The 115,343-nt window shown below is 36.9% G+C and carries 107 protein-coding genes and 1 other annotated feature (2 of these 108 cut by a window edge); of the genes, 16 read left to right on the forward strand and 91 right to left on the reverse strand.

Annotation, left to right across the window (positions count from 1 at the left end; all coding sequences use genetic code 11):
* The 3 genes from H9635_RS02630 to H9635_RS02640 form a co-directional block, all read right to left on the reverse strand.
* On the reverse strand, window positions 1-616 hold the beginning of the coding sequence (locus H9635_RS02630) for a TrkH family potassium uptake protein (RefSeq protein ID WP_225231070.1). 734 nt of this gene lie to the left of the window's left edge; the window shows 616 of its 1,350 coding nt (coding positions 1-616); the start codon lies at window positions 614-616; its stop codon lies off the left edge, out of view.
* 104 nt (window positions 617-720) lie between these two features.
* Window positions 721-1,485: a TerC family protein gene (locus H9635_RS02635; RefSeq protein ID WP_191698584.1), complete on the reverse strand. Its 765-nt coding sequence runs from the start codon at window positions 1,483-1,485 to the stop codon at window positions 721-723.
* Window positions 1,486-2,039: 554 nt separating this feature from the next.
* A complete protein-coding gene (locus tag H9635_RS02640; RefSeq protein WP_191698585.1) occupies window positions 2,040-5,084 on the reverse strand; it encodes an efflux RND transporter permease subunit in 3,045 nt (1,014 codons plus the stop codon).
* A gap of 143 nt (window positions 5,085-5,227) precedes the next feature.
* Here H9635_RS02640 and H9635_RS02645 point away from each other — a divergent pair, with 143 nt between their 5' ends.
* Window positions 5,228-6,022 carry an NRDE family protein gene (locus H9635_RS02645; protein WP_191698586.1) on the forward strand — a complete coding sequence of 265 codons (795 nt, stop codon included), beginning with the start codon at window positions 5,228-5,230 and terminating at the stop codon, window positions 6,020-6,022.
* 61 nt (window positions 6,023-6,083) lie between these two features.
* Here H9635_RS02645 and H9635_RS02650 read toward each other — a convergent pair whose 3' ends face one another.
* The 3 genes from H9635_RS02650 to H9635_RS02660 all read right to left on the reverse strand — a co-directional run bounded on the left by H9635_RS02650 (window position 6,084) and on the right by H9635_RS02660 (window position 9,833).
* Window positions 6,084-7,655 carry a peptide chain release factor 3 gene (locus H9635_RS02650; protein ID WP_191698587.1) on the reverse strand — a complete coding sequence of 524 codons (1,572 nt, stop codon included), beginning with the start codon at window positions 7,653-7,655 and terminating at the stop codon, window positions 6,084-6,086.
* A 66-nt stretch (window positions 7,656-7,721) separates the two neighbouring features.
* The gene (locus tag H9635_RS02655) at window positions 7,722-8,180 is read right to left on the reverse strand and encodes a VanZ family protein (RefSeq protein WP_225231071.1); all 459 of its coding nucleotides are present in this window, start codon (window positions 8,178-8,180) and stop codon (window positions 7,722-7,724) included.
* 183 nt (window positions 8,181-8,363) lie between these two features.
* Window positions 8,364-9,833, reverse strand: a complete 1,470-nt coding sequence (locus H9635_RS02660) for a UDP-N-acetylmuramoyl-L-alanyl-D-glutamate--2,6-diaminopimelate ligase (protein ID WP_191698589.1) — start codon at window positions 9,831-9,833, stop codon at window positions 8,364-8,366.
* Window positions 9,834-10,126: 293 nt separating this feature from the next.
* Between H9635_RS02660 and H9635_RS02665 the strand changes: the two genes are divergently transcribed.
* Window positions 10,127-11,707, forward strand: a complete 1,581-nt coding sequence (locus tag H9635_RS02665) for a two-component system sensor histidine kinase NtrB (protein ID WP_191698590.1) — start codon at window positions 10,127-10,129, stop codon at window positions 11,705-11,707.
* Between the two features lie 151 nt (window positions 11,708-11,858).
* Here H9635_RS02665 and H9635_RS02670 read toward each other — a convergent pair whose 3' ends face one another.
* The gene (locus H9635_RS02670; protein ID WP_191698591.1) at window positions 11,859-13,247 is read right to left on the reverse strand and encodes an aldehyde dehydrogenase; all 1,389 of its coding nucleotides are present in this window, start codon (window positions 13,245-13,247) and stop codon (window positions 11,859-11,861) included.
* Between the two features lie 229 nt (window positions 13,248-13,476).
* Here H9635_RS02670 and H9635_RS02675 point away from each other — a divergent pair, with 229 nt between their 5' ends.
* Together H9635_RS02675 and H9635_RS02680 are read left to right on the forward strand one after the other, a co-directional pair.
* A complete protein-coding gene (locus H9635_RS02675) occupies window positions 13,477-13,629 on the forward strand; it encodes a hypothetical protein (protein ID WP_191698592.1) in 153 nt (50 codons plus the stop codon).
* 128 nt (window positions 13,630-13,757) lie between these two features.
* On the forward strand, window positions 13,758-14,243 hold the full coding sequence (locus H9635_RS02680) for a hypothetical protein (protein WP_191698593.1): 486 nt from the start codon (window positions 13,758-13,760) through the stop codon (window positions 14,241-14,243).
* 373 nt (window positions 14,244-14,616) lie between these two features.
* Here the strand turns inward: H9635_RS02680 and H9635_RS02685 are convergent, their stop codons facing one another.
* The 9 genes from H9635_RS02685 to H9635_RS02725 form a co-directional block, all read right to left on the reverse strand.
* On the reverse strand, window positions 14,617-15,441 hold the full coding sequence (locus H9635_RS02685) for an EfeM/EfeO family lipoprotein (RefSeq protein WP_191698594.1): 825 nt from the start codon (window positions 15,439-15,441) through the stop codon (window positions 14,617-14,619).
* 13 nt (window positions 15,442-15,454) lie between these two features.
* Window positions 15,455-16,138 carry a class B sortase gene (gene srtB, locus H9635_RS02690; protein WP_191698595.1) on the reverse strand — a complete coding sequence of 228 codons (684 nt, stop codon included), beginning with the start codon at window positions 16,136-16,138 and terminating at the stop codon, window positions 15,455-15,457.
* A 2-nt stretch (window positions 16,139-16,140) separates the two neighbouring features.
* A complete protein-coding gene (locus tag H9635_RS02695; RefSeq protein WP_191698596.1) occupies window positions 16,141-16,911 on the reverse strand; it encodes an ABC transporter ATP-binding protein in 771 nt (256 codons plus the stop codon).
* Between the two features lie 5 nt (window positions 16,912-16,916).
* On the reverse strand, window positions 16,917-17,870 hold the full coding sequence (locus tag H9635_RS02700) for a FecCD family ABC transporter permease (protein ID WP_191698597.1): 954 nt from the start codon (window positions 17,868-17,870) through the stop codon (window positions 16,917-16,919).
* A 63-nt stretch (window positions 17,871-17,933) separates the two neighbouring features.
* Window positions 17,934-18,839, reverse strand: a complete 906-nt coding sequence (gene isdE / locus H9635_RS02705; protein ID WP_191698598.1) for a heme ABC transporter substrate-binding protein IsdE — start codon at window positions 18,837-18,839, stop codon at window positions 17,934-17,936.
* Window positions 18,840-19,055: 216 nt separating this feature from the next.
* Complete coding sequence (locus tag H9635_RS02710) at window positions 19,056-20,855, reverse strand: S-layer homology domain-containing protein (RefSeq protein WP_191698599.1); 1,800 nt, start codon at window positions 20,853-20,855, stop codon at window positions 19,056-19,058.
* A 19-nt stretch (window positions 20,856-20,874) separates the two neighbouring features.
* Window positions 20,875-21,645, reverse strand: coding sequence for a heme uptake protein IsdC (isdC, locus tag H9635_RS02715; protein WP_191698600.1), 771 nt, complete (start codon window positions 21,643-21,645; stop codon window positions 20,875-20,877).
* Between the two features lie 327 nt (window positions 21,646-21,972).
* Entirely contained in the window at window positions 21,973-22,608 is a 636-nt protein-coding gene (locus H9635_RS02720; RefSeq protein ID WP_191698601.1) for a thermonuclease family protein, read from the reverse strand.
* Window positions 22,609-22,627: 19 nt separating this feature from the next.
* Complete coding sequence (locus H9635_RS02725) at window positions 22,628-23,209, reverse strand: phosphatidylglycerophosphatase A family protein (protein ID WP_191698602.1); 582 nt, start codon at window positions 23,207-23,209, stop codon at window positions 22,628-22,630.
* A 119-nt stretch (window positions 23,210-23,328) separates the two neighbouring features.
* On the opposite strand from H9635_RS02725, the gene H9635_RS02730 reads away from it, so the two are divergent.
* The 3 genes from H9635_RS02730 (at window position 23,329) to H9635_RS02740 (ending at window position 25,159) form a co-directional block, all read left to right on the forward strand.
* Window positions 23,329-24,048: an alpha/beta hydrolase gene (locus H9635_RS02730; protein WP_191698603.1), complete on the forward strand. Its 720-nt coding sequence runs from the start codon at window positions 23,329-23,331 to the stop codon at window positions 24,046-24,048.
* 163 nt (window positions 24,049-24,211) lie between these two features.
* Window positions 24,212-24,727 (forward strand): YjcG family protein, encoded by a 516-nt coding sequence (locus tag H9635_RS02735; RefSeq protein WP_191698604.1) that lies wholly within the window; start codon window positions 24,212-24,214, stop codon window positions 24,725-24,727.
* Window positions 24,728-24,730: 3 nt separating this feature from the next.
* Window positions 24,731-25,159, forward strand: a complete 429-nt coding sequence (locus H9635_RS02740) for a GNAT family N-acetyltransferase (protein WP_191698605.1) — start codon at window positions 24,731-24,733, stop codon at window positions 25,157-25,159.
* Window positions 25,160-25,323: 164 nt separating this feature from the next.
* Here H9635_RS02740 and H9635_RS02745 read toward each other — a convergent pair whose 3' ends face one another.
* The 6 genes from H9635_RS02745 to H9635_RS02770 all read right to left on the reverse strand — a co-directional run bounded on the left by H9635_RS02745 (window position 25,324) and on the right by H9635_RS02770 (window position 28,041).
* Window positions 25,324-25,572 (reverse strand): stage VI sporulation protein F, encoded by a 249-nt coding sequence (locus tag H9635_RS02745; RefSeq protein WP_191698606.1) that lies wholly within the window; start codon window positions 25,570-25,572, stop codon window positions 25,324-25,326.
* A gap of 14 nt (window positions 25,573-25,586) precedes the next feature.
* Complete coding sequence (locus tag H9635_RS02750) at window positions 25,587-25,760, reverse strand: YjcZ family sporulation protein (RefSeq protein ID WP_191698607.1); 174 nt, start codon at window positions 25,758-25,760, stop codon at window positions 25,587-25,589.
* Window positions 25,761-25,822: 62 nt separating this feature from the next.
* A complete protein-coding gene (gene spoVAE, locus H9635_RS02755) occupies window positions 25,823-26,188 on the reverse strand; it encodes a stage V sporulation protein AE (RefSeq protein WP_191698608.1) in 366 nt (121 codons plus the stop codon).
* Window positions 26,189-26,193: 5 nt separating this feature from the next.
* Entirely contained in the window at window positions 26,194-27,189 is a 996-nt protein-coding gene (locus H9635_RS02760) for a stage V sporulation protein AD (RefSeq protein WP_191698609.1), read from the reverse strand.
* Complete coding sequence (gene spoVAC / locus H9635_RS02765; protein ID WP_191698610.1) at window positions 27,183-27,638, reverse strand: stage V sporulation protein AC; 456 nt, start codon at window positions 27,636-27,638, stop codon at window positions 27,183-27,185. Before spoVAC ends, H9635_RS02760 begins: the two co-directional genes overlap by 7 nt.
* Before the next feature lies 1 nt (window position 27,639).
* Entirely contained in the window at window positions 27,640-28,041 is a 402-nt protein-coding gene (locus H9635_RS02770; RefSeq protein ID WP_191698611.1) for a YhcN/YlaJ family sporulation lipoprotein, read from the reverse strand.
* Between the two features lie 159 nt (window positions 28,042-28,200).
* On the opposite strand from H9635_RS02770, the gene H9635_RS02775 reads away from it, so the two are divergent.
* Window positions 28,201-28,710, forward strand: coding sequence for a CotY/CotZ family spore coat protein (locus H9635_RS02775; protein WP_191698612.1), 510 nt, complete (start codon window positions 28,201-28,203; stop codon window positions 28,708-28,710).
* A 43-nt stretch (window positions 28,711-28,753) separates the two neighbouring features.
* On the opposite strand, the gene H9635_RS02780 is transcribed toward H9635_RS02775, so the two are convergent.
* The 6 genes from H9635_RS02780 to H9635_RS02805 form a co-directional block, all read right to left on the reverse strand.
* Window positions 28,754-29,095 carry a 4-diphosphocytidyl-2C-methyl-D-erythritol kinase gene (locus H9635_RS02780; RefSeq protein WP_225231072.1) on the reverse strand — a complete coding sequence of 114 codons (342 nt, stop codon included), beginning with the start codon at window positions 29,093-29,095 and terminating at the stop codon, window positions 28,754-28,756.
* Between the two features lie 30 nt (window positions 29,096-29,125).
* Window positions 29,126-30,496 carry a magnesium transporter gene (mgtE, locus tag H9635_RS02785; RefSeq protein WP_191698613.1) on the reverse strand — a complete coding sequence of 457 codons (1,371 nt, stop codon included), beginning with the start codon at window positions 30,494-30,496 and terminating at the stop codon, window positions 29,126-29,128.
* A 640-nt stretch (window positions 30,497-31,136) separates the two neighbouring features.
* Window positions 31,137-32,021 (reverse strand): RluA family pseudouridine synthase, encoded by an 885-nt coding sequence (locus H9635_RS02790; RefSeq protein ID WP_191698614.1) that lies wholly within the window; start codon window positions 32,019-32,021, stop codon window positions 31,137-31,139.
* 11 nt (window positions 32,022-32,032) lie between these two features.
* Window positions 32,033-32,827, reverse strand: a complete 795-nt coding sequence (locus H9635_RS02795; RefSeq protein ID WP_191698615.1) for an NAD kinase — start codon at window positions 32,825-32,827, stop codon at window positions 32,033-32,035.
* Window positions 32,827-33,504, reverse strand: coding sequence for a GTP pyrophosphokinase (locus H9635_RS02800; protein ID WP_191698616.1), 678 nt, complete (start codon window positions 33,502-33,504; stop codon window positions 32,827-32,829). Before H9635_RS02800 ends, H9635_RS02795 begins: the two co-directional genes overlap by 1 nt.
* A gap of 165 nt (window positions 33,505-33,669) precedes the next feature.
* The gene (locus tag H9635_RS02805; RefSeq protein WP_191698617.1) at window positions 33,670-34,047 is read right to left on the reverse strand and encodes a UPF0738 family protein; all 378 of its coding nucleotides are present in this window, start codon (window positions 34,045-34,047) and stop codon (window positions 33,670-33,672) included.
* A gap of 191 nt (window positions 34,048-34,238) precedes the next feature.
* Between H9635_RS02805 and H9635_RS02810 the strand changes: the two genes are divergently transcribed.
* The 4 genes from H9635_RS02810 to H9635_RS02825 all read left to right on the forward strand — a co-directional run bounded on the left by H9635_RS02810 (window position 34,239) and on the right by H9635_RS02825 (window position 37,077).
* Window positions 34,239-34,826: a CYTH domain-containing protein gene (locus tag H9635_RS02810; RefSeq protein ID WP_191698618.1), complete on the forward strand. Its 588-nt coding sequence runs from the start codon at window positions 34,239-34,241 to the stop codon at window positions 34,824-34,826.
* 8 nt (window positions 34,827-34,834) lie between these two features.
* Window positions 34,835-35,587 (forward strand): lytic transglycosylase domain-containing protein, encoded by a 753-nt coding sequence (locus tag H9635_RS19435; protein ID WP_191698619.1) that lies wholly within the window; start codon window positions 34,835-34,837, stop codon window positions 35,585-35,587.
* A 288-nt stretch (window positions 35,588-35,875) separates the two neighbouring features.
* Window positions 35,876-36,274: a globin domain-containing protein gene (locus tag H9635_RS02820; protein ID WP_191698620.1), complete on the forward strand. Its 399-nt coding sequence runs from the start codon at window positions 35,876-35,878 to the stop codon at window positions 36,272-36,274.
* On the forward strand, window positions 36,271-37,077 hold the full coding sequence (locus H9635_RS02825) for a DsbA family protein (protein WP_191698621.1): 807 nt from the start codon (window positions 36,271-36,273) through the stop codon (window positions 37,075-37,077). Before H9635_RS02820 ends, H9635_RS02825 begins: the two co-directional genes overlap by 4 nt.
* Window positions 37,078-37,637: 560 nt before the next feature.
* Here the strand turns inward: H9635_RS02825 and pepF are convergent.
* The 4 genes from pepF to spxA all read right to left on the reverse strand — a co-directional run bounded on the left by pepF (window position 37,638) and on the right by spxA (window position 42,160).
* Window positions 37,638-39,446 carry an oligoendopeptidase F gene (gene pepF / locus H9635_RS02830; protein WP_191698622.1) on the reverse strand — a complete coding sequence of 603 codons (1,809 nt, stop codon included), beginning with the start codon at window positions 39,444-39,446 and terminating at the stop codon, window positions 37,638-37,640.
* 57 nt (window positions 39,447-39,503) lie between these two features.
* The gene (locus tag H9635_RS02835) at window positions 39,504-40,742 is read right to left on the reverse strand and encodes a competence protein CoiA (RefSeq protein WP_191698623.1); all 1,239 of its coding nucleotides are present in this window, start codon (window positions 40,740-40,742) and stop codon (window positions 39,504-39,506) included.
* Between the two features lie 49 nt (window positions 40,743-40,791).
* Entirely contained in the window at window positions 40,792-41,445 is a 654-nt protein-coding gene (gene mecA / locus H9635_RS02840) for an adaptor protein MecA (protein ID WP_191698624.1), read from the reverse strand.
* 316 nt (window positions 41,446-41,761) lie between these two features.
* Entirely contained in the window at window positions 41,762-42,160 is a 399-nt protein-coding gene (spxA, locus tag H9635_RS02845) for a transcriptional regulator SpxA (protein ID WP_008403575.1), read from the reverse strand.
* Between the two features lie 463 nt (window positions 42,161-42,623).
* Window positions 42,624-42,850: a binding site (T-box leader), on the forward strand.
* A gap of 103 nt (window positions 42,851-42,953) precedes the next feature.
* Between spxA and trpS the strand changes: the two genes are divergently transcribed.
* Entirely contained in the window at window positions 42,954-43,943 is a 990-nt protein-coding gene (gene trpS, locus H9635_RS02850; RefSeq protein WP_191698625.1) for a tryptophan--tRNA ligase, read from the forward strand.
* 244 nt (window positions 43,944-44,187) lie between these two features.
* Here the strand turns inward: trpS and fabF are convergent, their stop codons facing one another.
* Window positions 44,188-45,432, reverse strand: a complete 1,245-nt coding sequence (gene fabF / locus H9635_RS02855; protein ID WP_191698626.1) for a beta-ketoacyl-ACP synthase II — start codon at window positions 45,430-45,432, stop codon at window positions 44,188-44,190.
* A 22-nt stretch (window positions 45,433-45,454) separates the two neighbouring features.
* Window positions 45,455-46,390, reverse strand: coding sequence for a beta-ketoacyl-ACP synthase III (locus tag H9635_RS02860; RefSeq protein ID WP_191698627.1), 936 nt, complete (start codon window positions 46,388-46,390; stop codon window positions 45,455-45,457).
* Between the two features lie 290 nt (window positions 46,391-46,680).
* On the opposite strand from H9635_RS02860, the gene H9635_RS02865 reads away from it, so the two are divergent.
* A complete protein-coding gene (locus tag H9635_RS02865) occupies window positions 46,681-46,878 on the forward strand; it encodes a YjzD family protein (protein WP_191698628.1) in 198 nt (65 codons plus the stop codon).
* An 84-nt stretch (window positions 46,879-46,962) separates the two neighbouring features.
* On the opposite strand, the gene H9635_RS02870 is transcribed toward H9635_RS02865, so the two are convergent.
* From H9635_RS02870 to H9635_RS02880, 3 genes are all read right to left on the reverse strand, one after another.
* Window positions 46,963-49,092, reverse strand: a complete 2,130-nt coding sequence (locus H9635_RS02870; protein ID WP_191698629.1) for an ATP-dependent Clp protease ATP-binding subunit — start codon at window positions 49,090-49,092, stop codon at window positions 46,963-46,965.
* Window positions 49,093-49,470: 378 nt separating this feature from the next.
* Window positions 49,471-49,779, reverse strand: a complete 309-nt coding sequence (locus tag H9635_RS02875; RefSeq protein WP_191698752.1) for a metal-sulfur cluster assembly factor — start codon at window positions 49,777-49,779, stop codon at window positions 49,471-49,473.
* 63 nt (window positions 49,780-49,842) lie between these two features.
* Window positions 49,843-50,598, reverse strand: a complete 756-nt coding sequence (locus tag H9635_RS02880; protein ID WP_191698630.1) for a serine aminopeptidase domain-containing protein — start codon at window positions 50,596-50,598, stop codon at window positions 49,843-49,845.
* A 110-nt stretch (window positions 50,599-50,708) separates the two neighbouring features.
* Here H9635_RS02880 and H9635_RS02885 point away from each other — a divergent pair, with 110 nt between their 5' ends.
* On the forward strand, window positions 50,709-51,515 hold the full coding sequence (locus H9635_RS02885) for a Cof-type HAD-IIB family hydrolase (protein ID WP_191698631.1): 807 nt from the start codon (window positions 50,709-50,711) through the stop codon (window positions 51,513-51,515).
* 78 nt (window positions 51,516-51,593) lie between these two features.
* On the opposite strand, the gene H9635_RS02890 is transcribed toward H9635_RS02885, so the two are convergent.
* The 17 genes from H9635_RS02890 to H9635_RS02970 all read right to left on the reverse strand — a co-directional run bounded on the left by H9635_RS02890 (window position 51,594) and on the right by H9635_RS02970 (window position 78,051).
* On the reverse strand, window positions 51,594-53,045 hold the full coding sequence (locus tag H9635_RS02890; RefSeq protein ID WP_191698632.1) for an alpha-amylase family glycosyl hydrolase: 1,452 nt from the start codon (window positions 53,043-53,045) through the stop codon (window positions 51,594-51,596).
* Window positions 53,046-53,306: 261 nt separating this feature from the next.
* On the reverse strand, window positions 53,307-53,675 hold the full coding sequence (locus H9635_RS02895; protein ID WP_191698633.1) for a YisL family protein: 369 nt from the start codon (window positions 53,673-53,675) through the stop codon (window positions 53,307-53,309).
* A 116-nt stretch (window positions 53,676-53,791) separates the two neighbouring features.
* Complete coding sequence (locus H9635_RS02900; protein WP_191698634.1) at window positions 53,792-54,694, reverse strand: fumarylacetoacetate hydrolase family protein; 903 nt, start codon at window positions 54,692-54,694, stop codon at window positions 53,792-53,794.
* 130 nt (window positions 54,695-54,824) lie between these two features.
* Window positions 54,825-56,000 carry a DUF418 domain-containing protein gene (locus H9635_RS02905; protein WP_191698635.1) on the reverse strand — a complete coding sequence of 392 codons (1,176 nt, stop codon included), beginning with the start codon at window positions 55,998-56,000 and terminating at the stop codon, window positions 54,825-54,827.
* A gap of 11 nt (window positions 56,001-56,011) precedes the next feature.
* Window positions 56,012-59,731, reverse strand: a complete 3,720-nt coding sequence (addA, locus tag H9635_RS02910; protein WP_191698636.1) for a helicase-exonuclease AddAB subunit AddA — start codon at window positions 59,729-59,731, stop codon at window positions 56,012-56,014.
* The gene (addB, locus tag H9635_RS02915; RefSeq protein WP_191698637.1) at window positions 59,706-63,347 is read right to left on the reverse strand and encodes a helicase-exonuclease AddAB subunit AddB; all 3,642 of its coding nucleotides are present in this window, start codon (window positions 63,345-63,347) and stop codon (window positions 59,706-59,708) included. Before addB ends, addA begins: the two co-directional genes overlap by 26 nt.
* Window positions 63,348-63,476: 129 nt before the next feature.
* Window positions 63,477-64,100: a TVP38/TMEM64 family protein gene (locus H9635_RS02920; RefSeq protein WP_191698638.1), complete on the reverse strand. Its 624-nt coding sequence runs from the start codon at window positions 64,098-64,100 to the stop codon at window positions 63,477-63,479.
* A gap of 144 nt (window positions 64,101-64,244) precedes the next feature.
* Window positions 64,245-65,414, reverse strand: a complete 1,170-nt coding sequence (locus tag H9635_RS02925) for a PDZ domain-containing protein (protein WP_191698639.1) — start codon at window positions 65,412-65,414, stop codon at window positions 64,245-64,247.
* Window positions 65,415-65,577: 163 nt separating this feature from the next.
* Complete coding sequence (locus H9635_RS02930) at window positions 65,578-67,005, reverse strand: S41 family peptidase (protein WP_191698640.1); 1,428 nt, start codon at window positions 67,003-67,005, stop codon at window positions 65,578-65,580.
* 74 nt (window positions 67,006-67,079) lie between these two features.
* Window positions 67,080-67,652 carry a peroxiredoxin family protein gene (locus tag H9635_RS02935; protein ID WP_191698641.1) on the reverse strand — a complete coding sequence of 191 codons (573 nt, stop codon included), beginning with the start codon at window positions 67,650-67,652 and terminating at the stop codon, window positions 67,080-67,082.
* Between the two features lie 107 nt (window positions 67,653-67,759).
* Window positions 67,760-69,049, reverse strand: coding sequence for a murein hydrolase activator EnvC family protein (locus H9635_RS02940; RefSeq protein WP_191698642.1), 1,290 nt, complete (start codon window positions 69,047-69,049; stop codon window positions 67,760-67,762).
* Window positions 69,050-69,141: 92 nt separating this feature from the next.
* The gene (gene ftsX, locus H9635_RS02945; protein WP_191698643.1) at window positions 69,142-70,038 is read right to left on the reverse strand and encodes a permease-like cell division protein FtsX; all 897 of its coding nucleotides are present in this window, start codon (window positions 70,036-70,038) and stop codon (window positions 69,142-69,144) included.
* Window positions 70,028-70,714 (reverse strand): cell division ATP-binding protein FtsE, encoded by a 687-nt coding sequence (ftsE, locus tag H9635_RS02950; protein WP_191698644.1) that lies wholly within the window; start codon window positions 70,712-70,714, stop codon window positions 70,028-70,030. The genes ftsX and ftsE overlap by 11 nt, the downstream gene beginning before the upstream one ends.
* A 680-nt stretch (window positions 70,715-71,394) precedes the next feature.
* Window positions 71,395-72,594, reverse strand: coding sequence for a DUF4097 family beta strand repeat-containing protein (locus tag H9635_RS02955; protein ID WP_191698645.1), 1,200 nt, complete (start codon window positions 72,592-72,594; stop codon window positions 71,395-71,397).
* An 86-nt stretch (window positions 72,595-72,680) separates the two neighbouring features.
* The gene (gene uvrA / locus H9635_RS02960; RefSeq protein WP_191698646.1) at window positions 72,681-75,548 is read right to left on the reverse strand and encodes an excinuclease ABC subunit UvrA; all 2,868 of its coding nucleotides are present in this window, start codon (window positions 75,546-75,548) and stop codon (window positions 72,681-72,683) included.
* A 5-nt stretch (window positions 75,549-75,553) separates the two neighbouring features.
* Complete coding sequence (gene uvrB / locus H9635_RS02965; RefSeq protein ID WP_191698647.1) at window positions 75,554-77,536, reverse strand: excinuclease ABC subunit UvrB; 1,983 nt, start codon at window positions 77,534-77,536, stop codon at window positions 75,554-75,556.
* A gap of 272 nt (window positions 77,537-77,808) precedes the next feature.
* Window positions 77,809-78,051: an IDEAL domain-containing protein gene (locus H9635_RS02970; RefSeq protein ID WP_191698648.1), complete on the reverse strand. Its 243-nt coding sequence runs from the start codon at window positions 78,049-78,051 to the stop codon at window positions 77,809-77,811.
* Window positions 78,052-78,237: 186 nt separating this feature from the next.
* Between H9635_RS02970 and H9635_RS02975 the strand changes: the two genes are divergently transcribed.
* Entirely contained in the window at window positions 78,238-78,729 is a 492-nt protein-coding gene (locus tag H9635_RS02975; protein ID WP_191698649.1) for a competence protein ComK, read from the forward strand.
* A gap of 3 nt (window positions 78,730-78,732) precedes the next feature.
* On the opposite strand, the gene H9635_RS02980 is transcribed toward H9635_RS02975, so the two are convergent.
* The 37 genes from H9635_RS02980 to H9635_RS03160 all read right to left on the reverse strand — a co-directional run.
* On the reverse strand, window positions 78,733-79,086 hold the full coding sequence (locus H9635_RS02980; RefSeq protein WP_191698650.1) for a hypothetical protein: 354 nt from the start codon (window positions 79,084-79,086) through the stop codon (window positions 78,733-78,735).
* A gap of 195 nt (window positions 79,087-79,281) precedes the next feature.
* Window positions 79,282-80,386 (reverse strand): peptide chain release factor 2 gene (gene prfB, locus H9635_RS02985; protein ID WP_191698753.1). Its coding sequence is split into 2 segments (ribosomal slippage): window positions 79,282-80,313 and window positions 80,315-80,386, totalling 1,104 coding nucleotides; the frame shifts between segments, so codons are not numbered across the junction.
* Window positions 80,387-80,657: 271 nt separating this feature from the next.
* Window positions 80,658-83,168 (reverse strand): preprotein translocase subunit SecA, encoded by a 2,511-nt coding sequence (gene secA, locus H9635_RS02990; protein ID WP_191698651.1) that lies wholly within the window; start codon window positions 83,166-83,168, stop codon window positions 80,658-80,660.
* Between the two features lie 213 nt (window positions 83,169-83,381).
* Complete coding sequence (hpf, locus tag H9635_RS02995) at window positions 83,382-83,939, reverse strand: ribosome hibernation-promoting factor, HPF/YfiA family (protein ID WP_191698652.1); 558 nt, start codon at window positions 83,937-83,939, stop codon at window positions 83,382-83,384.
* Window positions 83,940-84,098: 159 nt separating this feature from the next.
* Window positions 84,099-84,464 (reverse strand): PilZ domain-containing protein, encoded by a 366-nt coding sequence (locus tag H9635_RS03000; RefSeq protein ID WP_191698653.1) that lies wholly within the window; start codon window positions 84,462-84,464, stop codon window positions 84,099-84,101.
* A 206-nt stretch (window positions 84,465-84,670) separates the two neighbouring features.
* Complete coding sequence (locus H9635_RS03005) at window positions 84,671-84,940, reverse strand: competence protein ComK (protein ID WP_191698654.1); 270 nt, start codon at window positions 84,938-84,940, stop codon at window positions 84,671-84,673.
* A 39-nt stretch (window positions 84,941-84,979) separates the two neighbouring features.
* On the reverse strand, window positions 84,980-85,525 hold the full coding sequence (locus H9635_RS03010) for a competence protein ComK (RefSeq protein ID WP_191698655.1): 546 nt from the start codon (window positions 85,523-85,525) through the stop codon (window positions 84,980-84,982).
* Between the two features lie 764 nt (window positions 85,526-86,289).
* Entirely contained in the window at window positions 86,290-86,694 is a 405-nt protein-coding gene (gene fliS, locus H9635_RS03015) for a flagellar export chaperone FliS (protein WP_191698656.1), read from the reverse strand.
* 29 nt (window positions 86,695-86,723) lie between these two features.
* Window positions 86,724-87,083: a flagellar protein FliT gene (locus H9635_RS03020; RefSeq protein WP_191698657.1), complete on the reverse strand. Its 360-nt coding sequence runs from the start codon at window positions 87,081-87,083 to the stop codon at window positions 86,724-86,726.
* A gap of 20 nt (window positions 87,084-87,103) precedes the next feature.
* Window positions 87,104-89,398, reverse strand: a complete 2,295-nt coding sequence (gene fliD, locus H9635_RS03025; RefSeq protein WP_191698658.1) for a flagellar filament capping protein FliD — start codon at window positions 89,396-89,398, stop codon at window positions 87,104-87,106.
* Between the two features lie 31 nt (window positions 89,399-89,429).
* The gene (locus H9635_RS03030; RefSeq protein WP_191698659.1) at window positions 89,430-89,819 is read right to left on the reverse strand and encodes a flagellar protein FlaG; all 390 of its coding nucleotides are present in this window, start codon (window positions 89,817-89,819) and stop codon (window positions 89,430-89,432) included.
* 255 nt (window positions 89,820-90,074) lie between these two features.
* Window positions 90,075-90,800: a sugar phosphate nucleotidyltransferase gene (locus H9635_RS03035; protein ID WP_191698660.1), complete on the reverse strand. Its 726-nt coding sequence runs from the start codon at window positions 90,798-90,800 to the stop codon at window positions 90,075-90,077.
* Between the two features lie 2 nt (window positions 90,801-90,802).
* Window positions 90,803-91,765: a DMT family transporter gene (locus tag H9635_RS03040; RefSeq protein ID WP_191698661.1), complete on the reverse strand. Its 963-nt coding sequence runs from the start codon at window positions 91,763-91,765 to the stop codon at window positions 90,803-90,805.
* Window positions 91,758-92,711, reverse strand: coding sequence for a choline/ethanolamine kinase family protein (locus tag H9635_RS03045; protein WP_191698662.1), 954 nt, complete (start codon window positions 92,709-92,711; stop codon window positions 91,758-91,760). The genes H9635_RS03040 and H9635_RS03045 overlap by 8 nt, the downstream gene beginning before the upstream one ends.
* Window positions 92,712-93,138: 427 nt before the next feature.
* On the reverse strand, window positions 93,139-95,136 hold the full coding sequence (locus tag H9635_RS03050) for a sulfatase-like hydrolase/transferase (protein WP_191698663.1): 1,998 nt from the start codon (window positions 95,134-95,136) through the stop codon (window positions 93,139-93,141).
* A gap of 371 nt (window positions 95,137-95,507) precedes the next feature.
* On the reverse strand, window positions 95,508-96,188 hold the full coding sequence (locus H9635_RS03055; RefSeq protein WP_191698664.1) for an acylneuraminate cytidylyltransferase family protein: 681 nt from the start codon (window positions 96,186-96,188) through the stop codon (window positions 95,508-95,510).
* Window positions 96,178-97,230, reverse strand: a complete 1,053-nt coding sequence (locus H9635_RS03060) for a nucleotidyltransferase family protein (RefSeq protein ID WP_191698665.1) — start codon at window positions 97,228-97,230, stop codon at window positions 96,178-96,180. Before H9635_RS03060 ends, H9635_RS03055 begins: the two co-directional genes overlap by 11 nt.
* A gap of 4 nt (window positions 97,231-97,234) precedes the next feature.
* A complete protein-coding gene (locus H9635_RS03065) occupies window positions 97,235-97,870 on the reverse strand; it encodes an acetyltransferase (RefSeq protein ID WP_225231074.1) in 636 nt (211 codons plus the stop codon).
* A complete protein-coding gene (gene neuB, locus H9635_RS03070; protein WP_191698666.1) occupies window positions 97,851-98,912 on the reverse strand; it encodes an N-acetylneuraminate synthase in 1,062 nt (353 codons plus the stop codon). Before neuB ends, H9635_RS03065 begins: the two co-directional genes overlap by 20 nt.
* Window positions 98,909-100,042: a UDP-N-acetylglucosamine 2-epimerase gene (gene neuC / locus H9635_RS03075; protein ID WP_191698667.1), complete on the reverse strand. Its 1,134-nt coding sequence runs from the start codon at window positions 100,040-100,042 to the stop codon at window positions 98,909-98,911. Before neuC ends, neuB begins: the two co-directional genes overlap by 4 nt.
* On the reverse strand, window positions 100,043-101,197 hold the full coding sequence (locus tag H9635_RS03080) for a LegC family aminotransferase (RefSeq protein ID WP_191698668.1): 1,155 nt from the start codon (window positions 101,195-101,197) through the stop codon (window positions 100,043-100,045).
* Entirely contained in the window at window positions 101,194-102,192 is a 999-nt protein-coding gene (locus H9635_RS03085; RefSeq protein WP_191698669.1) for an NAD-dependent 4,6-dehydratase LegB, read from the reverse strand. Before H9635_RS03085 ends, H9635_RS03080 begins: the two co-directional genes overlap by 4 nt.
* 3 nt (window positions 102,193-102,195) lie before the next feature.
* On the reverse strand, window positions 102,196-103,422 hold the full coding sequence (locus tag H9635_RS03090; protein WP_318245169.1) for a motility associated factor glycosyltransferase family protein: 1,227 nt from the start codon (window positions 103,420-103,422) through the stop codon (window positions 102,196-102,198).
* Between the two features lie 4 nt (window positions 103,423-103,426).
* Window positions 103,427-103,762, reverse strand: a complete 336-nt coding sequence (locus tag H9635_RS03095) for a hypothetical protein (protein WP_191698671.1) — start codon at window positions 103,760-103,762, stop codon at window positions 103,427-103,429.
* Window positions 103,759-105,459, reverse strand: coding sequence for a motility associated factor glycosyltransferase family protein (locus H9635_RS03100; RefSeq protein ID WP_191698672.1), 1,701 nt, complete (start codon window positions 105,457-105,459; stop codon window positions 103,759-103,761). The genes H9635_RS03095 and H9635_RS03100 overlap by 4 nt, the downstream gene beginning before the upstream one ends.
* 184 nt (window positions 105,460-105,643) lie before the next feature.
* On the reverse strand, window positions 105,644-106,456 hold the full coding sequence (locus H9635_RS03105; RefSeq protein WP_191698673.1) for a flagellin N-terminal helical domain-containing protein: 813 nt from the start codon (window positions 106,454-106,456) through the stop codon (window positions 105,644-105,646).
* 238 nt (window positions 106,457-106,694) lie between these two features.
* Complete coding sequence (gene csrA / locus H9635_RS03110) at window positions 106,695-106,916, reverse strand: carbon storage regulator CsrA (RefSeq protein ID WP_191698674.1); 222 nt, start codon at window positions 106,914-106,916, stop codon at window positions 106,695-106,697.
* The gene (gene fliW / locus H9635_RS03115; protein ID WP_191698675.1) at window positions 106,917-107,363 is read right to left on the reverse strand and encodes a flagellar assembly protein FliW; all 447 of its coding nucleotides are present in this window, start codon (window positions 107,361-107,363) and stop codon (window positions 106,917-106,919) included.
* A 14-nt stretch (window positions 107,364-107,377) separates the two neighbouring features.
* The gene (locus H9635_RS03120) at window positions 107,378-107,944 is read right to left on the reverse strand and encodes a DUF6470 family protein (protein WP_191698676.1); all 567 of its coding nucleotides are present in this window, start codon (window positions 107,942-107,944) and stop codon (window positions 107,378-107,380) included.
* Window positions 107,945-108,067: 123 nt separating this feature from the next.
* Window positions 108,068-109,027, reverse strand: coding sequence for a flagellar hook-associated protein FlgL (gene flgL, locus H9635_RS03125; RefSeq protein WP_191698677.1), 960 nt, complete (start codon window positions 109,025-109,027; stop codon window positions 108,068-108,070).
* Window positions 109,028-109,060: 33 nt separating this feature from the next.
* Window positions 109,061-110,809, reverse strand: a complete 1,749-nt coding sequence (gene flgK / locus H9635_RS03130) for a flagellar hook-associated protein FlgK (protein ID WP_191698678.1) — start codon at window positions 110,807-110,809, stop codon at window positions 109,061-109,063.
* 147 nt (window positions 110,810-110,956) lie between these two features.
* Entirely contained in the window at window positions 110,957-111,460 is a 504-nt protein-coding gene (locus H9635_RS03135) for a flagellar protein FlgN (protein WP_191698679.1), read from the reverse strand.
* A 33-nt stretch (window positions 111,461-111,493) separates the two neighbouring features.
* Window positions 111,494-111,754 (reverse strand): flagellar biosynthesis anti-sigma factor FlgM, encoded by a 261-nt coding sequence (gene flgM / locus H9635_RS03140; RefSeq protein WP_191698680.1) that lies wholly within the window; start codon window positions 111,752-111,754, stop codon window positions 111,494-111,496.
* A 167-nt stretch (window positions 111,755-111,921) separates the two neighbouring features.
* A complete protein-coding gene (locus H9635_RS03145; RefSeq protein ID WP_191698681.1) occupies window positions 111,922-112,332 on the reverse strand; it encodes a TIGR03826 family flagellar region protein in 411 nt (136 codons plus the stop codon).
* Between the two features lie 98 nt (window positions 112,333-112,430).
* Entirely contained in the window at window positions 112,431-113,036 is a 606-nt protein-coding gene (locus H9635_RS03150; RefSeq protein WP_191698682.1) for a ComF family protein, read from the reverse strand.
* Window positions 113,029-114,141 (reverse strand): DEAD/DEAH box helicase, encoded by a 1,113-nt coding sequence (locus tag H9635_RS03155; RefSeq protein ID WP_225231075.1) that lies wholly within the window; start codon window positions 114,139-114,141, stop codon window positions 113,029-113,031. The genes H9635_RS03150 and H9635_RS03155 overlap by 8 nt, the downstream gene beginning before the upstream one ends.
* Window positions 114,142-115,275: 1,134 nt before the next feature.
* Window positions 115,276-115,343, reverse strand: the final stretch of a protein-coding gene (locus tag H9635_RS03160; RefSeq protein WP_191698684.1) for a DegV family protein. 775 nt of this gene lie beyond the right edge of the window; 68 of the gene's 843 nt are visible here — the last part of the coding sequence; its start codon lies off the right edge, out of view; the stop codon is at window positions 115,276-115,278.

Here is a 115,343-nt window from a genome sequence, read left to right on the forward strand (position 1 = left end):
CCCCTAGGAATATTAAAACCATACAAACAAACTGAACAAAATAGTCATGATGAAACGGCTGTAAACTCATACCGGTAATATCAAACCCGGCATTCGTCGTTGCAGATATTGCCGCGAATATTCCGTTTATTGCCGCTTCTTCCCAAGTTGCAAAATAACGCTTAAAATGAACCGTCAAAATTATTGCACCAGTAAACTCAATCATTAAAAACAATTTTGTAATTTGCCGAATCAACGCTACAACTCCGGACAGATTATATTGGTTATGGTCAATCATTATTAGCTGGCGTTCGCGCATGCCAATTTTTTTCCCAAACAGTAGCCATAGAAAAGTACCAATTGACATTATACCAATGGCTCCAAATTGTAAGATGAGCAAAATCATTGTCAGCCCAAAGCCGCTGTACGTTTCAGCAACAGTAACCGTAGTTAAACCTGTTACACTGACCGCGCTAACAGCTGTAAAAAGGCTGTCTAAATGTGACACGCTTACACCCTCTAGATGAACCCCTGGAATACGTAACAGTAAATATGAAATAAGTATAGCAATAGAATAATATGTGATTAGTATTTGGAAAGGCGTAATACTTCGCCTTTCTAGTTTTTTAAAAGGCATACAAATGGCCTCCCATATATTGTTACATTTTTTCTAGTATAATGAATTCCATTGAAAATGAAAAGAAGATACTTCATTTACAGAAGTATCTCCAAAAAGAATCGTTAACTTGCCTGTTCTTTTTTATTTTTATACACACTTACTAAGTAGCCGCCAATTACAAGGCCAAGCAGTACCGCCCAGAAGATAACTTTCCACGTAGTTGAATGTGGGAAATGCGGGTCGATAATGGCTAAGCTCTCATGACCTAATGCTAATACTGCCAATTTTACCCCTACCCACCCTACAATTAGGAATGCTGTCGTTTCCAACGTTGGGTAATTATTTAATAGCTTCACAAACATTTGAGCTGCGAATCGCATAATAACAAGTCCCACAAATCCACCTAGGAACATAACAGCGAATGGACCTGCGTTAATTCCACCAATATGATAGTCACCGATATGCGGCAATGTAATTGCAATGGCTACTGCCGCAAGCATTGAGTCAATGGCAAAAGCAATATCAGCAAGTTCGACTTTTAATACTGTCATCCAGAAGCCTGAACCTTTTCCTTCTTTAATTTCTATACTTTCATCTTGCCTTTTGAAGTGATTATCATATAAATGCTTTATGGAAATGAATAATAAATAAGCGGCACCAAGTGCTTGAATTTCCCAATATTTTGCTAAAAACGTTATTAAAAACAGTGCGATAAAGCGGAACAAGAATGCTCCAAATAATCCGTAAAATAATGCTTTTTTCTGTTGCTCTTTCGGTAAATGTTTTACCATTACCGCCATTACGACTGCATTATCCGCAGCCAAAAGCCCCTCAAGGAAAATTAAAACAAGTAATACCCATGCATATTCTAATAAAATTGCTTCCATGAAAGTTTCCCTCCTAATAATGTACTTGTTGCCAAATATTCAGGCATTTATTATTGATAGTTGAAATAAATACATCTATTTTTGCCAAAAAGAAAAGACCTCTGCCTATAAAAATAGGCAAAGGTCTTGCTAAGCACAATTTATGCTATCACACCCGATGGCTCCTAACCATGTAATGACGAATGTGAAGTAAGTTCAATTAAAAGTAGTGGCCATTACAACAAGCTACTATTTTAATTTCTTATAGCTACTCCCCTTTGACAAATGTCAATGGATATTCAATTCAATTATATAGTTATTCTAACGATATTGTATTGAAAAATCAAATCTTTCTTCCAAAAATCATCAAAACTTTACAAAAAATATTGGTAAATGCCTTATTCCTTCTGTTAATTTAATACTCATTTTAGGAAACGACAGATAAAATTCAATACCGTTTTCTTTAACAAGGACATTTATTTCGACGCTTTCTTGCTACCAACTTATTGTATGATATTCCACTGTCAGATGCTACGCAGTTATAAGTTAAAGAAGCAATTATATGGTTTACAACATTATTTTGTTTCTTTTTCAATTAGGCTATAAATGATCGGTACGATAAATAATGTTAAAATTGTTGAGCTTATTAATCCCCCAATAACGACGATGGCCATTGGTTGATTCATTTCCGTGCCTTCCCCTATTCCCAGTGCTAACGGGACTAAGCCTAAAATTGTCGTTAAAGCTGTCATTAAAATTGGGCGTAGACGGTCTTGAACCCCCACAATAATGGCATCCGTAACGTTTAATCCTTGCTGACGTTTTTGATTAATATAATCAATAAGCACTATTCCGTTATTTACAACAATCCCGACCAATATCAGTATCCCAATAATCGCCGTTACACCTAGTAACGTATTTGTTAAATATAACGAAGCTGCAACACCTATTATCATTAAAGGGACACTAAAAATCATGACAAAAGGAAGCTTAAATGATTCAAATTGAGCGCCCATAACAAGATAAATAAGTATTACTGCAAGAATAATCGCCAAGATCATATCTTGCTTAGCGCTATCGAATAATTCCCGGTCACCGCCAAATGCAATTTTTGTTGTCGTTGGAACTCCTACTTGTTGAATTGCTTCATCTACTTTTTTGGAAATACCACTCAATGATTCTGATGTTTTATATTTCACAAAAATTGCAATAGCCGCGGCTTGATCGGATCTTCGAATGGCCGTCTGCGATTCTTTGATTTCAATGGTTGCCAGTTCCTGCAGTTCTACAAATACACCTGCATTCGTACGAAGCTTCATCTTTTTAAGTGCTTCTATATCTTCTCGAAAAGCTTTACCAAAGCCTGTATACACTCCCAACACTTCACTGTCATCTGCAATAATCTGTGTTGTAAAGGCACCACGAGTCATCATATTAACTGTTTGAGCAATTTGAGAAGGCAGCAATCCATATTGATTTGCTTTATCCCGGTCTACTTCTATTTGAATTTCCTCTTTCACTTCATCCAAATCTGTCGTAACCTCGACTATCGACTCTATTTCCGTAAGCCTTTGCTGAATTTTAGTAACTGTCTCCTTTAAACGCAGCTCATTACTGTCGGTTACTCGGAATGATAATGTATTAGGTGTGGAGCCTGATGAAGAAGAGAGCGAAAAGCTAACTTCTGCCCGTTCCCCAATTTGTTCCTGAACCTGTTTTTCAAATTGCTCAACAAAGTCGAAAATGGAGCGATTACGTTCAGATAGTTCAACGAGCTTAATCGAAATTTCCCCTTCATTTTGCTTACTCGTCTCCCGGGATAAAGATTGCTGATTGCCTCCGATTAAACTTACTACAACATCGACTTCTTCATGTCCCCTTGCCATTTCCTCTATTTCACTAACAATACCTTCTGTCTTTGCAACCGATGCACTATTTGGAAGCTTAACGGATAACGAGACAAACCCCTCATCTGTCGGAGGCAAAAATTCTGTACCTGTTTTGTAAACCCCAAAGCCGGATAAAGCAAGTAATGCTAATGTGATTGATAAAATGAGTGCACGTCTCGTTAATCCCCATTTTATTGCTTTCGTATAATTTCGATAGAGCCACTTGCTTTGTCTCTTTTCAACTGAATTTGCCTGTTTCGCCTGTAAAAAGCGGCTTGCCAGCATTGGAACGACTGTTAAAGCAACCGCGAGTGAAGCAATCAAGCTAAATGAAATGGTCAAAGCAAACTCAATAAAAATTTTACCGATTAGTCCACTTATAAAAATAACAGGTACAAAAACTGCAATGGTAGTAACGGTTGAAGCAGTAATCGCTAAAGCTACTTCTTTTGTACCGTTGATTGCTGCATCTATTGGACTTTCACCGAGTTCTAAATGCCGTTCAATATTTTCAATAACAACTATGGCGTTATCGACAAGCATCCCAATTCCTAAAGCAAGCGCCCCAAGCGTCATAATATTCAACGAAAAGTTTGCAAAGTACATGAGAACAAATGTTACGATTACCGAGAATGGAATTGCAATCCCAATAATAAGCGGACTTTTTATACCAGATAAAAAGAATAGAAGTACAAGCATTGCAAATAAGCCGCCAAAGACTAGAGAGGAGCTAATATTACTAATAGCTAATCGCACATAATCTCCTTGGTCAAATAAAATGGTCGCTTCAATTCCTTTATACTGTGGTTCGTTTAATAAACGATCAAGTTCCTTTTGGAATGTTTCAGAAACACTCGCTGTATTTGCACCAGATTCCTGCAGAACCGAAATCAGAACTGCCGACTGATCGTTTGCACGTGTTATCGTATTTGTTTCCTGCTCTTTTCGTTCTACGGTCGCAATATCCTGAATTTTAAGGGCTTCCCCTGTTAATGGATTTACAGATAATACTATATTCGCTATTTCATCCGGATGAGTAAATAAACTAACTACACGTGTCGTCAATAGCTGATTTTCCTGTGTACTTAATTCTGCACCGGGCATCGAAATATTACTTGCCTGTATGACTTGCATGACGTCCGTTTGCGTTAAATTTTTTTGTTCAAGTTTTTGAGGATCCAGTTCTATTTGGATTTCTTCTACAATTTTTCCTGAAACGGTTACACTTGCTACGCCTTCTGTCCTTTGTAATTCCTGTTCAAGTGACTCCGCTATCTGCCTGATGTCTACATCTTCATCATTTGCTGCCAATGCAAGCTGAATAACCGGAAACTGCGCTGGATCGAATTTCAAAAAGCTAGGTCTCCCGGCATCATCAGGAAGAGGAACTAGATCTATGCGCTGCAATATATCAGTCTGCACTTTATCCATATTTGTTGACCAATTAAACTCTAAAATAATTAGGTTCGAGCTTTCAAGGGATGTCGACTGTACCTTTTTTATACCAGGCAGAGTAGAAAGAGAAGCTTCCAATGGCTTTGTCACTTTCTCATTGACTTCTATGGGACTCGCGCCTGGATAGCTCGTAACAACAACACCAATGGGCGGATTCAAATCGGGTATTAATGTAATCGGGATTTTAAATAGAGAAACAACTCCCAATATTAATACAAAGATCATCGCAACAATCGTAAACACGGGACGTTTAATAGAAAATCTGCTTATATTCATGGATGTTAAATCCTTTCATTTTGTCATCGTATTATTTAAAATTCGTGTAAAGGTTCCTTTTCCCTTTACCATTCAACAATAAAATACTTTCCTAAAATAAAATGTTACAAATTTTCAAACAATATAACTTTGGGGGTTTAACTATGTGTTTAATTGCATTTTCCTATAAAGTTCATCCAAATTATCCGCTTGTTATTATTGCAAATCGTGACGAATTTTATGACCGGCCGACAGCAGCGGCCCATTTTTGGGAGGATAATCCTGCTATATTAGGTGGTCGGGATTTACTTCAACAAGGTAGCTGGATGGGACTTTCGAAAAATGGGCGATTTGCGGCCATTACGAACTATCGCGAGCCAAGCCAGCCAGAAACAACGCTCCTATCACGTGGAGAGATCGTCTCACAGTTCTTACTTTCTACTGAACCAATTGAATCCTTCATTGATTCATTACGGGAAAAAAGGAATCTGTATGGCGGCTACAACGTTTTATTGTTTGATGGGCAGCAAATGCATCATTACAATAACGTATTTGACGAGCACAATAAGATCGAACCAGGTACTTACGGTCTTAGTAATGCTACATTAAATACGACTTGGCCAAAAGTCGAAAAAGCGAAAAATTCATTAATAAACAGTACTCAAAACAAACAATTTGAAGTACAAGATCTTATTTTATTATTATCAGATGATAATATTGCACATGACGAAGTATTGCCAAATACTGGGGTAGGCATTCATTTAGAACGCGCACTCTCAGCACAATTTGTGAAATTACCGAATTATGGAACACGTTGTTCTACAGCAATAATATTTAATAAAAACGAAGATATCCATTTTTTAGAACGCACTTATGATAAAGGTAGCTTTCTATTTGATCGTTCTTTTACTATTAAGCCAAAGAGCTTGGCAGCATCAGACACCCGTCATGATAAATGAATATAAAAAACCCGGCAAATTTCTTTACTGAGAAATTGCCGGGATATAATAAATGTGCCTATTACAGCAGGCTATAAAGTTTAATTTGTTCGTTCTTTTCAGTGAACCAGCGCATTGCAAATTCATTTTCAAATAAAAATACTTTATTATCAAAACGGTCACGCACTAGCATTGAGCGCTGAGAATGCATTGATTCCTTTACATCTTCCTCATTTTCAATCCAACGTGCGATCTTGCTGCCGATTGGCTCCATCGTTACTTCAACATTGTATTCATTAATCATACGGTGTTGGAAAACTTCAAACTGTAATTGACCTACTGCACCGAGGATGACATCTTCAGTGTGTAAAGTTTTGAAGTATTGGATCGCACCCTCTTGTACTAACTGAAGTACACCTTTTTGGAACTGCTTACCTTTCATAACGTTTTTCGCCGAAACGCGCATAAAAATCTCCGGTGTAAATTGAGGTAACTTCTCAAAGTTAAATCCTTTTTTACTGCCGACCACTGTATCGCCAATCTGATACGTCCCTGTATCATAAAGTCCGATAATATCCCCTGCAACTGCTTCGTTTACAATTTCACGATCATCCGCTAAAAATTGTGTAGACTGCGTTACTTTAAAGGATTTTCCTGTTCGCGCCAACGTCATATTCATCCCACGCTCGAACTTACCGGAAACGATTCGCACGAACGCAATACGGTCACGGTGAGCAGGATTCATGTTTGCTTGAATCTTGAAAATAAACCCTGAAAAATCTTTGTACTCTACAGGATCGATGAATTGCTCATCTTCTGTAATACGTGGCTGTGGAGTTGGTGCAAATTTTAAATACGTATCAAGGAATGTTTGTACCCCGAAATTAGTCAATGCTGACCCAAAAAATACAGGTGTTAATTCCCCACGGCGTATTTTATCTTCCGAGTATTGATTACCCGCTTCATTTAACAATTCGATATCATCCATTGCCTGCGTATAATAAGATGTTACCTTCATTGGATGATCAACCGCTAAGCCGCCCTCTTCATTTAATGGTAAATAGCGATTCGCCTCATCAGTTCTAAACTGCTCAATTCGGTTATTGTATCGATCGTAAATTCCAAGGAATTCTTTCCCCATACCGATTGGCCAATTCATCGGATATGCTGATATACCTAGAACCTCTTCCAGCTCTTCTATAAGCTCTAATGGTTCTTTCCCTTGACGGTCTAATTTATTTATAAATGTAAAAATCGGTATCCCGCGCATTTTACATACTTTAAATAGCTTTAATGTTTGTGCCTCAATACCTTTTGCAGCATCGACTACCATGACAGCAGAGTCTACTGCCATTAAAGTACGGTACGTATCTTCCGAGAAATCCTGGTGACCAGGTGTATCAAGAATGTTTACACGACAGCCTGAATAATCGAATTGCATAACAGAGGATGTAACTGAAATCCCACGTTGCTTTTCGATTTCCATCCAGTCGGATGTTGCGAACTTTCCTGATTTCTTCCCTTTTACTGTACCCGCGTCACGAATTGCACCACCGAATAATAATAGTTTTTCGGTAATCGTCGTTTTACCAGCATCAGGGTGACTGATAATGGCGAATGTTCGACGCGATAATATATCTTGTTCTAAAGTCATTGTTTTCGTCTCCTTTTTCCATACTTTCTTATTTTAAAAGACAACAGTCATTCGTTACAACCTTTTTTACTTTTGAGTTAGTATTTTACGTATTCTTTTCATTATTTTAAATAGGACAAAGCCTATGACAATTGCAATTGCATTTAATAATACATCATCTACATCAATGCTGCGACCGATAAAATATTGTGTACCTTCTATAAATATCGGTATGCTGAATGCGACGATATGCATTTTGCGCCACCCTCTTAGTTTTTTCCATAAAAGCGGTATAAAAAATCCAAATGGAATAAACAGGACAATATTGCCTGCCAAATTATAAAATGCGATATTCGCTAATGGTCCATTTAATTGATCATAATATAAAAGGATCGTTTGTAATGGGGTGAAGTTACTACGGACATAGGCAGTCGATGTATCAAATACAATTTGTCCATTTAAAAAATAAAAATTCGGTATAATCGTTTGCGAAAAGATGCTTACACTATATAGGAAGAATACGAGCATAACAATTTCCCGAGACATATCTTTCTTTTTATTTCTTAAGTATAGTTTTCGGCTAATTATATAAAGAGGAAAACTCAATATACAATACCCAATCATACTCAGTAAGTAGGATTGAATCATTTTTTCTTTTCACCTCCAAAAAAAAACCACCGTTAACGCAATTACGTTAACACGGCGGATTTGAAAAAGATATAGGTTCATCTATACAAATTTTAACTTCCCAGCTTCAATCGCAATTTTGGCATCACTATGCGGGTATTTCGTATTTTCAATGATTTGGTAATCTTCATGACCTTTGCCGGCAAAAATAATAATATCGCCGGGATTTGCTACGCTCACCGCATGTCTAACAGCTTCTGCGCGGTCACCGATACATGCATAGTTATTATGCAGCATCCCTTTTGCTAAATCGCCTGTAATACTATCGTACTCCTCATAGCGTGGATCATCGGTTGTAAGCACAACATAATCTGCAACTGACGCCTTTTCTGCCATCGTTGGACGCTTCGTTTTGTCACGTCCACCACCAGTACCAACGAGGAAAATCAATTTATTTTCCGGTTTTTTATATGGAAGGGCAGCATTGATCGCCTTTTCAATTGCATCTGGAGTATGTGCATAATCAATAAAGATTTGAATTGGTAAATCCGTTTCCACTTTTTCCATGCGTCCTTTTACTGGAGGAAGCATTTCAATCTGTTCAATAATAACTTCAATTGGGAAGCCTCGTGCATAAAACACCGCTGTTGCTGCAAGTACATTGTAAATATTGAATTCACCCAATAAATGCATTGTCACTGGAAATGTACCTTCAGGTGTTTCCATATCAAAATGAGTCATGCCATCTTCATAATTGCAGTTTACTGCCCGGAATATAGCATTGTTTTTTAAACCATAAGTCCATATCGGAAATGGCGTAATTTGTGCATAACGCTCTGACCAGGGATCATCCGCGTTTAATACGACATGCTTGTTCTTTTCCAGATCTTGTCCAAGCTGAGAGAACAACAGGCCTTTTGTGTTGCCGTAGTTTTCCATTGTCCCGTGGAAATCCAAATGATCATGCGTCAAATTTGTAAATACCGCGACATCATAATCAACACCCGCTAATCGACCGAGTGCCAAACCATGTGACGAAACTTCCATTACCATCGCACGACAGCCTTCACTTTTAGCACGGAAGATCATCTGCTGGGTATTTAATGAGTCACTTGTTGTATTGGCGGATTCATATAACACACCATTTAAATTAAATCCTATCGTACCGGACAATGCTGACTTTTCTCCAAGCCCAATTAAAATATTGTGGATAATGCCGGATACACTTGTTTTGCCATTAGTCCCTGTCACCCCAATCATCATGATATCTTTCGATGGGTAGTCAAAAAACTTCGCTGCTAAAATGCCTAACGTACGTGTCGTATTCTTAACAAGTACTTGTGCAATGTCGCCCTCCAACTCCAATAGACGCTCTGTTACGATAATTGTTGCCCCAGCATCAACAGCCTTCTGTGCATAGTCATGACCATCTACTGTAAAGCCTTTAATGCAAATAAACACACTGTTCGGCTGTACACTGCGAGAATCAATCGCAATATCCGAAATCAGCTTCGGCAATTGTCCTACTATTTTCTTTTGCATGAGTGTACTTAATAGCTCTTCTACATACATTTTTCTTTCCCCCACACTTGCATTATACTTGCGAATCTAAATTTTTCAGTTAAGTTATAGTAATTTCTATGTATTAATCATCATACTGCTCATGGATTGAAATTTCCATGGTTTTCGCTTTACATTAAATACCTTGAACTATTAGAACCACAAAATAACCATTTAATGAAGTGTTCCAAAATGTTCATATAGTACATTTTTAATTAATATATCTATCATATCAAAATTCGCCATTTATCGACATCATAAATTACTGTATGATTATAGTTATTATTACTTATCAGAGGTGTTTTATGCAGCAAAATGAAATTCTGAATAAGCGAAATCTGCTTATGGTTATTACTTATGTTTTCTCAACGCTTATTTTTACTACTGTCATTGTTACACAACTGTTCAAGCATCCTTATTCATTTTTAGTTATTAGTATTGGAAGTTGCATTATACTTATTGCTTTGTATTATTTAAAAACGCCTCCAAAAGTGTTTCAAATTATTTTGATTTGTACGTGGCATATGATCGTATTCCTTTTTAACTATCAAAATGTAAGTATATTTTCGTTTTATACTTTTTTCTGGGTTCTAGCGATATTAACAATTTACCGTTCATATATTATTTCAATTATCAATATTAGCCTTGTATTCATTGAAATTTTAATTTTAAATAAATTATCAATGATACCCTATGATAGTTTTAAATCAGAAGATCATCTATTACTTTTAAGCTTTTTAATTGCTGCTTGTATCATGAGTATTGGTCAAAGTTTTTTAATAAAACATATTTGGTTAAAGTTAGAAAAAAATGCGATTGACCGTGAATATTATTTAAACTCCAAGCATGCATATTTACATTTATTTTTTGAACAGGCTAATGATGCAATTGCAGTATTTGATTTGGAGGACCGTGTGATTGCAGTCAATCCAGCATTCGAAAAATTGTATGGCTGGTCTAAGGAGGAAGCATTAGGGCGTGTTTTACCGCTCATCCCTCCGGAAAATGAAAAAGAGTCAAAGAAAAGGAAAGAATATTTGATGCATGGAAAGAAGTTTCATTTACATGAAACAACCGATATGAGAAAGGATGGCACTATTTTCGATGCACAAATCTCATTGTCTCCCATTTTGAGCCCGCACGGCGAAATTATCGGTTCTTCTGTAATTTCACGGGATATTTCATATATTAAGGAGAACGAAAATTTAATTTTGCAATCTGAAAAACTAAAGCTCGTCGGTGAGCTTGCTGCCGGAGTTGCACATGAAATTCGTAATCCGATGACCGTTATATCCGGCTATGTTCAAATGATGAACGAAAATCCTGACTCACCTTACTATGAATATACTAAGCTGATTCAGAGTGAAACGGAACGAATTGAGTTAATTTTATCAGAATTCCTTGTATTATCTAGACCACAGCCTAATCAGTTTATACCTGTTAATTTGGGGGAGGCATTAAATGAAGTAGCTACATTTTTCCAGTATGAGCTTCAGCAAAAGGCTATTTCTCTCAATATTTCGAATGAATATCCGCATACGATTATATTAGGTAATAAAAATCAAATTAAACAAGTATTCATAAATTTATTTAAAAACGCTATTGAGGCAATACCTGAGAATGGAACCATTACATTAGAAGTGTGTGTAGGCGAAGATGGCAAGGATATTTACATTAATATCATCGATACAGGCTGCGGTATACCTTCCCATTTAACAGAACGTATTTTTGAACCTTTTTATACAACGAAAACGAAAGGTACAGGACTTGGAATGATGATTGTTAATAAAATTGTTCAAGATCATAAAGGGACAATTAAAATAAAAAGTCAGCAAAACGTCGGTACAGAAGTTCTATTATCGTTTCCGGTGTTCAGTGAATATTAAAAATGAGAAGGATGGGTAAAACCAGCCTCAAAATTATAAGGAGTTCAAATTTTACAATAGTAAATTTTGAACTCCTTTATTTGTTATCAAGTTATCTACTCCATATCCCCTGCTTGTTGCCCGGGAGTGCTGCTATACCGAAGAATATTCGTTATTTCATAATCGTACGAACAAGCTTAACTTTTTGTTTGTACGGCGGATATAGCAAACTATTTGCAAGTTTATTAGAACGCTGCATAATCGATTTAGGATGCGTAAAGTTCTCGAAGCTGGCCTTTCCATGATACGATTTTACGCCTGAAGGACCAACCCCTCCAAACGGTAAATGAGTATTTCCTACATGTGTGATTACATCATTTATACAGCCTCCGCCAAATGGCAGCTCCTGAAGGAAATAAGCAATTGCCTTTTCATTTTCAGAAAACAGATAGGCACTTAATGGCTTAGGCAATTGGCGTATTTCGTGGATCGCTTTTGGTAATTGCTCATAAGTCAAAATCGGCAAGATTGGTCCAAAAAGTTCATCTTCCATTGATGGACGATCCCACGTTATATTTTCTAAAACTGTTGGCTCCATATATAAATCTTCTCGATCTGTGCGACCGCCGAATGTTACCGTATCACGCTCGTTGTCCAATATATTTTGCAGGCGGTCAAATTGGCGCTCATTGATTATCCGACCATAGTCCGGACTTTGCTGTGGATCATCTCCAAAGAATTCACGTATCGTCTTCTTAAGCAAACGTGTGAATTTTTTAGCAACTGAAGAATGTACTAGCAAATAATCCGGTGCAACACAAGTTTGCCCTGTATTATTAAATTTCCCCCAGACAATACGCTTTGCTGCCACATCTAAATTAGCGGTTTGATCCACTATGGCAGGGCTCTTACCACCAAGTTCCAATGCTATCGGAGTCAGACGCTCTGCAGCAGCCTTTGCTACTACTTTTCCAACAGCTACACTACCTGTAAAGAAAATATAGTCAAATGGCGCATGAATCAGCGCAGTAACCTCATCCTTTTCACCTTCTACAACACGAACATAATGAGGTGGGAAAACTTCTTCTAAAATTTTCTTTACCATAATGGCTGTATGAACAGCCGTTTCAGATGGCTTAACAATCGCTGTATTGCCTCCGATAATCGCCCCAATCAATGGCTCCATAATTAATTGGAAAGGATAATTAAAAGGCCCAATAATTAATGTAACTCCATACGGTTCACGAACAATGTAACTTTTGGCAGGTTGAAAATGTATTGGTGTTTTCACCAGCTCCGGTTCCATCCAGCCATCTATATTTTTTAAAAAATAAGAAATACTATCATATACAATTCCGATTTCAGTGGAATAAGCTTCAAATTCACTTTTTCTCAAATCTAATGCCAAAGCTTCTATTACTTGTTCCTCATATTTTTTTATTGTTTCTTTTAATAATATGAGTTGCTCTTTACGAAATTCTATATTTTTTGTTGCCCCAGTAAAATAAAAAGAGCGTTGTTCTTCAATCATTTGTTCAACATCTTGTGCAGTGAAGTTCATTTTTTTCATCCTTTCAAAAAGAAATGTATGCATAAATTATAGCTGTTCACACATATTAACTATAGTAATAACTACTACAAAGTTAAATTAAATTCCTTCAAATATTAGCAAGGAAGTTACGCAAGGAGGTTAGTTTCAAGAAAAATGTTTATCGAAAAGTTTAAATGGGAATTTCATAAGTAATTATTTAAATCAGACATAAAAACAATCGTACAAGGAGGCTATATAAATGATTATTACTGAAACTTGGTGGGGCGAGATTTTTTCTGGACCATTATCTATTGGATTAAATGAACAAAAGATTACACAGCTAGAGGATGAATCATTTTTATACTTTGACGAATTTGTTGCAACAATTCCTACTGAAGAACAAAATACTTAACCGTAAAAGGACTGTCACATTTGTCAGTCCTTTTTTGCATTTTTCTATGGCATAATGACTATATATAATAGAAATTTGGTCAAAGTCCATAGGAGGTCATCCTTATTTTAAATAAAATACTGAAATTCATGCTAATTTCTTTTCTTATTTTCGTCTGTGTCATTTCAGTACAGTATATTATGAAAAAAAACAATTTGGATCATCAGGAATCGATTGAAGAAGCTCAGGCTGCCGTTTCTCCAGAACAGTTGAAACTTCAAACAATGCTTGCTATATCTGAAATTGTGCTCCAACAATTTATCGAAAATATTATTCTTAATATTGAAATTACGCCAATGGATGATAAACATAATGTTACCATTTCACTTCAAGCAACTGAATTTTTACATGAAACTACATTGTTAAAAGACAGCTACAATTTATTAAATGAGCTCCAGCATGTAGAAGCTTTAAATGATGTCACTTTGAAATGGTTCAGACCGGTGCAAAATAAAAATACAGAAGTATTCACATTGGCATTTGATGCCGAAACTCTTCAAACAATTAATGAAATCTCATATAAAGATATACCGCAAGTGGCAAAACAATATATAAAACATGCAGCTTTAAACTAAAGAGAGTAGGAACATAATCTCTACTCAATACAAAAAAGAACCTGTGACAAAACTCGCCTCAAAATCAAAAGCCGTTCAAATTTGAACGGCTTTCTTATATGTCTACTTCGTAGCCGTTGTTCTCCGTTACGGCGGGCGCTTTCCTGGGGGCACGGCTCGAGCCTGTAGTCTCTCCCTCGTGCTTGTCCCCTGGGAGTCGCCGCCTTCACTCCGAACAACTAATTTTCCATCTATATCAAGGTAATCTCTGTATAATTCACTCCAACCAATTTTAATAAAGGTTATGTTTATTATACAAATTCCGCTCAATTAAAAAGTTTTCTACTTATGTCCTGACCTTTTTATTTTATTGCTCTCTTTTACCTTCAAACATTTATTTCAAAGAATCATTCATTTCCTGTAATGCGGAGCCTACGCGCTGGACAGCTGTTTTCAGCTCTTCTTTTTGTTTTGCTGTAAAGAAGGAATAGTTCACATAGTCTTCTTTTCCTACTTCATAATAAGCGACAATTTCATTTAATTCTTTCAAAGTCTCTGATGTAGTTTCAGCACTTTCTGTCGAGACGCGGGGAATAAATATCTCCAATAAATCTTCCGCAACTTCTGTCTGTGCTTTGACAGCGTATACTTCATTATTGGCAATGCTTTGTGCAGACAAACGGTTCGTTGCCATCATGTTGAACATCGTTGCAGCTGAAGCTAATACATTATTTTCCGAAACATCCGTCGTAGGAAGCTCCGACTGTAATGCTTTCACATTTTCAACAAGTTCATCTGCAGCTTCCTCATAGCCTGTAGTTTTCTTCTCTACAAACAATCCATGAGCTAATTTTTGAAAACCTGTTGTTTCCTCTTCTTTTCCTTCTACTACTTCGCCGTTAATTTTCTCGTCAAGTTCCTGGAAATTTGAAGCAATGGGCTGCATTCGCTCATAATACATTGTTACTAATGGATATAACTTTTGTGCTTCTTCCAAATTGCCTTCTTTCACATATGTGGCTAGAAGCTCTGTATCTGCTGTGAAGCTGTCCATTTGCCCCATTATCAATGATTTATACTGTTCTGCCTCAGCAGCTACATCTACCTTAACTTCTTGCTGTTCTACAGGTTCTGTTACTGGATTTTCTTCTTTTTTGCCACATGCAGTCAATAACCCTACCGCAACCAAAGCAATCATTATTCTTTTACTGTTTTTCATATTGATTCACCTCTTATTTTTCTAGTTCGACTACCTTTGTATGAACAACAAATCGTTCTTTGTCATCAGGGGATGTCGTACAAGTCGAAAAAGTCACGATTTTATCGGAACTTGCTACTTCGACTGGCATTTTTATTGCAGATTTTTGTTGAATATTTAATAAGAACTGGTCAAAGGTATCATTCGTAAATTGCGTTTCGATATAATAAAAATCTGTTGTCGTTTCATATGCAGCAAATACATGCAAAGCATAGCGTTTTTCATCTGTCTCATAATAAAAAACAGGATGTTCTTCTGCATAAGCTTGCTCGTTAAACTTCGATAAATCACCAAACATCGTACCATTACGTAAAACATGCCCATAAAAAATCGTATGCCGATCTTCCATTACATCATTTCGGAAATCAGCAAAAATACTTCCTCCACGACTTTTTTCATCTAAATAATTATGCTTTAAGTAAAATTCATTATTATCCGTTTGTAATACTGGGTTATTTAATCGGGTATTTTTCAATGTAAGCCATCCGATAATATTTTTATTTTGTCGCTGAAGTTCTTTAAGCTCGCTTTGTTGCACTATTTGCTGCGCCTGTTCCAGCTGTTCGTTCACTTCACTATAGTCTAAATAATAGCGAATCACGATAACTGCACAAACAATCATTACAATGCCGCTTAATGCCCGAATCCATCGCCGCATAATCAGATACTTAACGGCATCATATAGAGTCCCAGCTTTTCATCCTCATGGAACACTGAATTGACACCGTATACTTCCTTAATGACTTCCTTTGTAATGACATTGCGCGGAAGGCCCTCTGCAATGATTTTCCCGACTTTCATTAAAATAACATGGTCACTGTATCGTATCGCCTGGTTAATATCATGGAGCACCATGACAATCGTCAAACCATACTGTTCATTTAATTGCTTTATAAGCTCCAACAGCTCTAGTTGATAATATATATCCAAATACGTTGTCGGCTCGTCGAGGCATAGTATTTCAGATTGCTGGGCAAGTGCCATCGCAATCCATACACGTTGACGTTCCCCTCCTGATAAGGCAGATAAATCATTTTGGCGTTTACCAAGTAAATTTGTACATTCCAGTGCCCATGTCACAGCCTCTTCATCATCATTCGTTTTCTTTTGGAATAGAGAATTATGCGGCATGCGTCCATACATAACAAGCTTCTCTACAGTTAAATCAGCTGGAATATCATTTTGCTGATAAACAATCGCAAACTTTTTTGCGAATTCTTTCGGTTTATACTCCACTAAATCCTTATTTTCAAGAGTAGCTTTTCCTTTAAGTGGCATCTTATTTCGTGACATCACACTTAATAATGTCGATTTCCCACAACCATTTGGACCAATTATTGTCGTTACTTTCCCTTTCGGAATGACTGTGGATACTTCATTTAAATGCCGCGCCTTGCCATCATGCGAAACGACTACTTGTTTAATTTCCATTTTCGTCACTCTTTTCTAAGTAAAAATATGAGGAACGGACCACCGATAATCGCCATAATTGTCGAAGCCGGCACTTCCATTGGGCTAAACATCGTACGACCTAGGGTATCTGCCAATAGTATAATAAATGCTCCTAATAATGCTGTAAAAGGAATCAGCACTTTATGATCATAACCAACAAGTCGGCGCGCAATATGCGGCACTAAAATCCCGACAAAAGAAATGACCCCTGCTACGACAACCGAAGCTGCCGCCAATAGAACAGCAACAGCGGCTATAACTATTCTTGCAGCCGTTACGTTAAAGCCTACACTTTTCGCAGTTTTATCAGATAGGACGAGAACATTACAGGACGCATATAAAATAATCGCCAAAATAAGTCCGATTGAGCCATAAGTTACGATTAACGATACGTCATCCCAAGTTTTAAACGATAAATTGGATGTAATTGATCCTGATGCAGAAGCACCAAAGGTAATCATTGCTTCTGTAAGACCTGAGAACATTGCATTAATCGCAATCCCGACCAATATTAATTTTAATGGGTTCAATCCTGATTTCCATGAAAGTAAAAAAACGAAGAAACAAGCTAACGCACCACCGATAAATGCCGCGATAGGCGTGAAGAAAAACAGTGTTGGTACGAAGCTAACAATAAAAAGTTTAGTAAATGCAGCCCCAGCGGAAATTCCAATAAATCCTGCATCAGCTAATGGATTTCGCATAATTGCCTGCAATAAAACGCCTGCAACTGATAACGCTGCTCCAGCAAATAATGCAACGATAATTCGTGGAAAGCGCAAATCTTTAATGGCAGCCATATCCGCATTGTCGGGATTAAAAAAATTTGTAATAAACTCAATAAATGACATCTGGATACTCCCAGTTGTCGCGGCATAAATAACGGTAATAATTAATAAAACAGCGACAGCTATAAAGCTGATGATTTTTTTTGTCACAGCAAACACCCTTTATGTAAGGAAACAGCAAAACCTCCCTCAAGGCTTTGCTTTTTCACATTGTTATTGATAGAAAATTTTCTCCAATTGATGAAGTGCATCTGGTACATTCAATGCTGCTGTCGTACCGAATAACTCTTCTTCTAGATCAAATACTTGCCCATTTTTCACTGCATTAAAATGTTTCCAAACATCATTTTCCACAAATTCCTCATCAAACATTTTTATTACCTCATCTGGCATACCGTGAGCTAAACGTAAAATGATATCAGGATTTGAAGAATATAAATATTCAGTGTTAGAAGGCAAATATTCTGCTTCCTGACCGGCCATTACATTTTCTCCGCCGGCTAAACGAACTAAGTCACCCGCGTACGAATTTTCTGTTGCTACTAAATAACTGCCTGGTACACCTAGTAAAATTAAGACACGTGGTTTTTCTTTATCACTTGCAGCTACTTTTACTGCATCAATTTCCGTCTGTAACTCGGCATTTAATAGTTCCGCTTCTTCCACACGATTGTAGCGCTCTCCTAGTACCGTTATTTCTTCCATCATAGCTTCAATACTTGTTAGATCCACAAAATCTACAGGGATTTTTAATTGTTCGAATTTATCCTTTAAATCATATTCCAATGTCGAAACTGACAATACTTCGGTAGGATTTAGGGACTTAATAATTTCTGCGTCTGGATCCATCGCATTTCCGATATCAGGCAGCCCATCAAAACGTGAAGGTAGTTCTTTGATCGTATCCGGAATCGCTACAGCATCAAGGTTTAATCGATCCAGAATTTGCGCGATTACGACTGTACCTGCAATAATGCGATGCTCTTCTTCTACAGCAGACGCTTGGCCTGTACCCGAATTTTCCACCATTGTTTCAGCTTTTTCTGTTTCTTTATCTCCATCGCCACACCCCGCAAGTACAGCAACACTTAATGCGAGTCCGATAAGCCATTTTTTCATTTCTTTTTTCCTCCTAGAGTTTAAACTGAAGTAAACTTTCATCTTCAACATAGATGGAAATTTACTTCAATTTAAGCGTCATCTTACTTACCCTTTCGCAAAAATAGGATTGGGGCTGCGCTAAAAGTAAAACTTTTAACACAACCCTACCTAATATAACTATTTGCTGATGGCTTTTTTTAAATTCATTATTCAAACCGTCTGCAGTTCATTTAGTTATTTTTTTAAACCTTCAACAACTGTTAAAGTATTGTTTAAAATTTTAGCCATTTGTGAACGAGTTAATTTGTTTTCTGGATTAAATTTGCCTTCAAACCCAGAAATAATACCTAATGTATTTAATTCAGAAATTGCTTTTGAAGCTTCCACTTCTTTTGGCATATCAGAGAATTTAGCTGTATCACCAGTTGCAGTATAACCATTTTTCTCTAATAAACGGTAAATCATTAATGCAGCTTGTTTACGAGTCACATCTTGTGCAGGTGCGAATGTAGTAGCTGTTTTACCATTGATGATGCCATAACCATTTAAAGCGTTAATCGCTTTTTTCGCTTCGTCATCATATTTTACGATATCCGTGAATGCTGCTTTTGCTGGTACATCTAATTTTAAGGCACGGTTTAACATTAAAGCGAATTGAGCACGTTTTACGTTATTGCCTGGATTAAAGTTGTCTGCAGCAATGAAAATACCTTTGTTGAATAGGTTAACGATTGCATCTTTGTTACCGTTGTTAGCGATATCTTTAAATGGTGCTGCAACAGGTACTGGTTTCTTTTCACCGAATTGTAATTGTACTTTGTGAACTGAATCATATTTTACACCAGCAGCATCAACTGTTAAATCAACAGTTGCATTATAAATTTCATTAATATCTTTTAATGAGATTGTGTAAATTTGAACTGTATTTTTCCCTACAGTTTCTTCTGATTTCAATGCTACTGTAGCTCCTTCAACATTGAATTCATTTAACCATTGACCTTGTGGGAATGTTACATCAACTTCGTATCCGCCTTCAGTAGAAGTAACCATTACTTCATTTGCTAAATAAGTGCCTTGCATAATTGATTGTTCTTTTGTTCCATCTTTAAATACAGTAACTGGCATTTTTGTTGCTTCAACCGGAGCCGGTGCAGCTTCTGCTTTTGGTAATTCTAAGTTTGCTGTTTCGATAGCGAAACCGAAATTATACCAAGTGTCCATTTTCATTGAAGGCACTACAACATGTACTGAAGATTCATGTAAATCGCTAATAGATGGAATTTCTACTGTATATACACCATCTTTTTCAGTTGCATCTTTTCCTGCAATTTTTAAACCTTTAATCATTTCTTTAGACGCTTCAGTAGTATAAACAGCAACTGAATATTTACCGTCTTTAACAATTAATTTACCTTCTGTTGATAATTGTCTTGTAATATGTGTATAGTTTCCTACTTGATCCTTGTAAGCATCCCACTTAATATCATAAGTCCCGTCTGCTACTGAATCGAATGTTTTACCTACTTTGAAGATTTTTTCTTCTTTTGCTTCTTCAACTGGTTTAGTTGTTTCAGTTACTTCTTTAATTGTTTTTGCATCTGGAGTTAATGTAACTTTGTAATCTACCGGATCTTTACCAACGAAAGGAATAGTCATATTTAAAGTTACTTCCACAGGCGCATACTCAGCTGTCACTGGAATATTAATATGTTTTTTCCCATTATACTCAGCCATTACTGGTTTACCTGCTACTGTTACACTATTTACCATACTTAATGCAGCATCCGGTAATTCAAGATTAATAAATTGCTGACCTTCACGCTCAACTAATTTCCCTGTAGTTGGGATGAATTGTTGTAAAGATTCTGGGGCATTTACTTTAAAATCAATTGTTTTTGCTGCAGTAGTAGTTGCTTCACCCGTACGAGTCGTTTCCCCGCCTACTTCAGCAGATACTGCCATTGCTGGTACAATTGCAGATGTTGCTAATAGCGATGCCAAGACCGCTTTTGTTGCTTTTGATTTTTTTACCATTTTCATTTCCTCCAATTTTCTATCTTGTTTTTGTTTGTTTTGTGCGAATAAATACGATCGCCGCTACGATGAATAATATCATCGCCACAAGCGGTAATTCATCGCTCGTCTCCGGATTTTCTACTACCTCTGAATTTTCAGCTTCAGATGCATTTTCTTCATCTGTCTTTGTAGAATCATCTGTATTTTCTTCTGTATTAGCTTGCTCTGCTGATGATTCTGTTTTTTGTGGTTCAGTTGATGGTGCTGGTTTATTTGAAGAAGTATTACTTCCTGACGATGGTGTTGGTGACTCCTTAGTAGATGTCGCTTGTTTTGTTTCCTCTTTTACTGGCTTTACCGGCTCTTTAGGCTCTTCCGCCTTTACTTCTGGTAAACCCGAACTGTTGAATACAAAATCTACACTATAGGCATGGTGATAATCGATATCATCAATATCGATTTTCATGGCGATTGTTACTAAATTTGCATTCGAAACCGGGAATTGAACAGTGCGTTGACCGGCAGATTCATTTGTACTAATCACTTTTGCCCCGCCCGGAGGTTTAAACTCTGTAACCCAGCTACTGTTTTTTATCGTAATCTGCATTGTCATTTTACCGTTATTTACGATTAATTTGGCAGGTTTTAAAAAGTAATCATTTGCCATGGATGCCGAATTGCTGCCAGGCTTATTTACTTGATAGTTCACTTCGTAAGTACCATCTGCAATTGCAGCTAATGAAGCATTTGGCAAAGTAAAAGCTACTAAAAAAAGAACAGATAAAATCATGAAGAAGTTTTTTTTCATACAAATTCTCCTCCTTTTCTTCACAATATGTAATTAACTAATAGAGAATATTTCTCAATGCCATTATATAGCATGCCATAAAAGTGATTGTTTCTCAAATACCAACATTCTCCTTTAGTATAAATTTTTTGCGAAACGATTTAAACTTCATAGAATTGTCGTAATTAATTCTTGAATTTTCATTTCCTTTAGGTATGTGAATAAAAAAAAGATGAAAGTGTATATAACCATTTTCATCCTTTACTTATTTATTGTTTAATACTCAAATTAATCCAGGTCGTGATTTAATCATTGCCCACGGCTCATTATGCAAGAGAAAAAGGCGTATTACTTACTCACTTCTTCTGGATGGAATCCGTCACGTTGCAGATAATTATCATGGGCCCAAATATTGAGTTTTTTCTGTTCGGCCTGTTGTTGAATTTCGAGCAGTTCTTTTTCTAATGTATCGTTCGGTTTATTTACATAACGCACTGCAGCAAGTCCTTCACTTAATAAAACTTCATGCAAGCTGACATTATCCACAAATGCGTATGCTAACAGTCGGTCATAATTATCGGTTTCCGGACCTTTGTCGAATAATAGCTGGACTGAATCCGCCTTTTCCAATAACGCGGTAGTACGTGCCTTCGCTTCTTCAGCATACGGCATCGGTTCGCCTTTATTATAGTTCATTTCTGGTGTATCGATCATAAGGAGGCGTACACGCTCTTTTTCACCATCGATTTCAACATTAAAAGTATCACCATCATTGGCATTTAAAAACTTCACATCAACAAGTTGTTTCCCTGTTTTATCCACTGCCATTTCTGGTGTAATCGTATATGAAATATTTTGTTCTGTAATTACCGGTGAATCTACTTGCTCTGCCTCTTGTTTTGGTTCGCTAAATATTAAATATAAGCCTACTGCTAAAATAATTGTTCCACTCGTAATGAGCGTTTTAATATCTTTTAATTCCATTATTATTGTTTAACTCCTTTTAAATCTCCGTGTTCAACTTCGTGGTTGGCCCTAATTCAACGGGCGGAATATCTGCAAAAGTTTCGCCTTCTTCTTCAAGGTCACGCATCCGATGTGCCAGGCGTGATGCTGCACAAGCCGCAATACTTCCAACTAAATCGTCCAAAAATGTATTAACTGATTCCCCAGCCTTCGTATCAAGCTTTTCAATAATTCCAATCTTTTGCTTATCTAAATGACCAAATGTTGTAACTGCAATACTTCCATACGTAAATACAGAACCCAATGCCAGCGTTTCATCTACACCGAACAGTCCTTCATCTGATTCAATAATAGCCTGAAGCGGGGCAGATAAAAGCCTTTTTTCAGCCAGTTCATCAAGTTCTATACCTACTAATACTGCATGTTGTACTTCACGTTTAGTTAATACACGTTCAACCGATTGAATACAATGTTCTATCGTTAAACCTTCATTATATGGGGATTGCATCGTATAAACGATTTCAGCAATATCTTCAATCGTTACATGGCGACGTTCTAGGGCATCATGTGTAGCTTTTGTCACTTCATCTGAGTGTACACGAATTCTTTTGTTATGCATGAATATATCCTCACCTTTATTTATATTAAGCGCTCATTCACTTGTCTATCTTCTATATTACACCTTTATTTTTCTTTATGATACAATTTTGAATACATCAATCGACAGGGGTGACAACTTTGGAAAAAGGCACAGTAAAAGACATTGCTTTTTTTAGTAAGGCATTAAACGAGGAGTTGGAGCTGTTAATTTATATTCCAGCAAATTATTCTCCACTTTACGAATATAACATCTTAATCGCTTCCGATGGTAAAGATTATTTCCAACTTGGTGGCATACCTCGTTTAGCGGATGAACTAATAGATGGCTATATTATTGAAAATACAATAATCGTCGGTGTTCCATACAAAAATTATGAGGATCGTAAGCGAAAATATACTCCAACAGGTGACCAATTTGAAGCTTATATGCGATTTTTGGCGCATGAACTTGTGCCCTATTTAGACGAAGAGTACTCAACTGCGCAAATAGGAGGCGGGCGTGCACTAATTGGAGATTCCATGGCTGCGACGATTTCATTAATGACTGCAATCCATTATCCGAATATTTTTGGAAAAGCCGTCTTGCAGTCACCTTATGTAGATGAACACGTATTAGAGGCTGTTCGTAGTGCAAGTAATATTAATTGCCTTTCGGTGTATCATATTATCGGACTACAGGAAGATAAAGTGACTTTAAAAAACAATACCGTCAAAGATCTCCTGACACCAAACCGTGAACTGCACCAATTGTTAATAAACCATGGAATTGATACCTTTTATGAGGAATTTGAAGGTAATCATACATGGACATATTGGAAGCCAGATTTAAAACGCGCACTAATTGAAATTTTCGGATAATAATGTGTTCTTAAATGTCTATTCATTGTTTTTTCTGTTATACTTATAACAATTGCGCCTCCGGGGTATTATGTCCACTTTTTAGTTTACTAAAAATCTTCTCATGAAAGTTGGGCACCTAAAGGCTGATAAAATTTGAATAATTTTCTAGGGGGTAATGAATTTGAAATATGGTATTGTTGCTTTTCCATCTAAGAAAATACAAGATTTAGCGAACACTTATCGCAAACGCTATGACCCACATTATGCGTTAATTACACCTCACATTACTTTGAAAGATGCATTTGATGCGGATGAATCTCAAATGGATCAAATATCCAGTAGTTTACAGCAGGTGGCATCACAATTTGCCCCTTTACAAATTCACGCTTCTCGAATCAGTTCATTTTACCCTACTACAAATACGATCTTTTTCCGAGTTGATCCAACACCGCAATTGGAAAACATCCAAAAAATGATTCAGGAAAAAATCAATTTCGGTGCGCCAAAGCATGTCTTTGTACCGCATATTACAATTGCGCAAAAGTTAAGCGCTTCCGAACATGATGATGTTCACGGTCAGCTACGCATGGTCGGTGTTGATGAAAAAGATGTAATCGATCGTTTCCATTTACTATACCAATTAGAAGATGGCTCATGGACAACTTATGAAACATACAAATTGACTGGAGCTGAGTAATACGTGTTTGAAGTAAAGTTAGTAACAACTGACGAAGACCGTGAACGCGCATATGCTTTACGGAAAGAAGTTTTCGTCAAAGAACAAGGTGTCCCACTAAATTTAGAAATAGATGAATATGATGAAACTGCTACCCACTTTCTTGTAAATGAAGGTGAAAATACAATTGCTACAGCGCGTCTACGTGAAATTGAGCCTAAAGTTGGCAAGGTGGAGCGCGTATGTGTTTTGAATAGCTATCGAGGGAAGCGTCTCGGTGTATTAATTATGGAAGCTGTGGAAGAATATGCGAAAAATGCAGCATTTAAAAAGCTTAAGCTAAATGCTCAAAGCTATGCCGTACCTTTCTATGAAAAGTTGGAGTTCGCTGTAATTTCACCTGAGTTCATGGATGCCGGCATTCCGCATCGTGCCATGGAAAAGAATATTTAGAAGCTGGTCTTATTTTTTTCATAATTGCATGTGAATATAAAAACGATAGCCACCAAGTAAATATTTGCTTGGTGGCTATCTTTGTATAGATGATGCTATAAATTAAGGACGACCTGTATACATATATTTTTTGGATTATTTCTCATCTTGATCTACAGAGAACTTTATTTCATCATTTTTTCAATTTTTGAAAAATCTAATGATTTACCGTCTTGAATGATTGATGCGACGATTTTTTCTTCCAGCTCGCTTGATACCGGTTTATTTGCAAGTTTACTCACTTTTTTGACGATTTTACGAACTTGCTTTTCATCCGAAAAGTCTGCATATGTCAATGCATTTGCAAGATTCATAATTTCATCAAAGTCAACACCTGTTTTACGCTCAATATTTTTGAAAAATGAACGTTCCATTTGAAAATACCTCCTTAAATGATTACGCTACCAACGATAATAAGTAAAATGAATAGTACAACGATTAGTACAAACGTACCGCTATTGTTGCCGCCGCCATAACTTGGAGTTCCATAATCGCAACCTTGTTGCCATCCTTGTTGCCAACCTTGTTGTTGTTGTTGCCAACCATATCCGTATCCTGACATACTAAACCCCCCTTTCTATTTTGTAGTGTATGCATACACACAAGAAAAAGGAGGGTATTCGTCTAATCTACTTTGCCTTTTGGTTTAAATATTAATGCTGCAATAAATCCAAAAATAATGGCAGCACTGATTCCCGAGCTCGTCACCTCAAACATGCCTGTTAAAACACCTATCCAACCATGTTTTTCTGCCTCAGCCATCGCCCCATGTGTTAAAGAATTCCCAAAGGAGGTAATGGGTACTGTCGCACCAGCGCCTGCAAAATTAATTAGAGGCTCATATAAGTTAAAGCCGTCTAAAATGGCGCCTGCTACAACTAAAATTGATAATGTGTGACCTGGTGTTAACTTCCCGATATTCATTATTAACTGCCCTATTACACAAATGAAGCCACCTACTACAAATGCCAATAAAAAAGAAAAGCCCATTGTCCTTACCCCATTCCAATTTCGATTGCATGTGCTGTGCACGGAATTGTATCACCCTGCTGAAAAGTAAGCGGGGATAAAAGTGCACCTGTTGCTACTAATAAAACGCGCTTATAGCGGCCTGTTTTAAATTGTTCCATCATATAGCCACTATAAACTGAAGCTGAACAGCCTGGACCACTTGCCCCTGCTAAAAATGATGCATCTTCACCATAAAATTCGGCACCTGCATCACGGAACCTTGATAAATCTTCTTTTTTCACACCGCTTTGCGCGAACATTGCAATTAAAATTTTCAAACCAATTTTACCTAAATCACCTGTCATAATAACATCATAATCTTCCAATTTTTGCGAACGCTTTTTTAGATGCGATTGAATCGTATCAAATGCTGCCGGCGCCATAGCTCCGCCCATATGGTACGGATCTGTTGCTCCATAATCAATCACTTTCCCTACAGTCGCTGCTTCTATATATGGAAGCTTCGGCTCATGTTTACCGATTAAAACAAACCCCGCCGCCGTTACGGTCCATTGTGAAGTTGCAGGTTTTTGAGACCCATAGTCAATAGGGTAACGGAATTGTCGTTCAACTGAATTATGTTGACTAGATGCTCCGGCAATTGAAAAATCACTTGCTCCAAGCTCTGTTAACAATGCTGCAATTATCATCGATGAAACAGAAGTGGCACATGCTGAAAAGAGTCCAATAAAAGAAACAGCAAGTTCCCGTGCTGCAAAATTTGTAGGTGTCATTTGATTGACTAAATCGCCACCTAAAAAATAATCGATATCCAAATTATTTAAATTTGATTTTTTTAGTATTATTTGACATGCATCTGAGATGAGCATTGTATTACCTTGCTCATTCGTGGATTTTTGTACCCGTTCATCCTGACTTATCTTATCAAAATATGTTTGGAAAACGCTGCGTTTTTCCAAAGGACCAACAACAGTAGCCGAAGAAAGAATGGCTGGTTTCGATGGAAATACGATTACCATGATGTGACACCTACCGATACTAATATCAATTTAATTAGAGACACGAAAAAAGCCGATACGACGCCGAATAAAATAACCGAACCTGCCAATTTAAACATATTGCCCCCTACACCTAAAACAAGCCCTTCGGATCTATGTTCAATTGCTGCAGAAATTACCGCATTACCAAACCCAGTTACAGGTACAGCACTTCCAGCCCCCGCAAACTGTCCAAGTTTCCGATATTGACCAAACCCCGTCAAAAGCATGGCAAGAAAAACCATTGTAGCCACTGTCGGATTGCCTACAGTCTTTTCCGTAAAATCAAAAAAGATCATGTATAAAAATGAAATTGCTTGTCCTATTGAGCAAATTACCCCTCCCACAACAAAAGCCTTTAAACAGTTTAGGGGTATAGGTACTTTTGGTGTAATTTGATCCTTTAAAGTATTGTATTGTTGCTGTTTCAAATTACGTTTCCTCCTTCGCAAGCTTTTTTAAATGCTTTAATTCTTCCATCATTTTCTTTTGATTCTTTTCTTCCATTAGTTTGGACGATTCCCAAAACATTTTAAAATCGGCCGATACATTTACCGTACTTCCTTCATATTGCTTTTCTAACTTCTTCTGCCAGCGATCTTCAATTTTTTGGCGATTCCACTTTTTTAAAGGCTTTAACTGCATTGCAACAAATATTTCGTTTTCAATTACGACAATATTTACTTGTTCGATATCTGAATCCTTTTCAAAAAGTTTTTCTACTTCATGCTGATGTTGCGTATTGTCTGTTTTTGAATAAGTCATTACTTTCTCACGGTCACCACAACCAGTAAGAATTAAAACTAAACTTATTCCTAAGAGCGCTTTTCGCATAACAGTCCCCCCTTATGTCCATTTTTCTCCGAGTATAGCCTTTCGTATTTTGAATTATTCATTGACGATAAGGAAGTTTCATAAAGCCCGTCATTCGCCCGATTCATTCACAGAACAGGTCATATTTTAGATAGAGTTAAGTTTTAGGAGGTGAAAATTATGGGTTGTGGAAGAGGAAATAGTGATTCAGGCAACCACTCTTCAAAAGGGTGTGTATGTGAAGTTGTTCGCGCAATTTTGGAAATTCAAAATGCTGCAGTACAGGATGATTGCAATAGATGTACAACAAACTGCTTCTTAGAGCCACTTGGAGGAATTGTGAACCCTGCACGTTCAAATGCTGATACACGTGTGTTTACATTATTAAATAAAGATGGCTCACCGTTCTTTGCTACATTCTCTAACGAACCGTCTTCTCCATGTGTATCGATTTATTTCCGTGTAGAGGACATTTTTGATGGCTGCTGCGCAACATTACGTGTTTTAATACCAGAAGATGCAAGTGGAAATCCGGTAGATTTATTAAGTAATTGTGGGTCTAAGATTGATTTCCGTGAAGTATGTAGAGTTACACAGTTCGATGCTTCAGACAGCTGTATTACAGTTGATTTAGATTGCTTCTGCGCTGTTCAATGTATCGATGACGTGGACCTTGGCATTTGTGACTAATTGATCTATAAAAAATGAGGAGCCAAATAAGTGGCTCCTCATTTTAAACCGTATGATGAATCATCACAATTTCATTTGCATGAATCCAGCGCTTTGTCTGGAAACAATTCAATAATACTTGACTGCCATTTATTTTATCAATGGAAGCATGTATTCTTTCACCTGACTGTAAAATAAATAATAACATTCTTGGCTCCTTCACTGGCTTGGCAAAATAATTAAGCTGCCTTGCAACGAGGGAGTTTTCAATTTTTTCAGGGATAGGACGCACATAAATAGACGTACTTTCTTCCTCAATTTCATCAATTTTCTTTTCCTGAATATAACTCGGACTTGCAATAAAAAGTAATGGATGAATTTCCACATTCCACATCCTCTTTTTCATACAATATGCAATAAACTTTCAAATCGTTCCTTATAGAATAAGACCAATAAAGGTAGTAGCCAATCCTAAATAAATTACAATACTCGTGACATCGTTCAATGTCGTAATAAAAGGACCCGATGCAACGGCAGGGTCGACGCCTAGCTTATGCATAATAATCGGAATAAATGACCCGGCTAATGTAGCGACAATAATGGAACAGCAAATTGATGCCCCGACAAGTAAACCTACTATCAAGGTACCTTTCCAAAAGAAAATAATTCCCACTACGATAGCTCCGCTGACCAATCCCATAATGATACCTGTACTTAATTCACGAAGGACAAGCTTGAACTTACTTTTACCTCCGATATCTCCAGTTGCAATACCTCGAATCGCGACTGCTAATGCCTGTGTACCACTATTTCCTGATGTACCGGAAATGAGTGGAATAAACGTGGCAAGTAATGCGACTTTATCAAGCGTTGCTTCAAATATCCCCATTAACCCTGAAGTAAGCATTCCTAGAAACAATAAAATAATTAACCAAGGCAAGCGTTTTCCAGCTGCTCGTATCGGACCTGCATCATTGTCATCCATATCCGAAATACCCGCCAGTTTTGAGTAGTCATCTTCTGCTTCTTCTTCAATAACATCGATAATATCATCGAATGTAATGATACCTTGGAGTTCTCGAGTTTCATTAATAACCGGAATTGCTAAAAAGTCATAGTCCTTCATTAAATTCGCGACATTTTCCTGGTCGTCGGTCACCTTCACAGAAAGGACGCGATCACTCATAATGTCACGAATATATAAATCTCCTTCTGCAACAATTAATTCTCGTAACGTCATGACACCAAGCAGTTTATGGGAACTGTCGACAACAAAAATATAGTAAATGGTTTCGGCAGTCTGTGCTTCTTGACGCAATACGCGCATCGCCTCACGAACAGTAGCACTCTCTAAAACCGAAACATACTCGGTTGTCATTATTGCCCCTGCTGTGTATTCCTCATAGCCTAAAAGCTCATTGATTTCATCAACAGTTTCATCATCCATCATATCTAAGTAATTTTCACGTTGCTCAGTGTTCAGTTCATTTAATATATCTACCGCATTATCGGTATACATAAAACCGAGCATCGCAGCGCCATAGGATGGATCCATTTCATTTAAATAGCTTTCATATTCATCATCTTCAATTTCCATTGACTCTAAAATAATGGCCATTTCCTGAGGAGACAAGTAACGATAAATAACTTGCCGTATATCCGGACCTACCTCTTCGTAAAACTGTGCTTGATCAAATGGATGGAGAACTAAAAAATGCTCACGAAATGCTTCAATATTTTCCTCATCGAGTAGCATTCGCAAAAAGGACTCATCATACTGTACTTCATCATTTCTTTCCTCTATCATGCTTGTCCCCTCCTTTCAATTACTTTATTAATTCTATTATATGCGCTCAATTTCCAATTGCATCAAAATCCAATTATTCATCTTGCACAGTCCAATATTGCTATAACAAAGGACTATTTTATTACTAACTTTTTCAGTTCGTCAAGGATAGGAATTGCCTGTATTTATTTACAATATTTAATTGAAGCAGGATTCTGTCCGCCCTTCCAACAGTATATTCCCTTTTTCACTAAAAAATAAAAGACACCATTTCAGTAATTGGCTAGACTGTAGACAAACTCTTAAAAAGTGTGTACTTAAAAATTAAATTAACATTGAACCGTTGATTTCCATTCCGGGACCGATGCTTTCCCCGGGCACGGCTCCAGCTAACTAAATGGTGCCAAGAGCGGCAGGCACCATTTAGTGGATCTTCCGCACGGTGCTCCTGCGGTTACTCGTCGCAAAATAAATTTTGCTGTTCCCGGTGGAGTCACGGTCCCTCCATTCCAATCAACTTATTAATCCCTTTAAATAAAGTGAGGAACGATTGGATAACTTGTTCCTGCTACGCATTTAGTTAAAATTTATAATAAAAAGACAAAAGGTCTCGGGAGACGAACTCTCGAGATCTTTTGTCGACAATCTGTGGCATCTTCTATTAATTAATAAGGTTTGATATTTCAGGCGGGAGATTGCTACAAAATTGCATATTCTCCTTCGTTAATGGATGTTCAAACTGGATATTCCGGCAATGGAGTGCCTGACGATTAAATAATGTTCGACTTCCTCCGTATAATTCGTCTCCTACTAAAGGGTGTCCTATATGAGCCATATGGACTCTTATTTGATGTGTTCTCCCTGTATGGAGCTTAAGGCGAATATGAGTCAAGTTATTTTTACGTGCTATAACCGATACATCCGTATGTGCAAACTGACCATCCGCACGTACTTCACGTTCGATAATACTCGTATCTTTTCGTCCAATCGGTAAAATTATGGACTGTTGATCTTGTTCTACATACCCTTCAACGATTGCTTCATATTCACGATGAATACTTCCGTTTTTTTGCTGGCCACTCATTATATGATGTATATGACGATGTTTCGCAATGACCATCAGCCCTGACGTATCACGGTCGAGTCGTGTAACAATATGCACCGTTGAAGCCAGTTGCTGTTGAACGAAATAGCCATATACATAATTTGCGATGCTGCCGTTTAGGTGTTCTCTGGAAGGAATGGAATTCATAAAAGAAGGCTTGTCCAATACGAGTACGGCTTCATCTTCATATACAATGGCTAAAGGACCTTCTTGTGCAGTCAAACCTTCGCTTACTTCCTCCTGTGGAAAAATAATTGTTACGACATCTCCAATTTTAAGGCTATGCCGTACATTCTTTTCTTCACCATTGACTAAAAGTGTTCCTCCATCAAATTTGATGGCGGTCAAAGCACGCTTCGAAATTCCCCATTGAGCAATCGCATCACGCAATAGGGCATTTTCTATTGAATTAATAAATTGTAATTGAAATCTTTTATCCATATAACCTCATTCTATTCATTTGAGACAAATGAATCATGTACACGTTCCCAAAATGGAAATGGTCGGAAGCGCGCAAAACGCACTTTTTCATTTGCAACATTGAAGGTAATCGACTTTACATCTGTTTCCGTCATGCTTATATGATCGACAGTCATATTAAATTGCTGCTCATGGACTGGCTTTAATACACAATTGTGATGTGCAGGTAATACTAAGGAAGAACCTACAGTACGAAAGACACGATTGTTGATTGATGCCATTTCTGTAAGTTGGAAAGCTTGTAATGTTGGGTGGATAATTGCTCCACCTAAAGCTTTATTGTATGCGGTACTCCCCGATGGTGTCGAAATACACAACCCATCGCCACGGAACCGTTCGAAATGCTCACCATTTAGCTCAACATCCATTACAAGGGTAACGTCCGGTGATTTTATCGTAGCTTCATTCAGAGCCAAATAAGTACTGGAATCCGAATGATGGCGATGTACCTGTACTTCCAACAGCGGATATTCGACTACATTAAATTCCTTTTTAGCAATCGATAATACTAACTTTTCCAGCTCGGAAGGCTTCCAATCGGCATAAAAACCTAAATGCCCTGTATGAATACCAACAAAAGCTGTTTTGTCCAAACGATGCAAATAGCGATGGAATGCATGCAATAAAGTCCCATCACCACCAATGGAAAGAACAATTTCTGGCTCTTCCTCATCAAATTTCAACCCGAAATCGATTAAATAAGATTTTGCGAGCTCCATCAATTCATTTGATTGGTCATCTCTGCGTGATTGAATTGCAAACTTCATTAGCTTTCACGCTCCTCTTTGTCAGTTGACTTATGAATAGCTGTATTAGTTGCTTCTTTTACTTCACTAAAATATGCTTGAGCCTCATGAATTTCACTTTTAATTGAGGACATTTCCTCATCCAGACGAAATGCCGCTTCTGCCGCACTTTGCAATCGATTTTTTATTTCTTCCGGGAAAATCCCCTTATACTTATAGTTTAATGAATGCTCGATAGATGCCCAAAAGTTCATTGCCAATGTACGGATTTGAATTTCGGCCACGACAACAATGCGGCCCTGAATCGTTTCTACAGGATATTCTACAATCATATGATGTGAGCGGTAGCCACTCGGTTTACTATGTGTAATATAATCCTTTTCTTCAATAACCTTCATATCATTACGCTGGCGAATCAATTCCGTAACTGTAGCAATATCGTCAACAAACTGGCACATGATACGAACGCCTGCAATATCCTGCAATTCATTGCCTAAACGCGGATTCGGCTCAAATGGTATCCCTTTATCAAACGATTTATCATATATACTCGCAAGTGGTTTAACACGGCCTGTTACGAATTCAATTGGTGAATTTGCACTCATGATGCCAAATTGCGATCGCATGCCTTTTAATTTAATTTTCAGTTCGTCCACTGCTTGTCGATATGGACTTAAAAATACTTCCCACTGCCCCATTTACAAAGCCCCCCAACTTGAAATAGTACTTTCACGTCACACTATTTCAAAACACGTTGTTTCAAACAATTATACTTCTTGTGCATAAGAAAAACACATTTCACACTTAAATAGCACGAAATGGCACGTTTTTCATTTCAATACATTAAAATTGCTAATCATTCTTTACAAAAAATCAGCAAATTCCTTTTCTACAGCTTCTACAAAGCGGTCTCCATAGTTGCTGTTTCCTACTATATTGTACAATAATCCTTTTAATTCATCGGTAAACTGTATAAGAGGTACCAAGCCATCTTCTACTTTTAAATATGGCTGTTGCCCTGACTTTAACATTTGTACTAATTGCGACCATACAGCTTGTGGAAAACCAATATAACTATATGCATCATTTTCTTCTATGATATAAAGAAACGCCTCATTATCCGAATCAACAATCACTTGTCCTACAGGTTGCAATTGGCTAAGTTGTTTCTTTTCATTTAAAATAAAATTGATTTCATTATGTACTGCTTGATATTGACTAACTATATATACATTTCTCAATGAATTGAACTCCTTTTCAATTACGTCTTAATGTTGTATGTTCTAATTTTTCAAACCGGCATGAAATCTTTAAAAATCTATGCCATCCACTACTTGCCTTCACTTCATATTTTACCATAGGACTATCGATTGGTGCAGTTTCGTTTTATTGATTTAAAATAAAAACCTAAACAGTAAAGGAAGATTAAACAATGACCCAGCATATCGAAATAGAATTTAAAAATATTTTAACAAAAGCACAATATGAAGAACTTCTTCAGGCTTTTTCCATCCAGCCCGACCAGATTATTCGTCAAGTTAACCACTACTTCGATACATCTAGCAATCATTTAAAGCAACTCCAAAGTGCACTTAGAATTCGAGAATTCGGGGAAACAATTGAGTGTACATTAAAAGAAAAAACATCAGAACATCAACATTTAGAAACAACCGACTATATAACAAGGGAACAAGCCGATCAAATGCTGGCTGGCAATAGGATTACATTGCCTACTGTAAATGAAAGATTAGAACTTTTTGACATTCCTATGAACACGTTGCAGTGCTACGGATCATTGACAACAGACCGAGTAGAGATACCTTACGAGGGAGGTTTACTTGTGTTCGATCATTCTTTTTATTTGCACTGCGACGATTATGAGGTAGAATATGAGACAAATGATGAAAAGATTGGAAAAATAATTTTTTCCTCATTTTTAGCAAAACATTCAATTGAGCCGCAGCCCGCCCAAAAGAAAATTGTGCGATTTATGACGGCATTGAATAATCAGAAAGGCTAGGTGCTGTCATGGATATTTCATCAATGAAGTCATTGTTGGAACTACAGGCAATTCAAAACATCAATACATCACACCAACCAGGCTCGAGTACATTACCATCATCGAACTCGACTTTATTTTCTGATTTAATGAGCGATATATTAAATGGTCAATCCCTTAATGGGCTTGGCGATGTAGGTACCTTACAGCAATTCACAAATCCAGAACAACAAAATTCAACTACCAATAATTATATCGCTTCATTTTTATTAGAAAATTCAAATAATTCAACGGATTTGGCTGGTTCCCATTACCTCCAAGCAACGAGCGTAACACCAACCAATCTTGAATCATATATGAAAGATTATACGCGTAATAACGATATAAATAATTTCTTTAATGGGGCAGAAAAATATCAAGCAGAAATTGCAGCTGCCGCGAAGAAGTACAATATTCCTGAAAAATTAATTACCGCTGTAATGAAGCAGGAATCAAATTTCAATCCATCCGCTATTAGTGGTGCTGGGGCATCGGGCTTAATGCAACTAATGCCGGCTACTGCAAACTATCTAGGCGTAAAAGACCGCTTTGATCCTGAACAGAATATTATGGGTGGAGCCAAATATTTACGTCAAATGCTGAATCAGTTCGATAACAATATAGAGACAGCTCTTGCCGCTTATAATGCAGGTCCAGGAAATGTTAAGAAATATGGAGGAGTCCCTCCTTTCCAAGAAACTCAAAATTATGTCAAAAAAGTAATGAATTATATAAACGTATAGCCCATAAAATGTCATTTATTTGCAAATTGACGTTAGCAGTGAACTTTTTAACATGTAAATGTTCCTACTGTAAAATTTTTTAATAAACAATTAAACCTACTATATATATGCATTTCTAGCATATTTTATATGGATGTAAAGAGCCCTTCAAATTTTTTGCAGGGCACTTTATTTGTTAAAACATCATTCCGTTGCTAGAATGAATGTAACGCCTAAATGAAATTTATATTACGGAAACGTCATCCTATTTCATTAATGGGCTAAGAAAGACACAAAGGAGTATAACTAATGAATCGAAATTATACGATTCCTTATGAGGAACTCGGCGCTGAAAAGCTTTCTGAATTAATTAACGCGTTCTACTCTCGAGTGGCGAAGCATCCATTATTAATTCCTATTTTTCCAGATGATTTAACAGAAACAATTCGTAAACAAATACAATTCCAAACGCAGTATCTAGGGGGGCCTAATCTCTTCAGTGAAGAACACGGTCATCCAATGATGCGTGCCCGACATATGCATTTTAAAATTACACCCGATCGTGCCCAGGCATGGCTAGAATGTATGGCAGAAGCGATGGACGAGGTTGGCTTAGACGGTAAATTCCGCGAAGTTTACTATAAGCGTCTCGTGATGACTGCTCACCATATGGTTAACGCCCCAAATGATGAGGAGGGATTTGAGTGAATAATGTCCAACTTTTACAGCAACCTGTTGCACCGTCCACATGTAATAAACCAATTGAGCTTTATATTTTTATTGACCCCCTTTGTGAAAAAGCATTACTTATGCAAATGACTTTGCGTAAGCTTCAAGTAGAATACGGTCATTACTTTACATGTCGATATGTCCTTAGTACGGAACTCTCTGCTTTAAACAGCATTACTAGCCGTATGAAAGGCTGTGTTTCCGGAGCGGAATTGGATATTACACATCCTGCACTACCTTCAATCGCAATTAAAGCCGCTGAACTTCAAGGTAAGCGAGCTGGTTTCCGCTATTTAAACAAAGTACAGGAAATAGCGGTTCTTAATACTCGAAATATTAATTCTCATGCAACATTAATAGAAATTGCACAGCAAGTTAACTTGGATATGGAGGAATTCGTATCTGACTTCGGTTCCAAAGAAGCTGCCCGTGCATTTCAATGTGACTTATACTTAACGCGGGAAATGGAAGTTGATGAAGTACCAAGTATTGTATTTTTCAACGAATGCATTGAAGATGAAGGATTAAAAGTAAGTGGTTCATACAATTACGAAGTCTATGAACATATTTTAGCAGAATTACTTGGTGAAGAATTAACTCGCCAACCCGTCCCTACATTAGATGATTTATTCGATCATTTCAGCATTTTGACGACTGCGGAAGTTGCAGAAATTTATTCAATTAATGAACAGCTTGCCGAACGTGAATTAAAAAAACGGATGCTTCAACAAAAAGTAGAACGTATTATGACTGATGAAATAACACTTTGGCGTGCAAAATAGCACATTCTTTATCATTACACTATTATTTAATTGCCCTTATATATTTATTTTAACCAGCGACGCCTTAAGCGAGCTGGTTTTTTTGTCCTATAAAATAATTAAGTATAATTTCCGGGAAACGCTAATAAAGGCAGGAAAATAGTTATGTAGAATTTTGCACGGATTTAAGGAGAAGTATAAATAAAACAAAAGAGGCGCCTCTATCCTCGAGAGATAGGACGCCTCTTTTTCACAAAGGGGATGGGAGAAATGTTCACGTTCAAACAAAGGGGTGTATGTTTGTTATGTGATTTATTTCACAAATATTACTCTATCACGGAATAATATTTCTTGCAATAATTCTTTTATAATTTCACAAATTCGCCATATAGTAAGCGTTTCCATACTTACAAATTAATCATTGATTCCAAGTATGTTAAAAGCGAGTAAATCATTGGTATATAGCGCTTTTACACGTATTTATTCGAAAGAAGTTTTCGACTGTTAAAATGCGGATTAGACAGAAAATCTGTTTTCAAAAGCAAAAAACGCACCTGAAACAGATGCGTTTTCACAAACAATTAATTATTTAATAATAACTTTTCTAACTCATCTAACTTTTCTTCAAACACCTTACACGCAAGCGCGATTGGTTCTGGTGACTCCATATCTACACCTGCTGCTTTCAATACTTCAATCGGGAAGTCTGAGCAACCTGCTTTTAGGAAGTTGTTAATATAGCGCTCTACAGCTGGTTCTCCCTCTTCCAATATTTGTTTTGATAAGGCTGTTGCCGCAGATTGACCTGTTGCATATTGGTATACGTAATAGTTGTAATAGAAATGAGGAATACGTGCCCACTCAAGGCCAATTTCTTCATCAACAGTCATCGCATCACCAAAATATTGTTTGTTCAAATCATAGTAGATTGATGTTAGCTTCTCAGCTGTAATCGATTCGCCTTTTGCATCAAGCTCATGAATCATATGCTCAAATTCAGCAAACATCGTCTGACGGAACACTGTGCCGCGGAAACCATCTAGCCATTGATTTAATAAATATATTTTTTTCTTTTCATCATCTAAAGTTTTCATTAAATGATCAAATAGAAGCTCTTCATTGCATGTCGAAGCAACTTCGGCAACGAAAATTGAGTAATCAGAATATTGATATGGTTGGTTTTGACGTGAATAGTAGCTATGCATTGAGTGGCCAAATTCATGTGCCAATGTGTATAAATTGTTCACGTTATTTTGCCAATTCATTAAAACATATGGGTTTGTACCGAATGTACCTGATGAATAGGCACCACTGCGTTTCCCTTTGTTTTCTAAAACGTCAACCCAACGACTATCCAAACCTTTTTGAACAATCTCCTGATATTCCTTACCTAAAGGCGCAAAGCTTTCAACCATTGTTTTCATAGCTTCATCATATGTTACTTCCATTTTCACTTCTTTTACAAGCGGTGTAAATAGATCGTACATATGCAGCTCATCCACGCCTAACACTTGTTTACGCAGTTCCACATAGCGATGTAGTGCTGGTAAATAATCATGGATTGTTGAAATAAGCTGATCATATACTTTTTCAGGAATAAAGTTATTGCTCAATGCTGCATGACGTGCCGAATCGTAATTACGGATTTTTGCATTGGCATTATGGGCCTTCACATTCCCTGCTAAAGTTGTTGCAAATGTATTTTTATATTGACCATATGTTTTGTATACTGCTTTGAAAGCTGATTCTCGTACTTCACGATTGTCACTTTCCAGCATAGTAATGTAATTGCCGTGTGTAATTTGTACTTCTTCCCCATCTTCTCCAATAATTTTAGGGAATTCGATATCGGCATTGTTTAATGCACTAAATGTTTTGCTCGCTGAAGAAGCCACTTCCGACATTTGTGCTAACAGCTCTTCTTTTTCTGCAGATAATACGTGCGGACGGCCTAAGTTAATTTCCTTCAAGCTCTGTTTGTATAAAGCAAGCGGTTCATAGCTTTCCACATAGCTGTTTAGCGTTGCTTCATCCAATGCTAAAATTTCAGGGGTAATAAATGACCATGCAGCTCCGACATTTGTAATAACAGAACGAACGCGACCGTCCAAATCCTGATATTTGCTGTTCGTCGTGTCTTGGTCATGCTTTAAATGAGAATACACATATAATTTGTGCAGACGCTCATATAATGCATCACTAAATTGCAATGTATTGTATAAGCTTTCAGCACTGTCTGCTACTTTCCCTTTAAAATCCGAAGCTTGCTTTGATAATTGGTCTACTTCTTTCAGTTCTGCTTCCCAAGCCTCATCTGACTCGAAAATTGTTGTTAAATCCCAAGTTAAATGCTCCGGTACTTCTTCACGTGTTAAAATTTGCTTAGCCATTCATTTGCCTCCTAATATTCCGAAATTCGAAATTATAAGTCTATTTAATCAATTTCATTACTCAATTGCAACACATTCGTCGTATAGAGCTTCAAAAAGTTTATTTAAGCTCATACTTTCATGTACTTGCCCAATATTAAGCTCCCTTAATATTTTTAAATACTGTACAACAGCCGCATTCCTCTCGCTAGTTTGTTCCATGCCACTCCATTCAAAAAAATACGAAATAGCCTTTTGGTTCATCGTTTTTGGAGTAAGACTGTGACATTTCATAAAATAAAACAATTGTACTTGCCATTCTAAACAAAAGCTGTCAAAAGCATTTGTATTCATTACTGGAATCCCTAAAAAAATCGGTAAATTAGTGGTCGTTAACTGCAGTTCATATAAAGCACGTAAAAATCGATCATTAACCCCTTTTTTACTCAGCAATATACGAGGCCGCAAATATTGGTCGCGGTATTCTCTGAAGCTAATAAGGAACTGACGAAATATTTCCTTCGGGATTTTATCGGGAATGAGGAACGGAAATCGCTGTTGATGTAACGGAAGTATTTTAACAAATGCAAAGTACTGCATTTTATTGATATGAATTAAATTACTCAAATAGTAAAAGTTTTTGCTTTTTACATCATAGGTGAGGAGAAAATATTGATTGTTATACTGTTGGATAAATTGAGCATTGAAATGATTAATTGAAATTTTCATCATTCCTGATGCTTGAAATTTTTCCGGTGTATGCAATAGCCATATAGGTGTAATATTTGCCTTTAAATACCCTTTTGTCCGCTGTCGAAAAAGGTCCTGCGAGATTGGGCTGCATTGAAATTCGATGGCATATTGCCTGTCCATTTTAGAAATAAAAATATCGGGTCGTTGACGGAGGAGGGGCAAATAGGGTTCAAGCATTGGTTGCAGCTTGAGCTTTGTAAAATGTTGAAATAGCTGCTGCTTGCCTAACAAATGGGTGGTCGATTCCCGTTCCGAAAATAATGAATCGCACTTACTTTTTTTATAATGTGCAAAGTGCGGAATTTTAATCTGTCCAGCTTTCAGTAAAAGTTCCTCTTTGCACTGGGGACAATAAAACTGCCGACGTTGCTTTAATTGTTGCAGCTCCTGCTCCGAGAGCTTTGACGTTAAATGAAATAGCTGTTGTTTTTCTGTCAGTGCGACCAACAATGCCTTCCACTCCTTTTTCTCTATCGTAAGCAAATGAAGAATAGCTTTCAACTTATAATAAGTAACTAGTGGGAAAGTGACATTTTCATTAGTTATGCCCCCAAATAAGTCCAATTATATAGACAAAAAAGCCACCCTGAATAAGGTGGCTTTAACATCTTGATTATTCAAAATATGTGATGATTGTTTCAAAGCAGTCCTCTGGAATAATTGTCTCCGCGTATTCGTCCAAGCGGTGTCTCGTAACTTTGGAAGCGGATAAATATTCAGTGCATAATGCAACGACATTTTTCGCTTCTTGAATTTCCAGACTTTCTAACTCTACATATAAATAGTAGTAGTCCTCCCATTTATACAGCGCAGATTTAACTCCCAATGGGGCTGCGCGTTTTGCAAGAGGTACTAGCTCATCAATATCTTTAAATCGGAATCGTGCATTTTCAAGCGTCTGCTCTTCATCTTTGGCTGCCTTACCAATTGCATTGAAAATCGATTCTTCCATTTCGTTTAATTGATCTGCTATATGAAGGTCGTCTTCAAAAGTACCAACCATCGATGAAGTTTCGGAATCATTCCCTACAGATGCACGCGTTACAACGACTTCTAACCCACTATCAGAAGCATTAATATGAATCCAAATCGGACCATCTAAGTCGAAATAATCATCTGTATTTACTTCGCCAATGATATCCCAAAAGAGCTCTTCTCCCTTAGCGCGATTGTACCAAATTTCTTCACGCGTATAACCACGGTCTTCGATATCACTATACGTAATAAATAGTTTTAACGTATTTTCATTAATGCGTTCGATGTCCATTAGACCTCAACTCCCTTCACAGTCATTGTATAGAACGTCACTTATATTCCAAAATGCATACAATAAGGCGTTCTATTGCATCGGAACTAAGATACTTAAAAAAATGGGAAGTATCTATAACTCTATTGTATGATGGATTGGATAAAAATGAAAAGAAAAAACATTATTCAGCATAAATTATTTGAATAATTGAAATTGTATTGTACCCATCAGTTTAAATCAAGTATTAAAGAATTCCTTGTTAATATGATCTGAAATAAAAAAAAGATGCCACAATTGCACCCTAGGCAACCGTAGCATCATGAGTGTCTTTTATTTAGTTAACCATGCGTTGTGCTTCCTGAAGCTGGTAAGCACGTACTTTACGAGGTAGGAATCGACGGATTTCATCTTCGTTATAGCCGACTTGTAGACGTTTTTCGTCCAATATAATCGGTCGGCGTAAAAGACCTGGATATTCCTGTATTAACTCGTATAATCTTTGCAATGGCAATGTTTCAACATCTACATTCAATTTTTGGAAAATTTTCGATCGCGTTGAAATAATTTCATCGGTACCATCTTCTGTCATTCGTAAAATTTCCTTAATCTCACTAATTGTAAGTGGCTCCGAAAAAATATTGCGCTCTGTATATGGGATATCATGTTCCTCTAACCATGCTTTTGCTTTTCGACATGAAGTACAACTTGGTGAAGTAAATAATGTTACTAACATTGTCTCACTCCTCTCTAATTGATTTCAATTTAACTGATATATGCAGCTTCATTTCATATGGAAGCGTAAATATATAATACTTAGTTTAGAATTAATTTAATTTAAGATTCTGTTCTTATTATACATGAATACGCCATGTTTGAATACACATTGTCAACAAATAATTCAACTACCGTAATAATTTTTATTACATGTTTTTCTCTATTAAGCGCACTTTCTTTATTTTTGTGCTACAACATTTTTGTACCCTTATGCTAATAGATTTAAACTTAAAAGACAGAATGTTTTTTCTCATTTATTCAAATTTAATTGAGAACTAAACTGAGCGAAGATTTGTTGTTTCAAATAATCAGCTTGTTATTTTACTACTATTTCCACTACAATGCATTTTTATTCCTATTTCTTTCAAATAAAACAATTGCTTTCTTTTCAATATTTACGATATAATCACTTTCAAGATTATGAAAAAACGATGACGAAGAGTAGTACATTTAAAGCGAATGCCTAGAGAATCTGTGGTTGGTGCAAACAGATCATTCATTAAATGGAATGGACTTCCGAGTTAGCTTGATGAACGAACTTACATGTAGGTTTCATTAGTTTAGCTCGTTCCCTTCACGTTACGAAGAAGAGTGGCCAATTGTGGCAAGCTGGGTGGTACCGCGGATTTTAACATCATTCGTCCCTTCTATTATTTACTTAATAGAGGACGCATGATGTTTTTTTTGTCTAAAAATACTTCAAGTAATTTTGGAGAAAATCTCATTTACCCATTTTAAGGAGGAATCCCCCAATGAAAACCATCTTTTCAGGCGTACAGCCAACAGGAACAATTACTTTAGGAAACTACATCGGTGCAATTAAACAATTCCCTGCTTTACAGGACGACAATAATGCTATTTACTGCATCGTCGACCAACATGCCATTACCGTTCCACAAGATCGATTGGAATTGCGCAAAAATATCCGATCATTGGCAGCGATGTACATTGCATGCGGTATTGATCCTGAAAAATCCATTTTATTTATCCAATCCGAAGTACCTGCGCACGCACAAGCAGGATGGATGCTGCAATGTGTCGCTTCAATCGGTGAATTAGAACGCATGACACAGTTCAAAGATAAATCTACTGGAAAAGAATCCGTTTCTGCCGCACTTTTAACATACCCGCCGTTAATGGCTGCCGATATTCTTCTTTACAATACAGACATCGTGCCCGTAGGTGAAGACCAAAAGCAACATATCGAGCTTACTCGCGATTTAGCGGAACGTTTTAATAAGCGTTACAATGATGTTTTAACGATTCCTGATATTCAATTACCAAAAGAAGGTGCCCGTATCAAATCATTGCAGGAGCCGACGAAAAAAATGTCAAAATCGGATACAAATACGAAAGCAACAATTCGACTTTTGGATACACCTAAAGAGATTGAAAAGAAAATCAAATCTGCAGTAACAGATTCTGAGGGAATTGTGAAATTTGATGTTGAAAATAAGCCAGGCGTATCCAATTTGCTCATTATTGAATCTGCATTATCAGGAGTTTCAATTAAGGTTTTAGAAGAAAAATACGAAGGCAAAGGCTACGGCGATTTTAAAGCGGGTGTGGCAAAAGCTGTTATCGACCATATTGCACCTATACAAGAGCGCTATTATGCATTAATCGACTCTCCAGAACTTGATCTTATTTTAGATGAAGGAGCTGCTAAAGCGGATGCTATCGCAGCCAAAACGCTTAAGAAAATGGAGAACGCGATGGGATTAGGCCGTAAACGACGCTAACCATTCCGATTACCGCTATTACAAGCAAATACAGTTCTGCACCATGAAGGATGTACAGCATTACTGCATGCCATGAATAGCCCAATGTCCGATAGTTTAAGTATAAAATCATATTACTAATCGACATTACACAAAGCCCATAAAAAAATAGAAATAGTACGAAGCGTGTCAAAACACCATCCTTTGTACAACTATACGAAAAACGAACGGACGATAGAATTGGTCCGTTCGTTTTTTATATTCCCTATTGCTCTGTGTATTTTTTAAACAATAAACAAGCGTTATGCCCACCGAAACCTAATGAATTGCTCAGTCCATATTCCACATCAGCTTTTCTTGCTGCATTTGCAACATAGTCCAAGTCACATTCCGGATCAGGGTCATGTAAATTCATCGTCGGAGGTAAAATCCCCTCTTTTAAGGCAAGTACTGTGAAAATCGCTTCAATACCACCTGCTGCTCCTAATAAGTGACCAGTCATACTTTTTGTCGAACTCATTGCCAGCTTGTATGCATGATCGCCAAATACCGTTTTCACTGCTTGTGTTTCAAATAAATCGTTGTACGGTGTACTCGTACCGTGTGCATTAATGTATCCTACTTGCTCTGGAGAGACATTCGCATCATCCAACGCCATTTTCATTGCTCGCGCAGCCCCTTCACCATTTGGAGCTGGTGCTGTAATATGATGGGCATCTCCTGTCGAACCATAGCCAACTACTTCTCCATAAATTTTCGCGCCACGTGCTTTTGCATGTTCATATTCTTCCAGAATTAATATACCTGCCCCTTCGCCAATAACGAAGCCATCACGATTTTTATCAAATGGACGTGATGCTGTCGCAGTGTCCGGGTTTAAAGATAATGCAGTGTTTGCACAAAAGCCGGCAACCGCCATTGTTACAATTGGTGCTTCCGTTCCTCCTGTAATCATTACATCCGCATCCCCGCGTTCAATTACTTTGAAAGCGTCTCCGATTGAATTTGTTCCTGAAGCACAGGCTGTAACAGAACATGAATTAACTCCCTTTGCTCCTAAATAAATTGATACTTGGCCTGAAGCCATATCAGGAATCATCATTGGTACGAAGAACGGACTTACTCGGCGAACACCGCGCTCTTGGAATGTCAAAAATTGCTGTTCATGTGTTTCCATTCCACCAATTCCCGAGCCAATCCATACTCCAACACGAGGAGCCATTTCTTCTGTAATCGTAAGGTTAGCATCTTTTGCAGCCATCATTGAAGCAGCTAGTGCGTAATGGGTAAAGCGATCCATTTTTCGTGCTTCTTTTTTCTCAATATAATCTTCTATATTAAAATCTTTTACCTCCGCTGCAACAGATACCGGAAATTTACTCGTATCTACACGCGTTAGTGGTCCAATTCCTGATTTTCCTGCTAATACATTATCCCATGATTGCTCTGCATTGTTACCTACTGGCGTTACTGCGCCGATTCCTGTTACAACAACTCTTCTTTTCTCCATCATTTAACACCCTTCTCTTTCTTTATTTTCCCCATTTTAATGCGAGTGCCCCCCAAGTAAGCCCTCCACCAAAACCAACTAATACAACGATATCATCGTCCTTTATTTTCCCCTCAGCCAAATCGTCGACAATCGAGATACCAATTGATGCAGCCGATGTATTACCGTATTTCTGAATCGTTTTCGACATTTTTTCTTCCGGTAGTCCTAGACGCTCTCTAGCAGCCTCCATAATGCGGATATTCGCCTGGTGCGGTACGAGGTAATCTACATCTCCCTTCGTTAATCCAGCCTTCTCCAGTACATTGACTGCGGACTCCCCCATTTGACGAACTGCAAACTTAAATACTTCACGACCATTCATCGAAATGTGATTTTCTGGATTTAAATATAAATGTTTTCCACCAGTTCCATCCGCCCCAAGTTCATATGCCAATATGCCGCGCCCTTCAGAAACTTTACCAATTACAGCTGCACTTGCACCGTCACCAAATAAGACAGCTGTGTTACGATCTTTCCAATCAGTTATTTTCGATAATTTTTCAACACCTACTACTAGTATATATTCATAACTATTACTCTCAATAAATTGTTTTGCTATTGCCGTCCCGTAAATAAAGCCTGAACACGCAGCAGAAATGTCCATTGCACCACAACCCGAAATACCAAGACGTTCTTGTATTTGGCAAGCTACACTTGGAAAGTTTTGATCTTGAGTAACCGTTGCGACAATGATTAATCCCACTTCATCTGCTGTAATACCGGCATTTTGAATTGCTTGTTGTGCCGCTTTATAGGCTAAATCTGATGTTTCCTCATTCTCTGCGATATATCGATTTCCAATACCTGTCCGCGAACGAATCCATTCATCCGATGTATCTAAAAATTGTTCAATTTCCGAATTTGACAAAGCTTTTTCCGGAATATACTTGCCCATGCCAATTATACCAGCATTCATATATTATCCCCCTTGTTTTCAAACATATCCAACCCAATCCTTCTGCTGAATAACATAAAATAATCACTAAATATTAGTATCTGGTACTAATTATAAAGTATAAGTATTTTGAAAACAATTAAAATTTATAGAAAAGACAATAGCTATGTTTTTACCCTACCAAATTTTCACTTTATGACATCTTGGCGAAAAATTGTATTCCCCCTTTTATTTTCATGAAGGCTTGTGGTATGATATTGAAGATGTAATTTCAAAATAACGATATAAATAAGTTCAATGAGGTGAAATTGATGCAATATATTATTACTTTCTTTTGGTCATTCCTTTTAGTAACAATGACTAACTATGTAGTAAGTTCTGTATTAGGTGTAAACTTTAATTTCATGAATGGCGTAATCGTATCATTAGTATTCAGCGTATTAGTACTTATTATCGCTGCAATCATTCCAAACGAATCAACTCCAGACATGGAAGCAGAGCAACATTAATAGATGACAAGGGGCTGTCCGGTATTATACTGGACAGCCCCTTGTCATTTTATTTAATTTCGTATTGCAACCTTTTTGGAAATTCTACTTCTGGGAAATCACCAGTTCATCATTTTCCAGCATAATTTCCAGCACACCACCGGCTGTTACTACTCCTTTTAATAGTTCTCGCGCAACAATTGTTTCCAAGTGGCGCTGAACGAAGCGTTTTAATGGACGTGCACCATATTGAGGATCAATGCCATGTTCTACAATCCAATCCACTACTTCCTTACGTACATGCAATGTAATTTCCTGTTCTGCAACTCTTTCCTGGAGCTGCTTTACATATTTCCAGGCAATTGCATGGAAGTGTTCTTCCGACAATGCATGGAAAATAATAATATCGTCCATTCGATTTAATAACTCCGGCTTAAAGTGCTGACGTAAAGCCGCCTGTACAAGCTTCTCGGAATCATCAGACGCCTCCAGTAAAAATTGTGACCCAATATTAGACGTTAAAATAACAACCGTATTCGTAAAGTTTACTACTCTGCCCTGGCTATCGGTAATTCGACCATCATCCAACAATTGCAGTAAAATATTTGCTACATCTGGATGTGCCTTTTCAATTTCATCTAATAGAACTACTGAATACGGATTACGGCGTACTGCCTCTGTTAGCTGTCCGCCTTCCTCATAACCGACATAACCAGGTGGTGCTCCGACAAGTCGGGATACAGAATGCTTCTCCATATACTCACTCATATCGATGCGGATAAAATGGTCTTCCGAATCAAATAATTGTTCTGCTAATGCTTTTGCCAATTCTGTTTTACCGACACCTGTTGGCCCTAGGAATAGGAAGCTTCCAATTGGCTTATTAGGATCCTTAATACCGGATCGGGCACGCCATACTGCCTCTGCTACATATGTGACTGCATCATCTTGTCCAACAACACGGTCATGTAATGTGTCTTTTAATCGCAATAACTTTTCACGTTCCCCTTCGACAAGCTTCGTTACCGGAATACCTGTCCAGCGGGATATAATTTTTGCAATTTCATCTTCCGTTACTTCTTCACGCAGCATACGATTGCCTTCCGAATCTTTAAGCTGCTTTTCCAATTCTCCAAGCTCTTTCTCCAGTTGTGGAATTATACTGTATTGCAGTTCACTTGCCCGCGCTAAATTGTTGCCGGACACGAACAGTTGATCACGTTCTGCTTCATATTTTTTCAGTTTGTCCTTTTTATCTCGTACAATTTGCAAACCGTTTTTCTCAAGTTCCCATTGTTCTTTCATCGATTGCATTGAAGCTTCTAAAGTATCGATTTCATTCGTAAGGATATCCAGGCGTTTTTTACTCGCATCATCCTTCTCTTTCTTCAATGCTTGTTGTTCAATTTTAAGCTGAGTAAGTCGGCGTGTTAATTGGTCAAGTTCCTGCGGCATTGAATCGATTTCAATTCGAATCATGGCACATGCCTCATCAACTAAATCTATAGCTTTGTCCGGTAAAAAACGGTCTGTAACATAGCGATTGGCTAGTTGTGCTGCTGCAATAATGGCGCGGTCATGAATACGAACACCACGATGATGCTCTTCAAAACGGTCTTTAATACCACGTAGAATGGATACTGTGTCCTCAATAGACGGTTCACGTACTAGAACTTGCTGGAATCGACGTTCCAAAGCAGGATCCTTTTCAATATACATACGATATTCATCCAATGTCGTTGCACCGATACAATGCAATTCCCCGCGCGCAAGCATCGGTTTGAGCATATTTCCTGCGTCCATGGCACCATCACTTTTTCCGGCACCTACAATTGTATGAATTTCATCGATAAATAAAATGATACTTCCATCTGAATCTTTCACTTGCTTTAACACGGATTTCAAACGTTCTTCAAATTGACCACGATAAGAAGCGCCGGCGATGAGCGCACTCATGTCCAACTCATATAACTGCGCATCCTTTAATCCTTCTGGCACATCCTGTCTTACTATCCGTTGAGCCAAGCCTTCGACAATAGCTGTCTTCCCAACACCTGGTTCGCCAATTAATACAGGGTTATTTTTTGTTTTGCGCGATAAAATCCGGATAACATTGCGAATTTCTTCATCACGTCCAATAACCGGGTCCATCTTGCCATTTTTTACTTGTTCAATTAAATTACGTCCAAATTGCTCTAAAGGCGGACGGTTGTCTTGAGTTTGGTTAAATTGCATATATTGCATCCTCCCGATAGTTTGACCTTTACTGACTAATTTTATTATAGGTCAAAATTAGTCAACTCACAAATTTTTACACTCCCTTTTTAGGTACGTTCTTATATTTTTGTATACTCGATAAAATATACCTTAATAATTAAGTAAAACGAAATAACGACTCATATGTGTGTAACAAATGGCATTTTAGCCTTAATATTTTAGAAAAGCATTTCATTAATAATTATTTGATATTAAACACATATTTAAACTGGATTCCAATGGAAAAATAAAAAATTACCTTCGACTATCGTTATAGTGAATAATACGGACTTTTTAATCTTAACCTAAAAAAAACGATTATTTTGCTTCTGCAAAATAATCGTTTTAATATTTTTATTAACGGATACCTAAAGCCATTTTTGCATAGCGTGACATATTGTCCTTAGACCATGCCGGTTGCCATACGATATCTACCTTTACCTCTTTTACTTCCGGTAATTCACTTAAAGCTGTCGTTACTTGGTCAACGATTACTGGTGCAAGTGGACAACCCATTGATGTTAATGTCATTGTAACAATCGCTAAGCCCTCTTCTGTTAAATCCACTTCATATACTAAACCTAAGTTGACAATATCGATGCCTAGCTCAGGGTCAATTACGTTTTCCAATGCTCCGTACATGCTGTCTTTCATATCTTGATCAATTGCCATTTTTTTTATTTCCCCTTTCGACATAGTGTTATCGTCTATCATAGCAGAACGAATGCTTTATGCCAAACGTTGTGCAATGAAATCCGTCACTTGTAAAATACCATTTCTTGAAACGGCATGTCCTGCTTTTGGCTCTGCGATATATTGAATATCCGCCGCCTTTCCTTCTTTTTCAAGTTGTTCATAAAAAGGGCGACTCATACTAAATGGAACGACCGTATCTTTTTCACCATGCCAAAATATTATTGGCTTGTTTGACCACAATGATTCATGTTTTTCCATATCATATTTGCCGAGCATATCGAACAAAGCACTTTGCTGATCTTCAGATATTGGAAGTTGAACACCCTTTTGCTTCAGTTCCTCAACTTGATGAAGCGCGACCCTCGTGTAGCTCGTTGTCCCCATACAAATACCAGCAGCCTGAATCCACGGATAAATAGTTAAGCAACCCGATGTTACAATGCCACCCATTGACGTTCCAGCAACGCCTATTTTGTCGCCTACCATTTTTTTTAGTTTCAATTCTTCATAAAGCGTATGTACTTCTTCAATCGATTTTAAAACAATTTTCCAAAAGTTATAGTTCATCTGTTCATCCGTTAAATAATCTGATCGTTCTCCATGCATGATTGCATCAGGCAGTATAACTCGGATACCTTTTTGCACAAACTGATACGCATAATGAAGATTATGTTCCTTTGCACTTAAGAACCCATGTAAAAAAATAACGACGGGTGTATGTTCGTCCATCGTTTCATCATACACATGCAATAATGGAATAGATTTCCACAACTCTTGCTTAACAATCATTTTTCTCACCTCGCCTTAACCTTATCAAAACTTCACGATTGTTTCAAAACTTTGACGAATGTTAATTTTTCACGTTACAATAATACCCATGCTAAAGGAGGCTTATTCTCATGAACGAACATTTAATAGTATTGGATTTAGACGGAACATTATTGACGGATGATAAGAAGATTTCCTCCCTTACAAAGGAAACACTGTTTAAGGCAAAGCAAGCGGGACATCAAGTAATGATCGCGACAGGACGTCCTTTCCGGGCTAGTCTTCCCTATTATAAAGAATTGGAGTTAACGACACCTATTGTCAATTTTAACGGTGCACTTATTCACCATCCAAAAAACCCCATGTGGAAAACAATCCATACACCTGTGGATTTAAGTGTAGTCCACGATGTTGTTGAATCAGTCCATAAATATGAATATGATAATTTAATCGCTGAAGTAATGGATGATGTATATCTCCATCGTGAGGATGAAAAAGTACACGAAATGTTTAATATGGGCAGCCCTAATATTTTAATGGGTGATCTCAAGCAGACATTAAAGGAAAATCCGACGAGTTTATTGATTCAGGCAGATGATGTAAATACGCCGATTATCCGCAAACATTTGCAGGATGTGCATGCCGAGCTGATCGAGCATCGACGCTGGGGTGCACCTTTCCCGATTATTGAAATTGTGCATAAAGGGTTAAGTAAAGCAATTGGTATTGACTTCATTTCAAAAGAAATGGGCATCCCACGTGAGCGGATCATTGCATTTGGCGACGAGGACAATGACTTTGAAATGATTGATTATGCCGGAATTGGTGTAGCAATGAGTAATGGAATTGATGATTTAAAAAATATCGCCAACGAAATTACGTTATCTAATAATGAAGATGGTATTGCAAAATTTTTGCATGACCGATTAAAACTGTAGGATACGTTACCGAATTAAGTCCAATTATTAAAAATAGCCCGGAAAAGCGATGTATTCACTTTTCCGGGCTATTTCATTTTATTTTGCTGAATTGGCGCGGCGTTGTTTCCCACGTTTCATAATGACAATCATGAATGCCGTATAAAGTACAACAACTAGTCCAAGTGCCACAATATAAGAAGTATTAATTCCTCGCGCATCGATGACCTGATACACCTCAACCATTTCACGGTCTAAAATGATAGTATAGTTATTATCTTTATTTTCACGAATGATTTCACTATTGAACATCCCACGGATTTCTTTTCCTTCCCCCAGCTCTGCTACCGGGATATGGACACGTTTTGTTTTACTGCTATTGTTAATTACAACTATCCACGTTTCCGTATCAGATTTCCGCTCAAATACGATAAAGCCATCTTCATTTTCAAGCCACTTAAATTCACCATTACGTAATGTCTCTGAATCATTTCGTAAAGATTGAAGCTTTCCAACATAATCTGCCAGTTCTGAATCTGTCTTAAAATTATAGTATTGATGCGCCTCTTCACCGGCAGTACCATTCATTGCAATTTCAGATCCGTATTGAACGACTGGCACACCCGGCAATAATAGTGTGCTTGCAATCGAAATTTTACTGCGTGTTGGAGGGTACATCCCTTCAGCCGTTGCAGCTAAAGTAAAACGGTCAGACCAAATTGTATCGGTCATTGTCAAAACAGGTGTGTCCGATAATGTCTCTTCAATATATGGTTCCAACACTGAAGTATCCAAATCAACATTTTTAAAGGAATTTGTATATTTTGATGCGACATCATTATAGAATTTCGCATCAAAATTCGCATCACTTTCTGCATTTGCAATTACATAGGCACCAGTAGCCTTTAATTGCTCAATCATGCGATTTAAAAATGCTGTATCCACTTGTTCAATATTCGTTAGACGAACGCCATCCAGTCCGTATGTATCCACAAATTGTACAGCACTGTCGATAATTTCGTTTTGTACTTCTTCATTAGTTAAATCCCACTGTATTTTCCCATCATTTGTACTCCCCACAAACCCTTGCTTTTCTGCAAGTTCATGGTTTGGACTAACATCTGTAATAGGGAAATCAGCCATTATTTTCATCTCACGCTTTTGGTATGAACCTACCATTTTCTTAAATTCATCAGCTGTACCAAAACGAGGGTCTAATAGTGTATAGCTTGTCGGCATCGAACCGTCATATTTTTCTGTTGCAAAAACTGAGCCTACTGAAAGCATTGTATAGCCCATATTCGTCACATAATCAATCTTTTTTAAGACACCATCGAAATCTCCACCCGCAAACATTGTCGGGTCTTGGGCATTTACAGTATGATCATCGTTTTTACCTGTTCCATTAAAAAAGCGGTCCACTAAAATGTCATATATACTTTCATCTGCAATTGTACGATTTTCTTCAGCATTTGCTAATGATGCAAATGACAATGAAGTCGAAAGCACTACACCTGCAGTAAGTGCACTAAGCCATTTATTAAATCTCAATTTATTTCCCTCTCTTTCACATACAATCCAACGTCATTTTACCAAAAAACCTATACACGTAGCTATGATAACAAAAGTTATTTGTAGGAAATGCAACAAATACGTGACAAAAATGTGTATGAATTAAAGAATAGCAAATCATATTACCTTTTATACAGGTGGTGGATAAAATAGAGGAGAATGAATGATGGGAAATATAGAGTTGAATAAATTAAAAAGTGTGCAAAAAGTTAAATTCACTTTTTGCACACCATGCTTTTATTAGAAGTTAATACCGATACCCATGCTCATACCTAAGTATAATGTAATTAGTAAAACGATACCGAATAGTACCCAGAACATATTAACAGACTTGCCTTTGTTTTTACGCACTAATACCATTTCCATGAATGCGATTACTAAAATACCAAATAACACTTTCATATCATAGTTCATGCCGCTTTCAGCGATTTTATCACGCCATTCTAAGAATAATGCCAGACCAGTAATGATAACTAAAATATACATTACACGTAAAGTCATGTGAACAGCTGTTAGTTTTTTGCCTGCTAATGCAGCTACAAAAAATAGGATTAATGTGATTGCCCATGCTGTAATGTGCAAGTGTGTTGAACTTGATAAGAAATCCATGAATTTTCCACCTCTTCTATTTATTATCTACACGAAATATCCTACCATGCTAGCATGTATAAATTCAATGGATTCGTCCAAGTAACAATAGAAAAGGTCATAATAAATGAATTATATTAAACAAATCGGTTTGCCAGAGTCCCAATGCCTTCAATCGAAACTTTTACCTCATCACCGGCTTTTAAAAATTTAGGTGGATTCATTGCTTTTCCAACTCCTGCTGGCGTGCCTGTTAAAATAACATCGCCTGGCTCCAGCGTTACAGATTTAGAAATGATCTCAATAATGTCCGAGACGGTAAACATCATATCTTTTGTCGAACCGTTTTGACGAACTTCCCCATTCACCTTCGTTACAATTGTTAATGTATGAGGATCTGGAATTTCATCTTTTGTAACTAAATATGGACCCATAGGACAGCTGCCTTCCAAGCTTTTTCCTAGGAAATATTGTTTATGTTTTTCTTGTAAATCACGCGCTGTAATATCATTTGCAATTGTATAGCCAAATACGTAATCATACGCCATTGCTTTAGGAATATTTTTGCCTTGTTTACCGATTACAATCGCCAATTCTCCTTCATAATCAAGAGAATCCGTAAATTCTGCATGAACGGATAATGTCGATTCATCCGACGCAATTGCAGTTGGGGATTTAGTGAATACAACCATATCTTCCGGTGCTTTATCTGCACCCATTTCAACTGCATGGTCATTATAATTCTTGCCGACACACATTATATTTTTCGGTGTACGAGGAACCGGCGACAACCATTCTATATTAGAATATGCTAATTTGAATTTAGCACCATTTTCATGCTTTTGTGCTGCCTCTACTAATTTACGAACTTGCTCAACAAATTCATAGCCGTGTGCTATCCCGTCGATAATTGTTTCTGGAAAGTCTTTTAGTACATTGAGTTGTTTTTGAATTTCGACAACATCCCATACTGCCTCTTCTTTTTTCACTTTAGGGCCAAACTTTACTTGTTCGTTTACTTTAAATGATAACAATTTCATAACGTGGAGCACTCCTTCTGTTTTTTTACATCATACATTAAAAATAAAATAATTGCCTTACTTTTCTGACAAAATAATATTATTCTGTAAAACTAAGCTTTCTTTCTATAAATTTACATAATAATAGGTTTTATTTCCGAGAAGCAAACTTGCCATAAGTTATTTTTTTTAGTAATGCTTCCAGTGGTCCTTGTTTAAATCTTGAAAAATATAGTTCTGCAAATAATACTTGAATGACGAAGATTCCAATTGCCATATAAATACCCATTTGCACATCCACTTTTCCATAAAGACCGAAGCCCCATTTATAAAACAGCACCGTACAAATAACAGATTGCATAATGTAAAGAGTCAGCGACATACGTCCCGCCGTAGCGATTGGAGAGAAAAGCTTCACAACGAACGGTAGCTGCGTTAACAATGTTACAACCGCTATATAGCCGATTGCTAAAATAGGACCGCCAATATAGACTTGTAAATACTCATTACCAATCGTTTGAGCTCCGGCAATCGGCAGGCTTTTCACATACAGTCCGCCAGCCACACCAATTAACGCCAAAACAAACCATAAAACAATTTTTTCTTTTGCCCGTTCGATAAGACGCCATTTTGCAAGAGCAGCACCAAATAACATATAAGGCAAAATCGTAAATAATGAGGACATCCACATAAATATACTCATTTGTATTGCCAAATCATCGAGACGCTGCATAAATGCATCTGTCCAACTACCAATACCATAAGCTGTCACTGCACTTTGAATCGCATCAATATTTACAGATATTGAATCTGTAGATGTTGTAAAAAGGCCAGCCATTGCATACAAACTTAAATTAAATCCATGATATAAAGCATTTACAGCAATTGCTACTAGTAAAAGCCAAATTGCCGGCAGGCGGATAAGTGCAATTAAAAACACACCACAAAATGCATACATTGCTAAAATATCGCCCCACCAAATCAGAATGGCATGGAACATACCAATGCAGAAGATTAGCAAGAGACGTTTCGGAGCAAATTGATAAAAATTAATGCCCCTTTCTTTTGCTTTTACATACTGCATTGCTAAACCATACCCGAAAAGCATAGAAAATAACGGATAAAAACTACTTTGAACATATATATCCAAAAGCTGGTGAAGTACAATATCCTGCACTTCACTAAACCAGCTGCTTAAATCCGCAATATGTGGCATCGGTAAATAAAAGCCAAACATATTTACTAATAGAATGCCGAGCAAACTAAATCCTCGTAAAATATCAAGCGTTGCTATACGCTCATTCGTACCTACTGGGCGAAAATCCACCTTTTATCCCCCTAATCCATTTTTACTTCTAGTCCAATGCTATATAAATACAAAATACGTTCGCTAATTTCGATACGCTTAATAGATTGTACAGCATGCTGATAATAGTTTAATTGAATTTGGTAGGATTTTGTCATTTTTCGTTTAATTTTCTCTAAATCGCCCAAAATCATCTGTTCAATATAATCCGTTTTATAGTCCAGCAGTACCCATTTACCTTCCGCATCTTCAAATATACAGTCGATGACACCTTGTATGATTTGTGCGTCACCGTCTTCATCCTTCAAACTCATCGTAAAAGGTACTTCTCTTAAAATTTCCTTCGCCGTTTTAAAACGTTGTCCTACTTCTGTTCCGAAAAAGGCATATACCTTTTCAGCAGATACCGCGTCCGCTTCCAGTTGTTGAAGTAATTGGCGATCAACAAGGGATTGTATAAATCGTTCTGTTTCTTCAATTGTAGCAAATCCATGCTGCGGGATATGCTGCATAACAGCATGCACTGCCGTACCTACTTCAGTAGCAGAAAGCTTTCTTTTTTTCTTCTCTTTTAGCATAAAGCTTGGTACTTCTGTTTTTACATAACGTTTTGCTTCGGAATTGTATAAATGCTCCTCTTCCATTTGCTGCAAACTTTCCATACGTTTAAGCTCTGAAACGGACGTTTTGGACTTTTTCGTTACAGCATCTTTGTAAAAATAAGGTGTCGTGAATCGTTCCGTTAGTAGCTGAACGATATCTTCATTTATAACTTCCTCCACTACTTCCTCTTCCGTTAGCTCTACTTCAGTTGCTGCTAAATAGTCATGATTCGGTATTACCGTAATCGACCACTGCGGTGTTGTCGTAGCTTTGCTCGAATACCCATAACTTACAAATAGGAAGTCTTGGTGACGAGCAACAGCTGGTCCAACCCAACTTAAATAACTGTTTGCCTTTGAACGGATATATGCCGGAAGTACGGTTTCTTTCAATTCCTGGTAAAATGTCCATTCTTCTTTTTGCTTTTCCCAATCTTTAATCGAGCCGACTAAAATAAGCCGCTCTTTTGCCCGGGTCATCGCTACATACAATACACGCATTTCCTCAGCTTTCATTTTGGCCAATTTCTTTTCCTTCACATACAAATGTGGAAGAGAAGTAGAAATAATATTCAAGTCTGGATTTACTGATTTAATAGCCAACCCAAAGTCCTGATCAAATATATAGCGGTTCCCTAAATCTTTCGTATTAAATGTACGGCTCATGCCGGCAACGAATACGACCGGATATTCAAGTCCCTTCGACTTATGGATTGTCAGCAAAGTCACTACGTCATCCGCTTCACTTGTGGACTTCGCAACACCTAAATCGTCTCCGCGTGAATGCATACGGTCGATAAAGCGTAAAAATCGGAACAAGCCACGGAATGATGTTTTCTCATAGCTCAGTGCACGGTCATGAAGTGCACGTAAATTTGCCTGACGTTGCTTCCCGTTGGACATCGCACCGACCATTTCGAAGTAATTTGTATCCAAATATACTTGCCAAACTAAATCAGCGAGCGCACCGTGACGGCTGAAGTTACGCCACTTGTCGTGCAATGCGAAAAATCTGTCAAGCTTAGCTTCTGTTTCAATCGGCATCTCGCCCTTCGCTTCTTCTTTATACTGTTTTAACGCCTCGTAAAATGGTACTTTCCTATTCACTAGTCGGATTTTCGCCAATTCATTTTCTGTCAGCCCAATGAACGGTGCCCGCAAAACAGAAGCAAGCGGAATATCTTGATATGGATTGTCGATTACTTTTAGCGTGTTAATCATAATCATTACTTCCAATGATTCAAAATAGCCTCCATCTGTTTCAGCATAAAGCGGAAGGCCCGCTAATTTAAACTCCTCCGCAAAGGTCGTATACCATGTACGGGAACGCATTAATACGACGATATCCCGGTAGCTGACTGAACGCATCGATTTCGTTTTCGGATTGTATACTTGTCCACCATTGTCAACTAAATCGCGAATACGTTGAATAATGTAGCGTGCCTCCTGTTGGGCTGAGCTAATGCTTTCTTCTTCAGCTCCATCTTCAGTGCCGGGCACGTTTTGCGCCTTCGAATCACCTTCAAGCAACACAAGCTCAATCGGGACCTCCTGTTCATCATAGCTAGCACCGAACTTTAATTTTGCCTGCTCATCGTACGCAATTTCTCCGACTTCCTCATCCATAATTTGTTCGAATACATAGTTCGTACCTTCTAGCACTTCGGAGCGACTACGGAAATTGGCGTTTAAATCAATCTTCATTCCTGTATCGGATGGATCCTCTTCAAAGCGCTTATATTTTTCAAGAAATAGGCGGGGCTCTGCAAGTCGAAATGCGTAGATACTTTGCTTCACATCACCAACCATGAACATATTCCCGTCCTGCTCTCCTCCGCTTTTCACAAGTTGTAAAATTGTCTCCTGCAAGAAATTCACATCCTGATACTCATCTACAAGTACTTCTTTAAAACGTTTTTGGAAGGTGCGTGCCACATCGGATGGTTGCGGTATTTTGGAATCACTTTGTGGATCCGTTAATATCTCCAAGGCATAATGCTCTAAATCCGAGAAATCCAGTAAGCCGCGCTCTTGTTTGGCTAATTTAAACGCTTCACTATATTCAATTGTCAGCTTTACTAGCGTTTCTAAAATAGGCTTTGTTGCCGCCATTTCCTGTACATAGAGCTTTGGATGCCGGGCAAAAAATGTGTCCTTTAATGAATTCAGCATTTCTTTAGCTGTGTCACGGTGATTTTTTGCCACCGCATACGATTCTTTGTCTTCTTCCGTATCTTTTTTCGTCAACGGTTTAATCCGTCCAAATTCAATGGAAGGGATTAACTCATAAGCTTGCTCCCATGAACCATTTTCCATTGCATTTAATACATGTGTCACCCCTGTATATTCCGCTGCAAACAATGGCTTATTTTTTTCTAAAGCGGGCACGACCGAAACAATGTGCAAACCTTTTTCAAGGCGGGCTGCAATCTCCTTCAAGCTTGCAATAATAAATGGGCGAACTTCTTGTGCAATCGCTAAGTCGTCTATTGGGCTGTTCGGATCAATATCATATTTTTCCGGCAATGTTTGCAGCCATTCGTACGGATTAGGCTGTACGCGTGAAACTTTGTACATTTCCTGCAGCAATAGTTCGATTGCCTGGTCACTTCGATCTGATGCAAAGCTATCAATCAATGTATAAAGCTCCTCTTTCGTAAAGAGCGTTTCCATATCGCCACGGTACGCTTTTTCAAGCACGTCCATCAGCACATCATCCTGCAATAACGAAGCTTCTTCTGTACTTGCCAGGCGAAAACCAGGGTCTAAATCAATTGTGTATGCATATTCACGGCAAATCGATAAACAAAACGAATGCAATGTGGAAATTTGCGCTTTGTTTAATAAACTTAATTGTCTACGCAGAAAAAGGTTGCTTGGATTTTCAGTAAGAGCTTTTTCAAGTGCTTCTGCCATTCGATTTCGCATTTCTGCAGCAGATGCATTCGTAAAGGTTACAACTAGCAGTTCATCCACATCAATACGTTTTTCTTCCGGCGCTACAATTTTTTGAATAAGCCGCTCGATTAAAACCGCGGTCTTTCCTGAACCAGCGGCTGCAGATACTAAAATATCATGACCGGATGCATAGATGGCTTTCCACTGTACATCCGTCCATTGAACGTCATTCGGCTTCGCTGGAATCGTCATGAACACACACCACCTTTTCAATATTTTTAAATACTTCTTGCTCCGGCTGTTTCTTTATTTCATTAAAGCTATTGCCCGTCTCTGCTTGATCAAATTGGCATACCGCTTTATAGCTGCAAAATGTACAGGCTTTTTGGTTACCTAGGCTATACGGTTTGATTTCTGTATTGCCTTCATAAATTTTATTCCCAGCCTGACGGAATTTATAATGAACAAACTCTTGTAGATTTTCCATTTGTCCTTGTTCGATCACTTTTGACGAGCGGTTATTAAATTCAGGATCCTCGCCGCTTTTAAATGCAGCCGGAACAATAATGGACGTTTTATTCGGTTCGAGGGATTGATCCATTAGTTGTGCGATTTCTACATCCTTTAACATATAACCACTTAGTTTAAACTTCTCTTGTCGTAAATTTTCCACCCGGTCCTGTTCTTCATAATCTTCAGTTGGAATAAGCGGATTGTGTACATGTAAATAGAACATTCCAGCCGCTTGGACAATAATATTTTCCAGCTCTGATAAGTCCTGAATGAATTTACCTTCACGTGCGATAATCGGGATGTTTTTCATCGCCACATCCAAATAAGTTAACAGCTGAAGGGAAATGCCATTATATACTTCAGTAAAATCAAGTTTGCGGCCACTTGATTTGTAATCAATAACACGCAAATATAAATTTTCTGCGTCTTTATAAGCATCAATACGGTCAATTTGACCACGGACATACATTTTGCGGTTATGATCCAATTCAATTTCGAGTGCATCCAATGGATTGTTGTCATCTTGTTCGGTATTTTTGTCATCGCGCTTACCGAAAGGCTTTTCATGAGCAATTGCTTTAAACTTGGACAGCTCACTTTGGTTCATTAGTGCATACACCGTACGGGCTACTATTTTCACAAGCTTTGTTTTAATATATTCAAAGCGATGGCTACTTTTTAAAATACTATAAGAGAAATAATCGACGAGCTTAGAAATAGTATCATTCGCCTTTTTGTAACAATTTACATACGTATTCAATGAAATTGTCGGTTCTTTTTCCGATAAAATTGTTCGAATCGCCTCATGGAATAGATCACCCATTGCAAATGTCTCTAACTTAAATTCTGTACGTTCCTGCAATTTAAGACCGTAAGAAGCAAAATGCGAATACGGACAGCTATAAAAACGTTCAATGCGTGATACGCTTGCTAGGAAGTTTTCCCCATATAATGCCGTAGCAACTTCTTCTGTCAAAGGCTCCGCTTCATTTATTGAATACAATGGTTTTCCCACGATATTGAGCACATTTCTCCATTCGGAATCCCGTTCGTAAAATGCTTTCAACGCAGCCCATTCCTCTGAGAGCGGGCGTCGTTCAATTTGTGATTGCTTCAGCTGTGTCATTAAAAAGCCAATCGATGGCGATGGGTGCTGTAAATAATGGAGTACATTAGCTTTTTGTTGTTCATCCAATGGATCCATCGCTATTTGCCGATGCGGTAATGTACGAACCGTTTCCTCCTGTTGCATTCCCTGATTTTCCACAACCTCGAACATTTTATGCAGTCGGTTAATATAAAGCGACGGAAGCTTACCTTTACTTTCCTCATCTGCATTTGCATACGTAATATATAAATACTGTGTCGACGAGGAAATCGCACGGTAAAATAGAAAGCTCTCCTGAAGCAGCCTACTTTTTATACCTGGCGCCAATTCAACATCAATTTTTTCAAAGGCTTCCCGCTCATCATCAGATAATAATCCCCCTGCATCCATACGCATCGGATAGACACCATCGTTAACACCAATTACAAAAATAGCCTTTTTGTTATCAAAGCGTGCAAACTCAACGGTTGAAACAGTCACCTCATCCAAAGTTGGGGGCACACTTGAAAATTGAAGTGTTTCAAAGCCTTCATCTAATATTTGTGCCACTTCTTCCAACGGCATAATTTTGTCGCCGAACATGAGATCGAATTGCTCTAAAATATGCACCCAGCCATTCCAAGCCTGCTCATGTTCCAGTGATTGATGTAGTGCATTCGTCAGTTCTTCCTGTTCCTGCATTTTTAAAAGCTTTTTATAAATATCCAGTTGTTCCATAAACTCATACAATGCCACTACAATTTCACGGCCTGTCCGTTTACCTTTCAAACGATTTTGCAATGCTAAAACAGGTTCGCGGATTAAATCCCGGACTGACTTTAAAAGATGTTCATGTTCCAATTCATCTTCTGTCTGTATCACATTTACTTTTTCCAAAGATTTAAAACGACGATAATGCCAAACTTCTTCGTTTAGCCATCGATCATGGACAATCCCTTTTGCAATGACAAAATTTTCAAGAATGTCGGCTCTGTCTCGCATTGCCATTAAATTCGCTCCATATGGAAAGAACAGATCCGTTTTAATACTCCGGAATATCGGCTCATATTTCCAATTTGTTGTAATAATTTCCAACACAGATCGACTAAATTCAATAAGGGGATGATATAGCATTGCCCGTTTCTCATTTGAGAAAAAAGGGATCTCGTATTGCATAAAGGTCGTACCGATAATTGCCTCATATACATCCGCCTGGCGGTACATAATCCCGATATCTTTATAGCGCAAACCTTTTTTTAAGACGAGTTGCTTTATTTCCTGGGCAATTCCTTGCACTTCAGCTCGTGGATTTACCCCTTCCAATATTTGCGCATCTCCTGTCGATTCAATTGGAGCGTCAATAACTTTGTCAAAGCTTCGTTCAATTTGCAGCAAGTCCTGATTTTTTGCTCGGTAATTTACTTCGAGATGAACTCTTGGCTCCTCTTCAATGTCGATTCCCCGTTCAAAACGCAGCTTTTGCAGTTCATGCTTTATTTTTTCATATGTCATGGCGGCCCTGTAAAATACGGATCCTTCGAGCATATCAACTTGAGGGTCCTCCAACGGCAGCACAATTGTGACCCGCTTTGCATAAATTAAAAGCTCTTTTAATATCGACATTTCCTGTCCATTGAATGAAACAAACCCATCTAAATACACATGGGTATCCCGCAAGCTTTCCATCTTCGGAATGCGTTCAATTAGCATTGGAAAGTAGCCGTCCCCGTCAATATATTCCGTTCCTATGCGCTCATGTAGCTGCTTTAATATTATGTGTAAATCATGCAATTTATGGAGCAGTACTTCACTCGCTCCATTTTCTCTAAGAGAATTAATTAGTGGCTCAATTGTCTCCACATCAATATGGTACTGACTGAATTCTTTTAGAATTTGCTCGACTTCCTTCGTAAAACCACGCTTACCGGCTGCTCGTTTAAATAGTAGAAATTCTTCTTGATGTTCTTCCAAAATACGGCGCAATAACATGCGGTACCCTGTGCCATCAATACGCTCTCGTGCAATACCGCCTTCATTTTGCAGTACATACCATGCCAACCGCTTAAATGTCATAACTTGCGCCCGCATCATGCCTTCAATGTCATAATTCGTCGTCAGTTCATACTCTGTTGTAAATGACATTTGGTCAGGTACTAAAATAAATATTGGATTGGCAAACAAATTTGTTTTTAAATCCTCCACAATCTCGCGGTGAATAAAAGCTGTTTTCCCAGTACCTGCCCGACCCGAAATGACTCGTAATGTCATAATTTCACCTCATTTATCTTTGTTAATCTATTATAATATAAGAATACATGTTCGTACATTAATGGCATTCATAAAACAAAACCTTGTTCATTTACGCAACTGTAAAAAACAAGGTTTAATCATTACATATTATTTATTTCTTCTAAGTTTTTCAATTTCACGCAAGTCGCGCTCTACACGCTTATTTAAGATGCGTTCGATAAGTTTCCCGATACCCCAGATGACCAATACAATCACAATCGATATAATAATCTTTACCGGTGACGCTATAATTTCTCGTAAATCACTACCTAAATAACTAATTAAAAAAATCATAATTGGCTTAGAAATAAAAAGTGTTAAAAAATAATACTTTTTCTTAATATTTGACAGACCGGCCACACTGTTTACAACAACAACCGGTGTGAATGGCAAACATAGCAATACAAATAATGGTGTAAACCCTCTTATATCTACCCAATGGATCAGTTTTTTAACTTGGGTTTGTTCTTTTATGCGACGGAAGATACGATACTTCCCAAACTTTCGAATCATTAAGAAAAACAGATAAGATCCTGCAACCGTCCCAAGCCATGACAGTAGGAAGCCCCAAAACAGTCCGTAGGCAGCTGCATTGGCAACGACGATGACGAATAAAGGTAATATTGGTAAAAAAGATTCTATAAAAGTTAAAAATATACCGAAAAAGGGACCTAATAATTTATATTTTTCTACAACAATTTCTATATTGTCGATAGTCATCCAATCCAACATAACCTTCACTCCTGCCAAAACATAAAATACTCGAAGCATTCAAAATTTTATTTTGATCTTTTTCACTTTTATAGTAACATAAATTATTCTATGTAACCTTAAAAAAAGAACCCCGTGTTCACGGGATTCTTTACCTTCTATAATCTAGTTCACTACCAAAAGTCCAATTTTATAATTATCATCCCGATGTACAACATGTTGGGCTAAACGCAACTCACCGGCATGATCCAGCACTTCCAGACGACAATGGGCTGCATTAATTTGCAGTGCTTTATATAAATCTTCTTCTGTATAAACATCTTGTCCATTCACACGCTTTATTACTTCTCCTGCCAAGAGGCCCATTTTTTCTGCCGGCGAATTCGGTAAAATCCCTGCAATCATAACACCTCTATCACTACGCATCACAGCATAGCTATTGCGATCTTCGGCACGGCTGTAATAAATCCCTATAACTGTCCGCGAAATTGCTCCTAATGCCAATGCTGCTGCACCTAATACAGGCGAAAAATAGGCAGTCAATCCGACTATCAATACAAATTGACCAATCATGACTATCGAACGCCCCATTTGAGGATAAACGTTCATCGGCAGCTTTTGACGAACCATTTGCTGGAAACCAATTATAAACGGGAAGACAATGAGTGAAAACTGCTCAGCCCCCACTGTAAACTGCGGCCAAAATGGAGCAAAACTCTGAATCCCATTACCTGGTATTATTGTAAATACAGGCAATACCCAAAGCTGTTTACTGTAATAACCGATACCGTTTAATCCGCGCTTAGTCGTCTCCATAATAGGAGAGGCAAAACGTCCACCATAGCGGCGAATCAATATTCCTTCCGCCATTAACAAAAGACCTGTCAATATTGGTACTGTCATGACAAGATTTGTTACTGCATCCGTGCCATTCAATTCAAGCGGACCGATAGAATACGTCCAATTTTGCCATTGCATAATAGCAAGCATACAAAAAGCGATTGCCATTACAATAGCCGGTGACAATAAATGATAAGTATAAATAATTAATGCTACGAGACTTACAACAAAAACAACAGTTAATAATTCGAGTGAGACCGTTAAGCCAATGACAAGACTAAAAACGGAAATAATGACGGAAAGTACAAACCCCATTACTAGCATATTTTTCAACTCGGACCAGCCACCTAAAATACGCCTATTGAAGAATCGCCGTTCACGTTTCACTCTGCGGTATCCTAAATAAATTGCAGATATTATAGCGATATACATCAAAGGATTTATAAAAAGTCGGCCAATCCCTTTCAAAATTTCAATTAAAATTGTTTCATCCATTTTCTCACCTACCGTACAATTAATTGTATCAAATCCTATTGATTATGCGTAGTCCCATTTGTACCGATAATAAAATAAAGACGACCTGAAATAAACAATTTCGAGGTCGTCTTACATATACCGATATTCTTTTTTCTTTCTATAAGAGCATCACATTATTACATCATTCCAATTGATGCATTACATAACTAATCGCCATCTGCAATTGCATATCATTCACCTGTGATTGTTTAAATGTTTCAAGCTGTTTCGTTAGTTCTGCGAAGAAAACTTCATCCATATGACGCCCTTCAGGCAAATCTTGTTGTCTTCTAAAGCTTGCTACTTCCTGTGCTGTATCCATATCGAAAAATCCGTCGGTACGACTTATAGTAAAGCCCAATTCACTTAAAATCCGCTGACTATAGGCAACTTCTTCACTATACTCCCCTACTTCAAAACGACCTCTCAGTATTTTCGTTTCTACACGGTATAGTGGGTGTTGAGTCACTTCTACATCTGGTTCCACACCAACATCATGTACCCAGCGCTTGGACGGTGTAAGCCATTTATTCGTCGATAATTTCACTTCTCCGCCATTTTGTAGATCCCATGTTTGCTGAACAGTCCCTTTCCCAAAACTTGTGACGCCAATAATAACGGCGCGTTTCCAATCTTGCAGCGCACCTGCAAACACTTCACTTGCAGAGGCACTTCCCTCATTTTGTAAAATCGTGACTGGCGTTGATCGTAGCCATTTTGCATAGGGTTCAAACTGTTCAATTTTCTTCGTTTTCAGTGGCTCTGTTACACCATCATGGTTTTGCATATAAGCAAATACGACTTCCTTTTGCTCAAACATGCTCATCATTTGTGCAACACTATGTAAATAGCCACCTGGATTGTCACGCACATCAATGATTAACCCTTCTACATCCTGCTCAATTAATGCATCAAGAGATTTTTGCCATTCATCGGCAGTTTTTTCACCAAACATCGAAATAGTCATGTATCCAATTTTCGTTCCTTCTACTTCAATTACATCTCCTTGCACAGTATCATTTTTCAAGCGTTCCCTTTTTATACTTAGCTTTACATGTTGCTCTAGCTCAGGTCGATACAATACGAGCTCCACACTTTCCCCTTCCTTACCATGCATAAGCTTACGTACTTCCCCCATCGTTTTCCCTTCAAGTCGTACCTCATTGATCTGTACAAGCTCATCCAATGGCCTGATTCCTGCTTTTTCTGCCGGTGAAGATTTAATTGGTGCTACGACGATAAACTTGCCATTCGCTTCTGATAGTTCCAGACCGATTCCAATCCGTTCACTTGCGAGCGTCTGTTTATGTAATGCCGCCTCTTGCTCCGAATAATATGTGCTATATGGGTCATTAATTGCATTGGCCATTCCGCGAAGTGCGCCTTCCACTATTTTTTCGGAATCAATATCATAAACTGACTCGCTCGTTATTAACTTGTGCAGTTCATTCACCACAGCAAAATCTGCCTGTTCAACTTTTGGCTGTGTCTGCATTTTCAATGCCCAATAGACACCTACCCCTATACATAGCAATAAAATAATTAATAAAAAAATCCGACTTTTCCGCACAAATTCTCCTCCGTTCCATAAAATTTATGAAGCGAAAGAAAGATTCATACTTATAAAGACGGATAGAACATGAATTAATTTAATTGTGTCACATTTTCTCGTAATGTATCTAAATCAAGCGGACCTACAATTGTCTTTTGAATTTTCCCCTCTGTATCAATCATGAAGGTCGATGGAAGTGTTAAAAGTTCATATTGGCGGGACACTGTCTCCTCCAATTCTAAAACAATTGGAAATGTTATATCATAGCTTTTCAAAAATTGCTCGACACGTTCAATCTTTTCCCTGTGATACGTAACATTGACACCGACAATTTCAACATTGTCTGTTTCGCGGTATTTCTCATAGTACTTTTGCATATGGGGCATTTCTGCCTCACAGGGTGGACACCAAGTTGCCCAGAAATTAAGTACGACCTTTTTCCCACGTAAATCTGAAAGGGTCACCGGTTCTCCCTGTATATTATATAAAGTAAAATCAGGCGCGAACTGTCCTTTTTCAAGTCCGATTTCCTCTCCTAATTCAATTTCTGTTCCTAATGCATCACTGCTGATCGCTGTACTTTTATCGAGTTCCTTTTTAATATATGTACTTAGCATCGTAACGACGAGAACTAATATTATAACGATACCTATATTCTTTTTCATCAACTTCACCTCACTATTTCTTCCTATTAGTACAATATCATACCTTTATGGAATTTATTCGAAATTAAAAGGCAAAACTTTAACAAATAAAGTTTTGCCTTTCATATTTATAATGATATATATCGTAATGGATTAACTGCATTTGAACGGCTGCCATTCCATTCGCCAACATGAATTTCAAAATGTAAATGCGGTCCTGTTGAGTTTCCGGTATTACCTAATCGGGCAATTTGCTGCCCCTTTGAAACAACATCTCCAACACTTGAATTAAAGCCGCTTAAATGGGCATATGTTGTCGTGAAAATTTGGCCTTCGATTGAGTGGGTTACCATCACTACATTCCCATAGCCATTCATTGTTCCTGCATAAGAAACAACACCATCAGCTGCTGCAACAACCGGTGTACCGATTGAATTTGCAATATCGATTCCTAAGTGATTTTTACTTCCGATTGGGCCGATATCACGTGAGCCGAAGCCTGAAGTAAATCGCCCAGCTGCTGGTCTTGTCCAAGTACCAGCTGCAACAGTTGGTAAATTTCCAGAACTTGAAACATTACTGTTATTTTTCTTTTTATTTCTTTTAGCTTCTAAAGCTTTTTGTCGTGCAATTTCAGCTAATCGAGCCTGTTCTTTAAGGAATTTCTCTTCTACTTCTTTACTTAACTCTACTTTATCATCGTATTCTTCTTTTAACGACGTTTTTTGAGCACGTAATTTTGCTTCTTCTTTTTCAAGTTCAGCTACTAATTGATTTTTTTCTCTCTTTTGTTCCTTTAATGACGCCATTAGTTTTTGCAGTTTTGCCTTATTCGCTTCTAAACTCTCTTTTTTCTTTAGTAGCTCTACTTTTTGGACTTCCAGTTTTTCCTGGTCTTCCTTTTGCTCACGCATAATTTGACGGTCAGCATCCATAAGCGTACTTACAGCAGAGAAACGGTCAATAAAATCTACAAAACTATTAGCACCTAGGAGTACATCTAAATAACTTACCGTACCACTTGATTGAATTGCACGGGCACGCTCACGCAATAGTTCGTCACGCTTCTTAATTTTATCTTGTAATTCTTTTATTTCATCTTCCAATATCGAAATTTCTTCATTTGCAATTTCGATATCCAATTCGACAACTTCAATTTCTTGATTCTTTGCATTAATCTTTGCCCCAATTTGCTCTAATTGAGAAATAATTTTCTGCTGACGATTTTGATTTGTTTGAATTTCATTTGTTTTTTGTTCGAGTGATTTGTTGAGCATCTTTTTCTCAGCTTCAAGTTGGCTGCGCTCTTTTTTTAGTTCACTTAATGATGCTGCATAAGCTGCCGGCATTTGAATAAATAAAATAAGCGCTAGTAGTACAGCAATGATTTTAAATGAACGCGTTGTTAGCTTCTTCAAAACCTGTTTCCCCCTAAATGCATGAATAGTAGTCGCTCGTTTTGTCTCTCTTTTGTTGAACTTTCAAAGAGCATGATGCAATTTATGTTATATTACACTTTTAAAAACTTACGCACTGACATAAAGCTGCCCCATATACCGATGAACATGCCGATGAATAAAATTAGTCCATTCACCTGCAGCATAAGTGGTGCAACCTCTAATAATTGGAATAACTCGCCTTTTAATCTTGGTGCAAGTAATTCATAAATATTGTAATAAGCAATCGTAACGGCTGTTATAGGAATGATAGATCCAATGATTCCTAGCCACATTCCCTCTAGCACAAATGGAATGCGAACAAAAGAATTTGTAGCCCCTACAAGTTTCATAATTTCTATTTCATCTCTACGTGCAGTAATCGTAATGCGAATCGTATTGGAAATTAGGAACATCGCTGTAAACAGCAAACCTAAGATTAACACAAGACCTACATTACGTGCAATTTCTAAGAAGTTAAATAGTTTTTCTACTTTACCTTCACCATATTTCACTTCATATGTGCTTTCAAAGCTTTCAATCTTCTTTGCTACTTCAGCAGTTTTTAATGGATCGACTGCTTTTACGTATAGCACATTATATAATGGATTGTTTTGTTCAAATAAACTTAATTCATCACCAAAGTCTTTAATTAACTTACTTAACTCTTCTTCCTTCGAAGAATATGTAACTTCTTCAACATCTGGTAGATTGTGAATTTCGTCAACTAACTGTTCTTCAGCAAGTTTAGCTTCTGCCTCATCGGGAATAATTTCTATTAATACACGAATTTCAACATCATTTTCTAAATCTGATGCCACTTTGTTTAAATTCATCATAATGGCTGCAAATACGCCTACCAATAATAATGTTACTGTTACGGCACTGATGGAAGCCAATGTCATCCAACTATTTCGCCCTAATGATTTGAAACTTTCGCGGAAGTGACGTGCAATTGTTCTAGTTTTCATAGCCGTAATCACCTCCGTACTCATCACGGACGATCATTCCGCCTTCAATTGCAATAACGCGTCTACGCACTGTGTTTACAATTTCCCGGTTATGTGTAGCCATTACAATCGTCGTACCTTGGCGATTAATTTCCTCAAAAATATTCATAATCTCCCAAGATGTTTCCGGATCGAGATTCCCTGTAGGCTCGTCCGCAATCATTACTTTCGGACGATTTACGATGGAACGGGCAATCGCCACCCGTTGCTGCTCCCCACCGGAGAGCTCATTTGGTAGCATACGTACTTTATGCTTTAACCCAACAAGTTCAAGCACTTCCATTACTCGTTTGCGGATCACTTTCGGCTGCTCTTCGATTACTTCCATAGCAAACGCTACATTTTCGTATACCGTTAAGCGCGGTAATAATTTAAAGTCCTGAAACACCACCCCGAGCTGACGGCGTAAATGAGGCACACGGTTGTCTTTTAACGTTCTTAAGTTAATCCCGTTAATTAATACATCACCTGAAGTTGGCTTCTCCTCGCGGTACATCAACTTTATAAATGTCGATTTTCCTGCTCCACTCGGTCCTACTACATAAACAAACTCGCCTTTTTTTATTTGAACTGTAATCCCGTTCGCCGCAACGACCCCATTAGGATACTTTTTAACTACATTGTTCATTTGAATCATTAACGAAACCACCTAAGTCTTTGTCTTAATTAAATTATAGTCTTATCTATTATAGCACTTTCAATCTATAAATTTATTACATTTTCTTTTCAATGTAGGCTACCATTAGCATTTAAAGTATAATGTCGACAGTGCAGCTTTCATATTATCAAATAATTTTTATTTCTCCGTGTGATATGAACATTTTTTATGTTTTCGTAATATATTTGTTAAACTACGAAATTTTATTAATATAATATAAGGTTCCCATTATTTAAATAATTCGACAAATAAAATGGAATTCCTTTACATATATTGATGAAATTTGGGTTCCAATGAAGTAGGGGTGTTTTAGCGGAACTTTTTATAAGGGTGAGAGACTTAACTTTTTGAGGGTGTTAAAAATCAGAATTACTCTGTCTATTCTTTTTGAACAGACAAAAAGGCTGGGACAAAACGAAAAATATCTATTTTTTCAAAGAAAAAATAGATATTTTTCTGCTTCTGCCAGAATTGATTTCCGTTACGGGGACGCTTTCCGGGGGCACGGCCTGAGCCTGTAGTCTCAGGCGTCGTGCTATTCCCCCAGGAGTCGCCCCTTCACTCCAATCAATTCATATAATATTCATTTTTTTATAAGAGTATTTTCCTTATACAAAGAAATTTCTACTTATGTCCCAGCTTCCCTTCAATTTTCTATATTATTGCAGTGTATAGCGTACTAATACCGTACCAGTACGTGATTCACCTACTAATTTCAGTAGTTTCGCGCCTTCCAATTCTTTTGTGAAGCGCAGCGATTTTGAAAGGAATTGCTCCTCTTCTTCAGAAAGCTTCACATCGTTCAAGCCAACGTCTGCTTTCCCGAAGTTTGTGAAAATTTGTCCTTCAAGTGCAACCGTTTTTGGTACATAGATTTCTACTGAACCTGCTAAAGCACGGGCTTTAATTTTGTGTGCCTCTGAGCTTGTAGTTGTAATGACAACATGTCCATTTACAGATTCTGCTTCTACTTCCTTTAATTCTCCGTCGATGTAGATGCGTCCATTTGCTGTTTCCACTTCTAAATCGTCGCCTTTTACATGACGTGCTTCTACCGTACCATTGCTCGCTTGCAATTCTGCATGATCGAAAGTTACGTTTTCAAGTCGAACGATACCGTTATACGTACGGGCTTTAATTAATTTTGCATCCATCTGTTCAATCGATATACTACCTGTTAATAATCGGGCGATAAATACATCGTAATGTTTTTCTGGAATAGCAAGTTGCACATTTAACTGTGTAAATTTATTTGCAGATTGAATAAACAATTTATCATTCGTCAATGTCGATAAGTTTTCAGTAACTTGCGAAATTGTTTCTTCCTGTGTACCTTTTTGCGGCGTTTTGCCAAAAATGTTCACTGTCACCAATTCGTCTGTTGCTCTTACTACATCGACTTTACCATTTGCGACCTCTAACTCAATGCTTTTAATATCGGAGATAGGATATGCAAACGTTTTAGTAAATTCTACTTTTTCACCAAAAGGCGTTTCAATATCAAGATCCTTAAATTTCGATAAAGCTGCACCAACCATTCCAGTCATACGTGTGCTGAATTGCGATAAGTCCTGCTTAATATCTCCCATAAACTCGTCCATCTTTTTAGTGAATTCTTTATCGTTGAATGATTTGCCGAAAATATCTTCAAACCCTGTTGTTTTACGCTTCTGTTTTTGTTCTTCAAAAATTGGGTCTGCCTTATGTGGTTCTTCCTTTTGCTTTTCAAAAGTTGGAACTACTGGCTGTGGAGTGGATTCCTTTTGTGACGAAAGCTTTTCGAATAATACAATCGCCTCTTCTGCTGAAATTGTACCGTTTTCAACTAGCTGTAAAATACGTTTACGTTCTTCTTGCATATAAAAATTCCTCCCTCTGCTTCGTATATAGTTATTATACGAGGAGGGAGGAGAAAAAGTTTCGTTTGCGCTCTCAGTTTTTTAATCTATTTGCTTTTTGCTGCGCTAATTTTCGAGGACATACGCTCGCGGTCACGCTCTAAAATAGGCTTTAAATAGCGCCCCGTATAGCTTTCCTTCACTTCCGCAATTTCCTCTGGTGTGCCGGTTGCTAAAATCGTGCCTCCACCTTCGCCACCTTCAGGACCTAGGTCGATAATATAGTCTGCGGTCTTAATTACATCTAAATTATGTTCAATGACAAGGACTGACTCTCCATTTTCAACTAAACGTTGGAGTACGATTAGCAGACGTGAAATATCATCCGCATGTAACCCTGTCGTTGGCTCATCCAAAATATAAAATGACTTTCCGTTTGAACGGCGATGCAATTCAGAAGCCAATTTCACACGTTGTGCTTCCCCGCCGGATAATGTTGTAGCAGGCTGGCCGAGCTTCACATACCCCAGCCCTACATCGACAATCGTCTGTAATTTCCGTTGAATTTTCGGTATGTTCCCGAAAAATTCCAACGCATCCTCAACGGTCATTTCCAAAATATCAGATATATTTTTATCTTTATATTTCACTTCCAACGTTTCGCGATTGTAGCGCTTTCCGTGGCATATTTCACATGGTACGTAAACATCCGGTAAAAAGTGCATCTCGATTTTAATAATGCCATCCCCGCGACAAGCTTCACAACGTCCGCCTTTTACATTGAAAGAAAATCGTCCTTTTTTATAGCCTCGGATTTTCGCTTCATTCGTCATCGCAAATACATCGCGAATATCATCAAATACACCAATGTAGGTTGCCGGGTTTGATCGTGGTGTACGTCCGATTGGTGACTGATCCACATCAATGACTTTCTCCAGCTGCTCCAACCCTTCGATTGATTTGTGTTTGCCGGGCTTTACTTTTGCACGATTTAATTTTGAAGCGAGTGCTTTATATAATATCTCATTTACTAATGTCGATTTGCCTGAGCCAGAAACACCGGTAACTGCAATAAACTGACCTAATGGGATATCGATATTGACGTTTTTCAAGTTATTTTCCGAAGCGCCTTTAATCGTAATTTTTCGGTCATCTGCTTTACGACGTTCAAGCGGCAATGGAATAAATTTCTTACCACTTAAATACTGTCCGGTAATTGATTCTTTATTTTTCATCACTTGCTTCGGTGTCCCTTGCGCAATAATTTGCCCACCATGTACACCAGCACCTGGTCCGATATCAATTAGATGATCCGCTGCCATCATCGTATCTTCATCATGTTCGACAATAATTAATGTATTGCCCAAATCACGCATATTTTCCAGTGTATGAATCAATCTGTCATTATCCCTCTGGTGCAGCCCAATCGATGGCTCGTCTAAAATGTAGAGGACCCCTGACAAGCGCGAACCAATCTGGGTTGCCAACCGAATACGCTGTGCTTCTCCACCCGATAATGTTCCTGCCGAACGAGCAAGCGTTAAATAGTTTAACCCTACATCCAATAGGAACTTCAATCGCTCAATTACTTCACGAATAATTAATTTTGCAATTTGACGTTCTTTTTCTGTCAGCTCCACCGAACTAAAGAAATCATACATCTCCTGAATCGAGTGACGCGTCGCTTCAGAAATATTTTGATCTTTAATTTTTACTGCCAGCGTTTCTTTTTTCAGACGATGCCCCTTACATGTAGCACAAGGCTGCTCCGTCATATATTTTTGCATCGATTCGCGTACATAGTCTGAAGAGGATTCTGTAAAACGGCGCTCGATATTGCCGATTACTCCTTCAAACTCCATATTTTTTTTATGCATTCTGCCATAATCATTTGTATATTCAAAAAGGATTTTCTCTTTGCCTGAACCGTATAAAATTTTATCCATTTTTTCCTTTGGAATATCCTTTACCGGTACATCCATTGGAATATCAAAATGCTTGCATACAGATGCCAAAAGCTGCGGATAATAATTCGAAGAAACAGATTCCCATGGGGCAATCGCATTTTCATTCAATGTTAAATCCCAATTATAAATAACCAAATCTAGATCAGCCTTAGCTCTGCTGCCAAGCCCATCACATGTTGGGCATGCACCGAACGGGCTGTTGAATGAGAACATGCGCGGCTCAAGTTCACCAATTGAAAAGCCGCATAGAGGACATGCATGATGTTCACTGAATAACAGCTCCTCATGCTCCATTACATCAACCAATACCCGTCCACCTGCAATTTTCAGAGCTGCTTCAAGGGAATCACTTAATCGTGATTCAATCCCCTCTTTTAGAACAATACGGTCGACTACTACTTCAATTGTGTGCTTTTTATTTTTATCGAGCTCAATATTGTCATCTAAATCACGAAGTTCCCCATTTAATCGAATGCGGACATAACCTTGCTTTTTCAGATCTTCCAACAGCTTTACATGCGTTCCTTTTTTTCCTTCAATAACAGGGGCAAGTAACTGCATTTTAGTACGCTCTGGATATTCCAGTAAACGATCCACCATTTGCTCGATTGTCTGGGATGTAATTTCTATACCATGTGTCGGGCAATATGGTTTACCGATCCGTGCAAAAAGTAATCGTAAATAATCATAAATTTCCGTAACCGTCCCAACAGTAGAGCGCGGGTTACGGCTCGTTGTTTTCTGATCAATAGAAATGGCTGGGGAAAGCCCTTCAATCGTATCGACATCCGGCTTGTCCATTTGCCCTAAAAATTGTCGTGCATAGGCAGACAATGATTCCACATAACGACGTTGCCCTTCAGCATAAATTGTATCGAATGCTAAAGAAGATTTCCCGGATCCTGAAAGACCTGTCACTACGACAATTTTATCGCGGGGAATTGTGACATCAATATTTTTTAAATTATGCGCGCGTGCACCTTGTACGACAATTTCTGTATTTTTCACATTGTTCACCCTTCTGACTTTAATTCAAATATCATGTCACGTAATTCTGCCGCACGTTCAAAGTCTAATCCTTTTGCGGCTTCTTTCATTTCAACTTGCAAAGTTGCAACAAGCTTCTCCAGCTCTTTTTTTGTAAGCTTTTTGCCGCCTGTCACTTTTGTAATGTATGTTTCTTCCTGTTCCGCAGCTTGAGTTGCCCGGATTATTTCAGGAATCTTTTTAATAATAGTCTTTGGTGTAATACCATGCTCTTCGTTGTAAGCCTTTTGTATTTCACGGCGTCGCTTCGTTTCACTGATGGCCTTTGTCATCGAATCCGTCATATTATTGGCATATAAAATAACATGACCATTCGAGTTACGTGCAGCCCGTCCAATTGTTTGAATTAATGAACGCTCTGAACGAAGGAAGCCTTCCTTGTCCGCATCGAGAATTGCGACAAGGGAAACTTCCGGAATATCGAGACCTTCCCGTAATAAGTTAATGCCGATCAGCACATCATAGGTCCCTTTACGAAGTTCACGGATAATTTCGATTCGTTCCAATGTCTTGATTTCCGAGTGCAAGTATTCGACTTTTAAGCCCATTTCTTTTAAATAACTCGATAAATCTTCAGACATTTTTTTAGTTAAAGTTGTAATTAATGTCCGTTCATTACGACGGATACGTTCATGAATTTCATCGATTAAATCATCAATCTGTCCTTCAATAGGACGTACATCAATTGTTGGATCAAGCAGCCCTGTTGGACGGATAATTTGTTCCACCATTTCCGGTGTATGCTCTAACTCGTATGGACCTGGTGTTGCAGATACATAAATTGCCTGGCTAACTTTTGACTGGAACTCATCGAACATTAACGGACGGTTATCAAGTGCAGACGGCAAACGGAAGCCATGCTCAACTAATACGCCTTTACGAGCCTGGTCTCCATTATACATACCACGTACTTGCGGCAAAGTAACATGACTTTCATCAACAACAAGCAAAAAGTCCTTAGGGAAATAATCTAGTAATGTATATGGTGTAGCCCCTGCTTCACGCAATGTTAAATGGCGCGAATAGTTTTCAATGCCTGAGCAGAAGCCCATTTCCTTCATCATTTCCAAATCATAATTTGTACGCTGCTCTAAACGCTGCGCCTCTAGTAAACGGTCTTCCGAGCGTAATATTGCAAGACGCTCCTCCAGTTCCTTTTCAATATTTTCAATGGCGACCTTCATCTTTTCTTCACGGGTAACGAAGTGGGATGCAGGGAAAATGGCAACATGCTGACGGTCTCCCAAAATTTCACCTGTTAATGCATCGACTTCCCGAATCCGATCAACCTCATCACCGAAAAACTCAACACGAATACAATGCTCGTCTCTAGATGCCGGGAAAATTTCCACAACATCCCCACGCACTCGAAACGTACCACGTGTAAAGTTAATATCATTTCGTTCATATTGAATGTCTACTAGCTTGCGCAATAGCTGATTACGCTCGAGTTCCATCCCTGTTCGAATGGATACAACCATTTCACGATATTCTTCAGGATTACCGAGACCATATATACAGGATACCGACGCAATGATAATAACATCATCCCGTTCAAACAAGGCCGTTGTGGCCGAGTGACGTAGCTTATCGATTTCTTCATTAATACTTGAATCCTTTTCAATATACGTATCGGTTTGCGGTACATACGCTTCCGGTTGGAAATAATCATAATAACTTACGAAATATTCAACTGCATTGTCCGGAAAAAACTCCTTGAACTCACTATATAATTGACCTGCAAGTGTTTTATTGTGTGCCATCACGAGCGTTGGTTTATTCACTTCTTTAATTACATTAGAAATTGTAAAGGTTTTACCTGTACCAGTTGCCCCCAGTAATGTCTGATGGCGTTTTCCTTCTTTAATGCCTTGTACAAGCTGTTTAATCGCTTCCGGCTGGTCACCGGCAGGCTTGTAGGCGGACTGTATTTTATAAGTTTCTGTCATATTCAGCTTGTCCTTTCTGTCGCTTTTCTTATTCTCTATTTTAACATACCCGTTTTTAATTTACGATAAAATTGCGAACATATATTCCCAAAATGAATTAGGATGGATAATTTGCACTTTGGAAAGGGTTATTCGAAAGTCTTCCACACTTATTAGAAAAAATATCCTATTTATTTGAAAATTTTTGTATTTTATTAGATTATTAAATCCTGTTTCTAAAGCAAACTTTTTAAACACACAAAAAAGCCACCTATCATAAGGTGACTTCTTTGTTAAGAAACAGTGATTGCCAATAAATCGTTCAATTCTGTTGTGTAGCATTCAAATGCCTTTTCGTTCTTTTGATCTAGCGATGTATCGATAAGTAATTTTAGTTGTTCGATACGTTGCATACGCTGTAATCGACTAATAAATAAATCTAAATAAATTTCATTCAATAACTTCTCCGCTTGATTTTCAGTGGACTGCTGACCTACCGCTTTTAAAAAGTCTGTATAAGAATAATATTTATCCATCGATATCACCTCGACCTCTTTTTTCCATTATAAAGTAAAACACATTTAATTTGCAATATATTCTGAAAAATTATCATATGACCAAATTTTCAGAATACGGTGTTGATTTTTCCCATTTATTGTATTATTTTAACTGTATAGTGGAAATTTAAGCTGGTAGGGAATGTTAAAGAAAGGGGATCTAATATGACTAGTAATATACCACAAAATTCAAATTATATTATTTCTAATTCAACTTTTTGTTTAAGTTCCTATCAGTATCGGGATAAAATCCATACGATAATATTGGACAAATACGGAAAAGTAACCGCACCTTATAAGCCTTTAAAGCTCGTTCGCAACACATGCAGGTTGCACGGCAGTTCCTATGAAGCGAGCAAATATCAGGCAAGGAAGTTTTTTGGGGAGAATAAACATAAACTGCCGGTTATGGTGGCATACGATTTTGGGGAGCCTTGTGTATTGTTTCCGCTCTTTTCACCGCAATCCCCTCATAATATTTGGATAGCACTAAACCCTGTCATTAATATTAGTGATGCGGGTGATAAAACACGCGTAACTTTTATAGACGGAACAGAGGTTGAGTTCGCTATCCATATGAAATCGTTTAACCAACAATACGTACGTGCTGCCATGTTCTATAAACACCTTATTCTACATCGCCATGCCACGCTGTAACCATCAGCTTTTTGCAAAATATTCCGCAAGAAGCATCTCGCTATGATTACGAAGGCGAATATTCGAATATCTCCTACACTCCATGACTCCATTAAAATAAAAATGATACTCGGTAAACATATCATCCGTTTCGCCTCTTACTAGACGCATCTGATGAAGTTTAAAATAGTCCTTCGTTTCTTTTAAGTCATATTTTACCTTGGTACGTACAGCATTGATTAAATGTAAATATGGATTTTTAAATTTAAACGGGCTTTGTTCTACAATTGAATAATCCTTCTCAAGAATTATTAATAACAACGGCAAATAAATTCCTGCTTCGTAGTACGGAATCGTTTTAGAAGGAATTTGCACCATAAGAAAACCTCCATTATAAGAACGTTTGTTCGTATTTATTTTCACATATTTTTTTATTTTTGACAAGTGGAAAATAATTACCTAGCTTAAATTTTCATTATAATGAAAAGGCTGTGTTAAAAGTCAATTTGACTTTTAGCACAGCCTTTCTACGTAATATAATATGGCTTCTACTGTTTGTCAGAGAGGGACATATTAATATGAGATTTTCGAACGTAAATATGCAGTAATGAATAAATCTAAATCTCCGTCCATTACAGCACTGACATTTCCTGTTTCAGCACTTGTACGGTGATCTTTTACCATTGAATATGGGTGGAAAACATATGAACGAATTTGTGAACCCCAACCGATTTCTTTTTGCTCACCACGAATTTCATCCAGCTGAGCCTGCTGCTTTTCAATTTCTAATTGATACAACTTAGACTTTAACATTTTCATCGCAGCATCACGGTTTTTAATTTGTGAACGCTCGGATTGACATTGAACAACAACACCTGATGGAAGATGTGTAATACGAACAGCAGAGTCCGTCGTATTAATATGCTGTCCACCTGCACCTGTCGCACGGTACGTATCGACTTTTAAATCTTCTGTACGGATATCAATCTCAATTTCATCATTAAATTCTGGCATGATGTCACATGATACGAACGATGTGTGACGACGACCAGATGAATCAAACGGAGAAATACGTACTAAACGGTGTACCCCTTTTTCCGCCTTTAAATAACCGTACGCATTGTGTCCGGTAATTTGTAGTGTTACCGATTTAATACCTGCTTCATCACCTGGTAAATAGTCAATTGTAGTTACTTTAAAGCCGCGCTTTTCTGCCCAGCGTGTGTACATACGTAATAGCATTGAACCCCAGTCTTGTGATTCTGTTCCACCCGCTCCTGGGTGCAGTTCTAAAATGGCGTTGTTTTTATCGTATGGTTCTGATAAAAGCATTTGTAGTTCAAAGTCTGCCATTTTCGATTGGAATTCGGCTAGTTCTGTGCCTAGCTCTTCCTGTAATTCTGCATCTGGTTCTTCGCGTAAAAGCTCAAGCGTCATTTCCAGGTTTTCTTGTGTATCAACTAAGTCTTTGAATTCGTTGACAACTGCTTTAATGCCATTGCTTTCGTTAATGATTGCCTGTGCGCCGTTTTGGTCATTCCAAAAGTTTGGTTCAAGCATCATTTCGTCTAATTCCTGAATACGTGCCTCTTTGTTTTCTAAGTCAAAGAGACCCCCTGAAGTCCGCTAGTTTTGTAGCTGTATTTTCGAGTGCATTGCGCACATCTGCTAATTCCATCATATATTTTCCTCCGTAGTTAAAGTGTACAAATGTCATCTTGATATACCGTTGATTTCCGTTGCGGGCGAATGCTTTCCGCGGGCACGGCTCGAGCCTGTAGTCTCGAGCGTCGTGCTGTTCCCGCAGGAGTCCTCGCCCTCCACTTCAATCAACTTGCTTAACACTAAGTACAAATATTTACTTACAACATAATTTTGTAAACAAACTTTATCAAAAAACAAACCGGGTCATTGAGCATAGTTTCAATGACCTCGGTTTTATTGCTTTGTTATTGTCCTACGCCGTGGCAGGATTTGTATTTTTTGCCGCTTCCGCATGGGCATGGGTCGTTGCGTCCGATATTTTCGGCTTTACGTGCTGGCATTTTTTTCGGTTTGGCAGCACCCTCTTCTTTCGGGTTTACTGCTTGGCCTTTTGCTACTTCTTCACGTTGCAGGTTGCTGCGGATTTCTGCTTTTAATGCATACTTCGCTACATCTTCACGTACCGCTGCGACCATGTCCTCGAACATTGCGAAACCTTCTTGCTGGTATTCACGTAATGGATCGTTTTGTCCGTATGCACGTAGGTGAATACCTTGACGTAATTGGTCCATCGCATCAATATGGTCGATCCATTTCGTATCGATTGAACGGAGTAAGATTACTTTTTCGAATTCGCGCATACGCTCTGGCGTCATCGCTTCTTCTTTTTCGTTATAGCGTTCCGTCACTTTTTCAGAGATGAATGCAATCATTTCCTCAGGAGTTTTGCTTTCAAGCTGCTCTTTCGTAATATCGCCCTCATCTAGAAGATTTGCAGCGATATAGTCTACTAACGCATCCAATGTCCAAGCATCTTCCTCACCTTGTGTATGAAGGGCTACAGCATTTTCAATCGCCTGCGAAATCATTGATTCCACTAAAGCACGCATATTTTCCGAATCAAGTACTTCTTCACGTTCTTTGTAAATTACTTCACGTTGCTGACGTAGTACATCATCATATTGCAATAGACGTTTACGCGCATCGAAGTTATTTCCTTCAACGCGTTTTTGTGCTGACTCAACTGCTTTTGAAACCATTCCCGATTGAATCGGCTGTGTATCGTCCATACCTAGTCTTGTCATCATCGATTTCATCTTATCAGAACCGAAGCGACGCATTAACTCATCTTCCAAAGAAAGATAGAATTGCGTTACCCCTGGATTCCCTTGACGACCAGAACGACCACGAAGCTGATTATCAATACGGCGTGATTCATGACGCTCTGTACCAATTACAGCCAAACCGCCTACTTCCAATACACCTTCACCCGGTTTAATGTCCGTACCACGACCAGCCATGTTCGTAGCAATCGTTACAGCACCTTTTTGACCGGCATTTAAAATGATTTCCGCTTCACGCTCATGGTTTTTCGCGTTTAATACATTATGCGGTATTTTAAATTTCGTTAAATATTTTGAAATGATTTCTGATGTTTCAATGGCTACTGTACCGACTAATACCGGCTGGCCTGCACGATGACGCTCTGCAATATCTTCCGCAACCGCTCTAAACTTACCTTCCATCGTTGCAAAAATCAGGTCAGGACGGTCATCACGGGCAATTGGTTTATTCGTTGGAATAGCCACAACATTCATATTATAAATATTACGGAATTCCTCTTCCTCTGTTTTCGCTGTACCTGTCATACCCGACAGTTTCTCGTACATACGGAAATAGTTTTGGAACGTAACTGTTGCCATTGTCATTGATTCATTTTGAATATCCAAGCCTTCTTTAGCTTCAATCGCCTGGTGAAGACCATCTGAATAGCGACGACCTTTCATTAAACGACCTGTAAAGCCATCAACGATTACGACTTCGCCCTCTTGTACAACATAGTCGACATCTTTATGCATCGATGCATGTGCTTTTAAGCTTTGGTTAATCGCATGGTTTAAGCGCACATGAGCTAAATCAAATAAGTTGTCAATGCCAAATGCACGCTCAGCCTTTTCAATCCCTTGCTCTGTCAGCGTTACGCCTTTTGTCGATTCTTCATAGTTGTAATCCTCTTCTTGTTTTAGCATACGGACGAAGGCATTTGATTGCACATAAAGCTGTGCAGATTTTCCTGCCTGACCCGAAATGATTAACGGTGTTCGAGCTTCATCGATTAAAATCGAGTCAACCTCATCGATTACCGCATAATAGAGTGGTCGCTGTACACGATCTTCTTTATAAAGGACCATATTGTCGCGCAAATAGTCAAAGCCGAGCTCATTGTTCGTCGAATATGTAATATCGGCTGCATAAGCTTCACGCTTTTGTTCTTTTGATAGGCTGTTCAAGTTCAAACCTACTGTTAAGCCTAACCAGTTATACAGCTCGCCCATTTCCGTCGCGTCACGGCTTGCTAAATATTCATTGACTGTAACAACATGTACTCCTTTACCAGTAAGTGCATTTAAATAAACGGACATTGTCGAAGTTAACGTTTTACCTTCACCCGTTTTCATCTCGGCAATATTTCCTTCATTTAATGCAGCCGCCCCCATAATTTGCACACGGAACGGGTACATGCCCAGCACACGACGAGATGCTTCACGAATTGTCGCAAATGCCTCTGGTAATAAATTTTCTACTGTCTCGCCATTTTGGTAACGATTTTTGAACTCTTCAGTCTTCGCTTTTAATGCATCATCAGAAAGGCTTTCAAACTGCCCTGCTAATGCTTCTACTTTATCTGCAGTCTTTTCTAAACGCTTTACTTCTTTTTTATTGAAATCAAATAATTTATTTAATATGTTTGCCATCGAATTGGTCACTTCCCAATAATAGTCTCAAATTATATTTTAGCATTATATATAGGGGTGGTGCAAATAGACTGTTGGAAATATGAGTATAGAATAGATCATTTAGGAAGTTCTTAAAACATAGTGTCGCTTAATAACCGTTCATATTAAACATTCACGGCCCTATATAAAAACGGACTACCCATTACAGGCAATCCGTTTGTGCTAGTTCATTTAGTTCGTTTCGATTAAGCCGTACTTTCCGTCATTACGCTTATAGACGATATTTTTACTGTCTGTTTCAGCATCTGTGAAAATAAAGAAATCATGGCCAAGCATGTTCATCTGCAAAATTGCTTCTTCTTGATCCATCGGTTTCAGGTCAAATTGTTTTGTACGAACAATTGTATATTCTTCATCGGATGACTCCGAGTTCGCTTCCAATTGCGATGTCACATTTGCGAAGTATAGTCCTGTACCTTCGCGATCGCGGAATTTACGATTTACTTTCGTTTTATGTTTACGGATTTGACGCTCAAGCTTGTCGACGATTAAATCAACAGCAGCATACATATCATTATGGCGCTCTTCTGCTCGAAGCGTTAAATTCTTCATTGGAATAGTTACTTCTACTTTTGTTTGTTTATCATTATAAACTTTTAGATTGACGTTAGCATTTGCATTTAAATCTTCATTAAAATAACGTTCTACCTTTTCAATTTTTGTCTCCACATAATCTCGAATCGCTGGAGTTACCTCGATATTTTCACCACGAATGTTAAAGTTTAGCATGTGAACTCCTCCTTCATTACGGCTATACTTACTAATTCTACATACTTTAAAAAACTCCTGTTGCTTCTGAAAACTTTTTTCATTTTTCGACATGTAGTTTTAAATATCGATAAGAATAGACAAGCTGTTGGGACATTTCAAACATTTGTCAAGAAATGATTACTTGCGGCTAACCTCTTTTTTACGGCGAATTTTCAACTCACTGACGATCAATTTTTCAATGCCTGGCTGGTTCTCAAAAATGAGACCATACTGATATTTTCCACCGTATTTCTTTTTCCATACAATTTCCCCAATTGCCTTTATCAATACTTCGTCTAAAATAAATTCAAGTTCCAGTTGCACCAGATAATTAGTATTTTCACCAATTTCATGAGAAGAAAACATTTTCATGCCATGCGGACTCACATCTATAATTTCACATGCGTGCTTCGTTTGTTGTTTGCCATCGATTAATACAGTATATTTCGCTGCAATCGGCGTACCAAAAGTAAAGCGAAAACCTTCAGTTCTTTTAAATCCCATTTTCCTTCCTCCTTGCCTTCGTTCCTACATCTTCCATACCCACATTATCATGCAGAATACCAGGAATTGTCTATGTGCTTAATTGCTATTTTATAAAAAAGTTTTTACTTTAAAATCATTACGAAATAACTATAAAACTAAAATAAATTATAATTTTCTCTCCACAAAAAAACACTCACCAAATGATGAGTGAAAAGGGCGGATAATTATAAATATTTTTTCGTGAATTGAAAATTTGCCTGTACTTGCTTATCATTTACGTTACCAATGCTCCCCCATTTACGTGTCAGCAAATGCCCGGTTGGCGGCTTCCGATAAAATTGCTTACTTTCCTGTATTAACATAGATGGAGATTTCCCCACGACTGCCATATGCTCCCGCTCAAAAACAACTGTATATAACCTCCCGTTTTCTGCAACGATCGGCACCATGCTCACTGTATTATGATTCACTAAATAAAAATTCAAAATCCGCATATAGTCCTCCTTTACATACAAACTCTACATTAATATGATTTAGTCGACTAAGTAGCTTTCACTTACTTCTGCACATTTCAACACTAGTTTCTCTTCCGGTTTCAAGTAACGAGGCTGAATAATAAACTGGTTAAAAAAAGTCTGAGCAAAATAGCTGCTTGCTTTGTTCCATCGTTGAATAAATCTACTTCGTGATACTTTAACTTCGAATTCACGCCCATCACGAAGTATTACTCTAGTTGTCTCAGACGAAGAGGGCACTTTCTCTGCATTTTGAACATGATGTAAAGCGAAATAGTAACACGATTCATTGCGAGTGGATTCGGTTGAAAACCATACATGAGGAAAGAGCGATCTCGGTATAAAAATAGGAGGTACAGAGGTCTTTCCAAGAATTGCTTTTGCTGCTTCCTTTGCTCCTTTTAAACTTGTACCATTTTCTTTCAGTTCTGTATCAATTAATTGCCTAGGTGTTAAATCAACTCGTTCATATCCATTTGAAGTAACAATAATAGTATAAGGGTTGTTAAAATGATCAAATTTAGGTACTAAAGCACATGCATTTAATAGATAATTTTTATACATTTTTTCATACTCCTTTTAAAAATTATAGTTATCAATTGAAAAGAAAAGGAGTATACTAACATTAAGCTGGTATACTCCAGCACGACCGACCTCAAGTGTTTTCTTATCAGGATGAGCACTTGGGGTTTTTAACTTCCTCTTTTCACATGAATCACCACCTCCTTTACCGTAAAGTAAAAAGCCACTCTATTATGTAATTCCAGTAATATAAAAAAATTAAAAGCAGTAATTTTAAAGTATTTTAAATTGGATTTATTTTTATTGGGGGTTCAATATTATCTTTTGAATATTCATGAACGCTAGCTTAAATATGGAAGTTTGTATTTAGAGAATATCGTGGGGTTGCATTGAAAATGTTTTCTTAGTAAGTTAGCATCCAAATGATTATATAAATATTAACCGCCTAATTATTTACATTATAGACATAATTACCTATAATTTTCAATATTTATTTGAATATTATGGAATTTAAAGTTTACAAAATTAACTATAAAAAAGAGCGTCTCCTAGGAGTACACTCTTATATTTTAGTATCCATATGCTTGTTAATACGATTGATATCCGCACCAAGTTTACCGCGCATGCCGCCTGTGCTGAATAAAACATATCGGTGAAAGCAATCTTGAATATCAGTTTAATTAACAAAAATTTAATTGAATATTCAACGATACGCTACAGTCTATTAAATATCTTTATATTATATGAAAAAACCGCTATTAAAAGAATTTAGTCTTTTTAATAACGGTTCGATTTATTTATGATAATTATACTTGTCCTACAGTACCATATTGCTGTTGACGAGTAATTTTGATAACTTCTTTCCATGTGTCGCGGAATTCTGTTACTAGACCCTCTACTTCTTCGATAATTGCTGCATCATTTTGAACGTTTGCTTCCGTCAAGCGACGATTCATATATTCATAGAGTGGTAGCATTTGTTTCGAAATTTCGATGTCCATGTTAAGTGTAGACATAAATTCCCCAATAATTGCTTGCGAACGCTGAATATTATAGTTACGCGCTTCTATATTTTTATCAGCAATTGCCTGCTTCGCTTTATTTAAAAACTTTAAGCACCCGTTATATAACATTAATGTCAGTTCACCAGGGGAAGCAGTTGTCACACTATTTTGTTTGTATGCATTGAAAGCATTTGTTTGTGTTGTCAATGTTGACACTCCTTTTACTGCTATTCGTCTTATTTTTTTTTATCATAATAACGACCGTCCATCACTTGGACATTCGCATATGGATTCATATATTGTTGCTCATGCTTTTTTGCATTTTGTAAATCCTTTAAGTCCTTTTGAATTACTTTCATTACTTTGTTTAAACGCTCGCGTATGCCTTTATCTAACTCAGCAAGCATGGCGTGCGATTTGTTATTAATATCCAGTACAAAGTGATCACGTAGCAAGTGTTCCATAATTAGACCACGCTCATCTAATAAACTGTTAATCTTCTCAATATATTCATCTCGTTTTTCTTCTTCCGGCAAACTTGCTAAATGCTGATATAATTTTGCCGAAACTTGTAAAATCCGTTGTATATTATCCATTTTCCGCCACCCAAAAAATATTATCCTTGCATGAACATAGATGATTGTTGGTTTGCTTTGTTAATGGCTGTCTCCATCGCTGTGAATTGCTTCCAATAGCGGGCTTCGATATTTTTCAATTTATTTTGCCATGTATCAATTCGCTTCTCATTATCAATTAAGCTTTTACCAATTGCATATTGCGCGTCCGTCATTGTGGATCGACCCGCTTTTTTCTCGATATTTACTTCTAATGACTTCATTGATTCTCGTAGTTTTTCAAAATACCCACGAGTATCTGAACCGCCATAAGCAGGATCTGACTTTTGTCCACCACTATTTTTAAATAATCGCTCAACTGCATCTGGATCTTCTTCTATTGCTTTTCTTAACTTAGCTTCATCAATTTCAAGTGTTCCACCGTCATTATAGCTTTTAGAAGTAGTGATGCCAATATTAAATAATGTATTATATTTTGAGCCTTCTATGCCTGGATTCGACTGGTAAATAAGTGAACGCATATTTGATAAGCCATTGCGTACTACGGAATCATTGCGAAGTAAGCCACTTTTTGCTTTTTCTTCCCATAGCTTAATTTCATTTTCATCCATATCTTTCTTCTGCTCAGGTGTAAGTGGTGCATAGTCACGATATTTTGTTTCTTTTGTTTGGTCATTCAAACCTTTAATTAGACCGTTATATGTCGTTACAAATTCTTTAATTTTGTTCATCATTTCGTCTACGTTTGTAGTAGAAGTCATTGTTACTGCATCAGTAGATACTGTTGTGGATGGTGAAGCACCTGCTGTATCCACTGTACTTTGAGCTGTATTAAAAGCATTTACTGTATTTATTAAGTTAGTTGCATCTGCTTTAACAAGATTTAATGCTTCTGTTGCTTGATTTACTTGTTTAGAGTTTGTATCTACGTCGCGAAGTGATGTTAACTCAGCCTCTGAAAGATTAGTTAGTATAGTTTTTTCTTCCGTACTTAAGTCAGTATTATCATCTAGACTACTACCAGCTGTATAAGAATTTAATAAATCTTTTGCTTTTGTAGATAAAGAGTCATAAATACTGCCTGCAGTTTTATCAAAATAAGATGCTTCTAATTCTGTTAAAGCCGTTTTATCTGTTTCATTTAAGGCTTGAAATTTATTTTGTTGCTCACTTGTTAAATTTAAAGAAGTTAAATCATTTGTTGTCACATCTATATCTGCTAATTTTTTTCGTTGGTCAGCATTTAAACTATTAACAAAATCTTTTGCTTCAGCAGTCAAATTATTTAGTTCATCTTTATGAAATAAATAATCACGGGTTAATGCTAATCCTGCTTTATCTGTATTTAAAACTGCTTCTTTATCTAAAACGGCTTGATCTAATATTGGTTTAAGAGCTTCAATTTGAATAGAAAACTCATTCGCTGGATTTAGGCCAGCAGAATATTTTGTTGATAATAAACTTAAAAGCGATTCTAAATTTTTTGTAGTATGTGTTAAATTAGTATTGGAAGCATCCGTAAATTTGCTATGTGTTGCTGCCTCGTTAAAAGTACTGTTTAATGTTAAGTTATAACCATTAATAGAAAATGAATTAGTTGATCGTTCGGTTACAATTCCATTTACAGAAAAACGTGAATTAGAACCACCAGATGCTAAGGTTCCTGTTGATTGACCTTTTAAAGCATCGAAACCAAGTACTCCAAACACACTTGCACCTGCCGTTACTTCTACTTCCCCTTCACCAGCAGTTTTATTTTCGCCTGTATTTTTAGCAGTAATTGATAATTTCCCATTTTCAAAGACTGCACTTACACCTGCGTTGCTTGAGTTAATTTTACTTATTAATTGGCTAACAGTAGTATTACTGTCAAATTTAATTTCTGTTGCTTCTGAAGCCATTTGACCATTACTTTGGATAGCTTTTAAAGAAATTGATGTCACAGAAGAATCCCAGTCTTCAATATCCGTTAATTTAGTCGAATCTGTTGCATTTATTTGACGATCACTTACACCACGTGCAGCTTTTGCTAATTGTGATACACCGTCAATTGAAATAGTTCCTGTTGCTGTGCCTGTAGCAGTTGCCGATACTAATGAAGAATTCGAACTAGACGCAGTTTTAGAATTCAACGTTTTCAACACTAAATTATCTGCAATATATGTATCGAACGTTTTTAACTTTGTATTTACCCCTCGATACGCATCACGTTGCCATTCGTAAGTTTGTTTCTTTTGTGTTAATTTATTTAATGGCGCTCGTTCTGCATTCATTAACTTTTCTACTAAAGCATCGATATCCATACCTGATGCTAATCCACCAATTCGCATTACCATATATATTTCCTCCTCTAGCTAGTTAATCTACTTAAATTTTTTCGTCTACAATCATGCCAAGCATTTTTTGCATTTCATAGAAGGCGTCCAATAATTTTTTTGGGGGAATCTCTTTTACTACTTCTTCCGTATCTCGATTCACTACTGTTACATAGTAACGTTCTAGTCCTTCATGAAACATGAATTTAGATGTACTGTTATTCACCTCAAGCATATCGTTAATTGTATTAACCGCCTCTTGGACCTTTGCCTTTGTATCATTTCCATTTTTTTTCTGCAACAACGGCTCGATTGATAAAATTTCTTTCTTATCAGTATTTTCGAATCCATGCTTTTCTACTGTGCCTCTTGCTGAATTATTCATAACAGGTACTTTGCTTGTTTCAGTTATTTGTATACTTGCATCTTCTGAAATACGCATGCTTTCCATCCTCCTTGAATTCAATACAAGCGTTATTATTTATAATATCGGATAAAAAAAAAGGAACTTCAGTTTTCTTCCATCAAATGAATGGAAAAACTGAAATTCATTAATTTAACTTCTTATTAAAAAGAATATACTGAGCCATTGTTATATAACTTGTTTCCTCCAAAGCTCTTTTACATTTAATTAAATTGAGTAATTCTAGCATTCATTACATATAATTATATAAATTGAAATTTTTACGAACAAATCTTAGTTACTTTGCTCTTTACAAGTTACTGCAACACCATCATTTTTCAAAAATTTCACAATTTCAAAATACTCTTCTTGAGTATCCATTTCAAATATCCAATAATTAGGTACCTTAACTGCTGTTATATTAAGCGAACTTATATTTTCTCTTACTATATCGTCCCAATATAATTTACTATTTAATAAATACTGCTCATTCATATATTTTTTATAAATATTTTTTATCACATTACATTCATTATTATGCCAATAAGATATTCCAGACAAGGATGGTAAAGTATCATCGGTTATCAGAATATCTACTATTTTGTTATCTTTTAGAGTTGGGCACCATTCTATTGTTGTTAAATTTCGTAAAACAGTATAGTATGTACTCATTTGGGGATTATCTTTAAAAATATTCTCAGTAAGTACTGTATCAGCATCAATAACCCATGAATTTGAAAAATAAGGCAACACTAATGAAAAAGTGTATATACTATTATAATTGGCATAATTAAAATTATGAATCAGTTTTACTTGCTTATAACTTTTGCTCAAATAAAGAAATTTCTCAGACATATGGCCTGTCACTATATAAATAGATGTAATATCGGCCTCTATTAAGTAACAAATTGTTCTTTCAATATTAGGAATATCTTGAATTGGAAATAATGATTTATGGTTTTCTTTGGTCCATTCCTTAAAGCGTGTTCCAAGTCCTGCTGCTAAAATTATTGCATTCATTCCTATTTATCCTTTCTTACTAAATTGAGTATAGTTAAAAATTCCCTTGGTTTATTAGTTGTTAATAGTGACCCTAATATGATAGCAATAGCTAAACCCAGTTCTTTAAATGAAACACTGAACCCTAGACATAAGCTAATTAGTATTGCCCATGCAGAGTAACTAATATTTAATCCCATTGCTCTAATTGGTCCTACTCTTTGGATTGAAGTATAATAAAAAAGATAGGACATTGTACCAGCAACGGCTGTTATAACAATAAAAAGCAGTAAGGAATATTGCTCGAAAATAACAATCACTAGATCATAACCATTAATTATTGGGATAATAATAAAAGCAAATACTACAGCTGAAGTAGTTTGTCTTAAATATAAAGCAATTGCAGGAGCGATATTATTACTCATTCCATATGCACTTATTACAGACTCAGTTCCCCAACCAATTGCACACAAAATCGCAAAGAAAAAACCAAGTATAAGATTATTAGTAGGTTCTGAAGATGTAATCCCTAATAGCATTGTTGCAAAAATTGCCAAGCTAAAGCCTAGCCCCATTTTAATTGTTAACTTTTCCTTTAATATTATTACACTTAAAATCGCTCCAATAGCAGGATAAGTAGCAGAAATAATTGCAGTATAAGAAGGACCAATATAATAAATTGCCATCATGTAACCTGTCATACCCAAGGGACCACCAAATATACCTGCAATAAAAATATAGAAACTAGATTTATTATGTAAAGTACTTCTTAAAAGTTTTAATTTCCCACTTAGTATGAGATGGATACCTATCCATACACTCGAAAAGGCATCATGTAAAAATGTTACGACTAGGGGTGCCAAAAATAATGAAGTAGATAAAATTGGTTGCCTTAATATTAATCCAATTAGTACTGTATCAACTCCCCATAAAATGCCTCCAAATAAGCCCATCCATAGTCCAGCAATATAATACTTCTTAAACATATTCAATTAGCTCCTCTAGTGTCCCGACCCCTCTTTTATACCTTTTATTACCATAATTTATGAATTCCCCAGAACCTGCCTCTTCTTTTACTAAAGCCCAAATAGACCAGAGAATATCTTGAAAAGCTTGGAAAATTTTTATTTTAACCCAGTCTTTTTCATTAGGTACACGATTTAAATATGCAGATAAGAAAATCATCCCCTCTTTCTTATTAGCTTCACATTCTAGTAAATACGAAGCTAAGTCCCAGTAATAATCGTTAAATCCAGAGTATTCCCAATCAATTAAAAATAGTTTGTTCTTTTCATTTAACAAAAGATTTTCTGGAACCAGATCATTATGGCAGGGAGCTTCACAATATTCAAAATCTGATAATAACCATTTATGAATATATTGTATATTATCATATGTTCTTTGATAATTTTCATAAGAAACAGGATTCTTAAGTGATTTTGTATATTGTATCAATATTTCTTTAAAGTCAAATTTGTTAATAAATTTTACATTTGACTGATGTAATCTCCGTAATAAATTTGCTGATTTTTCCAAATTATTAGGTAGTCTCGCCCTATACTTTGAAAGTACCTCACTATTCGGAATATATTCTGTTATTTTAAAACCGTTTAAACTGTCACAATATATGATAGGAGCATCAATACCTAATCTTTGAATTTCTTTAATATTATAGAGCTCATTTTGCCTGTTAATTATAGTAGATGTCCCCGAACCAGGGATTCTAACAAAATATGTATTTGTTAAAGTAGTTACCTTAAAATTATCATTTGTCATTCCACCTACTAATGAAAGATGGTGAATTGGTTCTGAAATAATTGAAGCAAATCGCATTTTTACAAAATGAATGTTTTCATATATTTTTTTTCGAGGTAACTTCTTTTCTTGAGCTTGGTTCATTTTATATTTAAAGTTAATACTTGATTTTTTCAAAATAAAGACCTCTTCATCCGACTTGTTAAATTACTAATAGAAGTTTCCCTTTTGGCATCCATTAATAATATTTTAGCAAAGTTTAATTTTTCTAGTGATTAGTAAAATTAATTTGTCCCCCAAATAAATTTCAAGTAAACAAGCAGGCGGATTAATAATTGTTAGTTTTCTATCGGGCAATGATACCTCCGTTATAATCACTAGGATTCCTCCTTTAACTTAAAACTATTCTTGGATGTCAAATCTAATCCTCATTTTTTTTAAAACTCCTATTCAATTCTTCTTTTCCAAAGAACCAGCTTCTTTCAGCTGGCTCAGCTAAAAAATACTACTATTTACTCTATCAAAATCTTCCTTATCTCCTACTTTTAGTTTTTCTTCATCCCTTATTAAAACACAAATAAGAGGAATACAGAGTAAGATTAATCTATTTTTGTAAATGCAGCCTATTATTCTCAATCCAACTCATTACAGTTTCCATGGAATCATTTTTTAATTCATCTGAAATTTCTTTTTTGCTATTTATATCAAAAGAATAATTTTCAAATTCAACCATGCCAACTGAATCTACCAATTCTTTAGTTTTAAAATGAATTGTTCCCCATTCAAAATTAAAAGCAATTTGATACACTTGATTAGGGTGAATTGTTTCAGCTATAGCAAATTCCCTATGTTCACCTCCAAAATCTTTTAATATACCTCCATCTAAATTCAATTGTTCATTTTGAATATTTAACAGCTTTAAAACTGTAGGATAAATATCTAAATTACTCATTAAAGTTTCGCTTATTTTATTTTCAATACCAGCTCCCATTAAGAAAAATGGTACCTTTGTACGGTAATCATTTAAAAAATGCTTTTCATTATTAGATAAGTATTTTTGACCATGATCGGAGTGAACGATAATTAACATTTCATCTTCTGAATATTTTTTCTTTAAATAATCAAATAATACACCCAAATGTAAGTCAATTCGATTTAATTCTTTAGAATATCGATTAACCTTTGCCTCACTATAATCTGTTTGAACAGAAGTGGCTCCCATATTAGAAGAGATTCTCTCTTGGAAACCTAATTTCATTTGGCTTAATGGTGAAAAATAAATTTCATCAGCAACATCATGCAAGTCAGGTATCGTAATCCAAATATAATTGTTTTTATCTTCAAAAGCTTCTAGATGGTCAATTACCTCTTCTATGATTTCACTTACACCAAAACCCCCTACTGAATTTTTAAAAACAACACGGTCATAGCTTTTTCCATAGCCTTGAATGGGTGTTCCTCTCCAATCTCCGCCAATAGATGTTGTAAAATAGCCATTTTCTCTAATTGTCTCTATTAATGATTTTCGTTTAATTGAAAAATCATGATTAAATGTTGGGTGATACTGTCCGTGTTTAGTAAAGTCTGTTGCTGTTACTGTTGCGGCGTTACTAGGAAAAGTCCAATCTGCTGCTGCATAACAATTTTTATTCTCATAAATATTAACAAATGATTTTTTTATATTAGGAATAAGTAACGATGGATTATTTTCTTCCAAAAATGTTCCAGATAAGCCGTCAATAAATATATGCATTACTAACTTTTGAGGTTTTAACTCATCTTCGCACTTTATTGGCTTCCCAACAAATATAGGCTTATCTGATGTAATAGTTAATTTACCTTTATCAAAATTCAAATAATTGTATTGTGTTAAATTTAATTTTGCATCTTTGTATTCTTCACCGTTCCATTTAAATGTTACTTTCGTGTCGTTTGACATTAATGATACTGGAATCATTGTTTTTTGATTAAATTCAAAATTAAAATCTAACCCTTCTCTCCCCATAAATCTTTCCGATTTCACATAATATCTAATTAGACTATTAATATCGTTAATTAATAATGTTTTATACAAATTAGTTAAATTTTCATACTTTGTTCCTTTATCTAATACTTTTCTAATTAAACTATCCCCGTACCTATCAATTGGATACATTCTTCCATCCGTTTGATTTATTACTTTTTTTAACTGCTCAACTAACATCTCTAATTCACTAATTGGAATTAGATTGTTAGAATTTATTTCGGATAGTATTTCTTGTAAAATACCGTCTAATTCTTTATGTCCTTCATCAGTAGCATATATATAGCATTGACCTAAATGCTCAAATACTTTACCAAAATCATTTAATTTAAAATAATTAAAAACTGCATTAAAATGAAGGCCATAAGAATATGAAAATTTTAATAATCCCTCATGAATAATTTTCCTTGCTTCTTTATTTCGCTCTGCATTAAATAAATATGTACTTTTAGCAATATAATATGTTTCTGTTTTCGCTATACTCCCCAATTTATTAATAACCCCCAATACATCTTCACAATGATTGAAATCTTGAAGTTTTGTATGAAGCATCTTAATTTGAATAATCTTATGTTTCATTTATTTCCCCTCATTTATAATGTAATTCAAATAATAACTCGAATACTAAAGAATTCAAGTTATAACAGGCACATAATTCTTAAACTATGAAATAAATATAAATTCACTTTCCACCACCTGTAAGCTGATTCATATATTACAACATGATAAATTCCATTATCCAAATAGACGATTTCTTAATATCAAAATTAGTTTTCAGAAAAATAGGGTGGTCTGCCAATTAGATAAATGATTAATAACTTAAAAAGATAGATAATGTCTATATAGTCCTACGCCATAATTAAAGCGGGTTAAATAATCTAATCCGCTTTTTTTAACTACAACAGATAGTTCATAGTATTATTTATAACTCCTAAATTATTGTCATTAAATTACTTGTTTTTGTTAATTAATACTTCACAATATAAAAAATCTTCCTCAGAATCAATATCCATCGAGTTATTAGAATTCATCAAAAACCCAACTGTATTTAAAGTTAAAAAGGATTTTTCTTTAATAAGCTTATCAACCTTTGCCATATATATTGCTCCATTTAGGATATAACTTTCCGGTAAATCTTGTCGTCTAGTTGCTACCTTCTCTTGTGATAGCAAAGAGACTAGTTTTCCACCTTCTATTGTATACATCCAATAAGGTGTTTGTTCTGATACTGAAACAGAAACACAGAAATCTTCATCATTAGTTAATAAATTTTCTATACACCCATCAATATCATATGCTGTTCTGAATGGTGAAGTTGGCTGTAACATCACAACATAATCATATCCAGGACACTGTTCTATTGCATGAAGTACCGGGTCGATACCTGGTGTTTCATCTGTCGCTAATTCGATTGGACGTTTAAAAGGCACTTCACATCCATATTGTTTTGCAACCTGAATAATTTCATCATCCTCCGAAGATAAAATCAGTCGATCAATATATTTTGATTTTTTTGCTTCCTCAATTGTCCATGCAATTAATGGTTTTCCTGCTAAATCTCTAATGTTCTTTCGCGGAACACCTTTTGAACCACCACGGGCTGGAATAACTGCCAAAATTTTAGGATTCATGAGACATCTCCTTAACTTTTTCATTTGCACGTTCAAAATCATCTACACGCCCAATATCCAACCAATACTCATGTATCGGAAAAACAGATGTCTTTTTGCCATGCTCAACCAGCTTTTCAAACAATGTTGGCATATCATAAAACGTATCCGTCGGGATATAATCAAAAACTTCCGGGCTTAGCACATAAATTCCTGCATTTACAAAGCTTCTATGAACTGGCTTTTCCTTAATACTCAGTAAATCAGTGCCAACCGTCTCAATAACTCCATAAGGAACTTGAAATTCATACTCTCTGACACACATTGTCGCAATAGCCTGCTGCTCTTTGTGAAACTGCATTAATTGTTTAAAATTTACTTGAGTTAATAAATCACCATTCATGACAAAAAAGGGCTCGGTTGGTCGATTTTTAAGTAATGAAAGTGCTCCAGCTGTGCCCATGCGTTTTTCTTCTTCCACATATTCAATCGTCACACCAAATTCCTCACCAGCTTGGAAATAACTTTGGATCACTTCTTTTTTGTAATTTACCGAAAAGATAAAGTTTGTATAGCCGAATTGTTTAAAACCGTCAACAATCGTCTCTACAATTGGTTTATTTCCAACCTTTAGCATTGGCTTTGGAACATCATTTGTAAGTGGACGTAACCTTGTGCCTAATCCACCAAGCATTAAAATTACTAGATTCTTATTAATAGGTGATTCTAATTTATCAATAAATAAAATGTCGATTACTCGATTCGACTCATCAATAATAGGTAGCTGCTTCAATTTTTTTGAATTCATTAATCTTTTATATTCGCTAGATTGCCAACCTATTTTTGCACTTATTGGACGACTATTCATAATCGCAGTAATGGGTACCTCCAGTCCTTCTCCACGCAATATACCGCGTCGGATATCACCATCTGTTACTGTTCCAAGTAGTCGGTAATTGTTATCTACTACGACAGCAAATTGCAAGGATGTTTGATCGATGATTTTCATTGTTTCAAATAGCGTTTGATGCTCCGTTACTATGATTTTTTTCCAATTATTCAATTGATTACACTTCCTTTGCTGGTACACCATATGCCTTTGTATTATTATTTATATTTTTCACTACAACAGAACCCGCACCAATTAGACAACTGTCTCCAATATGAATTCCTTGAATAATCGTTGTGCCTGTTCCTATATGCGTACTATTTCCAATTCGAACGTCACCTGAGATCTTTGTTCCTGGTGCAATATGTACATGTGCCCCGATTATGCCATCATGATCAATTATTGCACCTGTGTTTATAATCGTATTATCGGCTATAACAGTTGCAGTTTGAATAATTGCACCGGCCATAAGTTGTACACCTTCACCTAAAATTACAGAAGGCGCAATGTTTGTGGCAGAATGAATAACAGATTTAAAACGATAGCCCTTTACTTTTAGTTCTTTAAATAGTACTTCTCGGAATGATGCAGGTTTTAGCATACCAATACCTAATACTAACTCAATTGCCTTTGGAGAATAATTGTGGATGACTTGATCTGTACCTAAATAGTTCAATCCAAACCGATTGGCTTCTTCAGTTGGGGTAGTAAAGCCAAGTATCATTTCCCCCTGTGCAATTAAAGTTTCAGTTAAGACAGCCGCATGTCCACCATTCCCAATAACAATTAGCGGCTTATTCATTAATAAGTTCATCCTTATCATAGGATTTTTCAGCCTGTTTGCCAATATATGCCCAATAGTTCGAAGGAGCAATTCCACTTCCTGGACGTTTTACAGTTAAATTTTCTGCAGTAAATAACTTTCCTTTTTCAATAGCCATTCTAGCAACTAAGCTCTTTCTCGCCGGAATTCGATTTTTCAATTCAATAGCTGTCGGTACTTTATGCCCATTACCTAATGCTTGTTCAACCTCTCGAATTTGCTTTACCATTTGTTTCAATTCTTCTGGTTCTAAAGATGCAACATGATCCGGACCCTCTAAAGTTTTATCTAATGTAAAATGTTTCTCAATAACCGTTGCACCTAATGCAACCGCTGCTGTAGGAACTGCTATTCCTTCGGAATGATCAGATAAGCCGATTGGTACATGGAACTCTTGTTGCAATTTTGCCATGGCATGTAAGTTAATCGTATCCAATGGGGCAGGATACTCTGTCGTGCAGTGAAGAATAGTAACATATTGTTGAAGCAATCGTTTTGCCTCTTGTGTTGTATAAAAATCTGCCACTTGCTCCATCTCAGTCTTATTCGCTAATCCAAATGCAATATAGCTAAGTGCCTCATGAATATCGTCGATTGTTGCCATTCCCGTAGACAAAAAAATCGGCTTTTTTTTCTTTGCAATTGCATAATTAAATGGGGCGTTCGTCAATTCACCTGATGGGATTTTTGCAGTTTTAACTTTTAGCTCATCGAATAAAAAATCGACACTTTCATAATCAAAAGGTGTCGATAAAAATTCTATTCCTTTGTCCACACAATATTGTTGAAGTGAAGTAAATTCTTCAAATGTCAGCTCTAGTTTTTTCAGCATATTAAATTGCGAAATATACTCCTTCAAGTTTTCTTTTTGATAGTCAGCTTGCTGAGCATTTTTAGTTACTAGATTTTCAGCTTTAAACGTTTGAAACTTTACAGCGTCTACTCCAGCTTCTTTTGCTATATCAACAAGCTGTTTAGCCATGTCAAAAGAACCGTTATGATTGACACCTGCTTCTGCGATGATATAAGTCATAAATCATAAAACTCCTTTTGCACTTTATAGTTTGAAATTCCTTTTAGTTGTTCATAAATTTTATTGGCTGTAAGACCATTACCAAATATTTCCTCATACGCTATTTCATTGGATAATGCATAATCAATAGCAAATTTAATAGATTCAATAGACAAATCACAATCAATTACCGAAGCCGGTCGCTCTCTGCCTTTCTGTCTCTCCCCGCAATTAATTGTAGGTGTTTTTAAATAAGGTACTTCAATTAAACCACTTGAAGAATTGCCAATAACCAGCGTTGCCGCTTTCACGGCACTTAAATATCTCCTTTGCCCTAGTGAATCATATAACTGTGCGTTCTCTTTGTTTGCAAAAACATATTTTTGAAGTTGCTCGTTAATTTCTCTACCACCATTATCAGCATTCGATTTAGTAAAAACAAAGTGGTAATCATACTGATAACTCGCTAAAGCTTCCAATAAAATATTTATCCCTATAAAATCGCCATTAGTTTCTGGATGATATGTAATTAAAAAGAATGGTTTATCTTCATTAATAGTTAGCTCTTTATAAATTGTTGACCGGTCCATTAAATTTAATTGCAACGTATGATCAATGCCAATTGCTCCTACATTAAAAACCCGCTCTGGAAACTCACCTAATTGAATGACACGATTTCGATGTCCTTCAGTACTTGTAAAATGCCAAGTCGCCATTTTTGTAATGGAATGACGAATTGCATCATCATAGGCACCAAAAGTGCATTCACCGCCATGTATATGTGCAATTGGGATTTGCATGATTAATGCCGTTTGTGCGGCAGCTAACATTTCAAAGCGATCTCCTAATATAATGATTAATTCAGGATTTAAACGCTCGTAAGCATCTGCAAACCCAATTGTTGCAAGGCCCATTGATTTTACAACGCCCGTTGATGTATCGGCTGATAACAGCATTTCAACTTTTTCATTAACTTGAAAGCCATCTTCTTCTATTTGCTGATAGGTTAAACCAAATTCATAAGACAAATGCATCCCTGTAGCAATTATTTGTAGCTCAAACTCACTGTCTTCTTGAAATAGCTTCATAACATTAGAAAGCAGACCATATTCCGCTCTTGTCCCCGTTACTACACAAATTTTACGTTTCATTTATTTCACCTCAAGCGGCGTACTCGCTATATTCACAAGCCTTCTTTTCATATCATTCGTCATAGCCAAATCCATCATCGGACCGAACTTATACATTTCTAACTCATGCATTGGCTGCCAAATTGGACGGCTCATTACACCTTGCTCATTTAAAAACGTTAACACTTCATCTCGATTTAATGAATCCCCTAGTTTCAATGTCTGTAACCAATAGTTACTATCACTATGTGTTGGCTCTGTAAATAGTGTTACATCATCTAAATGAGCTACAAGTTCTTCGTATATATTAGCTAATGCTTTTTTTTGAACTAAAAACAGCTCTAACTTTTCTAATTGTGCACAACCAATCGCGGCATTAATATTTGGCATACGATAATTATAACCAATTTCATCATGAGCATATTCCCACTTATGGGGTACCTTTGCTGTTGTTGTTATATGCTTAGCATAATCAGCAAGTGTTTCATCATCGGTTAAAATCGCGCCACCGCCGCCAGTCGTAATGATTTTATTACCATTAAAGCTCATGGCATTGATTTTACCAAAACTGCCTGTATGCTTGCCTTTATAATAAGTACCTAAAGATTCGGCTGCATCCTCAACTAATACTAAATGATATTTATTAGTTAATGCCATAAGCTCATCTAAATGTACGGCATGACCAAATGTATGCATTGGTACTAATGCCTTAATACGACGATTTGTTTGCTTATTGTATAGTTCATTATCTCGGATTTCAGAAATCTCTTGTAAATATAGATTTAGCCTAAACGGATCAACACCTAAAGTCTCTTCATGTACGTCAATAAAGTGTGGTACGGCGTTACAGTAGCTTACTGCATTTGCCGTTGCAATAAAAGTAAGCGAAGGCATCAGCACTTCGTCATCTGCCTCTACCCCCGCTACCTTTAATGCAATATGTAGTGCTGCAGTACCATTTACGACAGCAACAGCTCGTTTAACTCCGACAAATTTTGCAAGCTCTTCTTCAAACTTCGTTACATAAGCACCTACTGATGACACCCAACCCGTTGTCACACAGTCTGTTACATATTCCAGTTCTTTTCCGTTGAATGTCGGTTCATGTAAAGGGACAAAATCTTTATCGTACAATTTTTTCACTTGTTCAGCAAATTGCATCCATTGTTTGTTCATATATTATATACATCTGCCTTATATTGAGTTAAATTTTTGGGATTGGTAAACCACTCGATTGTTTCCTCTAAGCCTCGACGAAATCCTTCTTTACCACCATATTGTGGTTCCCAACCTAGTAAATCCTTTGCCTTTTGGTTTGACGCCCAAAGACGCTCTACTTCACTTTTCTCAGGACGCAAGCGTTGCTCATCAGTTTCAATTGTTAAATTAATTCCCATAATATCGGCAATCATTTCAGCTGTTTCTCCAATTGAAACCTCATAATTAGAGCCAATATTAGTGACCTCACCAATTGACTTTTCAGATTTCATTACAGAAATAAAGCCTTGTACGGTATCTTTTACATAATTAAAATCACGCGTTGGGCTAATTGCACCTAGCTTAATTTTATCCATACCATTCGCTAATTGACTTATTATCGTTGGAATAACTGCACGTGCAGATTGTCTAGGACCATAAGTATTAAACGGGCGTATAATGGCTACTGGTGTATCAAATGAGCGATAAAAGGATAGCGCCATTTGATCGGCACCAATTTTTGATGCTGAATAAGGCGATTGCCCTTGTAATGGATGGTCTTCATCAATCGGAACATAAAGTGCTGTTCCATAAACCTCACTTGTTGAAGTATGGACCACTTTTTCAATACCTAACTCACGTGCTGCCTGAACGATATTTAATGTACCATTAATATTTGTATCGACATAGGTTGTTGGTGAATGATAAGAATATGGAATGGCAATGAGTGCAGCCAAGTTTAACACATGTGTACAGTCTTTCATTGCTTCCTTTACACCATAGGGGTCACGAATATCCCCCGAAAATACATCTAGCTCAGATTTAATTTCTCGAGGTGCATGATCTAGCCAGCCCCAAGAGTTATATGAATTGTAATAGCAAAATGCTCGGACATCAAAGCCTTCGCGAATAAGCTGTTCTGTTAAATGCGAGCCGATGAAACCATCAGCTCCGGTTACTAATACCTTTTTCATTTTTCAATCTCCAATTTGGTTTATGTTTTTTTGAATTAGTTGTTCAAACTCCATCTTATTTATTAACTTGACATTAGAAATTTTGGCACCCTTACTAGCAGTATTTAAAACATCAATATTAATACTTTGACATTTTTCTTCATACCAGTTCCAAAATGAATAGAGCATTGAATTAGTATTTATCATACTTCCATCATTTGCTTTAAGTTTCCGTTTAATATCTTTTAATTTCACGTTTGTATTAGATGTGGAATTTTCTGAATGAGTACGGTCATTTGGAAACCCTAAATCTTGACCAAATAAAACAATCGTTTGATAACCTAATTGTTCTAATAAACTAAAGGTGACTGTACCTACAGAACCACCAACATCAATTAATGGCGAACCATTTTTTTTTGCCGCTTCTTCTGCAAAACTGAAACCTTTTTGAAATAAAATATGTTTCTTTCCACTCATTAATTTTATTGTCTCTGAATTTGCTGTACATAGATGATACAATGGTCCATCATACTTTAGTCCATCAAATTGTCTTTTTATTAAATCACTCGCATCACTTATAACTACACCAGTTGGTATAATTTTATTTTTTGAAACCGTTTTGAGTGCTGCCCCTACTACAAAAATATCAACAAAGTCTTGATTTTCTTTTAACCATACGACAGTTTCATCAAGAGAAGGACCTGCTGCAACTAAACATCCTATCCTTTTTGGATTTATATTTGAAATAACATCACTATTACTTAAAATATTACTATTAAAATTTTCTATCATTTTTTCTTTAGTTAGTCTATACGATAACTGATTAATTTTAATTACATTTAAAGCTTTAAATAAGGGGTGCTTTTCACCAATTCCTTTAATCCAAGCATTAGGAATTAATATTTGCATTTTTTCATTTAATGTCAAATCTTTTATTTCATTCCTTAACTCTACATTTTCATATCGGAAAACATTTTTACATTGTATCTCAAGAAATATACTTAATTCCACTTCATCAAAATAATAAACATATACCTTTTTATCACCTACAAGATTTAATAAATGCTCTAAATGATATCCTAGACCTAGTCCTATTAACACATATTTTTCAGCATCTAAATCAATTTCAGATTGAATCCAATTCAATGCGCCTTCTTTAGGCTTATATTTACTATATAATTGGGTACCGTTTAATGATAAAGTCATTTCATTATTTTTAGCAAAATCTCTTTGCCAATCTAATGTAAACACCTCTCTATCCATTTATCGCCTGAAAGAAAGGGGAGATTTCATATTCAAATAAATCTGCTACTAATAAATAATCTTCTTTTTCTAAACCTTCATTTATTTCTACTAAATAAATTTCTATTTTTGTAAAGTCAATAAAAATATTTTTACCATTATTTTTTAAAATACGTGTGGCATCATTTAACCACATCATTCCTTCAGAGAAATCAGAAATAGCTTTTAAACCTTTGTACAATTCATCTTCCTTCAAAGAATTTGCTATATATATAACCCCGTTCGGAACATTTTTCAGATATGTTCCTACACTTTCTTCTAGTTCTAAAATTTCTCTTGATTCATTCATAATAGGCCTCCACTTTCTTTTGCTTCTTCAAGGGAATCTTGTACATACCCCATTGTTGTTTTGGTAGCATCTAACAATCTCGTATACAAATCTACATTTTGTTGGTATACTCTTTTATATTTTTGTAAAGCTGTTTCTTCACCTGTTGCCTTGTATTTTGTCATAATATCTAATGTAATAGGATCTATAATTCTATCCATCATTACATTACTTTTTAAAACTTCTACTTTTTTATCAACATTATCAAGTTTTGTTAATGTTGCATCTGTAAAAAATGTTTTCGTTCGATTTTTTTCTAAGGCTTTTAATGCTATCTTATACTGATCAACGATTTTACTATAATTAATAAGTTCATTTCTAAGTATATTTACATATTTATTATAGTCTCTATTTTTGGTCTGTAGAGAAATTAATTCAATAGTATCTTTAGTATTTACAAACGTCTCTATGAATTGATTAAAAGATAATTGTTGCATTCCTTGAATTTTTACTCCGCCCTCAGTACAATTAAAAATTTTATCTTTCCCTTCTATATCCAACATTATTTGTTCAAAACTAGTTTTCATTGAGTAAAATGGATAATCTGTTACTACCTTGTCTCCAAAAAAACCATCTACTTCAAATGCATCATTTTCTTTTAAATAATTTTCATCAATTATTTGAGCATTTTTATTGTTATCTGCATGAGTTTTATTACCCGTATAGGCCAAATCCTGCCCAATTAAAGCAATTGGACCGCTTGAAATGTATCTTGCTATGCTTAGTGAAAAATTAGCTACCGACCCTCCGCCTTGAATTATCGGCAAATTTATATTAAATAGATTATTAATATATTTTTGATAGTTGTTTTCCTTTGGTTCCACAAAGGCGAATTTATTCCTTTTAAATTCTTTTTGTATATTAAAACGGCTTGTAGCTGAAAAAATGAGTGAAGCTTTGGTTAACTTTATATCCTTAAAATGACGCGTAAAGTTAATCTCTGACCCATCAATTGTAACTATATAGTCTGGTTCAATATTGGCTTCGAGCAAAGATCCTACCGTAGATCCAGCAGCGACTAATATTATACTTTCCCTAATTTCTAATAAAAGATTTAATTGCTTTGTTAATGAAGGACCCCCTGAGGCTACAATTACAGGTTTATTATAATACTTTCTCAACATATTTAAGGAATTTGACTCGTATATATACAACATATTTCTGAGGCTATTTTCTTGCCATAGGGTACCTAGCTTATGAGTTGTATTAAAATAAATTATATTTAAATTTTGAATATCTTTTATTTCTTTTAAAATATCCTTAAATAACTGCGGGAATATTTTATCATAATTAGGTGCGCATATAATATTAATATTTTTACTATAATAGCTTACCTTCTTTTGAATACATTCATTTATGAATTTTAAATCGGTTGTAAATATAACATCGAAATTATTTTCATTAAATTTGCTGAACGCTTCGATTGGATCTATAAACAAAATTTTTTCTTTGTCTATTTGTAGCTCTTTTAAAGCTCCCACTGAATATCCTAAACCGTAACCAAAAATAATATTCAAAGCATCCTTTTGAATTCCTCTTTCGAGGAAGTTTAAAACTTCTTTTTCAGGGTTATATTTACTGTGAAGTAAGTATCCATTTATCATTACAGATTTGATATTATTTTCCTTATATAAATATTGAATGTCTACGTTCGCCATAAATCTTAATTCACCTCTTTTATTAATATCGGCAATAGTTATAAAGAATTAAGATTGATTGTAATGCATAAAGTTTTCTAAACATAATATTTATCCGTATGTTTAATGGACAAATATAATCATTTAGACAAAAAAAAAACTAGCCTCCGAATTAATCCGGAAGCTAATCTTAGTTTAAATTATTTTACCCTAATAATTGTAATACGCCTTGTGGCTGCTGGTTAGCTTGCGCAAGCATAGATTGTGCAGCTTGCATTAAGATGTTGTTCTTAGTGAAGCCCATCATCTCTTTTGCCATATCTGTATCACGGATACGAGATTCAGAAGCTGTTAAGTTTTCAGAAGTTGCGCCTAAGTTGTTGATTGTGTGCTCTAAACGGTTTTGAATAGCACCTAATTTAGCACGTTCAGTTGAAACTGTTTCAAGTGCAGCATTGAATGTTGAAATTGCATTATTTGCATTAGCTTGTGTAGAAATTGATACCGCATCAACATCTAATGCAGCAGCACGCATGTCTCCAACTGTTAATGAAGTATTTTGATCTTTGTTAGCACCGATATGGAATTTCTGTGCTGAGAAACCACCACTTAATAGTTTTTTCGTGTTGAACTCAGTATCAGTTGCAATACGTGTGATTTCTTTTGCTAATTGGTCAATTTCTTTTTGTAAGTGACCACGGTCGCTAGATACGTTTGTATCGTTTGAAGATTGAACCGCTAATTCACGCATACGTTGTAAGATTGCATGTGTTTCGTTTAATGCACCCTCAGCAGTTTGGATTAAAGAAATACCATCTTGAGCGTTCTTTTGAGCCATGTCTAAACCACGGATTTGTCCACGCATTTTTTCAGAGATTGCTAAACCAGCAGCGTCATCGCCAGCACGGTTGATTTTGTAACCTGAAGATAATTTTTCTAGGTTTTTAGACGCTTGAGCGTTGTTGAAACCAAGGTTACGGTGAGTGTTTAAAGCTGAAATGTTATGTTGAATTCTCATTTGGAATTCCTCCTTGAATTGTTTTTATTTGACCCACATCCTTGTGGGAAAGCTTGGCATTGGCTAGTACCTCTGCCTTACATACTATATATCGTAACTAGTTTGAAATGTTTAATAGTTTTTATATAAATTATTTAATATTTTTTAAAGAAGTGTCATTTGAACAAAACTTGTAAGTAAAAAAGATCGAAAAAACCTCAACGTAGAAAAATATATACTTCCACAATAAGTCTTAAATTTACTTTTTCAATTTAAATTGCTTCAACATATCAATTGAACTAGCCATAGCCTCTTTATTCTGCTGTTGAATCGCTTCAAATACTTCAGAACGATGAACCTTGACAGACTTTGGAGCCACAATCCCCAACTTTACTTGGTCTCCATCAACAGAGATAACTTTCACTTCAATTTGGTCGCCTATCATAATTGTTTCGCCTTTTTTTCGTGTTAAGACTAGCATTTATTTTTCACTTCCTTTAGAAGAAATGGCGATTTGGTAACGCAACGGATATTTCTCACTATCCTGTAGGACAATTTGTTTACCTAGCTTTTGTTTCGTATTGATGATAATTGGCGCAAGTAAATTAATTGTAGAATCCGTAAAATTCTCTTTTAATGTGATGACCGTATATGTTGCGACTTCACTTTCTTCCATTAGTTGTAACTGTCCCTTATCTTCCTCGCTTAAATCAAAGGCATAATCAGATTTAAATGCGAATGGATACCCTACAACAAAGCCGATTTGCTCATCTTCAGTCGATTGTAACAAGGCAATAGGTAAATCAGCATCTAACCCTAAAAGGATGTATTTCGTATATTGTTGAAACCCGGGTAAACCATGCTCGAATGTAAGTATTTCTGACTCTTCTATTTCAACTTCGCCTAAAAATTTTGTTTGAATGTTCATTTATTTCTCTCCTTTTAACCGATAACGTCAATTTGCACATCTGGTCTTACCAACATTTTCCCACTTACTTTTCCATAAGTGAAATCCATTTGAGGTTTGTTTACTTTTACGTCAATTTTCGGTGCATTGCGTTCGATATATACGTCTGTTGTTCCCGGTGTAATATTTACTTTCACTGAGCCAATCGATGGAATAAATTTAATATTGTAAGGACCTGGACGTTCTGTGCCATGATTTTGCTTGGAGATGTTTTGGATTGTAGCACGGCCTTGATCCTTTCCAGCACTCATCATGATTTGACGACCTTCACCCATTCGTCTGGACATTCCCTTCAACATTTCTTGCCTTCCCATTTGTGCATATTCTTTAATAAATTCACCAACTGGTTTTGACCCTAAATCTCGCCACATTTGATCCATATTAATATCTAGCTTGGCGTTTGTTGTATTAATTTGGACTGTTGCAGCAGGTTGTGAAATTTTCAAATCTGCTGGTCGCTGTCTAATTTGTTGAAATGGCTTAGTTATTCTGTAATCCATTTGTATATCAGTTGTCGAAATTTGAATTTGTGGAAATCGCATTATAAGGTCTCCCTTCTGTTAACAAAAGCGCTTGGAGCATGTCCAAACGCTTTGATAGTATTATAAATTTAAACAGTATGCGTTTGTCGCTTCACTTTCGTCCAAAACCTTAGTTAATTTTATTTAACGAATAAAATCTACTAGGGTCTGTTGTATTATCTTAGCTCCAACAGATAAAGACGCTTGGTGGATAGATTCGGCCGTTACCATTTCTGTAATTGTTTTTGCATAATCTGTATCTTCATTTAACGACATTTGCTTTGTTACATTGACTTCCTGCATCTGAAGCCGACTTTCCATTAATTCAACACGATTTTGCTTTGCACCAACTTCTGCTCGCTTCACTAATACTTTTTCATTTAGTGAGTCTAGGCCCGGAATAGCTGGATTTCCTCCCGCTATTAAGTCAACCCCTAGTGCGTTTCCAATATCTGTACCTGTTGTCGTATTATCTTTTAAAAGGTTTTCCAGTCCTGTCATAAATGTGTTTATTTCTTTAAACAGTCCAACACCTTCAGTATTGATTTGCATCTTGATTCCGTCAAAAACATTAATATCAATTGATTTTTCTGTTGCTACTAAAGGTGCGTTAGGGACAGCTATTCTATCAGGAACTGGAGTAAACTTTGGATTAATTGCATCATTTACAAATAGGGGATCGTTTGTATGGGTTCCCGAGAAGATATAGTTTTCTCCAACCTTTGTATTCCCCAAATCTTGAAGATGTTGTCTGATTTGACTAATTTCCTCATTAATTTTTTGACGATCCTCAGGTGTATTTGTATCATTTGCTGCTTGAATGATTAGCTCTTTCACACGGATTAGTGATGTTCCTACTTGGTCTAGAGCTTCATCAGTACCATCCAACCAGGTATTAGCTTGGTTCAAGTTTCGTTGATATTGCTGATTTTTATCTAAATCAACACGGTATCCCATTCCTTTCACCGCAACTACTGGATCATCAGACGGGCGATTAATAATACTGCCCGAATTTAATTGTTCTTGATACTTCGCCATTTTATTATAGCTATTATTTAAGTTACGAAGCATATTACTAGAGAGCATCGATTGTGTTACGCGCATCGTATTATTCCCTTCTTCCTAGCATGTTTTATGTTATAAACCTACGCGGCCCATGCCGTTTATAATCTTGTCCAATGTTTCGTCGATCACAGTAATCATACGCGCATTCGCATTGTATGCTTGCTGGAATGTAATCATATTTGTCATTTCTTCATCCAGCGACACCGAGTTATGAGATGCACGATTATTTTCGATTTGTAGATGTAACGTTGTTGAATTGTATTCATTTGTTACTGCTTGCTTCCCTTTTACACCAAGTTCTCCTATTAGAGATTTGTAATAAGATTGGAATGTGCCACCTTGTAAATTACCTAAAACAGCTGATTGCAATGCGGAAAGGCCGAGTATGTTTTTATTGTTACCTTCTTCTATTTTAAACATTAGTAATCCTGTTACAGGATCAACAGCTTGGGTATTGGTAGTTTGATCAATTATCGGTTCCAACCCGCCTGCCGCGGCAACTTGTTTTGGATCAGTAATTGCCACCATCATGTCTCTAGCAGTTGTTCCACCAAAAAAGTTAACTCCTTGTAGTCCTGTAAGATCTACCCCACCTGAGTGGACTGAATTAAATTGATCAATGATTTCTTTTGCCAATCCATCGATTTTTTTCATCATTTCAGGGTAAGTCCCTTGCACATTTTTAGCTGCATCTTCATAACCATACGCATCGATTAGTGCAGCTAATCTGCCTTTACTTGGTTCAAGGGCATTATGACTCACATTCTCTTCATTACGTGGGTAAACAAATTCCGGAACACTATAGTTTGGATCATAATCGCCATGAGCCGGATCTTTAGCATTTGGATTAAATGCTAGATTTGGAGTTTTAATCGGTACACTTGTCATCACAATATGAGAAAACGGTGAATAGCCTGCTGTTTGTGAATTATCCACGTCACCATCGATTTCCTTATAAACGGGATTACCTGCACCATCAAGAATCGGATTGCCTGTAGCATCTAGATCTGGTCCTACCGATGACAAACTCCCAAACTCTCTCCCTCGCACTAAATCAATTGAATTACCAGTCGCGTCTTTATACGTTATTGTCATACTTCCTTCAGCGATTGCTAGTGCATTACCGCCTGATTTTTCCAAAGATATAGAAACAGGAATAATATCGTTTAATTGATCGACTAACACATCACGCGTATCATAAAGATCATTTGGCATATATCCATTTGGCTCTACTGTTTGAATTTGCTTATTAATATCTGCAATTTGCTTCAATAAGCTATTTACTTGATCCGTTACAACATTAATCTCATTCCCAATATTCCCCTGAATTTGCTTCAGCTGGGTGTCCATATAGTTGAACGAATCAGCTAATGATTGTCCTTTTGAAATCATTACTTTACGAGCTGCTGTATCTTTAGGGTCGTCAATAACATCCTCCATTGACTTCCAAAATTCCGTAAACGCTTTGTTAATCCCAAACTCTGAAGGCTCGGCCATAATATCTTCCATCTGCGAAATTGACTTTGTTGTCGATTGCCAATAACCCAATTTATTCGTTTCTTGGCGGTATTGGCGATCCACGAATTCATCCCGAATCCGCTGAACAGAGCTTGCCTGCACACCTGTTCCGATATGCCCCGCTGTTTTCCCTGTATTTAAGCCTGTCCCTGGAAATCCTGGTGTTGTTTCCATATTAACTCGTTGACGAGAATAGCCTATTGTATTGGCATTTGAAATATTATGTCCTGTTGTATAAAGTGCTGATTGCTGCGTGTATAGGCCACGCTTACTTGCCTCAAGTCCCATAAATGTTGAACGCATTGTAGGACCTCCCTTTTAAGTATGTTTTTTAGTATTCCTTAGAAAAACAGTGGTGTGTTATAAACGCCAACACTGCCTTTGTCTATGTCGTTTTTTTATCAAAAAACGCATGTATCGCTCCCGCTGCATGCGGAAGCTTACATGCGATTAGGCTTTAAATTCATTGAACGATCGTTTTGTAATTTCTGAATTCCCGCGTATTTCAGCTCCGGAATAGTTGAACTGTTCTGTACGCTGTGGGCGCATCGCATCTAATGTGACGTTAATAAACTGTAGCGAATTAAGCACCATTTTTTGATTTAAGTCATTTTGCATTTTCAACTGATTAAGCAAGGTAACTAAACGCTCGCGTACATTTACTAATGCTTCTTTTATTTCACTGTTTTCAGCAGCATTGATTACATCGGCAACAGACGGTGTGTCAGTGAGAGCAATTCCTTTTGCTCGGAGGTAATCCGTTACCATCGACTGACGCTGTTGCTCAAGTGTATTAATTGCCGCTACATGTGCCTGTTCATTTTTTATGAGCTGATCAAGCTTTTCCATATCACCTTGCTTAATGTACTCCGTTTTCGCAAGCGCTAGCTCCAGTAGACTTTTATGCATTTTCTCTAGCTTTTCCAACGTGGCGACGATATTGGCAATTGACATGTAATTAAGCGCTCCTTATTTCTATTTTTTTGATTAACCGCGGTAAAATTTGAGCATATCTTCTGCAACTTTTTTCGCGTCTACTTTGTAATTTCCTGAATCAATATCTTCTTTTATTTGTTTCACACGCTCTGCACGTTCATTGGCATATGTTGAAGATGCCTGCATTTCTTTTGCTTTTGATGATATTTCAATATGATCTGCAAAAGTTTTTGGAGTCTCTGCGTTTTTCACCGGACGAGCCTGCTTATTATAAGTATTGATCGCCTGAACATTAATAGGATTAATTTTCATTTTATAGACCTCCCTTTCATTAAAAGCATTGTCTGTTCTTTATTTCGACTACTTCATTGAATTGTTTATGCTTTATTTGAAAAAACACTACGAATGTATTAAAGTTATAAGCTTATTTTATGAAAAATAAAAACGAAGTCCTATTGAAACGACTTCGTTTTAAGACATTATTTTTTGTCTGAAAGATATGTGGTGCGGTCACGGCGTTTAATATCATTGCGAAACTCTTGGGCTGCTTCAAATGTGCGTAATTCTGATTTCATTTCACCTTGACACTTTTCACATAGTTTCCCTTTGTTTGTTAAATGACCACAATTATCACATGGATAGCCTAGACTTGGGAATACTGCTGGGTGTAAACGACCTTTTCTCACCCATTTATATAACATTTCACGTTCGACCCCAGTCGCTTCTACAATTCGGTCTACATTCGCCGCTCGGTTTTCACGCTTACGTAAAAAGCGATAAACGATTTGGTACATATCCTCTTCCTTTTGCGCACAGTTATGGCATACCTCTCTTAATCCTGTATAATTGAAAAACGAATCACACATAGGGCAATTTCTTAATTCCGCCATAGTTCTCCTCCTATCTCATTTAACTCTCTTCATTCATTATACATATTGCCCTGTCATTTTTAATGACAACTTTCCAAACTCTTTAAAGGTAGCCATTGTTAGCCATGAATCAGTGTCAAGCCTTCCACCGCTTTTGCGCCAGCTTGCAGTAACGCTCTTTTCGCATGGTTGAAAGTTGTACCTGTCGTATAAATATCGTCCACTAAGAGTAAATTTTGATCTTTTATTGCCTTTGCATTCACTACTTCAAAGAGCTGTGGTGTCTGCAATCTCTGCTCTCTTGTTTTTAACGCTTGCTGCTCATTTGATAGCTTTACTAAATGATGGGCAAAGGGAATACTAGCTGCTTTTAGTAATTCGTCAATGTGCGAAAAGGTTCTTATTTTTAAATTTTCAGGATGCATGGGAATCGGAATAATGAGGCGTTTTTCATTTTTTAGCTGTTCATGGAGAATTCGGTTGAAAGCGTGAGCAAGAACGATATCATGTAGAAATTTATAGCGGTGCAAATAATCTTTCATCGCTTCATTATAATGGTATAAAGACACGACGCCTTCTTCCTGCTGCTTTTCGATTCGATGGAAGCGTTGTTCACAGCGAGAGCAGATTGTCTGGGGTAATGTATTTCTGAGAAGCTCTTCCCACCCGAAACTTTGGTTTAGTTCCCTTTCACAAAGTAAGCAATACTGGATAGGCTTATTCATAGCGGTTCATCTCCAGTATCTTTTTCCGCGCCTGATCCATTTCCATCGTGATACCGTGATGAAAAAATACAATATCCCCTGTCGGATACTGCACATTCCGTCCGACTCTCCCGCTAATTTGAATCAGTGCACTGGAAGTAAAAATAAGGTTTTCAGCTCCAACAACTGCTACTTGTACATTTTTTATCGTAATACCACGCTCTAATATCGTGGTCGTCAATAGGCCTTTTCTTTCTTCATTGCGTAATTGTAATACTTTCTCTTTGCGGTCAGGGTCTTCGGAATGGACACTTTCAATTGTAGGTTCGATTTGCTGAAACAGTGATGTTGCTTGTTCCATTAAATCAATGGTAGGGAAAAAAATAAGGAATGGCTGATGATTTTGAAGCCGTTGTTCTACCCAATTTTTGAGTTTTTGAGGGATTTTTTGTTTGTGAAATGCTTTTTCATAATTCCAAAGTGCCTGATACCGCGGGACAGGCAGTAACTGTCCATGAAATCTTCGTGCGATAAAGGAGTAACCCCATTTCTCATTTCTTTGCTGAATGAGTAGTTTTGTTGAAGGGGTGGCGGTCACGAAGGCAATTGGTGCATCGGCTTTTTTCGCTTTCATTACTGCACGCTGCAATGCTTCATCATATGTGTAAGGAAATGCATCGGCTTCGTCCACTATCATCACATCAAATGCATTTTCAAACCGGTAAAGCTGATGGGTCGTTGCAAGAATTAGCTGCGCAAATTGCGTGTCATTTTGTGCCCCGCCATATAGTGCATGTATCATAATATTTTGAAATACTTGTTGAAAACGAGGATAAAGCTCGAGTACTACATCTGTTCTCGGCGTTGCTACACAAACTCTTTTTCCTGCTTTAAGTGAGGCGTAGATGGGGGCGAAAAGGATCTCTGTTTTACCAGCGCCGCATACCGCGTGGATAAGGTGGTTGTGGTTTTGTTTTAAGCTAGTGAGGAGTTCATCGGCCGCTTTTTGCTGATGAACGGTTAGCTTTCCCCTCCAAGTAAATTTAACATGGGATTTCTGAATTCGAGAGCGGGGTAGCTCATTTTCCCACAGGATTAATTCATCACAGCTGCACATGCGCCCCATCGTAATGCAATGCCGACAATAGTGACACGTTTTCTGACACTTTGCACAGTGAAAAGAAATAAATTTTTGCCGTTGTTCATTTAGACAACGCCTGCATTTTAGGTTGGGCTTTGTAGTAACGGCAGAAGTAATTTCAAAATATCCTCGTATAATATAGGTTTCGATTTTAGCTGGTGGAAATGGGGTGTTGTGACGCGACCAAATTCGGCCAGTGAAGAAATTCTCGATAGCAGGTTCAGGGATGAAGCCGAAGTAGTGGGTAGGTTTTTGATATCTGGATGCGACGGAATTGGAGATTGCGTTGGGACGGAATAATCGGTAATGCTTTTTAATTGTTGATGTAGGTGTTGTGGACATTATCTTAGCTCCTTTATAGATAATTTTTGTATGAATTTCGTAATATCTAGTGTCCGGGTTACTTTTCACCCCGCAGTTTCTACTTTTTCCTGTTCACGTTCCACTTTCGGCTCAAAAGCTTCTACTTTTCTAGACTCAGGTACTACTTTTTGAATGAATTTTCTAATATCAAATGCCGGGGTTACTTTTCGCTCCGCAGTTTCTTCTGTTCACGTTCTACTTTTGACTCAAAAGTTTCTACTTTTCTTGACTCAGGTTCTACTTTTTGAATGAAGTTGTCTAATATTAAATGCCGGGGTTACTTTTCACCCTGCAGTTTCTACTTTTCCATGTTCACGTTCTACTTTATGCTCAAAAGCGTCTACTTCTCCATGCTCAGGTTCCACTTTCTGAATGAAATTTTCTAATATCTAGCACCATGGCTACTTTTCTTGCCGCAGTTTCTACTTTCCCTTGCTTATGTTCCACTTTCTGCTCAGAAGCTTCTACTTCTCGGGTTTAGGATTCCACTTTCCGAATAGTATTTTCTAAAATCAAATACCAGGGCTTCTTTTCGCGAAACAGTTTCTACTTTCCCCTCCTTACGTTCTAGTTTCTGTTCAACAGCTTCTACTTCTCTTAGCCCAGATTCTACTTTCTAAATAAAGTTTTCTAATATCTAATACCAAGGTTACTTTTCAAAGCCCCGGTTACACTTCCCGCCTCAAATTCCACTCCAAATAAAAAAAACAGCCACTCTACCAATAAGTTAGTAGTGACTGTTTGTGCATTGTTGCATTACTTTTTTATCCAGCCCATTGCAATGGCGCCTTCACCTAAGTGCGTGCCGATTACGGGACCGAAAT

The organism is Solibacillus faecavium (genome assembly GCF_014836905.1).
In the GTDB taxonomy this organism is placed as follows: Bacteria; Bacillota; Bacilli; order Bacillales_A; family Planococcaceae; genus Solibacillus; species Solibacillus faecavium.

Excerpts from the sequence above, each read along its gene's own strand:
- H9635_RS02635 (WP_191698584.1), bottom strand. The coding sequence starts at position 1,485 with ATGGAAGCAATTTTATTAGAATATGCATGGGTATTACTTGTTTTAATT.
- H9635_RS02640 (WP_191698585.1), bottom strand. The coding sequence starts at position 5,084 with ATGAATATAAGCAGATTTTCTATTAAACGTCCCGTGTTTACGATTGTT.
- H9635_RS02645 (WP_191698586.1), top strand. The coding sequence starts at position 5,228 with ATGTGTTTAATTGCATTTTCCTATAAAGTTCATCCAAATTATCCGCTT.
- H9635_RS02650 (WP_191698587.1), bottom strand. The coding sequence starts at position 7,655 with ATGACTTTAGAACAAGATATATTATCGCGTCGAACATTCGCCATTATC.
- H9635_RS02655 (WP_225231071.1), bottom strand. The coding sequence starts at position 8,180 with ATGTCTCGGGAAATTGTTATGCTCGTATTCTTCCTATATAGTGTAAGC.
- H9635_RS02660 (WP_191698589.1), bottom strand. The coding sequence starts at position 9,833 with ATGTATGTAGAAGAGCTATTAAGTACACTCATGCAAAAGAAAATAGTA.
- H9635_RS02665 (WP_191698590.1), top strand. The coding sequence starts at position 10,127 with ATGCAGCAAAATGAAATTCTGAATAAGCGAAATCTGCTTATGGTTATT.
- H9635_RS02670 (WP_191698591.1), bottom strand. The coding sequence starts at position 13,247 with ATGAACTTCACTGCACAAGATGTTGAACAAATGATTGAAGAACAACGC.
- H9635_RS02675 (WP_191698592.1), top strand. The coding sequence starts at position 13,477 with ATGATTATTACTGAAACTTGGTGGGGCGAGATTTTTTCTGGACCATTA.
- H9635_RS02680 (WP_191698593.1), top strand. The coding sequence starts at position 13,758 with ATGCTAATTTCTTTTCTTATTTTCGTCTGTGTCATTTCAGTACAGTAT.
- H9635_RS02685 (WP_191698594.1), bottom strand. The coding sequence starts at position 15,441 with ATGAAAAACAGTAAAAGAATAATGATTGCTTTGGTTGCGGTAGGGTTA.
- srtB (WP_191698595.1), bottom strand. The coding sequence starts at position 16,138 with ATGCGGCGATGGATTCGGGCATTAAGCGGCATTGTAATGATTGTTTGT.
- H9635_RS02695 (WP_191698596.1), bottom strand. The coding sequence starts at position 16,911 with ATGGAAATTAAACAAGTAGTCGTTTCGCATGATGGCAAGGCGCGGCAT.
- isdE (WP_191698598.1), bottom strand. The coding sequence starts at position 18,839 with ATGAAAAAATGGCTTATCGGACTCGCATTAAGTGTTGCTGTACTTGCG.
- H9635_RS02710 (WP_191698599.1), bottom strand. The coding sequence starts at position 20,855 with ATGGTAAAAAAATCAAAAGCAACAAAAGCGGTCTTGGCATCGCTATTA.
- isdC (WP_191698600.1), bottom strand. The coding sequence starts at position 21,645 with ATGAAAAAAAACTTCTTCATGATTTTATCTGTTCTTTTTTTAGTAGCT.
- H9635_RS02720 (WP_191698601.1), bottom strand. The coding sequence starts at position 22,608 with ATGGAATTAAAAGATATTAAAACGCTCATTACGAGTGGAACAATTATT.
- H9635_RS02725 (WP_191698602.1), bottom strand. The coding sequence starts at position 23,209 with ATGCATAACAAAAGAATTCGTGTACACTCAGATGAAGTGACAAAAGCT.
- H9635_RS02745 (WP_191698606.1), bottom strand. The coding sequence starts at position 25,572 with ATGGAACGTTCATTTTTCAAAAATATTGAGCGTAAAACAGGTGTTGAC.
- H9635_RS02750 (WP_191698607.1), bottom strand. The coding sequence starts at position 25,760 with ATGTCAGGATACGGATATGGTTGGCAACAACAACAACAAGGTTGGCAA.
- spoVAE (WP_191698608.1), bottom strand. The coding sequence starts at position 26,188 with ATGGGCTTTTCTTTTTTATTGGCATTTGTAGTAGGTGGCTTCATTTGT.
- H9635_RS02760 (WP_191698609.1), bottom strand. The coding sequence starts at position 27,189 with ATGGTAATCGTATTTCCATCGAAACCAGCCATTCTTTCTTCGGCTACT.
- H9635_RS02770 (WP_191698611.1), bottom strand. The coding sequence starts at position 28,041 with ATGCGAAAAGCGCTCTTAGGAATAAGTTTAGTTTTAATTCTTACTGGT.
- H9635_RS02775 (WP_191698612.1), top strand. The coding sequence starts at position 28,201 with ATGGGTTGTGGAAGAGGAAATAGTGATTCAGGCAACCACTCTTCAAAA.
- H9635_RS02780 (WP_225231072.1), bottom strand. The coding sequence starts at position 29,095 with ATGAAAAAGAGGATGTGGAATGTGGAAATTCATCCATTACTTTTTATT.
- mgtE (WP_191698613.1), bottom strand. The coding sequence starts at position 30,496 with ATGATAGAGGAAAGAAATGATGAAGTACAGTATGATGAGTCCTTTTTG.
- H9635_RS02790 (WP_191698614.1), bottom strand. The coding sequence starts at position 32,021 with ATGGATAAAAGATTTCAATTACAATTTATTAATTCAATAGAAAATGCC.
- H9635_RS02795 (WP_191698615.1), bottom strand. The coding sequence starts at position 32,827 with ATGAAGTTTGCAATTCAATCACGCAGAGATGACCAATCAAATGAATTG.
- H9635_RS02800 (WP_191698616.1), bottom strand. The coding sequence starts at position 33,504 with ATGGGGCAGTGGGAAGTATTTTTAAGTCCATATCGACAAGCAGTGGAC.
- H9635_RS02810 (WP_191698618.1), top strand. The coding sequence starts at position 34,239 with ATGACCCAGCATATCGAAATAGAATTTAAAAATATTTTAACAAAAGCA.
- H9635_RS19435 (WP_191698619.1), top strand. The coding sequence starts at position 34,835 with ATGGATATTTCATCAATGAAGTCATTGTTGGAACTACAGGCAATTCAA.
- H9635_RS02820 (WP_191698620.1), top strand. The coding sequence starts at position 35,876 with ATGAATCGAAATTATACGATTCCTTATGAGGAACTCGGCGCTGAAAAG.
- pepF (WP_191698622.1), bottom strand. The coding sequence starts at position 39,446 with ATGGCTAAGCAAATTTTAACACGTGAAGAAGTACCGGAGCATTTAACT.
- mecA (WP_191698624.1), bottom strand. The coding sequence starts at position 41,445 with ATGGACATCGAACGCATTAATGAAAATACGTTAAAACTATTTATTACG.
- spxA (WP_008403575.1), bottom strand. The coding sequence starts at position 42,160 with ATGTTAGTAACATTATTTACTTCACCAAGTTGTACTTCATGTCGAAAA.
- trpS (WP_191698625.1), top strand. The coding sequence starts at position 42,954 with ATGAAAACCATCTTTTCAGGCGTACAGCCAACAGGAACAATTACTTTA.
- fabF (WP_191698626.1), bottom strand. The coding sequence starts at position 45,432 with ATGGAGAAAAGAAGAGTTGTTGTAACAGGAATCGGCGCAGTAACGCCA.
- H9635_RS02860 (WP_191698627.1), bottom strand. The coding sequence starts at position 46,390 with ATGAATGCTGGTATAATTGGCATGGGCAAGTATATTCCGGAAAAAGCT.
- H9635_RS02865 (WP_191698628.1), top strand. The coding sequence starts at position 46,681 with ATGCAATATATTATTACTTTCTTTTGGTCATTCCTTTTAGTAACAATG.
- H9635_RS02870 (WP_191698629.1), bottom strand. The coding sequence starts at position 49,092 with ATGCAATTTAACCAAACTCAAGACAACCGTCCGCCTTTAGAGCAATTT.
- H9635_RS02880 (WP_191698630.1), bottom strand. The coding sequence starts at position 50,598 with ATGATTGTTAAGCAAGAGTTGTGGAAATCTATTCCATTATTGCATGTG.
- H9635_RS02885 (WP_191698631.1), top strand. The coding sequence starts at position 50,709 with ATGAACGAACATTTAATAGTATTGGATTTAGACGGAACATTATTGACG.
- H9635_RS02895 (WP_191698633.1), bottom strand. The coding sequence starts at position 53,675 with ATGGATTTCTTATCAAGTTCAACACACTTGCACATTACAGCATGGGCA.
- H9635_RS02900 (WP_191698634.1), bottom strand. The coding sequence starts at position 54,694 with ATGAAATTGTTATCATTTAAAGTAAACGAACAAGTAAAGTTTGGCCCT.
- addA (WP_191698636.1), bottom strand. The coding sequence starts at position 59,731 with ATGACGATTCCAGCGAAGCCGAATGACGTTCAATGGACGGATGTACAG.
- addB (WP_191698637.1), bottom strand. The coding sequence starts at position 63,347 with ATGACATTACGAGTCATTTCGGGTCGGGCAGGTACTGGGAAAACAGCT.
- H9635_RS02920 (WP_191698638.1), bottom strand. The coding sequence starts at position 64,100 with ATGTTGGATTGGATGACTATCGACAATATAGAAATTGTTGTAGAAAAA.
- H9635_RS02925 (WP_191698639.1), bottom strand. The coding sequence starts at position 65,414 with ATGGATGAAACAATTTTAATTGAAATTTTGAAAGGGATTGGCCGACTT.
- H9635_RS02935 (WP_191698641.1), bottom strand. The coding sequence starts at position 67,652 with ATGAAAAAGAATATAGGTATCGTTATAATATTAGTTCTCGTCGTTACG.
- ftsX (WP_191698643.1), bottom strand. The coding sequence starts at position 70,038 with ATGAAAACTAGAACAATTGCACGTCACTTCCGCGAAAGTTTCAAATCA.
- ftsE (WP_191698644.1), bottom strand. The coding sequence starts at position 70,714 with ATGATTCAAATGAACAATGTAGTTAAAAAGTATCCTAATGGGGTCGTT.
- H9635_RS02955 (WP_191698645.1), bottom strand. The coding sequence starts at position 72,594 with ATGCAAGAAGAACGTAAACGTATTTTACAGCTAGTTGAAAACGGTACA.
- uvrB (WP_191698647.1), bottom strand. The coding sequence starts at position 77,536 with ATGACAGAAACTTATAAAATACAGTCCGCCTACAAGCCTGCCGGTGAC.
- H9635_RS02970 (WP_191698648.1), bottom strand. The coding sequence starts at position 78,051 with ATGGATAAATATTATTCTTATACAGACTTTTTAAAAGCGGTAGGTCAG.
- H9635_RS02975 (WP_191698649.1), top strand. The coding sequence starts at position 78,238 with ATGACTAGTAATATACCACAAAATTCAAATTATATTATTTCTAATTCA.
- H9635_RS02980 (WP_191698650.1), bottom strand. The coding sequence starts at position 79,086 with ATGGTGCAAATTCCTTCTAAAACGATTCCGTACTACGAAGCAGGAATT.
- secA (WP_191698651.1), bottom strand. The coding sequence starts at position 83,168 with ATGGCAAACATATTAAATAAATTATTTGATTTCAATAAAAAAGAAGTA.
- hpf (WP_191698652.1), bottom strand. The coding sequence starts at position 83,939 with ATGCTAAACTTTAACATTCGTGGTGAAAATATCGAGGTAACTCCAGCG.
- H9635_RS03000 (WP_191698653.1), bottom strand. The coding sequence starts at position 84,464 with ATGGGATTTAAAAGAACTGAAGGTTTTCGCTTTACTTTTGGTACGCCG.
- H9635_RS03005 (WP_191698654.1), bottom strand. The coding sequence starts at position 84,940 with ATGCGGATTTTGAATTTTTATTTAGTGAATCATAATACAGTGAGCATG.
- H9635_RS03010 (WP_191698655.1), bottom strand. The coding sequence starts at position 85,525 with ATGTATAAAAATTATCTATTAAATGCATGTGCTTTAGTACCTAAATTT.
- H9635_RS03020 (WP_191698657.1), bottom strand. The coding sequence starts at position 87,083 with ATGGATAATATACAACGGATTTTACAAGTTTCGGCAAAATTATATCAG.
- fliD (WP_191698658.1), bottom strand. The coding sequence starts at position 89,398 with ATGGTAATGCGAATTGGTGGATTAGCATCAGGTATGGATATCGATGCT.
- H9635_RS03030 (WP_191698659.1), bottom strand. The coding sequence starts at position 89,819 with ATGCGTATTTCAGAAGATGCAAGTATACAAATAACTGAAACAAGCAAA.
- H9635_RS03035 (WP_191698660.1), bottom strand. The coding sequence starts at position 90,800 with ATGAATGCAATAATTTTAGCAGCAGGACTTGGAACACGCTTTAAGGAA.
- H9635_RS03040 (WP_191698661.1), bottom strand. The coding sequence starts at position 91,765 with ATGTTTAAGAAGTATTATATTGCTGGACTATGGATGGGCTTATTTGGA.
- H9635_RS03050 (WP_191698663.1), bottom strand. The coding sequence starts at position 95,136 with ATGAAACATAAGATTATTCAAATTAAGATGCTTCATACAAAACTTCAA.
- H9635_RS03055 (WP_191698664.1), bottom strand. The coding sequence starts at position 96,188 with ATGAATCCTAAAATTTTGGCAGTTATTCCAGCCCGTGGTGGTTCAAAA.
- H9635_RS03065 (WP_225231074.1), bottom strand. The coding sequence starts at position 97,870 with ATGAACTTATTAATGAATAAGCCGCTAATTGTTATTGGGAATGGTGGA.
- neuB (WP_191698666.1), bottom strand. The coding sequence starts at position 98,912 with ATGACTTATATCATCGCAGAAGCAGGTGTCAATCATAACGGTTCTTTT.
- neuC (WP_191698667.1), bottom strand. The coding sequence starts at position 100,042 with ATGAAACGTAAAATTTGTGTAGTAACGGGGACAAGAGCGGAATATGGT.
- H9635_RS03080 (WP_191698668.1), bottom strand. The coding sequence starts at position 101,197 with ATGAACAAACAATGGATGCAATTTGCTGAACAAGTGAAAAAATTGTAC.
- H9635_RS03085 (WP_191698669.1), bottom strand. The coding sequence starts at position 102,192 with ATGAAAAAGGTATTAGTAACCGGAGCTGATGGTTTCATCGGCTCGCAT.
- H9635_RS03095 (WP_191698671.1), bottom strand. The coding sequence starts at position 103,762 with ATGAATGAATCAAGAGAAATTTTAGAACTAGAAGAAAGTGTAGGAACA.
- H9635_RS03100 (WP_191698672.1), bottom strand. The coding sequence starts at position 105,459 with ATGGCGAACGTAGACATTCAATATTTATATAAGGAAAATAATATCAAA.
- H9635_RS03105 (WP_191698673.1), bottom strand. The coding sequence starts at position 106,456 with ATGAGAATTCAACATAACATTTCAGCTTTAAACACTCACCGTAACCTT.
- csrA (WP_191698674.1), bottom strand. The coding sequence starts at position 106,916 with ATGCTAGTCTTAACACGAAAAAAAGGCGAAACAATTATGATAGGCGAC.
- fliW (WP_191698675.1), bottom strand. The coding sequence starts at position 107,363 with ATGAACATTCAAACAAAATTTTTAGGCGAAGTTGAAATAGAAGAGTCA.
- H9635_RS03120 (WP_191698676.1), bottom strand. The coding sequence starts at position 107,944 with ATGCGATTTCCACAAATTCAAATTTCGACAACTGATATACAAATGGAT.
- flgL (WP_191698677.1), bottom strand. The coding sequence starts at position 109,027 with ATGCGCGTAACACAATCGATGCTCTCTAGTAATATGCTTCGTAACTTA.
- flgK (WP_191698678.1), bottom strand. The coding sequence starts at position 110,809 with ATGCGTTCAACATTTATGGGACTTGAGGCAAGTAAGCGTGGCCTATAC.
- H9635_RS03135 (WP_191698679.1), bottom strand. The coding sequence starts at position 111,460 with ATGTCAATTGCCAATATCGTCGCCACGTTGGAAAAGCTAGAGAAAATG.
- flgM (WP_191698680.1), bottom strand. The coding sequence starts at position 111,754 with ATGAAAATTAATCCTATTAATGTTCAGGCGATCAATACTTATAATAAG.
- H9635_RS03145 (WP_191698681.1), bottom strand. The coding sequence starts at position 112,332 with ATGGCGGAATTAAGAAATTGCCCTATGTGTGATTCGTTTTTCAATTAT.
- H9635_RS03150 (WP_191698682.1), bottom strand. The coding sequence starts at position 113,036 with ATGAATAAGCCTATCCAGTATTGCTTACTTTGTGAAAGGGAACTAAAC.
- H9635_RS03155 (WP_225231075.1), bottom strand. The coding sequence starts at position 114,141 with ATGGGGCGCATGTGCAGCTGTGATGAATTAATCCTGTGGGAAAATGAG.